The organism is Novosphingobium sp. ERW19 (genome assembly GCF_012641315.1).
In the GTDB taxonomy this organism is placed as follows: domain Bacteria; phylum Pseudomonadota; class Alphaproteobacteria; order Sphingomonadales; family Sphingomonadaceae; genus Novosphingobium.
This window is the reverse complement of sequence record NZ_JABAIC010000002.1, coordinates 453,001-540,785: the sequence shown is the minus strand read 5'-3', so window position 1 is coordinate 540,785 and position 87,785 is coordinate 453,001. Positions and strand designations below refer to the sequence as shown.

General features: G+C 62.7%; 80 protein-coding genes, 2 tRNA genes and 2 riboswitches (1 of these 84 running past the window's edge). Of the genes, 60 read left to right on the top strand and 22 right to left on the bottom strand.

The genetic code is table 11. The features are described 5' to 3' along the window. Positions 1-108 precede the first annotated feature (108 nt). On the bottom strand, positions 109-366 hold the full coding sequence (locus tag HGI46_RS21865) for a hypothetical protein (RefSeq protein ID WP_206065549.1): 258 nt from the start codon (positions 364-366) through the stop codon (positions 109-111). Between the two features lie 145 nt (positions 367-511). Beyond that, entirely contained in the window at positions 512-1,645 is a 1,134-nt protein-coding gene (locus HGI46_RS05920; RefSeq protein ID WP_168903464.1) for a PQQ-dependent sugar dehydrogenase, read from the bottom strand. A 49-nt stretch (positions 1,646-1,694) separates the two neighbouring features. Here HGI46_RS05920 and HGI46_RS05915 point away from each other — a divergent pair, with 49 nt between their 5' ends. The 3 genes from HGI46_RS05915 to folP all read left to right on the top strand — a co-directional run bounded on the left by HGI46_RS05915 (position 1,695) and on the right by folP (position 4,741). Continuing rightward, entirely contained in the window at positions 1,695-2,285 is a 591-nt protein-coding gene (locus tag HGI46_RS05915; RefSeq protein ID WP_168903502.1) for a ribonuclease HII, read from the top strand. Positions 2,286-2,492: 207 nt separating this feature from the next. Further along, positions 2,493-3,635, top strand: coding sequence for a site-specific DNA-methyltransferase (locus tag HGI46_RS05910; protein ID WP_168903463.1), 1,143 nt, complete (start codon positions 2,493-2,495; stop codon positions 3,633-3,635). Next, positions 3,632-4,741 carry a dihydropteroate synthase gene (folP, locus tag HGI46_RS05905; RefSeq protein ID WP_168903501.1) on the top strand — a complete coding sequence of 370 codons (1,110 nt, stop codon included), beginning with the start codon at positions 3,632-3,634 and terminating at the stop codon, positions 4,739-4,741. Before HGI46_RS05910 ends, folP begins: the two co-directional genes overlap by 4 nt. On the opposite strand, the gene HGI46_RS05900 is transcribed toward folP, so the two are convergent. Beyond that, positions 4,738-5,505 carry an SDR family oxidoreductase gene (locus HGI46_RS05900; RefSeq protein ID WP_168903462.1) on the bottom strand — a complete coding sequence of 256 codons (768 nt, stop codon included), beginning with the start codon at positions 5,503-5,505 and terminating at the stop codon, positions 4,738-4,740. The two genes, folP and HGI46_RS05900, sit on opposite strands and share 4 nt — an antisense overlap. A 19-nt stretch (positions 5,506-5,524) precedes the next feature. Further along, the gene (locus HGI46_RS05895; RefSeq protein ID WP_118073711.1) at positions 5,525-6,943 is read right to left on the bottom strand and encodes a sigma-54 dependent transcriptional regulator; all 1,419 of its coding nucleotides are present in this window, start codon (positions 6,941-6,943) and stop codon (positions 5,525-5,527) included. Between the two features lie 168 nt (positions 6,944-7,111). Between HGI46_RS05895 and HGI46_RS05890 the strand changes: the two genes are divergently transcribed. The 12 genes from HGI46_RS05890 to gcvPB all read left to right on the top strand — a co-directional run bounded on the left by HGI46_RS05890 (position 7,112) and on the right by gcvPB (position 17,780). Continuing rightward, positions 7,112-7,234 (top strand): aa3-type cytochrome c oxidase subunit IV, encoded by a 123-nt coding sequence (locus HGI46_RS05890; RefSeq protein WP_118073712.1) that lies wholly within the window; start codon positions 7,112-7,114, stop codon positions 7,232-7,234. 19 nt (positions 7,235-7,253) lie between these two features. Then, positions 7,254-8,369: an NAD(P) transhydrogenase subunit alpha gene (locus tag HGI46_RS05885; protein WP_168903500.1), complete on the top strand. Its 1,116-nt coding sequence runs from the start codon at positions 7,254-7,256 to the stop codon at positions 8,367-8,369. A gap of 11 nt (positions 8,370-8,380) precedes the next feature. Then, positions 8,381-8,665, top strand: coding sequence for an NAD(P) transhydrogenase subunit alpha (locus HGI46_RS05880; RefSeq protein WP_011445494.1), 285 nt, complete (start codon positions 8,381-8,383; stop codon positions 8,663-8,665). Beyond that, on the top strand, positions 8,665-10,077 hold the full coding sequence (locus tag HGI46_RS05875; protein WP_168903461.1) for an NAD(P)(+) transhydrogenase (Re/Si-specific) subunit beta: 1,413 nt from the start codon (positions 8,665-8,667) through the stop codon (positions 10,075-10,077). The genes HGI46_RS05880 and HGI46_RS05875 overlap by 1 nt, the downstream gene beginning before the upstream one ends. Beyond that, the gene (locus HGI46_RS05870; protein ID WP_118073714.1) at positions 10,077-10,397 is read left to right on the top strand and encodes a hypothetical protein; all 321 of its coding nucleotides are present in this window, start codon (positions 10,077-10,079) and stop codon (positions 10,395-10,397) included. Before HGI46_RS05875 ends, HGI46_RS05870 begins: the two co-directional genes overlap by 1 nt. Positions 10,398-10,476: 79 nt before the next feature. Continuing rightward, positions 10,477-11,166 (top strand): amino acid racemase, encoded by a 690-nt coding sequence (locus HGI46_RS05865; protein WP_118073715.1) that lies wholly within the window; start codon positions 10,477-10,479, stop codon positions 11,164-11,166. 10 nt (positions 11,167-11,176) lie between these two features. Next, positions 11,177-12,346 carry a deoxyguanosinetriphosphate triphosphohydrolase gene (locus HGI46_RS05860; protein ID WP_346766681.1) on the top strand — a complete coding sequence of 390 codons (1,170 nt, stop codon included), beginning with the start codon at positions 11,177-11,179 and terminating at the stop codon, positions 12,344-12,346. Further along, positions 12,339-13,016 (top strand): NAD(P)H-binding protein, encoded by a 678-nt coding sequence (locus tag HGI46_RS05855; RefSeq protein WP_168903459.1) that lies wholly within the window; start codon positions 12,339-12,341, stop codon positions 13,014-13,016. Before HGI46_RS05860 ends, HGI46_RS05855 begins: the two co-directional genes overlap by 8 nt. Before the next feature lie 53 nt (positions 13,017-13,069). Beyond that, positions 13,070-13,170: riboswitch (glycine riboswitch) on the top strand. Beyond that, a riboswitch (glycine riboswitch) is annotated at positions 13,171-13,296 on the top strand. A gap of 63 nt (positions 13,297-13,359) precedes the next feature. After that, positions 13,360-14,496 (top strand): glycine cleavage system aminomethyltransferase GcvT, encoded by a 1,137-nt coding sequence (gene gcvT / locus HGI46_RS05850; protein WP_346766680.1) that lies wholly within the window; start codon positions 13,360-13,362, stop codon positions 14,494-14,496. Beyond that, positions 14,496-14,867: a glycine cleavage system protein GcvH gene (gene gcvH, locus HGI46_RS05845; protein ID WP_168903457.1), complete on the top strand. Its 372-nt coding sequence runs from the start codon at positions 14,496-14,498 to the stop codon at positions 14,865-14,867. Before gcvT ends, gcvH begins: the two co-directional genes overlap by 1 nt. A gap of 4 nt (positions 14,868-14,871) precedes the next feature. Continuing rightward, the gene (gcvPA, locus tag HGI46_RS05840) at positions 14,872-16,230 is read left to right on the top strand and encodes an aminomethyl-transferring glycine dehydrogenase subunit GcvPA (protein ID WP_168903456.1); all 1,359 of its coding nucleotides are present in this window, start codon (positions 14,872-14,874) and stop codon (positions 16,228-16,230) included. Continuing rightward, positions 16,227-17,780, top strand: a complete 1,554-nt coding sequence (gene gcvPB / locus HGI46_RS05835) for an aminomethyl-transferring glycine dehydrogenase subunit GcvPB (protein ID WP_168903455.1) — start codon at positions 16,227-16,229, stop codon at positions 17,778-17,780. The genes gcvPA and gcvPB overlap by 4 nt, the downstream gene beginning before the upstream one ends. A gap of 61 nt (positions 17,781-17,841) precedes the next feature. Here gcvPB and HGI46_RS22355 read toward each other — a convergent pair whose 3' ends face one another. Continuing rightward, positions 17,842-17,973 carry a hypothetical protein gene (locus HGI46_RS22355; RefSeq protein WP_277346255.1) on the bottom strand — a complete coding sequence of 44 codons (132 nt, stop codon included), beginning with the start codon at positions 17,971-17,973 and terminating at the stop codon, positions 17,842-17,844. An 88-nt stretch (positions 17,974-18,061) separates the two neighbouring features. Beyond that, positions 18,062-18,976, bottom strand: a complete 915-nt coding sequence (locus tag HGI46_RS05830; RefSeq protein WP_240344613.1) for a DMT family transporter — start codon at positions 18,974-18,976, stop codon at positions 18,062-18,064. 61 nt (positions 18,977-19,037) lie between these two features. Between HGI46_RS05830 and HGI46_RS05825 the strand changes: the two genes are divergently transcribed. Further along, positions 19,038-19,256, top strand: a complete 219-nt coding sequence (locus HGI46_RS05825) for a hypothetical protein (RefSeq protein WP_118073721.1) — start codon at positions 19,038-19,040, stop codon at positions 19,254-19,256. A 7-nt stretch (positions 19,257-19,263) separates the two neighbouring features. Here the strand turns inward: HGI46_RS05825 and HGI46_RS05820 are convergent, their stop codons facing one another. Next, entirely contained in the window at positions 19,264-20,814 is a 1,551-nt protein-coding gene (locus tag HGI46_RS05820; RefSeq protein ID WP_168903454.1) for a CpaF family protein, read from the bottom strand. Positions 20,815-21,043: 229 nt separating this feature from the next. On the opposite strand from HGI46_RS05820, the gene HGI46_RS05815 reads away from it, so the two are divergent. Both HGI46_RS05815 and HGI46_RS05810 read left to right on the top strand, forming a co-directional pair. After that, complete coding sequence (locus HGI46_RS05815) at positions 21,044-21,688, top strand: class I SAM-dependent methyltransferase (protein ID WP_168903453.1); 645 nt, start codon at positions 21,044-21,046, stop codon at positions 21,686-21,688. Next, entirely contained in the window at positions 21,681-22,574 is an 894-nt protein-coding gene (locus HGI46_RS05810) for a hypothetical protein (RefSeq protein WP_168903452.1), read from the top strand. Before HGI46_RS05815 ends, HGI46_RS05810 begins: the two co-directional genes overlap by 8 nt. On the opposite strand, the gene HGI46_RS05805 is transcribed toward HGI46_RS05810, so the two are convergent. Together HGI46_RS05805 and HGI46_RS05800 are read right to left on the bottom strand one after the other, a co-directional pair. Next, positions 22,561-24,234 carry a glycosyltransferase family 39 protein gene (locus HGI46_RS05805; RefSeq protein WP_168903451.1) on the bottom strand — a complete coding sequence of 558 codons (1,674 nt, stop codon included), beginning with the start codon at positions 24,232-24,234 and terminating at the stop codon, positions 22,561-22,563. The two genes, HGI46_RS05810 and HGI46_RS05805, sit on opposite strands and share 14 nt — an antisense overlap. Beyond that, entirely contained in the window at positions 24,231-25,241 is a 1,011-nt protein-coding gene (locus HGI46_RS05800; RefSeq protein ID WP_168903450.1) for a glycosyltransferase family 2 protein, read from the bottom strand. The genes HGI46_RS05805 and HGI46_RS05800 overlap by 4 nt, the downstream gene beginning before the upstream one ends. Before the next feature lie 178 nt (positions 25,242-25,419). On the opposite strand from HGI46_RS05800, the gene HGI46_RS05795 reads away from it, so the two are divergent. Together HGI46_RS05795 and HGI46_RS22070 are read left to right on the top strand one after the other, a co-directional pair. Further along, positions 25,420-26,322: a DMT family transporter gene (locus HGI46_RS05795; RefSeq protein WP_168903449.1), complete on the top strand. Its 903-nt coding sequence runs from the start codon at positions 25,420-25,422 to the stop codon at positions 26,320-26,322. Beyond that, positions 26,322-26,603, top strand: coding sequence for an HNH endonuclease (locus tag HGI46_RS22070; RefSeq protein WP_168903448.1), 282 nt, complete (start codon positions 26,322-26,324; stop codon positions 26,601-26,603). Before HGI46_RS05795 ends, HGI46_RS22070 begins: the two co-directional genes overlap by 1 nt. A 10-nt stretch (positions 26,604-26,613) precedes the next feature. Here HGI46_RS22070 and HGI46_RS05785 read toward each other — a convergent pair whose 3' ends face one another. From HGI46_RS05785 to HGI46_RS05765, 5 genes are read right to left on the bottom strand one after another with little or no spacing between them, the layout of a single operon-like run. Continuing rightward, complete coding sequence (locus HGI46_RS05785; protein ID WP_168903447.1) at positions 26,614-27,456, bottom strand: HAD hydrolase-like protein; 843 nt, start codon at positions 27,454-27,456, stop codon at positions 26,614-26,616. Then, positions 27,453-28,925 carry a biotin carboxyl carrier protein gene (locus tag HGI46_RS05780; protein ID WP_168903446.1) on the bottom strand — a complete coding sequence of 491 codons (1,473 nt, stop codon included), beginning with the start codon at positions 28,923-28,925 and terminating at the stop codon, positions 27,453-27,455. Before HGI46_RS05780 ends, HGI46_RS05785 begins: the two co-directional genes overlap by 4 nt. Then, positions 28,922-30,256, bottom strand: coding sequence for a biotin carboxylase N-terminal domain-containing protein (locus HGI46_RS05775; RefSeq protein ID WP_168903445.1), 1,335 nt, complete (start codon positions 30,254-30,256; stop codon positions 28,922-28,924). Before HGI46_RS05775 ends, HGI46_RS05780 begins: the two co-directional genes overlap by 4 nt. Position 30,257: 1 nt before the next feature. Beyond that, positions 30,258-30,704, bottom strand: a complete 447-nt coding sequence (locus HGI46_RS05770; protein ID WP_118073732.1) for an acetyl-CoA carboxylase biotin carboxyl carrier protein subunit — start codon at positions 30,702-30,704, stop codon at positions 30,258-30,260. Positions 30,705-30,711: 7 nt separating this feature from the next. Next, complete coding sequence (locus HGI46_RS05765) at positions 30,712-31,929, bottom strand: Tm-1-like ATP-binding domain-containing protein (protein ID WP_168903444.1); 1,218 nt, start codon at positions 31,927-31,929, stop codon at positions 30,712-30,714. Positions 31,930-32,044: 115 nt separating this feature from the next. Here HGI46_RS05765 and HGI46_RS05760 point away from each other — a divergent pair, with 115 nt between their 5' ends. The 16 genes from HGI46_RS05760 to HGI46_RS05685 all read left to right on the top strand — a co-directional run bounded on the left by HGI46_RS05760 (position 32,045) and on the right by HGI46_RS05685 (position 49,871). Then, positions 32,045-32,845 carry an IclR family transcriptional regulator C-terminal domain-containing protein gene (locus HGI46_RS05760; RefSeq protein WP_168903443.1) on the top strand — a complete coding sequence of 267 codons (801 nt, stop codon included), beginning with the start codon at positions 32,045-32,047 and terminating at the stop codon, positions 32,843-32,845. Between the two features lie 85 nt (positions 32,846-32,930). Then, positions 32,931-33,944: an NAD(P)-dependent alcohol dehydrogenase gene (locus HGI46_RS05755; protein WP_168903499.1), complete on the top strand. Its 1,014-nt coding sequence runs from the start codon at positions 32,931-32,933 to the stop codon at positions 33,942-33,944. Between the two features lie 63 nt (positions 33,945-34,007). Beyond that, entirely contained in the window at positions 34,008-34,544 is a 537-nt protein-coding gene (locus HGI46_RS05750) for a VOC family protein (protein WP_240946593.1), read from the top strand. Positions 34,545-34,661: 117 nt separating this feature from the next. Beyond that, positions 34,662-35,921, top strand: a complete 1,260-nt coding sequence (locus HGI46_RS05745; protein ID WP_206065548.1) for an MFS transporter — start codon at positions 34,662-34,664, stop codon at positions 35,919-35,921. 17 nt (positions 35,922-35,938) lie between these two features. Continuing rightward, positions 35,939-36,880, top strand: a complete 942-nt coding sequence (locus tag HGI46_RS05740; protein ID WP_118073736.1) for a helix-turn-helix domain-containing protein — start codon at positions 35,939-35,941, stop codon at positions 36,878-36,880. 149 nt (positions 36,881-37,029) lie between these two features. Further along, positions 37,030-39,588 (top strand): TonB-dependent receptor, encoded by a 2,559-nt coding sequence (locus tag HGI46_RS05735; RefSeq protein ID WP_168903441.1) that lies wholly within the window; start codon positions 37,030-37,032, stop codon positions 39,586-39,588. 75 nt (positions 39,589-39,663) lie between these two features. Then, positions 39,664-40,197 carry a 2,4'-dihydroxyacetophenone dioxygenase family protein gene (locus HGI46_RS05730; protein WP_118073737.1) on the top strand — a complete coding sequence of 178 codons (534 nt, stop codon included), beginning with the start codon at positions 39,664-39,666 and terminating at the stop codon, positions 40,195-40,197. 13 nt (positions 40,198-40,210) lie between these two features. Then, on the top strand, positions 40,211-40,756 hold the full coding sequence (locus tag HGI46_RS05725; RefSeq protein ID WP_118073738.1) for a 2,4'-dihydroxyacetophenone dioxygenase family protein: 546 nt from the start codon (positions 40,211-40,213) through the stop codon (positions 40,754-40,756). Positions 40,757-40,763: 7 nt separating this feature from the next. Further along, positions 40,764-41,297: a 2,4'-dihydroxyacetophenone dioxygenase family protein gene (locus HGI46_RS05720; RefSeq protein ID WP_168903440.1), complete on the top strand. Its 534-nt coding sequence runs from the start codon at positions 40,764-40,766 to the stop codon at positions 41,295-41,297. Positions 41,298-41,307: 10 nt separating this feature from the next. Further along, the gene (locus tag HGI46_RS05715) at positions 41,308-42,408 is read left to right on the top strand and encodes an aromatic ring-hydroxylating dioxygenase subunit alpha (RefSeq protein WP_206065547.1); all 1,101 of its coding nucleotides are present in this window, start codon (positions 41,308-41,310) and stop codon (positions 42,406-42,408) included. Beyond that, a complete protein-coding gene (locus tag HGI46_RS05710) occupies positions 42,386-43,225 on the top strand; it encodes an SDR family oxidoreductase (protein ID WP_168903438.1) in 840 nt (279 codons plus the stop codon). The genes HGI46_RS05715 and HGI46_RS05710 overlap by 23 nt, the downstream gene beginning before the upstream one ends. 10 nt (positions 43,226-43,235) lie before the next feature. Then, positions 43,236-44,243: a zinc-binding dehydrogenase gene (locus tag HGI46_RS05705; RefSeq protein WP_168903437.1), complete on the top strand. Its 1,008-nt coding sequence runs from the start codon at positions 43,236-43,238 to the stop codon at positions 44,241-44,243. Between the two features lie 24 nt (positions 44,244-44,267). Next, positions 44,268-45,110 carry an SDR family NAD(P)-dependent oxidoreductase gene (locus HGI46_RS05700; RefSeq protein WP_168903436.1) on the top strand — a complete coding sequence of 281 codons (843 nt, stop codon included), beginning with the start codon at positions 44,268-44,270 and terminating at the stop codon, positions 45,108-45,110. A gap of 182 nt (positions 45,111-45,292) precedes the next feature. Beyond that, positions 45,293-46,615, top strand: coding sequence for an MFS transporter (locus HGI46_RS05695; RefSeq protein ID WP_240946592.1), 1,323 nt, complete (start codon positions 45,293-45,295; stop codon positions 46,613-46,615). Then, positions 46,615-48,714 carry an alpha-galactosidase gene (locus HGI46_RS05690; protein ID WP_168903434.1) on the top strand — a complete coding sequence of 700 codons (2,100 nt, stop codon included), beginning with the start codon at positions 46,615-46,617 and terminating at the stop codon, positions 48,712-48,714. The genes HGI46_RS05695 and HGI46_RS05690 overlap by 1 nt, the downstream gene beginning before the upstream one ends. A gap of 23 nt (positions 48,715-48,737) precedes the next feature. Then, complete coding sequence (locus HGI46_RS05685) at positions 48,738-49,871, top strand: glycoside hydrolase family 68 protein (protein ID WP_168903433.1); 1,134 nt, start codon at positions 48,738-48,740, stop codon at positions 49,869-49,871. Between the two features lie 4 nt (positions 49,872-49,875). Here HGI46_RS05685 and HGI46_RS05680 read toward each other — a convergent pair whose 3' ends face one another. Beyond that, positions 49,876-50,895 carry a LacI family DNA-binding transcriptional regulator gene (locus HGI46_RS05680; RefSeq protein WP_206065584.1) on the bottom strand — a complete coding sequence of 340 codons (1,020 nt, stop codon included), beginning with the start codon at positions 50,893-50,895 and terminating at the stop codon, positions 49,876-49,878. 266 nt (positions 50,896-51,161) lie between these two features. Between HGI46_RS05680 and HGI46_RS05675 the strand changes: the two genes are divergently transcribed. From HGI46_RS05675 to HGI46_RS05660, 4 genes are all read left to right on the top strand, one after another. After that, positions 51,162-53,672, top strand: coding sequence for a TonB-dependent receptor (locus tag HGI46_RS05675; RefSeq protein WP_168903431.1), 2,511 nt, complete (start codon positions 51,162-51,164; stop codon positions 53,670-53,672). Between the two features lie 163 nt (positions 53,673-53,835). After that, positions 53,836-55,338 (top strand): tryptophan halogenase family protein, encoded by a 1,503-nt coding sequence (locus tag HGI46_RS05670; RefSeq protein ID WP_168903430.1) that lies wholly within the window; start codon positions 53,836-53,838, stop codon positions 55,336-55,338. Continuing rightward, complete coding sequence (locus HGI46_RS05665; RefSeq protein WP_168903429.1) at positions 55,335-56,729, top strand: putative 2OG-Fe(II) oxygenase; 1,395 nt, start codon at positions 55,335-55,337, stop codon at positions 56,727-56,729. Before HGI46_RS05670 ends, HGI46_RS05665 begins: the two co-directional genes overlap by 4 nt. 1 nt (position 56,730) lies before the next feature. Then, positions 56,731-58,053 carry a glycoside hydrolase family 32 protein gene (locus tag HGI46_RS05660; protein ID WP_168903428.1) on the top strand — a complete coding sequence of 441 codons (1,323 nt, stop codon included), beginning with the start codon at positions 56,731-56,733 and terminating at the stop codon, positions 58,051-58,053. On the opposite strand, the gene HGI46_RS05655 is transcribed toward HGI46_RS05660, so the two are convergent. The 3 genes from HGI46_RS05655 to HGI46_RS05645 form a co-directional block, all read right to left on the bottom strand. Beyond that, positions 58,032-58,931 (bottom strand): ROK family protein, encoded by a 900-nt coding sequence (locus tag HGI46_RS05655; RefSeq protein WP_168903427.1) that lies wholly within the window; start codon positions 58,929-58,931, stop codon positions 58,032-58,034. The two genes, HGI46_RS05660 and HGI46_RS05655, sit on opposite strands and share 22 nt — an antisense overlap. Next, positions 58,928-60,433, bottom strand: a complete 1,506-nt coding sequence (locus HGI46_RS05650) for an MFS transporter (protein WP_168903426.1) — start codon at positions 60,431-60,433, stop codon at positions 58,928-58,930. Before HGI46_RS05650 ends, HGI46_RS05655 begins: the two co-directional genes overlap by 4 nt. A 138-nt stretch (positions 60,434-60,571) precedes the next feature. Beyond that, positions 60,572-61,606, bottom strand: coding sequence for a LacI family DNA-binding transcriptional regulator (locus HGI46_RS05645; protein ID WP_168903497.1), 1,035 nt, complete (start codon positions 61,604-61,606; stop codon positions 60,572-60,574). Between the two features lie 353 nt (positions 61,607-61,959). Here HGI46_RS05645 and HGI46_RS05640 point away from each other — a divergent pair, with 353 nt between their 5' ends. From HGI46_RS05640 to HGI46_RS05590, 11 genes are all read left to right on the top strand, one after another. Continuing rightward, positions 61,960-64,677, top strand: coding sequence for a TonB-dependent receptor (locus tag HGI46_RS05640; protein WP_168903425.1), 2,718 nt, complete (start codon positions 61,960-61,962; stop codon positions 64,675-64,677). A 113-nt stretch (positions 64,678-64,790) separates the two neighbouring features. Continuing rightward, positions 64,791-66,317, top strand: coding sequence for a tryptophan halogenase family protein (locus HGI46_RS05635; protein WP_168903424.1), 1,527 nt, complete (start codon positions 64,791-64,793; stop codon positions 66,315-66,317). Further along, positions 66,310-68,133 carry an alpha-amylase family glycosyl hydrolase gene (locus HGI46_RS05630; protein ID WP_168903423.1) on the top strand — a complete coding sequence of 608 codons (1,824 nt, stop codon included), beginning with the start codon at positions 66,310-66,312 and terminating at the stop codon, positions 68,131-68,133. Before HGI46_RS05635 ends, HGI46_RS05630 begins: the two co-directional genes overlap by 8 nt. Next, positions 68,130-69,764, top strand: coding sequence for an alpha-amylase family glycosyl hydrolase (locus HGI46_RS05625; protein WP_240946591.1), 1,635 nt, complete (start codon positions 68,130-68,132; stop codon positions 69,762-69,764). The genes HGI46_RS05630 and HGI46_RS05625 overlap by 4 nt, the downstream gene beginning before the upstream one ends. Then, positions 69,764-71,812 (top strand): glycoside hydrolase family 97 protein, encoded by a 2,049-nt coding sequence (locus HGI46_RS05620; protein WP_168903422.1) that lies wholly within the window; start codon positions 69,764-69,766, stop codon positions 71,810-71,812. Before HGI46_RS05625 ends, HGI46_RS05620 begins: the two co-directional genes overlap by 1 nt. A gap of 191 nt (positions 71,813-72,003) precedes the next feature. After that, complete coding sequence (gene zwf / locus HGI46_RS05615) at positions 72,004-73,452, top strand: glucose-6-phosphate dehydrogenase (protein WP_168903421.1); 1,449 nt, start codon at positions 72,004-72,006, stop codon at positions 73,450-73,452. Further along, on the top strand, positions 73,445-74,071 hold the full coding sequence (locus tag HGI46_RS05610) for a 6-phosphogluconolactonase (RefSeq protein ID WP_168903420.1): 627 nt from the start codon (positions 73,445-73,447) through the stop codon (positions 74,069-74,071). Before zwf ends, HGI46_RS05610 begins: the two co-directional genes overlap by 8 nt. After that, positions 74,068-75,891, top strand: coding sequence for a phosphogluconate dehydratase (edd, locus tag HGI46_RS05605; RefSeq protein WP_168903419.1), 1,824 nt, complete (start codon positions 74,068-74,070; stop codon positions 75,889-75,891). Before HGI46_RS05610 ends, edd begins: the two co-directional genes overlap by 4 nt. A gap of 25 nt (positions 75,892-75,916) precedes the next feature. Continuing rightward, the gene (locus HGI46_RS05600; protein ID WP_168903418.1) at positions 75,917-76,885 is read left to right on the top strand and encodes a glucokinase; all 969 of its coding nucleotides are present in this window, start codon (positions 75,917-75,919) and stop codon (positions 76,883-76,885) included. Between the two features lie 165 nt (positions 76,886-77,050). Then, positions 77,051-77,833, top strand: a complete 783-nt coding sequence (locus HGI46_RS05595) for an enoyl-CoA hydratase-related protein (protein WP_168903417.1) — start codon at positions 77,051-77,053, stop codon at positions 77,831-77,833. A 39-nt stretch (positions 77,834-77,872) separates the two neighbouring features. After that, positions 77,873-78,319: a DUF488 domain-containing protein gene (locus HGI46_RS05590; protein WP_168903416.1), complete on the top strand. Its 447-nt coding sequence runs from the start codon at positions 77,873-77,875 to the stop codon at positions 78,317-78,319. On the opposite strand, the gene aroB is transcribed toward HGI46_RS05590, so the two are convergent. Together aroB and HGI46_RS05580 are read right to left on the bottom strand one after the other, a co-directional pair. Next, a complete protein-coding gene (gene aroB / locus HGI46_RS05585; protein WP_168903415.1) occupies positions 78,316-79,422 on the bottom strand; it encodes a 3-dehydroquinate synthase in 1,107 nt (368 codons plus the stop codon). The genes HGI46_RS05590 and aroB overlap by 4 nt on opposite strands. Further along, positions 79,413-79,994 (bottom strand): shikimate kinase, encoded by a 582-nt coding sequence (locus HGI46_RS05580; protein WP_118073758.1) that lies wholly within the window; start codon positions 79,992-79,994, stop codon positions 79,413-79,415. Before HGI46_RS05580 ends, aroB begins: the two co-directional genes overlap by 10 nt. A 97-nt stretch (positions 79,995-80,091) precedes the next feature. Between HGI46_RS05580 and HGI46_RS05575 the strand changes: the two genes are divergently transcribed. The 5 genes from HGI46_RS05575 (at position 80,092) to HGI46_RS05555 (ending at position 85,603) form a co-directional block, all read left to right on the top strand. Further along, entirely contained in the window at positions 80,092-80,235 is a 144-nt protein-coding gene (locus HGI46_RS05575) for a hypothetical protein (RefSeq protein WP_168903414.1), read from the top strand. Further along, the gene (locus HGI46_RS05570; protein WP_346766678.1) at positions 80,232-82,136 is read left to right on the top strand and encodes a hypothetical protein; all 1,905 of its coding nucleotides are present in this window, start codon (positions 80,232-80,234) and stop codon (positions 82,134-82,136) included. Before HGI46_RS05575 ends, HGI46_RS05570 begins: the two co-directional genes overlap by 4 nt. Positions 82,137-82,140: 4 nt before the next feature. Beyond that, complete coding sequence (locus tag HGI46_RS05565) at positions 82,141-83,022, top strand: tyrosine recombinase (RefSeq protein ID WP_168903494.1); 882 nt, start codon at positions 82,141-82,143, stop codon at positions 83,020-83,022. 32 nt (positions 83,023-83,054) lie between these two features. Then, positions 83,055-83,999 (top strand): acetyl-CoA carboxylase carboxyltransferase subunit alpha, encoded by a 945-nt coding sequence (locus HGI46_RS05560; protein ID WP_168903413.1) that lies wholly within the window; start codon positions 83,055-83,057, stop codon positions 83,997-83,999. A 122-nt stretch (positions 84,000-84,121) separates the two neighbouring features. Continuing rightward, positions 84,122-85,603: a M48 family metalloprotease gene (locus HGI46_RS05555; protein WP_168903412.1), complete on the top strand. Its 1,482-nt coding sequence runs from the start codon at positions 84,122-84,124 to the stop codon at positions 85,601-85,603. 93 nt (positions 85,604-85,696) lie between these two features. Here HGI46_RS05555 and HGI46_RS05550 read toward each other — a convergent pair whose 3' ends face one another. Both HGI46_RS05550 and HGI46_RS05545 read right to left on the bottom strand, forming a co-directional pair. Continuing rightward, positions 85,697-85,876: a Flp family type IVb pilin gene (locus tag HGI46_RS05550; protein ID WP_168903411.1), complete on the bottom strand. Its 180-nt coding sequence runs from the start codon at positions 85,874-85,876 to the stop codon at positions 85,697-85,699. 100 nt (positions 85,877-85,976) lie between these two features. Continuing rightward, positions 85,977-86,159 carry a Flp family type IVb pilin gene (locus HGI46_RS05545; protein ID WP_168903410.1) on the bottom strand — a complete coding sequence of 61 codons (183 nt, stop codon included), beginning with the start codon at positions 86,157-86,159 and terminating at the stop codon, positions 85,977-85,979. Between the two features lie 72 nt (positions 86,160-86,231). On the opposite strand from HGI46_RS05545, the gene HGI46_RS05540 reads away from it, so the two are divergent. The 4 genes from HGI46_RS05540 to pdhA form a co-directional block, all read left to right on the top strand. After that, complete coding sequence (locus HGI46_RS05540) at positions 86,232-86,666, top strand: (deoxy)nucleoside triphosphate pyrophosphohydrolase (RefSeq protein WP_168903409.1); 435 nt, start codon at positions 86,232-86,234, stop codon at positions 86,664-86,666. 28 nt (positions 86,667-86,694) lie between these two features. Beyond that, positions 86,695-86,771 (top strand) — tRNA-Arg (locus HGI46_RS05535). A gap of 62 nt (positions 86,772-86,833) precedes the next feature. Next, positions 86,834-86,910: transfer RNA gene (locus HGI46_RS05530), tRNA-Arg, on the top strand. A 362-nt stretch (positions 86,911-87,272) separates the two neighbouring features. Next, positions 87,273-87,785, top strand: the 5' portion of a protein-coding gene (pdhA, locus tag HGI46_RS05525; protein WP_240344938.1) for a pyruvate dehydrogenase (acetyl-transferring) E1 component subunit alpha. Its footprint extends 498 nt past the window's final position; the window shows 513 of its 1,011 coding nt (coding positions 1-513); it begins with the start codon at positions 87,273-87,275; its stop codon lies beyond the right edge, outside the window.

Sequence of the window (87,785 nt, the reverse complement as noted above, 5' to 3'; positions counted from 1 at the left end):
AAAGTCCATCGCGTCTTCAACCGCATGGGCACTCATAGCTTCAATCCGAATGCTCACGCGCCGAACCGCAAGATATTGCTGGAATTGAGAAACTTCTGAATCAGGCACTTATGACAGCAAATACTTGCCCTCACGCAACCACGGAAGCGAAGCTTTCGCATCCTCATCAGCATCTTCTACACTTGCATACAGTCCAGAAGAGTGTGTGCAATTCCAATAGGTCGTACCCTCCTCGAAATTTTCAGCATCGGGTTCCACTATAAGCTCGACAACAAACTCTTCGAATTGGAACAGCTCGCTGGAATTTCTGAAGATGTCTAGCTTTCTTAGGCCGTCAAGGCTGACGTATCCCTTCAATCGCTCCATTAGATTGCTCCGCAACTTGCCTTTAGCATCCACTTGAAAGCTGACTTATGGCTCGTGTTGATCTGGCCGGATAAGACCGCTGCTGGGCGACGCAGGATTCTCGGTACGTCTCACACTCTACAGCGGTGCGGGCCGCTGCCTATTCTCACCCCTTCGGCACAACATGCCGCAACTTCGCCCCCTCGCCATCATCAAGCACATAGAGCGTCCCATCTGGTGCTTGCTCGATCTCGCGGATGCGGTTGCCGAGGTCTATGCGTTCGAGTTCGGTGGCTTTCTCGCCGTCGATCTTCACGCGGACGATGCCGCCTGCACCCAGGGCTGCGATCAGGGCCTGGCCTTGCCATTGGGGGAAGGCTTTGCCGGTGTAGAAGATCATGTCGCCCGGCGCGATGACAGGGTTCCAGCTGATCGCGGGCTGGGCGAGGTCGGGGCGGGTCTTGTTGCGGGGGATCGGCTTGCCGTCGTAGTGGTCGCCGTCCGAGACCAGCGGCCATCCGTAGTTCTTGCCGGGCTCGACGTGGTTGATCTCGTCACCACCGGCAGGGCCGTGTTCCAGATCCCACAGGCGGCCATCGGGCGAGAAGGCGAGGCCGAGCAGGTTGCGGTGGCCATAGGACCAGATTTGCGCGGAGATTCCGCCCTTTTCGGCAAAGGGATTGCCGGGGGCGGGGGCGCCATCGGGCAGGAGGCGGATGACCTTGCCGAGGTTCGCGCTCAGGTCCTGTGCCGGGGTGAACTTCTGCCGCTCGCCCGAGGAGATGAACAGGTATTTCCCGTCGGGCGAGAAGGCGATGCGGTGCGAGAAGTGGCCCTTGCCGGTGACCTTGGGGAACTGCCGCCAGATCACGTTTAAGCCTTCGAGGCGAGGCGCGTCGCCCATGACGAGCTTTGCCCGGGCGACCACCGCGCCGCGCGTGTCCTTCTCGCCCGCTTCGACCCAGCTGAGATAGACCATGCCGCTCTGCGCGAAATCGGGCGCGGCGACGACATCGCCAAAGCCCCCTTGTCCGCCGTAATCGACCGTGGGGGTGCCCGAGACCTCGACGGTCTTATCGGTGCCCTCGGTCCAGAGCTTGAGCTTGCCCTTCTTCTCGGTGATCAGCGCCTTATTGGTGCCGGGCAGAAAGGTCATCGCCCAGGGCTCGTCGAACGTGGCGACATCGGTGATCGCGATGTCCGCTGTGGAAGGGTCAGCGCCCTGGGCAGAAATCGATGAGCCGCAGCTTGCGAGGAGTAGGGCGAGAGGCGATAGCGAGCGCAGGATCGGATTCGTCATGCAGCCCACAATGCCTCTGAACGCCAGTTGTGCCACCTCCTTTTCGTCCATGGTCACCATCGGCGTGGACGAGGCGGGGCGTGGGCCGCTGGCCGGGCCAGTGGTGGCGGCGGCGGTGGTCTTGTGCAAGCCGCGGCCTTCGGGTCTGGATGATTCCAAGAAGCTGAGCGCGGCGCGGCGGGCGGAGCTTGAGGAGAAGATCAAGCGGCGCTGCAGATGGGCCGTGGGCGTCGTCGAGCCCGAGGAGATCGACCGGCTCAACATCTTCGGCGCGACGATGCTGGCAATGACGCTGGCGGTGCAGGCACTGTGCGAGCAGATCGCGCATGACGAGGGCGTGGGCGAGGTGCTGGTCGACGGCAACCTGACGCCGCATGGCCGGCGGCCCGAATGGTGCTGGCCCGCACGGCCGATCGTCGGCGGCGATGCGCTGGAGCCGTGCATTTCAGCCGCCTCGATCATCGCCAAGGAACACCGTGACCGGATCATGCGCGAAGCGGCTCTTGCGCATCCGCACTACGGGTGGGAGCGCAATGCAGGGTATGGCACGCCCGAGCATCTCGCGGCCCTGCGCGAACATGGGCCGTCGCCGCTGCACCGGCGCAGCTTTGCTCCGGTGGCGCAGTTGCAGTTGCTCTGACGAAAAAATTTGGCGGTGAGTCCGCGTGGGCACACTACCAGATATTGAGTCCTGCGCCCGTCCCAAGACTCTAGATATCGAAATAGACTCTTTTCGTTCTCATCCTGAACCCCGCGCGACTCGCCGGAATCTGGCGAGTCGCCGCTTGACGGCGAGTCCCTGATGACTCAAACGGTGGCCTTATCCACAAGGGGTCAGGGACTAGATATGGCAGTTGCAGTCAAGGAACGCGCGAAGGCATTGCGTGCGGCGCCGGCAAAGGTGCTGAAGGCGGATGTTGCGCTGCCGGTGAACCAGATCCTGCGCGGGGACTGCATTTCGGAAATGCGCAAGCTGCCCGACGCCTCGATCGACATGATCTTTGCCGATCCGCCCTATAACCTGCAATTGGGCGGCGATCTGGCACGGCCTGATGGCAGCCATGTCGATGCGGTGACCAACGACTGGGACAAGTTTTCAAGCTTTGCGGTCTACGACCAGTTTACCCGCGAATGGCTGACCGAGGCGCGGCGCCTGCTGAAGCCCGATGGTTCGATTTGGGTGATCGGCAGCTATCACAACATCTTCCGCGTCGGCACGATCCTGCAGGACCTGGGGTTCTGGATCCTCAACGACATCGTCTGGCGCAAGGCCAACCCGATGCCCAACTTCAAGGGCACGCGCTTTACCAATGCGCACGAGACGCTGATCTGGGCGTCGAAAAGCGAGAAGTCGAAGTACACCTTCAACTATCGCGCGATGAAGACGCTGAACGACGAGTTGCAGATGCGCTCGGACTGGGTTCTGCCGATCTGTTCCGGGCCGGAACGGCTGCGCCGCAATGGTACCAAGGCGCACCCGACGCAGAAGCCCGAGGCGCTGCTCTATCGCGTGATGCTGGCTACGACCAACAAGGGCGACGTGGTGCTCGACCCGTTCTTCGGCACCGGAACGACCGGCGCGGTGGCCAAGCGGCTGGGCCGCGACTGGATCGGCTGCGAGCGCGAGGACGATTACATCGAAGTGGCGCAGGAGCGCATCGAACTGGCGCTGCCGCTGGATGAAAGCGCGCTGACGACAATGCAGTCGAAGCGCAGCGCGCCGAAGGTGGCGTTCGGGGCGCTGGTCGAGAGCGGTATGCTCACGCCGGGTACACGGCTGACGGCGAAGAAGGCGAAGTTCGAGGCGGTGGTGCGCGCTGACGGTTCGCTGCAGGCGGGGGCCGAGACCGGATCGATCCATGGCCTGGGCGCGAAGCTGCAGGGTGCGCCTTCGTGCAATGGCTGGACCTTCTGGCATGTTGAACATGAGGGCGAGGTCAAGCCGATCGATGCGCTGCGGCAACTCTATCTGCTGGCTGTCGAGGACTGATGCAAAGCGTCTACATTCGCCCGATTGCGCTGTGCGATAGTCCGCAGGCGGAGGAGGGTGAGGCGATCAGGTTGGGCGGCGGGCTGGTCTATGCCAGCCGGTTTGCCCTGATCGTGCGTGAGGGCGGGAAGGTTGTTTCGCGCCAGCGGTTTGGCGCGGGCGAGATTCAGGCGGCGATTGCGACTTTGCCCGATGCACTTGCCGCCGATACTTTGGAGCAGTGGGACAACCTGCGCCGCACGCACGCGCCGCTGGTCTGCGGGGAGCGGACGCTGCGCATCGATCAACCGGTGGTGATGGGCATTCTCAACGTCACGCCGGACAGCTTTTCCGATGGCGGCCAATTCCTCGACAAACCCGATGCCGCGCTGGATCATGCCCACGCGATGCTGGCAGCCGGAGCGGCGCTGATCGACGTTGGCGGTGAGTCCACCCGCCCCGGCGCAGCGGCGGTGTGGGAGGGCGACGAGGTCAAGCGCGTCGTGCCGGTGATCGAGCAACTGGCGGCAGCGGGTGCGGCGATCTCCATCGACAGCCGACGCTCCACGGTGATCGAGGCAGCGCTGGCGGCAGGAGCGCACATCGTCAACGATGTTTCGGCCATGCGTCACGACGCACGAACGGCAGAGATCGTCGCGCGGTCAGGCGCGCCGGTGGTGTTGATGCATGCGCCGGGCACTGATGGCGATCTGCACGCCGATGGCGATTATGCCGATGTTGTGCTCGATGTCTTCGATGCCTTGCGCGAACGTCGTGATGCAGCCGTGGCGGCGGGGATCGCGCGGGAGAAGGTGCTGCTGGATCCGGGCATAGGCTTTGGCAAGTCGCTGGCCGAGAACCTTGCGCTGATCAATGCCCTGCCAATGTTCCATGCGCTCGGCCAGCCGATCCTGTTCGGGGCAAGCCGCAAGCGGATGATCGGGGCGCTGTCGAATGAGGTGCCGGCGCATAAGCGCATGCCGGGTTCGGTGATGCTGGCGCTCAAAGCAATGGATGCGGGCTGCCAGATGGTACGGGTGCACGACGTGGCAGAAACGGTCCAGGCGCTACACGTATGGCGCGGCTTGCGTGACGCGGCCCTGACGGACTTTGCGCAAGCCGTCTAGAGTGAAACGCCGCCATCGCTGACCAGGCAGGTGCCGGTGATGGTGGCAGCCGCGTCGGACAGCAGGAAGCCGATCTGCGCGGCGACTTCATCGGCACGGGCGAAGCGGCCCAGCGGCGTTGCATCCTTCGCCATTGCGGCAAGCGCTTCGGCTCGGCCACCGTGCTGTTCCACAAGGGTGGCAAACCACTCGGCGCGGTCCCAGATGCCGGTGTCGACTCCGCCCGGTGCGATGGCATTCACGCGAACACCATACCTAGCGGCTTCTGCAGCGGCGACCTTGGCGAGCTGGATCGTGGCCGCTTTTGAAGCTGAATAGGCAGCGGTTCCGGCAGCCGCCTTTATACCGGACACCGACGCCGTCAGCACGACGGCTCCGCTCTCGGCCTTCTTCATGGCGCGCAAGGCGGTTCGCAGCGAGAGAAACGTCCCGTCAAGATTGACCGAGAGGGTCTTGCGCCACGCCGTGATATCAAGGTCCGTGATCTCGCCATTGCTGGCAATGCCGGCATTGAGCACGGCGAAGTCGATCCGCGGCACTTCGCGCTCGAGCAGTTTCCACAGCGACGGATCGGAGACATCGCCGCCGAAAGGGCGTGCCTTGCAGGCTAGAGCCAAGCGATCGAGCGCGGGACGATCGATGTCGACCAGAACGAGTTCTTCGATACCTTGCGCATCGAGCCAGCGGGCAGCGCTTGCCCCGATGCCAGATGCCGCGCCGGTCACGAGCGCGACGCGCCCCGCAAATTCCGTGGTTCCCGTCATGCCCGCAGGCTAGCGCGGGTCAGGCGGCGTTGTCGATGCCCAGTTCCGAAAGCTTGCGGTAAAGGGTGGACCTGCCGATGCCCAAGCGGCGGGCAACTTCGGTCATGCGGCCCCGGTAATGGCCGATGGCAAGGCGAATGACATCGGCCTCGATCTCTTCGAGTGGTCGCAGGTTGCCATCGGGTGCGAATAACGTGATGCCGGCACCATCGGTGACGTTCGGTGCACGGCGGCTGGATTCCCCGATCAAGCTTGAAAGGCTTGGGAAGTCCTGTGCCGTAAGGGCCTCGCCATCGCAGAACACGGCGGCGCGGAACAGGGTGGCTTGCAACTGGCGGACGTTGCCGGGCCAATCGTATGCCGACAGCAGTGCCAGTGCGCCATCGGTAATGCCCAGCGGCCTGAGGCCCGGCTGTTCACCGATGCGGGTCAGGAAATGCCTTGCAAGCGCCGGAATATCGGCGGCGCGCTCACGCAGGGCGGGCAGCAGGACTTGTGTCTGGCTGAGCAAGGCGTGGAGTTCAGCGCGGAAGTCGCGGGTCTCGACGAGGTCGCGCAGGCCGGCATTGGCGCAGGCGATCACTCGCACATCGACGCGGAAAGAATGACGCGCGCCGATGGGCTGGACGTCGCCCCGTTCGAGGAAGCGGATCATGCGCTCCTGCACGGTATCGGGCAGGCGATCGACCTCGTCGATCACCAGGGTGCCGCCATCGGCGTGCTGGAGCAGTCCTACGTGACGTTCAAACGCTCCGGCGAAGGCGCCCTTTTCGTGTCCGAACAAGGCGGACTCGACCTGATTGGCAGGCATGCCGCCGATGTTGATGGTCTTGAGCGCGGTGCGGCTGCGCGGGCTGGCGGCGTGCATGGCGCGGACCAGCATTTCCTTGCCCGTGCCGCTTTCGCCTTCGATCAGGATACTGCCATGGGTCCGCGCTGCCTTCGCGGCTACGGCCAGCGCGGCACGGAAGGCTGGAGTTGCACCAATCATCGAATCGAAGTCCAGCGCTGTGCCGAACTTCTCTGTGAGGGGCTGCAGTTCGCTGGCGTCGGTTTCGCGCGAAGTTGCACTGCGCAGGGCCTGGAGCAGGCGTTCCGGCGCAACCGGCTTGATCAGGTAATCGGTGGCGCCCGCGCGCATGGCCTCAACCGCGAGCAGTGGCGAGTTGCTGGTGGTGAGCATCAGGATCGGAAGGGCAGGGCGGCGTGCCTTCAATTCAGCGATCAGCGCGCAGGCATCGTCGCCGGGAACCCATTGGTCGAGAATGATGGCGCCGAGTTGCATGCCCTGGCGAGTGCCGAGCGTGGCGATTGCGCTTTCCGAATCGCGGGCGATGATCGTGCGCCATCCCTCCCGCGAAGCCAGCGCCGAGATCAGGCGACACTGGGCGGGTTCGTCATCAATCAGCATGAGAAGGCGCTGTTCGGGCTCCTGCATGACCTAGTCTTTTGACTCCCCCGCAAATACGTCAGGAGCGTCGGTCTAAGGTCATAGGGTAAAGACCCGATTAAGCGCGATAGGACCGCTCCGCACTTGAGCGCAGGGACGGCCACCGCTAGAGCATGCACGTCGCGCCCCAGTGGCGCATGGTTTTTGGGGAAGAAAATGGCTCCGGCAAACGACATCAAGGCTGCAAAGTCGACCTACGAAGGCTTCGTGAACATGGTAAAGTGGGCCACGCCAGCAATTTGCGTGCTGGTTTTCGTGGTCGTCCTGGTGATCCAGTAAGAGCGCCGTGGCGGGGGCAATAAAGATCGCCGTCCTTCGGGAACGTGCGACAGGGGAGAGCAGGGTTTCGGCATCGCCGGAGACCTGCAAGAAATTCATTGCCCTCGGGGCTACGGTGGCTGTCGAGACCGGGGCGGGTATTACCGCCTCGATCTCTGACGATGAATACCGTGCGGCAGGAGCCGAGGTGACGGACAATGCGGTGCAGGGCGCGGACATCGTGCTCGGCGTGCAGGGTCCGGAGCCTGAGCTTCTGGCTGGCGCCAATCCGGGCGCATGGATTGTTGCTGGGCTTGATCCCTTCGGCAAGCGGGCACGGGTGGATGCCTATGCCGCTGCCGGATACGAAGCGCTGGCGATGGAGTTTATGCCGCGCATCACGCGTGCGCAGTCCATGGACATTCTGTCTTCGCAGTCGAACCTTGCCGGGTACAAGGCAGTGCTGGTCGCAGCGAACCTCTATGGCCGCGCGTTCCCGATGATGATGACGGCGGCAGGCACGGTCTCGGCTGCCAAGTGCTTCGTCATGGGCGTCGGCGTTGCCGGTCTTCAGGCGATTGCCACGGCGCGCCGCCTCGGTGCGCAGGTCTCGGCGACCGACGTGCGCTCTGCCACCAAGGAGCAGATCCAGTCGCTCGGCGCCAAGCCGATCTTCGTGGAAAGCGTCGCCGGTATCGAAGGCGAGGGCGCCGGCGGCTATGCCACGGAAATGAGCGAGGAATACCAGAAGGCGCAGGCCGAGCTGGTCAGCGCGCACATCGCCAAGCAGGACATCGTCATCACGACTGCGCTGATCCCGGGCCGTGCCGCGCCGCGCCTGATCTCGGATGCGCAGATCGCGACGATGAAGCCGGGCTCGGTCATCTTCGACCTTGCCGTGGCGCAGGGCGGTAATGTCGAGGGTTCGGTGGCGGATCAGGTGGTCGAGAAGCACGGCGTCAAGATCGTCGGCTATTCGAACACGCCTGCGCACCTGCCGGCGGATGCTTCGGCGCTGTTCAGCCGCAATCTCTACAACTTCCTCTCGGCCTTCTGGGACAAGGAGCAGGGCAAGCCTGTTCTTGACGAGGAAATCGGCAACGCCATCCGCCTGACGCAGGGCGGCAAGGTGGTCAACGAACGACTGCTCGGCTGAGGGGGAAAGCCATGGACTTCATATCGATCCTGAGCATTTTCGTGCTCGCCTGCTTTGTCGGGTACTACGTCGTCTGGTCGGTCACGCCGGCCTTGCATACGCCGCTGATGGCAGTGACCAATGCGATTTCCTCGGTGATCGTGGTGGGCGCGCTGGTCGCTTCGGCGGCTGCCGGTAGCCCGTCTGCCAAGTGGCTGGGGCTGGGTGCGGTGGTGCTGGCTTCGGTCAACATCTTCGGCGGCTTCGCCGTTACCGCGCGCATGCTGGCGATGTACAAGAAGAAGGAGAAGAAGTGATGGAGCACGTCGCTGTCTCTCCCTGGGTCGCGCTGGCCTATCTGGTCTCGGGCGTCCTGTTCATCCTCGCGCTGCGCGGGCTTTCCAGCCCGGCGACGAGCCGTGCGGGCAACCGCTATGGCATGATCGGCATGACCATCGCGGTTGCCACCACGCTGCTCACGCACTCGATCGCCAGCCTGCCCGAGATCATCGTGGCTCTCGCCATCGGTGGCGGCATCGGCTTCGTCATCGCGCGAAAGATCGCGATGACCGACATGCCGCAGCTGGTCGCCGCGTTCCACTCGCTGGTCGGCCTTGCTGCAGTGCTGGTGGGGCTTGCCGCCTACCTCAATCCTGATGCCTTCGGGATCATGCTGCCTGACGGCCAGATCAACCCGGTCAGCCGCATCGAGTTGGGCCTTGGCATCGCCATCGGTGCGATCACGTTCTCCGGCTCGGTCATCGCCTTCCTCAAGCTTGCCGGCAAGATGAGCGGATCGCCGATCCTGCTGCCGGGGCGGCACGTGCTGAACCTCGGCACGCTGGTCGCGATCATCGCCCTTGTCGCCTACTTCACGCAGGACCAGTCGGCCTGGGTAATCGCCACGATCACCGTACTGTCGTTCATCATCGGCTTCCTGCTGATCATCCCGATCGGCGGCGCGGACATGCCGGTGGTCGTCTCGATGCTCAACTCGTACTCGGGCTGGGCGGCTGCGGCGATGGGCTTTACGCTGCACAACACCGCGATGATCGTGACCGGCGCGCTGGTCGGCTCCTCGGGTGCGATCCTCTCGTACATCATGTGCAAGGCGATGAATCGCGGCTTCCTTGCGGTTATCGCGGGCGGGTTTGGCGCAGAAGCCTCTGCCGCTGGTGGCGCTGCCCGCGAGCAGCGCCCGTGGAAGCGCGGGTCTGCCGAGGATGCGGCCTACATGATGAAGGAAGCCGAGAACGTCATCATCATCCCCGGCTACGGCATGGCCGTAAGCCAGGCGCAGCACGCGCTGCGCGAGATGGGCGACGTGCTCAAGAAGGAAGGCGTCAACGTCAAGTACGCCATCCACCCTGTTGCGGGTCGCATGCCTGGGCACATGAACGTGCTGCTGGCCGAAGCCAACGTTCCTTATGACGAAGTGTTCGAGCTGGAAGACATCAACAGCGAGTTCGCGCAGGCTGACGTTGCCTTCATCATCGGCGCCAACGACGTGGTCAACCCGGCGGCCAAGACCGACAAGTCCTCGCCGATCTACGGCATGCCGGTGTTCGACGTCGACAAGGCCAAGACGATCTTCTTCGTCAAGCGCTCGATGGGCGGAGTGGGCTATGCTGGTGTAGACAACGACGTGTTCTACATGGACCAGACCATGATGCTCCTGGCCGACGCCAAGAAGATGGTCGAGGACATCGTCAAGGCGCTGCAGCACTGATGCGCAAAGACGCTGCCGTCATCGCGATTGCCTTGGTAGCGGCGTCCTGTGCGCCATCGAAACTGGCTTATGGAAAGGTCCGCTCGGCGCTTGTCGATGCGGGCCTTTCCGATTCCAATGCCGCCTGCATGGCGGAGCGCATGACCGATCGCTTGAGCATCGGACAGTTGCAGCGCCTGCAGGCGTTGCAGGGCACCAAGCGCGCACTGGCGGATTATGTGGCGACGGTGAAGCGCCTTGGCGACGCCGAACTGCTGGGCGTTACGACAAGCGCCGCAGCGCTCTGTGCGAGCGGTCTGGCGCCCGAGAAGAAGCGCTAGCGCTCTGGACCTCCCGCGCGGCCTTTCGTAAGGCCGGTGCAAACAGGGGCCTGTCATCCAAGCCCGGGGAGTTATCGTTTTGCGCAAGATCGGCCTTATCGGCGGCATGAGCTGGGTTTCGACCCGCACCTACTACGAAGACATCAACCAGCTGGTGCAGGCGCGCACCTCGAAGACGGCCAGTGCGCCGCTGCTGATCGAAAGCCTCGACTTCACCAACCTGATCCGCCTCTCGACGCCAGAGCAGTGGGACCATGCCGCCGAGGTGCTGACCGACAGCGCCCGCAGGCTCGAACAGGCGGGAGCGACTGCGCTGCTGATCGGCGCGAATTCGATGCACAAGGTCTATGATCATGTGGCGGCAGCAGTGTCGGTGCCGGTCATCCACATTGCCGACGCGGTGGGCGCGAAGATGAAGGAAGCGGGCGTCAGCAACGCCACGCTGATCGGCACCCGCAACGTCGTGATGGAGAGCTTCTACCGCAAGCGCCTCGTCGCGCATGGCGTCAGCCTCCTGCCCCCGGTGGTCGAGGAAGTCGAGGCGATGGACAAGATCATCTACGACGAACTGATGCTGGGCAAGGCCTCGCGCTCGGCCGAGCGGACGTTCAAGACCATGCTGACCAACATGGGCCAGCGCGGCGCAAAGGGCGCGGTTCTGGCGTGTACCGAGCTCGACATGGTGATCGACGTGGACGCCAACGTCCTGCCAATCTTCGATGGCACGCGCATCCACGCGCAGGCCGCGGTCGACTGGATTCTCGGTTGACCGCAGCGTGATCGAGGGCCGCGCTCCTTATGCCAGCGACCCTGCGCGCACGCGCGGGCGGGAGTTCGGGCTGGACGACAAGGCTTCACGCGGCCCACGAAGCGCGTTCCAGCGCGACCGCGACCGGATCATCCATTCCATTGCGTTCCGGCGTCTGCGCCACAAGACGCAAGTGTTCATCGCGCCCGATGGTGACCACTATCGGGTGCGACTGACGCATAGCCTGGAAGTGGCGCAGATCGGGCGCGTGATCGCGCGGGCGCTGGGCCTTGACGAGGATCTGACCGAGGCTTTGTGCCTAGCGCACGATATAGGCCATCCTCCCTTTGGCCACGCGGGGGAAGATGCTCTGGAGGAGGCCATGGCCGAGGCTGGTGGCTTCGATCACAACGCCAACACGCTGCGAGTGCTGATGCGGCTCGAAAGCCCTTATTGCGGGCATGAGGGGCTGAACCTTTCGTGGGAAACGCTGGAGGGCCTCGCCAAGCACAACGGGCCGATCCTGAAGCCGACCTGGGCGCTCGAGGACCTGGACGCTGCGTTTCCAATGGACCTCAGCTCGTTCGCGTCGCTGGAGGCACAAGTCGCGGCAATCTCGGATGATATTGCCTACGACAATCACGATATCGACGACGGTCTTCGTGCAGGATTCCTGTGCCTTGACCAGCTGCTGCAGTTGCCTTCGCTGGCCGAGCAATGGCGCTCCATCGAGCGACGGTTTCCGGGTGCTCCGCAAGACCGGCTGTTGCGCGAATTGGTGCGAGGCCAGATCGGGCGCATGGTCAATGACGTGATCGCCACGGCGCAAGCGAACATCTGGGAAACCGGCGTGGCCAGCGTGGAAGACGTGCGTGCGGCCGGCCGTGCGCTGGCCACGTTTTCCCCAGCGATGGGCGAGGAAGAGCGGGCGCTCAAGCAGTTTATGTATGATCGGCTCTATCTGCACGAAGAGCAATGCCAGACGGCAGACCGGGCCAAGGACGTGATTGCCCAGCTGTTCAAGGCCTATGCTGGTGACCCAGTGCAGATGCCCGAAAGCTGGCGCAACACGCTGCCCCATGCCGAACCGGCGCGAACACGGCACATTGCGGACTTCATTTCAGGGATGACCGATCGCTATGCGATCGACAGCTACGCCAGGCTGTTTGGACAGGCACCAGAAGGGTTGCGCAATGTCTGAGCAGACGAGGGTGGTTCTCGTCGGCGCGACCGGGCTGGTTGGCCGTGCGGTGATGGCCGAGGCTGTCGGGCGGCCAGACATTCACCTCGTTGCCGTGGCCCGACGCGAAGTGCCGTTGCCCAAAGGCGCGCGGATGGAAATGCTGCTGTCCGATGCAGGGCATTGGCCTGATGCCATCGCTGCAGGGCGGCCGGACACCGTGGTGATTGCGCTTGGCACCACGATCAAGGCCGTGGGTGGTGACAAGCAGGCCTTCCGCGCCGTGGATCACGATCTGGTGCTGGAGTGCGCTGCGGCAGCAAAGGCTGTGGGGGCGAGGCAGCTGATCGTGGTATCCTCGGTCGGTGCGCAGTTCTCGTCGAAGAACTTCTACCTTTCGGTCAAGGGCGAGGTCGAGGACAAGCTGGCAAAGCTGCATTTCGATCGCCTCGACCTGATCCGGCCCGGACTATTGCGCGGTAAGCGCGAAGGTGCGGCACGACCGGCGGAACGGATCGGGATGATCCTGAGTCCTCTCGTAGACTTGCTGATGGTTGGAAGCCTGAGAAAGTACCGTTCAGCCAAGGCCAGCGACGTTGCCCGCGTGATCCTCAGGCTCGCCGGCACGAAACAGCGCGGGCGCGTCGTTCATCAGCATGACGAGATGCAGCGCATCCTGCGCCGGGGATAAGCTGAGCTCACTCCGGTTGACTTCACGCTGCAGTGCAACGATGAGGAGCCGTCGCTGATCGCGCGGGAGAGCTCTCTCGATTCGTTCAGGGTCGAGAGACGCCGAAGGAGCAACCGCCCCGGAATCTCTCAGGCAAATGGACCGCGTTGGTCGATAGCGACACTCTGGAAAGTGCCGCTTCCCGCAAAGGGAAGGGCCGCCGAAGGGGTAACCCCAACCAAACCCGTCTGGAGAGGCGGGCGGGGGAAAGCTCTCAGGTTTCCGTGACAGAGGGGGCGCCGAATGGCGCCTGAACTGCACGGGAATGATATTTGTGAGCGACACATACGAAAATTCTGGCGAAATTGCCGACTTCGATCCTGACGTGGCGGTCGGCCCGCTGACGCTTCCGCTTGACGCATGGCACCGCGCTCGCGGCGGCCGGATGGTCGACTTCGCCGGTTACTGGATGCCGGTTCAATTTGAAGGCATCATCGCAGAACACCTTTGGACCCGCGAAAGTGCAGGGTTCTTCGACGTCTCGCACATGGGCCAGCTCTACGTCTCGGGCGAAGGCGTGGAAGCGGCGCTTGAAGCCGTCCTGCCGATCGACCTTTCGACCCTGCCCGTTGGCGGCGTGCGCTATTCGCTTCTGCTGAACGAGGAAGGTGGCATTCTCGATGACCTTATGGTCACGCGTTGGGGCACCGGCTTCTACCTCGTCGTCAACGGTGCGACCAAGTGGGACGATATCGGCCATCTGCGCGAGCATCTGCCCGATGCGGTGACGATCAATCACCTTGAGGACAGCGCGTTGTTCGCGCTTCAGGGGCCGAAGGCGTTTGAAGCGCTCGAACCGCTGGTGTCCGGCGAGCTTCCGCTTTCGGCGCTGACTTTCATGCGCGGCGGATCGTTCAAGCTGGGCGGAGTAGACGCCTGGATCAGCCGCTCGGGCTATACCGGCGAGGACGGCTTCGAAATCGCGGTTCCCGCCGAGAACGCAACGGAGCTGGCGAATCTGATCTGTGCCCTGTCTCAGGTGAAGCCAATCGGCCTCGGCGCGCGCGACAGTCTGCGGCTTGAGGCAGGCCTTCCGCTCTATGGCCATGACATGACCGAAACCATCGATCCGGTCAGCGCCGAACTTCTGTTCGGCATCAACAAGCGCCGCCGCAGCCAAGGCGGCTTCATTGGCGCGGACAAGGTCCTGCCGCTGATCGCCGCCGGAGCGCTCACCCGCCGCGTCGGCCTCGCTATCGATGGCCGCATGGCCGCGCGCGAAGGCGCCAAGGTCCTTTCCGGAGACACGGAAGTGGGCGCAGTCACTTCGGGCGGCTTCTCACCCAGCCTCGAGCGCCCGATCGCGATGGCCTACGTGCCTGTCGATCTTGCCGCCCCCGGCACTTCGCTTTCCATCGATGTGCGCGGCCGCAGACTCGCCGCCAGCGTCGTTCCCATGCCTTTCGTTCCCCATCGCTACCATCGCAAAGGAGCCGCCTGATGACCCGCTATTTCACCAAGGACCACGAATGGATCGCGGTTGAAGGCGCTGAAGCGACTGTCGGGATCACCGACTACGCGCAGAGCCAGCTGGGCGACATCACCTTTGCCGAACTTCCCGGCGAAGGCAGCGAAGTGACCAAGGGCGACAGCGCCTCGGTGGTCGACAGCGTCAAGGCAGCGTCCGACGTCTACGCCCCGGTTTCGGGCAAGGTGACGGTCGCAAACGCCGCGCTCGAAGACCAGCCCGAACTGGTCAACACCGACCCCGAGGGCGAGGGCTGGTTGTGGAAGATGACCCTGTCCGACACCGCCGAACTCGAAGGCCTGATGGATGAGGCCGCCTATCAGGCCTACGTCGCGGAGCTGTGACCCCATGCGCTACCTTCCACTGACCGACGCCGACCGGAGCGCCATGCTTTCGGTCATTGGTGCGGGGTCGATCGACGAGCTGTTCGCCGACGTTCCAGCCGAGGCACGTCTCTCTGTGCCCATCGCTGGCCTGCCAAATCACGCCACCGAAATGGCCGTCGAACGCCATATGGCGCGGCTTTCGGCCAACAACACCACCGCTGGATCGGTGCCATTCTTTCTCGGCGCCGGGGCCTATCGCCACCACGTGCCGGCCACGGTCGATCACATGATCCAGCGGGGCGAGTTCCTGACGGCCTACACGCCCTACCAGCCCGAGATTGCGCAAGGCACGCTTCAGGTGCTGTTCGAATTCCAGACCCAGGTCGCCCACCTGTTCGGCACTGACGTCGCCAATGCCTCGCTCTACGACGGCTCGACTGCGTGCTGGGAAGCCATCGCCATGGCGGGTCGCGTGACCAAGCGCGGCAAGGCCGTGCTCTCGGGCGGGGTGCATCCGCACTACGTCGAAACGGCGCGCACGATGGCCAAGTTCACCGGGGACGTGCTCGACATCAGCGCACCGGTTCTGCAAGCCACGCCGGATGATGATGCGCTGATCGCGAAGATCGACGCTGAAACCTCGTGTGTTGTCGTGCAGTACCCCGACATCCTTGGCCGCATTCCCGATCTGGCAAAGATTGCCGCCGCCGCCCAGGGCGCGGGCGCGCTGCTGATCGCGGTGGTGACCGAGCCGGTCGCGCTCGGCGTGCTCAAAAGCCCAGGCAGCCTTGGTGCCGATATCGTCGTGGGTGAGGGGCAGTCCCTCGGCGTCGGTCTCCAGTTCGGCGGCCCCTATCTCGGCCTTTTCGGCTGCCGCGAGAAGTACCTGCGCCAGATCCCCGGCCGCCTGTGTGGAGAGACTGTGGACGCCGATGGGAAGCGCGGTTTCGTGCTGACGCTTTCGACCCGCGAGCAGCACATCCGCCGCGAGAAGGCGACCAGCAATATCTGCACCAACTCAGGACTATGTGCGCTGGCGTTCTCGATCCACATGACGCTGCTCGGCGGTTCGGGTCTGTCGGACATGGCCAAGCTCAGCCATCTCGCCGCGCGCAAGACGGCGGCGGCGCTGGCCGAAGTTCCGGGCGTGACGGTGGTCAACAGCCACTATTTCAACGAGTTCGCCGTGACCCTGCCGCGCGACGCGCGCCAGATCGTGCGCGAACTGGCTGACCGCCAAGTGCTCGGAGGCATCTCGCTCGGCCGACTCTACCCGAAGGAAGAGTGCCTTGCGAATGGCATGGTCGTGGCTGCGACCGAATGCACGACGGATGAAGACATCGCCGCGCTGGTCGCGGCGCTGAGGGAGGTGCTGGCATGAACGCGATCAATCCAACGGGATGGCGCCCCTCGATTGGCGAGAACGCGCCCGAAAGCGGCATCCAGACCTTCACCGGCAACCGCGCGCTCCAGCTTGAGGAAGCGCTGCTGTTCGAACTTGGCAATGCCGATCGCTCAGGCGTGGACTTCGCTGAGACTGACGGGATCGACCTATCGGCATTGGGGCCGATGGCGCGGGCCGAACGTCCCGATCTGCCGGGCCTGTCGGAGCCGGAGACCGTGCGTCATTATACGCGACTGTCACGCCAGAACTATGCCATCGACCTCGGCCTGTTCCCGCTCGGCTCGTGCACGATGAAGCACAACCCGCGACTGGACGAGAAGGTTGCGCGTATGCCCGGCTTTGCCGACGTGCACCCGCTGCAGCCGGTCCATACCGTGCAGGGCGCATTGGGCGTGATCAACGAACTGGCGCACTGGCTGATCGAATTGACTGGCATGCACGGTGTGGCGATGACGCCCAAGGCTGGTGCTCATGGCGAACTCTGTGGCCTGCTTTGCATACGCGCCGCGTTGGAAGCCAAGGGTGATCCGCGTGATGTCATTCTTGTGCCGGAAAGTGCCCATGGCACCAACCCCGCAACGGCTGCCTTCGCCGGGTTCAAGGTCGAGAACATACCGGCCACGCCAGACGGGCGCGTAGACACCGCGGCGTTGACGGCGCGGCTCGGTCCTGACGTCGCGGGCGTAATGATTACCAATCCGAACACTTGCGGCCTCTTCGAGCGCGACCTGAAGATCATCGCCGATGCCGTCCACGCCGCAGGTGGCTACGTCTATTGCGACGGAGCGAACTTCAACGCCATCGTCGGGCGGGTGCGCCCCGGCGATCTTGGCGTCGATGCCATGCACATCAACCTGCACAAGACCTTTTCGACCCCGCATGGCGGTGGTGGTCCGGGTTCCGGGCCGGTCGTGCTGTCCGAAGCGCTTTCCCCGTTCGGTCCGCTGCCGTTCACCGCGCGGCAGGCCGATGGCTCGATCAAGCTGATCGAGGAAGAGCAGGCGCATGAAGAGCATCCGCAGGCCTTCGGCAGGATGTGCGCGTTTCACGGCCAGATGGGCATGTACACCCGCGCGCTGGCCTACATCCTCAGCCACGGTGCGGATGGGTTGCGGAAGGTCTCGGGCGATGCCGTGCTGAACGCCAATTACGTTCTGCGCAGCCTCGATGATGTGCTCGATGCACCGTTCGGCAGTGCCGGACCGTGCATGCACGAAGCACTGTTCTCGGACGATGGCTTTGCCGAAGGGTTCTCGACCAACGATCTTGCCAAGGGGCTGATCGACGAGGGTTATCACCCGATGACAGTCTACTTCCCGCTGGTCGTTCACGGAGCGATGCTTGTGGAGCCGACCGAGACCGAGAGCAAGGCCGGGCTCGACCAGTTCATCGGCGCGATGCGGTCGCTCGCACAGCGGGCGAGGGCAGGGGACGAAATGCTCAAGTCCGCGCCGCATCTGGCACCGCGGCGCCGTCTTGACGAGACCCTGGCGGCGCGCAAGCCCAAGCTGGTCTACCAGGACTGAGAATGCAAAAAGGGCCGCCCCGGTAATCCGGAGCGGCCCTTTTTTCCGATTAACTGGGCGATCAGTTGATCGCTTTTTCGGTTTCATTGGCGGCCGACTTGAGGTCGTCACCCGCGCCGCGGACGGTGTTGCAGGCAGTCGCACCAAGCAGAAGGCCACCCATCATGGTGGCAAATACGAACTTGCGGATCATGGCTTTCACCTTTCGAACTTTAGAGTGAGGAGAAGGAAACCTCACGATTTGACGAAAGGAAGAACGCCGGAATTCGAGGCCGGTTCCGTTACGCAGCCAAAGGGGCACGTTCCCGGGCGCGCGCCAGCAAATGCTCGCGCCAGGCAATCAGCAGGCTCGCCCCGATGATGATCGGCGCGCCCAGCCAGGTTGTTGCTGGCGGAAGGTGATTGAAGATCAGCCAACCCCAGAATGTCGCCCAAGCCAGCTGGATATAGTCGACCACGATGACGCTCGATACCGAGCCGAAGCGGAGCGATGCGGTCATCGCGATCTGCGCAAATAACCCGGAGATGCCGATCCCGGCCAGCATCGCCCATCCGATGGCGTCATGGCCAAGATCCTGCCCGATCAGCCCCAGCGCGAGGACCGGGGCGCTGAACGCCGAGAAGTAGAAAACGACCGTGATCGGCTCCTCGGTGCGGCCAAGGTCGCGAACCTGGATCGTCACCAGCGCAACCATGAAGGCGGCGCCGATGCCAACAGCAACGCCGAACGGCGGAAGGCTGGTGGTGTCAGGCCCGGCAATGACAACTACCCCGATCAGGCCCATGATGACCGCGGTCCAGCGCCACGGACCGACCTTTTCCTTGAGGAACAACGCAGAAAGGATCACGGCGAAGATCGGCGTCGTGAAGCCCAGTATGGTCGCTTCGGCCAGGGGCAGCAGCCGGACCACGCCTAGCGTCAGGAACATGCCGGTGCCGCCGATCAACGCGCGCCGGGCGTGAATCCATGGGCGCTGCGTCCGTAACCGCCCGATCTGCCCGCGCGCCGCCAGCCACCCGAAGATGGACAGCGCCGGCAGGGCCTGCCGGAAGAACAGCGTTTCGGGCAGCGCGATGTTTCGCTCGCCAGTGAGTTTGACCAGCAGCAGCATGACCGAGAACAGGACCGTCGCAACCAGCCTCAGGCCGAGGGCCAACATGGGGCGGTCACGCGCGGTGGACATCGGCTTGGGCATGACCCGGGCAATAGGCCATTGCCCCTTGCGATCAACCCCTTCCTTGCCCATCTGGCGAGCAATGGAAGACTGGTTCCCGCATATCTGGCAATTTCACTTCGCAGCCGGAGCACTGGCGCTCGTCGTCGCGACGACATCGGTCTGGGCCGAGCGTCGGCGCTTTCGCCGCGTCAACCTGGACGCGGTGGGTTTCATGCCGTGGACCGTGATCTACATGATCGCGTTTCTGGCAGCTTGCGTATTCCTCGGCCTTGCCGCGAGGGAATGGTTCGCGGCCTGATCCGATATCAGAGGCACGCTTCCAGATAGGCCTGGTCGAAGCCGAACTGGCGCGCCTTTTCCAACGTGTAGGGGCGCAGGCCCGAGGGACGGAATTCGCCGATGATCTTGCCGTCTTCGGTCTCGTCGAGGTACTCGAACTTGAACAGTTCCTGGGTCACGATCACGTCGCCTTCCATCCCGATCACTTCGGTGATGTTGGTGGTGCGACGCGAACCGTCGCGCAGGCGCTTGACCTGAACGATGATGTCGACCGATTCCGCGATCTGTCGGCTGATGGCTTCCTTGGGGATCTTGATGTCGCCCATCAGGATCATGTTTTCCATACGGCCAAGGCATTCACGCGGGCTGTTGGCGTGAAGCGTGCACATCGAGCCATCGTGGCCGGTGTTCATCGCGGCAAGCAAATCGAAGCACTCCGCGCCACGGATTTCGCCCAGGATAATGCGGTCAGGACGCATACGCAGGGCGTTCTTCACAAGGTCGCCGATGGTAATTGCGCCCTGGCCTTCAAGGTTCGGCGGGCGCGTTTCGAGCGGCAGCCAGTGCGGCTGCTGCAGACGAAGTTCGGCGGCGTCTTCGATGGTCAGCACGCGCTCGCCCGGGTCGATCATCTTTGACAGGGCGTTGAGCATGGTCGTCTTGCCCGAACCGGTACCGCCCGAGATGACGATGTTCATGCGGCAAGCGCCCGCAATCTTCAGCGCGGTCGCCATCTTGTCCGACATCGAGCCGAAATCGCGCAGCATGTCGATCGTGATCGGCTTTTCGGAAAATTTACGAATCGAAATGGCCGTGCCACGAAGCGACAGCGGCGGCACGATCACGTTGACGCGGCTGCCGTCCTTGAGGCGGGCGTCGGCCAACGGCGTGGTCTGGTCGACGCGGCGGCCGACCTGGTTGACGATGCGCTGAGCGATCTGGAACAGGTGGCTTTCATCGCGGAAGCGGATCGGGGCGAGCTGGAGCTTGCCCTTCTTTTCGATGTAGGTCTGTTCAGGGCCGTTGACCATGATGTCCGAAACGTCAGGGTCGTTGAGCAGCTCTTCCAGCGGCCCGAAGCCGAGCAGCTCGTCAATCAGCACCTTCTCCAGCGCGAACTGCTCACGCCGGTTGAGCGTGACCTTGAGTTCGGCCAGCACTTCCAGGATGATCGGGCGGAATTCTTCGGAAAGCTCGTCCTTGGTCAGCGTTGCCGCTGCTTCGGGATCGACGCGTTCGAGCAGGCGCGGCAGCACCTGTTCCTTGATCTTGTGGACCGAAGCTTCGAAACCCTCGGCCTGATAATTGCCTTCGTTGACCCCGTTGGCCCGGTCCGCCAGGCGGGTAAGCGCATCCGCCTTGAGCGATGCTGCGTTGAGCGGCGAATCGACCGGGTCCATGGGGGGCAGCGGGGGAAACTGATCACCCCCCATCGGCATCGGCATGGGTACGGCGGCCGTGGCGGGAGTCGCTGCCGGGGGGGCTTCGCCATTGCGCATTGGCCGCGCGACGCCGAACGAAGGCCGGCCTCCGCTGCTCGTCCCCGCAATACCGTTCTTTCGCCCGAAAGCGCTCATCGTTTCAAACCTTTGCACTTGGACCCCGACACGATCTTGATGATCGGCCATTACCCAGCATCGTGACACGGTGAATATTCGGCAAACTTTGACATTTCGCTAACTTCCCCGACGAGAGCGACGTCTCACTGCCCTGCGGTAACTGGGCTTACATCTGAAGAAACATCGTTAGTAATATCTTAAAGCCCACCCGGTAGGCACGGTAACGACTACGGCTAAAGGGGGTATCATGCAGATCGCGAAACAGGCCTACTCGGCTTCAGCTCAGGCGATCGCCGGTCTTTCGATCCTAGACGGTTTCTGGCGTGACGCTACCGCTTCCAATCCATGGGGCATGTGGCGCTGGGCTGCGTCCTTACTCGCAATTCATCAGCCAGAACGGATGATCCCACTCGACTGCCCGTGGTGGAACGTGGCCGCAACGCGCGAGATTGACGCCTTTCTGGCAAACCTTCCGGCAGCACGGGTGTTCGAATATGGTTCGGGAGCTAGCACAGCTTGGCTTTCTCGCCGCGCGCAGGAAGTGATCAGCGTCGAGCATCATGCGGGATGGCATGCGCGCCTCGCACAGCTGCTTGCCAACCGCGGGAATGTGAAACTCTGGCATCGCGATCTGGCAACACCAGCCTATGTCGATGCAATTGCCGAGGCAGGCGGCCAGTTCGATCTCATCGTGGTCGATGGGCGAGATCGCAATGCATGCCTCGCGCGCGCCATTCCCTACCTGAAACCCGGTGGGCGCATCCTGTTCGACGATACCGGCCGACTGCGCTATCGCAGGGCCATAAAGTCGAGCGGATTGCAGGAGCACCGCCATTTCGGAAGATCGTATTGCGTGCCCTATCCGGACTTCAGCAGCATTTTGCATGCCTGAGTCTGAACGGCAGGATTTCCCTTCAGGCTCCGGATCCAAAGATTGGCAGCGGCGCGCTTCCCGTCTGGGCAGCATCGCCATACTGGCAGCGTGCGTTGGTTTCATCGGTGACCGCCTCATCCAGTTGAAACCTGCACAACTGCTTGATCATGCCTCCTGGCCGCTGGGCGCTGCCATGGTTACCGCGCCGCTTCTGTTTGCAGCGTCAGACAAGCTGTTGGCCTCAGTGTGGTCATCGCTGGCCAGCGCAAACGATGTGCTGCCATCGCACCATATCGATGCAATTTATGCGCGTGGCGTTCTGGCAAAGTATCTGCCGGGTTCGGTTTTCCAGTACGCTAGCCGACAGGTCGATGGTGCTGCCGCCGGTCTTGCCCACAAGAAGCTTGCCAAGGCTAGCGCTGTAGAGATTGCGCTCCATTTGCCTGCGAGCATGGTCGCTGCAGCATCTGCAATTGCGCTGACCGCATCGCCGGCTGCGACTTTGGCGTGCGGAATGGGAGCGATGGTCGCAGGGCTCTGCTCTCGCGATCCCGTGATGCGTGCAGGCGCACTGCAATTTGCTGCGTTTCTCTGTTTCGGTGTGGCTGCTGCGGTGGTTGGCGCCGCCCTGTTACCGACGAGTGCGCCGCTGGGTCTCTTTTCAGGCCTGTTCCTGCTCTCTTGGCTGGCAGGCTTTCTTGTGCCCGTGGCTCCAGGTGGTCTGGGTGTCAGGGAGGCGGCGCTGATTGCGCTTGCGGGGACGCGTTTTCCCGATGCTCCTTTGCTGGCAAGCGTCCTTGCCCTGAGGATCGCCTCGGTGCTTGGCGATATCCTTTTCGGGACTGTTGCAATCTTGCGTTTCAGGCTCCGCGGAAACGTCCGCAGCTCAATCAAAAGTCCTTGAGGACTGGACCGGTCGGCTCTGCCGTATCCGGGCGCCGCAGATGGTTGCCCCAGCGCAGCGTAATGGCGCCAGTGCTTTCACGAACGTACAAGTGCTCTCCACGCGCTAGCTCAACTGTCTGCCCGGACTGCAACAGAATTCCGTCGATCCGAGCCGCCCCCCCTTCGACCGTGTAGGTACCGGGCGCATGAATGTCGAAACTCTCCGAAGGATCGTTCTTGGCAAATGTATGCCCGGCCACCCACAGCGGACCCCAGTGTGGCACATAGCCATTCTTGAGCAGCAATCGATCTTCGGGCAGCAATTCCCAAGCGCCGCCGGGTTCTGACTGATTGCGCTGTATCATTTCCTGGTTGACGATGAGCAGAGGGACCACCTGCTCGCGTGCGACTTCCGCCATTGTCGGCTCGAGCCCTGCACGATACTTCCGGATACCCCAGACGGTCATAAAGAAGTTGGCCTTTGAAAAATCCGGCACCATGCCGGGGAAATCAAAATAGGCCACCGGCTCAGGAAAGATCTGATGCACCGCGTGAAGCATCTGCTTCTGTGCAGGAAGTACGTCGCGTGGTGTAGCCATGCTGGAAACGACAGCCTGGGCAACGAAGGCAACGACAACGACCGCCGGGCCCAGACTGCGAACCATCGCCGAAAGTCCGATCGAGACCGCTACCGCTACGGGCGGCAGAATGAAGGCGTAGAAGTATGGAAAGCTGTTGGCATAGAACGACACGCAACCGATCGTTCCGAGCATGAGCCATGCGAAAACGTGGAGCGTGGCTGCGGGTGCGGGAGCTGTTTTCGGACGGACGAGGATAACTGCCGTGCGAATTGCTGCAAATGCCGTGACGGGAGCGGAAAAAATCGCGCCCAGAAGATAAGGCCAGCGCGGGAACAGCCCGAGATCGAACATCATGGTGCTTGAAGACGAAAGACTCTTGCCGGCTTCGCGCGCAGCCGGCGGCGGTGTCTGCGGCAGCAACAACCAGCTGATGAATGTGAACAGCATGATGAAGCCAATGGAAAGGCCGATAAATACAGCACACTTGCGCAAGAGTTCGCTGCGGTCATCTGTCTCTTGCCAGCGGAGCCAGGCCACAGCCAGGAAAGCCGGCGCATAAAGCACTATCTTGATGGTGACAGTAAAACCGAGCCCGACCAACACGGCGGCCACGATGATGTGCCTTGCTGCCAGACGGCTGCACAGCAGAACCCACAATGCCGCCATAAGGCACGCAGCTGCCATGGGATCTGCACGGAATGACATCCCATGCTGGAGGACATAGCCGGACGAGAGATAAGCCAGCGCTGCAAGAAGCGCGCCGGTCCGGTCAGTTAACCGGCGTGAAATCCCGAAGATCGCGCAACAGGTAACCAGCTCGCAGATAAGCATGAACACCCGCGCGACACGAATCTGGTCGACGGCGTCTATTCCCAAGTATGCCAGCCAGAAAAATGCCCGGGCATAGAATACCTGCAGCATTTCATACAGTTGGCCCTTTGCAAAAGCATGGGCTTCGCTCAGGTGGAAGAATTCGTCCCAGTTGACCGGCCGGTTCCAGACAAGCTCAAGCTGCAATAGCAGAACGACCGCGAAGGCAGCCGGAATCCATTTTGCGTGGTTTTTCCCGTCGTGCCCTTCGGCGCAGCCAAAGTTCACGCGCGACGTTTCCACAGGTCTGCGTCGTGAGTTTTCCCATCATGTGGGGGCGTGCCCAGACTGTCGAAACGCTCCTCAAGCGTGCGAAGCTTGTGAAGGGTTGCCTCCAGCAGCTTGCGATTTGCACCGATCAGTTCCGCCAGAACACCCATGATGCCGGTCACTGCACCAAGAACGAGTAGCGCACCGCCGATGACAAGAGATTGCAAGTGGCCTTCGCCATCGCCCCATGCCCACAGCGCAAGGAAGCGGATGATTGGCAGTATCCCGACAAGCGCTAACGCACCGCCGATGATCGCAAAAGTGCGCAGCGGGTTGTAGGTCGCATAGGCGCGCCCCATCGTCATCAGCTGTCGGGCGATGAATTGCGGGATGGACTTGAACAGGCGGGAAGGGCGCTCGGTTGCGTTGGTGCGGATCGGTACGCTGACGATCTTGAACCGCTTGCGCCCGGCCTGGATCAGCATGTCGGTGGTGTAGCTGAATTCGGTGGTGATGGTGATGCGCTGTGCCGCAGACCGGCTGATCGCGCGAAAGCCGCTGACCGCGTCGGTGACTTCGGTGCCCGAAAGGTTGCGTACCACTGCGCTGCCGAGGCGCTGAAGGCGGCGCTTGATCGGGCCGAAATGTTCATTTCGGCCGACGCCACGATCGCCGATCACAAGATCGGCCTCGCTTGCAATGATCGGGGCCACGAGCTTGGCGATGTCCTCACCTGCGTATTGCCCATCGGCATCGGTGTTGACGATGATGTCGGCGCCAGCGGCAAGGGCAGCGTCGAGACCGCTCTGGAAGGCGGCGGCGAGGCCGCGGTTGCGGCGGTGGCTGACAACATGGTGCGCCCCGAAGCGTCGCGCCACGTCGGCCGTGCCATCGGTACTGCCATCATCGATGATCAGTATCTCGATCTTGTCTATGCCGTGGATGCGCCGGGGCAGGGCGACCAGTGTGTCAGGCAGACTGTCAGCCTCGTTAAGGCAGGGAATCTGGATGATAAGCTTGGTCATGGGCCCCGTTTCCGTCCTTGCGCGGGCCCCCCGGTGCCCTTCAGCTCCGTATTTCTAAGCTGCCATGGTTAACTGCGGGTAAAGTGCCGCACTTGGCACTGGAGGTGTCGCGTCCATACCGCTAGGACTTTGGTTATGATCAATAACCGCTCCTTGAAGGGCAACAGGATTTCGCATCTTGCAGGATAGTCACAGGTCCGGACTGCTATTTGCCCTGGGCGGTTTCGCTCTGCTTTCGCTGGGTGATGTGCTGGTAAAGAGCATGGCCGGGGCGTGGCCGGGGACCGCTATTGGCGCGCTGCGCTATGTCTTCGGAGCACTGGGGCTTGGCGTTATCCTCCTCGTTCAAGAGGGGCCGAAGGGTTTTGCCTTCCCGCGACTGCGCTGGCAGATCCTGCGTGGCTTGAGCGTGGCGGTATCGGCCATGAGCTTCTTCAGCGCAGTCCACCTGATGCCCATCGGTGAGGCGACCGCGATCTCGTTTACCAGCCCGATGATCACGGCCCTCCTCTCGGCAATCCTGTTGGGCGAGCCAATGCGCAAGGAAACCTGGATCGCAACGGGGGTAGCGTTCACGGGCGTGTTGGTAATCCTGCGCCCCAACCTTTCGCTGCTGGGACCGGTAGCATTGCTGCCGGTCGTCGCAGCCAGCGGCATGGCCCTGCTCATGGTTGCAAACCGCAAGGTTGCCGGCACCGGCAGTTTGCTGTCGATGCAGTTCAACGTGGCCCTGATCGGCGCGGGTTTCCTGTGCCTTGGCACGTGGGCGGGCCACCAAAGCGGCATCCACTTCTTCCAGATACCGGCGCTGCCAACGTCCGTCCTCATCAAGTGCGCGGTAATCGCGGTTTCGGCGAGTTGCGCGCACGCCCTCATCTACGTTGCGACCACGCGGGCCGGGCCTGCATCGATCGCACCGATGACTTACGTGCAGCTTCTGCTTGCCGGCGCGTTCGGCTGGGTACTGTTCGGCGAACGTCCTGATTTCGTGGCAGCATTCGGAGCGTTGGTCATCGTCGGCGCGGGGCTGTACCTGTGGCGCGCTGGCAAGCCGCCTTCAGAACCGGCCATGACCGATTGATGGATGGGCCTTCCAGGTCCTGCTGGCTTTGCGGGCGGCGCTTGGGGAACCGCGTGGAGTTCCATCATCCCGTTCCCAAGAGCCGGGGCGGTCGGCTGACCGAAGCAGTCCATCCGATCTGCCATCGGACGCTCCACGCGACCTTTTCGAACAGCGAGCTTGGACGCATTGGCGCTGACCGCGAAGCTCTTATGGAGAATCCTGACATCGCGCGGTTTCTGGTGTGGTTAGCGAACAAGGACCCGGATTTTCACGCGCCCACCGCAGCAAGAAAGCGATAGGGTCCTGACCCTAGAGCACGTCGAGCAGAGGTTTGAGGTCGTTCAGCAGCACTGTTGGGCGATCCTTTTCAGGCAGGGCCACATCGCCGCCCATGATGCCGGTCGCCAAGCCAATGGAATGCGCACCTACGGCATTGGCCATCCGCATCTCGAGCGCTGGATCATCTCCGACGACCACGACATGCTGCGAAGCGCTGCGCGGCAAGCCCATGATGGTCAGCGCCGTTTCGAAAGCGATCTTCGAAGGCTTGCCCAGGATGCGCGGGCGCTTGCGGGTCATCGCGGTCAGCATGGCGTTGATCGGGAAGCTCGCACCGATCGCGCGGCCATTCTCGGTCGCGAAAAACGGGACGTTGCTGGCGGTAACCAGACGCGCTCCGTGCCAAAGCGAATGGCAGGCCGCCTCCAGTGAATTGAAGTCGAACTCCCGGAACCAGCCGGTATAGACCGCCTCGACTCCGTCGACCTCTTCTGCCGGGCCGACCACGTTCAGCCCGGCATCGATCAGCGGTGCTGCACACCCGGGATTGCCGAGAACACGAACCTTCTCGATCCCGCTTTTCGCCAACCAGACCGCTGCCGACGACGATGGTGTCAGCATCTGGTCATCGTCCACCGGGAAGCCCGCGTTGCGCAGCGAATTTGCATAGGCCACCGGCGGCTTGGCGGTCCCGTTCGTGAAGACGACGAACGGCTTCCCGATATCTTTCAGCGTGCCCAGCACTTCGATTGCATGGGGAAGGGCGCGGTGACCGCCGCTCTTGGAGTCTCCCAGTGCAATTGTGCCGTCCATGTCGAAGATGAAGCCCGCTGCATCCCGCAGGCGAGCCTTGAAATCTGAGGTAAGGGTCAAAGCGCTGCTCCAGCATGGAGGGCAAGGCGGAAAGATCCGCGTTCGATCACGATGTCGCGTGCGTCTGGCTTCGCCGCCAGCTTGCGCAGCAGTGAAATGATTGGCGCGGCTTTGGGCGAATAGGTCGCGCGGGAGCGGCCCGCTGCGAGCATGGCGTCAACCTGTTCGGCAGGCATGACCGCACGAAGGAGGAACTCCTCGTCGGGCATGTGGTAGCCAAACTGGCGGCGCAGATCGCCGAGTGCAGGGAAGGTTGGTTCCTTCTCGAGTTCACGCGCACGTGGGCGATCCAGAATCGTGGCGAGCACTTCCCGGTCGACCGGTGAAGTGGGCTTGCCGAACTTGCCCATGCAGTAGCGGATGACCTGATCCGATACCTGCGCATAGCGCCGCTCGCCGATCACGTTGAACAGGGCCTGGGTCATGACCATCTGCGGGAAAGGCGTGACCATGATGGGAAAGCCGAGGTCGGCGCGGACTTGCCCGGTCTCTTCGATCACCGCGTTCATCCGGTCCGACAGGCCAAGCTCTTCGAGCTGGCGCGCGATCGTGGTCATCACGCCACCGGCGATCTGGTGGCGCAGGAAGCTGGCGTCGAAGTTCTGCGGCGTGCCCGGCGGAAGCCCCTCAGCCAGCGCGACGCTCTGCCAGTAGGACGTCAGGCGCTTGAGCGCAGCCTTGTCGATGCCAACCGAGAAACCGGCCTCTTCGAGATTGGCAACCATGCGATTGGCTTCCGGCAGAGAAGAGCCGTCGCCACCTGGGCCGACGCCAACATGGATCGCGGAAATGCCGAGTTTTGTCGCCTCAAGGCTCGCCAACATGCCTTGGCCAACAGTGGTATGGGCATGGATCTCGAGCGGTCGGTTGCCGATCGCGGCCTTCACCGCCGGGACCAGCGTGCGCGCGCGATCCATCGAGAGCAGGCCCGCCGGGTCCTTGATATAGAATAGGTCGATATTCGGGCTCTGCCCGACGGCACGCGCGAAATCGGCATAGAACTGGTCGGTGTGGATCTCGGAAAGCGTGAAGGTCAGCGCCGCCATCACTTCGGCGTTGCCCTCTTCCTTCACCAGCTTCGCCGCCTCGATCACCGCGGGCACCTCGTGCATTGGGTCGAGCAGGACAAAACGCCCCACGCCGTTGGCCTGCAAGGCGCGGTAGACCAGACGCATGAACTCGGGATCGGCCTGCTGCCAGGCGATGAAGCGCAAGCCGGTGGTGATGAACTGAAGCGGCGTTGTCGGCATGGCCGCCGACATGCGGCGGAGGCGTTCCCAAGGATTGTTCTGGAAGTAGCGCACGGCCACGGCCATGTGGCTCGACGACGTGAAATCAATGGCCCTGAACCCGCAGGCTTCGGTCAGCGCGGCAGCTTGCAGCATGTGCGCGGTATTGAGGCCGGTCGCGCCCCACAGGCTCTGGTTGCCGTCGCGCATGGTGACGTCGACGAGACGGATCTCGGTCATTGGGCAAGTCCCGTGAGGAAGCCGGTATCAACGCCGCCAGCAACAAAGCGCGGATCGGCGACAATACGGCGATGGAGTGAAGCGGTGGTGGGCAGTCCCTCGATGTGCAGCGAGCGCAGCGCGTCGGAAAGCCGTTCCACGGCCTGTTCGCGCGTCTCGCCGTGCACGATCAGCTTGCCCATGAGCGAATCGTAGAACGGTGGCACTTCGCCCCCGATGCCGATGTGCGTGTCGACGCGCACGCCCTCGCCAGCAGGCCAGGCAGCGCGCACTGCACATCCCGGGGAAGGGCGAAAATCGGCCTCGGGGTCCTCGGCGTTGATGCGCACTTCGATGGCGTGGCCGTGAGGACGTACCATCGCCTGCGTCAGGGACAGTGGCTTGCCCATGGCGACCAGCAATTGCTGCTCGACCAGGTCGACGCCGGTGATTGCCTCGGTCACGGGGTGCTCGACCTGAATGCGCGCGTTGAGCTCAAGGAAGTAGAAAGAGAAGTCCTCGGCATCGACCAGGAACTCGGCCGTTCCGGCGCCGCGGTAACCGATGTGGCGGGCGAGCCGCACGGCAGCTTGTTCGATGCCTGCGCGGGCCTCCAGAGGCATCGCGGGGGCAGGGGCTTCTTCGACCAGCTTCTGGAAGCGCCGCTGGATCGAACAATCGCGCGTCCCGAGGTGAATGGCATTGGTGCCATCGCCAAGAAGCTGCACTTCAACATGGCGTCCCCGCGCAACGAAGCGCTCGACATAGACTGCGCTGTTGCCGAACGCGGCCTGCGCTTCGGCCTGAGCCATGTCGAGTGCGCTGTCGAGATCTTCAGGCCGATCCACGCGGCGCATGCCTTTGCCACCGCCACCGGCCACGGCCTTGAGCAACAACGGATAGCCAGTTTGCGCAGCGCGGGAATGAACGTCTCCACGCGTTGCGGCCTCGCCGCCTGGAAGCACTGGGAGGCCCGCTTCAACGGCGAGTGCGCGGGCTGCGAGCTTGTCGCCCATGCCTTCGAGCGTCTTGATGTCAGGCCCGACGAAGCAGATGCCCGCCGCTTTCACAGCGCGAGCGAACGCGGCGTTCTCCGACAGGAAGCCGTACCCCGGATGCACCGCATCGCAGCCTGACTTCACCATCGCATCGACCACGCGGTCGATGGCCAGGTAGCCCTGCGACGATGGCCCGGGGCCGACGATTGCGACATGGTCCGCAAGCTGCGCCGGAAGCGATGCAGCGTCGGCTTCTGAAGCACCGAGGACGGTCTCGATCCCCATGGCGCGCGCGGTGCGGATGACGCGGAGCGCAATTTCCCCGCGGTTGGCGATGAACAGCTTGCGGATCATGTCAGGTCAGCCGCACCAAGGCTTCGCCCTTGGCGACCAAGGTCCCGTTCGCAGCAAGGATCTCGGCGATGATGCCGCTGCGGCCGGCGTGCACCGGGTTCATCAGCTTCATCGTCTCGACGATGCCGATCACCGTCTCCGGGCCGACTTCATCTCCCGGTTGGACGAAAGGCGGCGCGCCGGGTTGGGGGGCGTGATAGAATGTGCCGGGCAGGGGCGAGCAGATTGCGTTGGGGTCAACCGCTGTCGCGCTTGCCTCGGCTGAGACTTCCGGCGCCGATCCAGCCCATTGCCATTCCTGTATCACACCACCCTGTGCGTCGGCGCCCTTGGCCACGCGCAGGCGAAAACGGCGCGTCGAAAGATCGAGTTCGCGGTAGCCGGACTTCTCCAGGATCGCGGCGATCTCGGCGATGTCTTCGTGAGTCAGGGGAATGTCGTCGGTCATCTTCGGATCAGTTCTTTGCGGCCAGCAATTCTCGCGCCGCGGCGATCACCGCGCTTGAGAAGGCTTCGTCGTTGAAATGGGAATCGATCGCCGTGACAGGCACATGTTCGGGCATGACCTGCGCAAGGTATTCGGCGAAGGGGCCGGGCACGCTGAGGTCCTGCAGATGCCCGGCGTCGCTATCGTGGCTGGAAAAGCCCTTGAGCGGAGTGAATACCCGCACCGGGCCCTTGGCTTCGCGCACGTTGGCGGCAAGGTGATCGGCCAGCTTCTTGAGATCGTCCACCTTGGTTCGCACTGCAGTAAGCTGCGGGTTGTGCTGATGGTAGCGGCGGCCGGGGAACTGCACCTCTGCCGCATCGATCGGTCCACCGATGATGAAGTCAGCATTACCCGGTGCCAGGATCGTCGGGATGCCCTTGCGCAGCGCTGCGCGGCCGCGATCGGGGCCGGAGTCTGCCAGCCCGCCGAAAAGATGATCGAGGATCTCGGTCTGCGAAAGGTCGAGGACCAGCGCCACGTCCTTGTCGGTGGCGAGGCCATCCAGCGTCGGCCCGCCCGCGCCGGAGGAGTGGAACACCATGACTTCGCATCCATCGCTCTCCAGAGCCTGGCGGATGCGCTTCACGCTGACTTCGGTGGTGCCCAGAGTGGTGATCAGGACCAGCGGCTTTTCCGGGCCCTTGTCGCGATCATAACCTTTGGCCATGCCGGCAACAGCGTTGGCGGCGTTGCGAAAAACGTCCCGGCTGATGGTGTTGATGCCCGATATGTCGGTCACCGCGTTCATCATCGCGATGTCCTTCACGCCCATGTACGGCTTGGTGAAACCCGAAGCCATGGTCGAAACGATTAGCTTGGGCAGGCCGTAGGGGAAGCTCTGCATTAGCGCCCCGGCAAGCGCCGAGCCCATCGAGCCGCCAACTGCCAGAATTCCCGAGACGGGCGACTTGGCGTCCCACGCATGGGCCGCAGCAATTGCGCCACCGATCATTGCATTCTGGCACTTGCCTTCATGGCCAAGCGCTCGGACCTGCTCAATGGTCATGCCGGCTGCCTCCGCAACCATCTCGGGCGAGATTTCGGCGCCGCCGACAGTGCGGCGGACGCTGGGATCGAGGTGGACCACGTCAACGCCCGCCGCCTCCAGCGCGGCCCGGGTGAAGCGGGCTTCCTCTTCCTTGGTATCCTGCGTGCAGATGAACAGAACGCTTGGCTTCGTCATCGTCTGGTTTTCCTCTCCGTCGCCTATTGCTGCGACAGTGCGGTTGACTTTGCACGGGGGTTTCGTGATTTTGCGTTGCATAAGGTGAAACGCAGAATTTGCCGGAGCAGGATGGATGCTGGAACGCAGGGTCAAGACCGTGCGCGCGTTGGAGCGTGGGCTGGACGTGCTGATCGAAGTGCAGACGCGCAAGGCGGCAAGCTTGCACGAGCTGCATCAGGCCACAGGTCTGCCCAAGGCGACTTTGCTGCGAATGCTGGTAACGTTGGGGCAGAAGGGACTTGTGTGGCAGCGTCTTGCCGATGGCGCGTACCTCCCGCATGTGGACCGGATCGAGCGCGCGTCGTTCACCTCCGCCGCCCACATTGCTGAAATTGCCTCGCCGTACATGAAGGCGTTGTCCACGAAAGTGGCATGGCCGTCGGTGCTGGCAGCGCCGCGACTCGATCACATGGAAATTCTTGAGACCAACAGTCCGCTGTTCCGGCTCGACTCCGCCATCCTCGGTCCCGTCGGGGTCAAGCTGTCCTACATCCATACGGCAACAGGCCGTGCCTATCTCGCGGCCTGTGGCGATGCCGAGCGGGATTCGATCATCGACCGCCTGCGGCCCGCTAATCCGCCGGAAGGCAGCGAGGCCGAACTGCGGCAAATGCTGCAACAGGTCAGGCAGCGCGGTTATGCAACTCGTGATCCTCTGCTGCCGTGGCCGGATCGCTCCAAGCAGCTGGTCTTGCGCGACGGTCGCCGCTCGATGGCGGTGCCGATCATGGTCGGCGGATCGCCCATCGCGACAATCAATGTCACGTGGCCGGGACGTCGCGGTGCGGACGAAGCGGTTGTCCAGCGTCATCTCGAAGCACTGAAGGCAACGGCGCGTGCCATTGCCGCTGCACTCGAAGCGAACCCCAATTAGGTTTCATTAGGTGAAATCGGTTTGTCCAACTGATTAATTTGTGCCGCTGAATCGGTGATGATCCTTCCACAGGGAGAAAATGCCGATGCGCCAGTGGGTGATTGCCGCAGGCTCGACGTCGCTCGATGATTTGCGACTGGACGAGACCGACATTCCGCAGCCGGGTCCGGGCGAAGTGTTGGTGCGCGTTCGTGCGTGCTCGCTGAACTACCGCGACCAGATCATTCCGCTCGGGCTTTATATGGGCGGCGTGGTGCAGCAGGATACCGTGCCACTGTCCGATGGTGCGGGCGAGATTGCTGCAGTGGGCGAGGGCGTTTCCTCGCTCAAGGTGGGTGACCGCGTGGCCGGCATCTTCTTCCAGAACTGGATGGACGGTCCGCCCAACCCCGGCATGGGCGTCGCCCTTGGCGCGCCGCCCGCGCCGGGCATGCTGCAGGAATATGTTGTTTTGCCTGACCATGGCGTAGTCCCGCTGGCCGAGACTCTGGATTTTACGCACGCCGCCTGTCTGCCCTGCGCCGGTGTCACAGCGTGGAACGCCCTTATGGAGGGGCCGCGCCCGGTAAAGGCGGGAGACACTGTCCTGGTTCTCGGCACGGGGGGCGTGTCGCTGCTCGCGCTGCAGATTGCCAAGGCTGCGGGCGCCACCGTCATTGCCACGTCGTCGTCGGATGAAAAGCTTGAGCGGGTGAAAGCGCTCGGCGCCGATCACGTGATCAATTACCGCACCACGCCCGAGTGGGGTGCAGAGGCGGCCCGGCTAGCTGGTGGCGGCGTTGACAAGGTCGTCGAGGTTGGCGGCGCTGGCACGCTCAAGCAATCCATTGCCGCCGTCGGGTTTGCGGGCGAAATCGCCCTGATCGGCGTGCTGACGCGCGAGGGTGACACCAACCCCCACGGCTTGATGTTCAAGGGCGCATCGATCCGCGGCATCTTCGTCGGATCGAAGGGCATGGCCCAGCGGCTCAATGCTTTCATCGACCAGCACGGGATCAAGCCAGTGGTAGATAAGGCTTTCCCGCTCGAGAACGCCCGCGACGCTTACGCGTACCAGTCATCAGCCGGCCTGTTCGGCAAGGTTGCGATAACGCTCTAGCAGAATTTGGCGCGCTTCCGTCCGCTAGAGGCGGGGCGTGCGGAGAGGACAGAAATGGCAAGAATGCTCGGCTTCGGCCAGCCGTTCGGTGGCGTCATGCAGACTGCGTTTGTGGTCGAGGACGTTCACGCATCCATCGCGCACTTCCAGAAGGATTGCGCCGCTGGGCCGTTCTTCCTGCTCGACCATTTCCTCGGTCCTGACCAGTTCTACCGTGGCGCGCCATCGACTGCCGATGTCATGATTGCGATGGGCTTTATCGGCCACATGCAGGTCGAACTGATCCAGCCTCTTGACGGCAATCCTTCGGTTTATCGTGAAACGATCGAGAAGCGCGGATACGGCTTCCATCACTTCGGCATCGCTTGTGAAGATGTTGAGGCGGAGCTGCCGGCATACCTCTCACGGGGCTACAGGCTCGCGTTCAAAGCCGCGGTGCCTACCGGAGGGAGCGTCGCCTATCTCGAAGGCGGGACTGCTGCGGCCCCGGGGTTTCTGGAACTTATCCCTGCAACACCAGGAATGGACGCGCACTTCACAGCGATGTGGCAGGCATCACAAGCGTGGGACGGAAGTGACCCGGTACGACCATTTATCTGATCCCGTGCGCTCTGGTCCCGGTCGGGCTGCGCGGCAATCCAAGAGAGGGCAACGATAGCGACCTAGAATGAGAACAATGTCGGCATGGGATCGGCAAGTGGAAGATGGGAGAGGTAAATGTTGGCGACTGCGAAGATGAATGCCGGAAAGGCCAGAAGCAGCGGCTACCAAGTGTGGGTTACCGCGCTCCTCAGCCTCAATTTCGGCATCCTCTTCTTTGACCGCAATGCGCTCAACTTCCTGATGCCGTTCGTCCAGCCGGACCTGCAATTGAGCAATACGCAAGTCGGCATGTTCAGCTCCGCCCTGTCGCTCACATGGGCGCTGTCGGGCCTGCTCGTCGGGCGCATTTCGGACAAGCTGGGTTCGCGCAAACCAGTGGTGGTCATCGCCACCATTGCCTTTTGCCTGTGCTCATTCATCTCGGGCGCTGCATCTTCATTCCTGATGCTCCTTGGCGCGCGCCTCCTGATGGGTGCTGCCGAGGGCGGGGTGATGCCGGTCAGCCATTCGATGATCGTCGCCGAGGTCGCGCCTGAACGCCGCGGCCTCGCCATGGGGGTCGCGCAGAACCTGGGTTCCAATCTTCTTGGCTCCGGTCTTGCGCCCTTGCTGCTGGTGCCCGTAGCCGTTGCCGTAGGGTGGAGGACGGGTTTTTACCTGGCTGCATTGCCCGGACTCGTCACCGCGGCCCTCATCTGGTTCACGCTGCGCGAGCCGCCGGTTGAGGCGCATGATGACGCTGCACCCAAAGTCACGCTGCGTGAAGCGTTCGGGCACCGCAATGTCATCCTTTGCGCCCTGATCTCGATCCTGCTGGTTTCCTACCTGGTCGTATGTTGGGCCTTCATGCCGCTTTTCCTGACGAAGGCGCGCGGGTTTGATCCCGACATAATGAGCTGGCTGATGGCAACGCTGGGTATTTCGGCGGGCCTGGGCAGCTTTGCCGTACCGGCAATCTCCGACGTTATTGGCCGCCGCCCGGTGATGATCTTTTTCTCGTTCCTCGGCGTGATCCTGCCTCTGGGCGGCCTGTATTACGAAGGCTCGGCCTGGGTTCTCGCCGCGATTTTCTTTTTCGGCTGGGGCCTCAACGGGCTGTTCCCGATGTTCATGGCCACGATCCCTTCGGAGTCGGTCGACCCTCGTCTGACTGCGACGCTGACCGGCGTCGTGATGGGCACCGGCGAAGTCCTTGGCGGGGTTCTGTCGCCATTCCTCGCCGGGACGCTGGCTGACGCTTACGGCCTTGCCGCACCGCTGTGGCTGATGCTCGGCTGCACCGTGCTGGCAGGTTTCCTGACACTTGGACTTATCGAATCCGCTCCGCGCGTTGTTGCGCGGCGCTCTGGCAACGCGATCCCCTCGATCGCCTGACACAACGGAGAAGAACCATGGGTGCGCTTCTCAAGTTTCACACGGCCGACGTCGCTCCACCTGATCGGGCGCGATATTGGAACGAGATTGCGGATCGGGCCTTCACCGGCACATTCGTCAACGTGCCCGGAGAAGACTTCGCGGGGAAGATGCTGTCGTGGCGCGTCGGTGAACTCGACATGATCCGCACGGATTCTTCCCATTCGGCAGTAGGTCGCAATCCTCTGCCGCAGGATGACGAGCGCCTGATCCTCCACCTGCAATGCCGCGGCAACAGCGAGCACACGCAGGGGCGCCAGGAATGCACGCTCCTGCCGGGTGACTTCGTTCTGGCAAGTCCTCATCAGCCCTATTCGATCCGTCTCACCGGCCACGAACTGCTCGTGGTCGAGTTCCCGCGAGCGCCTTTGGCCGAGCGCTTTTCGGGGATCGACGATGCGCTGATGCAGCGCATGTGTGGCGCGACACCTGGCGGGCGCGTGTTCCACGATTTCCTGTTGTCATTGTGGCAGCAGGGCGAGCGCGCCGCAGAGGATCCGGAATGGGAAATCGGCGTCAACGCCGTATTCTATGACCTTGCCGCCATGGCCATGCGTGGAGCGCAGCGTCCATCGACCGACGCAGGCGAGGCCGATCTGCGCCGTCGCGTGTTGGCCATGGTTGCAGCCAACCTCGAGGACCCGGCCTTGCGCACAACATCCGTGGCAGATGCCTGCAGTGTATCGGTTCGTACGGTGCAGAACATCTTCGCGGCGATGGGGACCACGCCAACGGCCTACATTCTCGATCAGCGCCTGCGCCGCGCGGCCGACAGGCTGATGGCAAGGCCCGATGCCAGCATTACCGAGATCGCATTCGAGCTGGGTTTCAACGACAGCGCCTACTTCACGCGCTGCTTCCGTCAGCAGTTCGGCGCAGCTCCGCGCGACTGGCGGATGGGCAGAAAGACGCCAGCATGACGTAACGGAATGCTGCGCAGCATGATTTTTGCGCAGCAGTCCTTATCAGCTTGCGCGTGAGTGCAAGCGACCATTTTCGCCAGTGCCTATCAAGCTGGCGAGATTCCGGGGCAGGGGCCCCGCTCCGAAAAAACAGGGAGAGGAAAACCATGAGAATAGCATCGGTTTCCATTGCAGCCATGGCCGCGGCTCTTGCCGCGCCAGCGTTTGCGCAGGATCAGGCTCAGGCCGAAGACAACACCGGCGGCATCGCACAGATCGTGGTGACCGCACAGAAGCGCGCGGAAAACGTCCAGGACGTGCCAATCGCAATCACTGCATTTACCGCTGGCGCGCTCCAGGAACGCGCAGTGGGCGACGTTTCAGCGCTTTCCGGCATCACCCCCAACGTCACCCTTGACGCATCAACCCCGTTCTCCGGTTCGAGTGCCGTGCTGGGTGCGACGATCCGTGGCATCGGCTCGTCCGACTTCGCGTTCAACATCGACCCTGCCGTCGGTGTCTATCTCGATGGCGTCTATCTTGGCCGCTCCATTGGTGCCAACCAGGACCTGCTCGACGTCGAACGGATCGAGGTCCTCAAGGGACCGCAGGGCACTCTGTTCGGCCGTAACACCATCGGCGGCGCGATCTCGATCGTGACGCACACGCCGGGCAAGGAATTCCACGTCAAAGGCGACGTGACCGTCGGCCGCTTCAATCGCGTTCAGGCCCGTGGCCTTGTCGACATTCCGCTGACTGAAGGTCTCAGCTCCTCGGTCGCATTCGGCATTCACAAGCGCGATGGGTTCCAGAAGCGCATCCCCTATCCTAATGCCGGCGCGAACGACAGCTTCACACAGTTCCCTGCCTCGGGCTATGAAACCCGCAGCCGCCAGGGCGGCGACAATTCGTGGAACCTGCGCGGCAAGCTGCGCTGGGACAATGGCACCAGCTTCCGCGCAACGCTGAGCGGTGACTACACCAACATCGATCAGGACTCGACTGCGAACACCGTCCTGGCCGTCACGCCGATTCCCGGACCGTTCGCTGGTGTTGCTGCCAACAACATCCCCGGCACCGCACTTGACGTCGTGACGGGCAGCTCGGGCTTCCTGTTTGCTGGCCTCTACAATTTCTGCATCGGCGCCACTGCAGCTCAGATCGCAGCACGCAACGCCACCGCTCTTTGTGGCCCGCGTTCCAGCGTAAGCGGCTACAATACCATCCCCGGTCTCGCCAGCCGCAATGTCGACGGCGATCCGTTCAACAATCTGCTGCCCTACGACGGCCGCTGGGTGAACACCGACAAGGACACCACTTACGCCAACGGCAACAACTTCTCGAAGCTGAAGCAGTGGGGCCTTGGCCTCAACCTTGAGTATGACCTGTCCGACAACGTCATGCTCAAGTCGATCACTTCGTATCGCGAAGTCGATTTCAAGGCAGGTGTCGACCTAGACAACTCCCCGCTGCCGATGCTGCAGACCAGCTTCATCGTCGATCAGTACCAGTTCAGCCAGGAAGTCCAGCTGACCGGTTCGGCGATGGACGGGGCGCTGAACTTCGTGCTCGGCGGCTATGGCTTCAAGGAAAAGGGTGATCTGCGCGACTTCGTGACCTTCTCGGCCGGCTTGTTGCAGGTTGATGGTCCGGGCAAGGTAGATACCGAAGCCTATGCCGGCTTTGGCCAGATCGACTGGCGTGTCAGCGACCTGATCGGCATTTCCGTCGGCGCCCGCTACACCAAGGAGAACAAGCAGTACGACGGCGCGCAGGCTGACGTGAACGGCTTCAACTACAAGCTGTTCAACTGCTTGGCCACCGATCCCGCAACCGGCAATCCTACCGCGGCCTGCGCCACGGCGGTCGGCTTCCCGATCCCGTCGCAGCCCTTCCGCTACTATCCGACTGCGCCAAACAAGCAGACGTTTGACGACTTCTCCTACAAGCTCGGCCTGCAACTGCATCCGACCGAAGACGTGATGGCCTACGGCTCGTTCTCGCGCGGGTACAAGACCGGTGGCTGGACAACCCGTCTGTCCAACCCGCTTCCGGTCGCTCCGACCTTTGGCGAAGAAATCGCCGAGACCTTCGAAGCCGGCGTGAAGTCGACGCTGCTGGACCGCAGGCTGCAGCTGAACGCTGCAGTGTTCACCACGAAGTACAAGGGCATCCAGCTGAACTTCCAGCAGGGCGTCTCGCCGACCATCCAGAACGCCGGCGATGCTCGCATCAAGGGTTTCGAAATCGAAATGGTTGCAGCCCCTGCCGATGGTTTCACCATCACTGCGTCGGCAGGTCATCTCGATGCCTACTACACGAACGTGCTCGCTCCGGCGCAGGTTGCACCGAATCCGTTCCAGCTCGGCGTACAGAAGGGATCGGACCTGCCCAAGGCACCTTCGTGGAAGTTCAACGTCGCGCCCCGCTTCGAGATGGCCGTTGGCGATGGCAAGATCGTCGCGCTGGCTGACTGGACCCACACCACCGGCATGCGCAACGACACCGAGGGCACGATCCTGCTGCTGCGTCCGACGACCGACATCGTGAACGCCAGCCTGCAGTACCAGGCGCCGGAAAACCAGTGGAACCTCACGGTCGGCGGCACCAACATCACCAACGAACGCTATCTCGTGACCGGTCAGGCACAGATCGCGGGCGGCCAGATCTACGGCACTTACAGCCGTCCGGCCGAATGGTACGTCAGGCTCGGCTTCGAGTTCTGATAAGCTGAACGATTTGCGCGGGCGGGGTCGTCACCCCTTCGGCTTCGCCCGCGTTGATCCTTACGGAGAGAGCATATGCCTGAAGCGGCGCACACGGAATTCTGGAAGGACATAAAGCCGGTCGACAAGGTCTTCCGCGAAGGCGGCCTGCCGGAAGTCTACATGCCCAAGATTGCCGAGGGCGACGAACGCTACTGGGTGCCGATCTCCGAAACGGTATTTTCCAAGCCCGTCTGGATCAGCCCGGCCAAGAACATGTGGGCGGATGTCCTGATGAGCAAGCAGGCGGGTCTCGTCAACCGCCACTATCACCCGCACCCGATCTGGGCCTACACCATCAGCGGCAAGTGGGCCTACCTCGAGCACAGCTGGACCGCCACGGCTGGGGACTTCGTCTATGAAACCCCGGGCGAGAGCCATACCCTGGTCTGCTACGAGCACGAGGACCCGATGAAGGTCTTCTTCGTCGTCTCCGGCCCGCTGATGTGGCTCGATGAAGAGGGCAACACTGTCGGCCACTACGACGTGTTCGATTACATGAAGGCAGCGCGCGAACACTACGAAAAGGTCGGCATCGGTGCCGACTACGTTGACACGCTGATCCGTTGAGAGGACCTGTACAATGAGCACCGCCACCGTGATGACAGCGCCGCCCTCGGACAAGGCTGAGATTGTCGACGTTCCTTTCGCACACAAGGAGCTGGTCCAGCGCCTCAGCCCCGGCGGTCGTTACATCGACGCGCAGACCGACGTCGACAGCCCTTGGGTGCCGTTCGGTGACAACGCCGCGATCAAGCACCTCGCATTCGACGTGCGCCAGAACCTGTTTTCGAACATTCTGTGGGTGAAGGGGCCGGGGGTTATCGGCACCCACTTCCATCGCGGCACCATCACCATGGTCTGCCTCGAAGGCAGCGTCCGCTACCTCGAGTACGATTGGGTTGCCACCCCCGGCGGCCTGATCCTCGAAACGCCGGGCGAGAGCCACACCCTCGTCACCGACCATCCGGAAGGCTGCAAGCTGTTCGGATGGATGCAGGGCCCGATCGAATTCTACGATGAGAACGCCGTGCTCGTTGATACCACCGACGTCTGGTGGTTCATCAACCACTACGAGACCTACTGCCGCGAGAACGGCATCGCCATCAACCCCAAGCTCTATCTCTGAGGACGCCATGGGCACCATGACTGCGCCCCCTTCCGGCGCATACAAGATCGTCAACGTCCCGGAACTCTACGGTGATCTCATCCGTGCCAAGGGCGTCGAGGGCACATACGTCGGTTCCTCCGAAGTCGAGAGCCCATGGGTTCCCTTCGGCGACAATGCAGCGATCCGTCACCTCGCTTTCGACGTCCGCGAGAACGTCTATGTCAACGTGCTGTGGATCAAGGGGCCGGGCGTGATTGGCACCCACAAGCACCGCGGCAAGGTCTGGGCGATCGGCCTCGAAGGCTCGTTCCGTTACCTCGAATACGACTGGGTTTGCCGCCCCGGCGATTTCATCACCGAAACGCCTGGCACGGCACACACCCTCGTGACCGACGACCCGAATGGCATGAAGGCGCTGTTTCACATGCAGGGCGCGAACGAGTTCTTCGACGAGCAGGGCAACCACGTCGAGACGCTCGACGTGTGGTGGTTCATGAACCACTACGAAAGCTACTGCCGCGAGCACAATATCGCGATCAACCCCGCCCTCTATCTCTGACGCGGCGATCGTGGGCGAGGAGAGGGCACCGGTTCCACGGCTCGGGCAGGAACCACGGGGGACGTACCTCCGCAACACGTGGTATGTGGCTGGCTGGGCGAGCGATCTGGGTGCAGAACCGAAGCAGCGCACGTTCCTCGAGGAACCGGTCGCCCTGTTTCGTGACGCGGATGGGGTAGCGCACGCGATCACCGGTCGCTGCCCGCATCGCTTTGCGCCGCTCGGTCATGGCACGGTGGTCGATGGCGCGCTGATGTGTCCCTACCACGGCCTGCGCTTCAACGGTGCGGGCCATTGCGTCCACAATCCGCACCCCGGCGGCCAGCTGCCCGACGCAAACCTGCAGGTTTACCCGCTGGTCGAGCGCCATGCCCTGCTGTGGATCTGGATGGGTGACACGGCCAAGGCCGACGCGTCGCTGATCCCGGACTTCTCATGGCTCTCGGACCCGAGGTGGGAGGCCGTACGCGGCGCAACCGTCGCCGAGGGGCACTACGAGCTCTACAGCGACAACATTCTCGATCTCAGCCACGCCAACTTCGTCCATCCCGCACTTGTCGCCAGCGCTTTCACCGAGGGCGAGCGCAAGTTCTGGCAGGATGGCAATAGTGTCTTCGCCGAATACGTCCGCCTGAACGACCATCTCTCGGTCGGCATTGCCGCGGTCATGGGCACCGAAGGACGCAGGCAGGATTTCTACGGCCTCGTCCAATGGCACGCGCCCGCCGTGCTCTACTTCGACTTCCGCGCCGGAGATCCCGGCACCCCGCGCGAGCAATGCACGCTGCTGCCCTCGCTCCATGCCTTCACGCCGGAAACGCCCGACACCACGCACTACTTCTGGGCAACAGCCCGCGACTACAAGCTGGGCGATGCCGAGTTCACCGCCGCCATGCGTGGCGCGCTCGAATTCGCGTTCGAGCAGGAAGACATGCCGATCATTCGCGACAGCCACCGCCTCATGCGCGGGGCAGACTTCTGGGATCTGCGCCCGCTGATCCTGAATGGCGACGGCGGCGGCGTCCGCGCCCGTCGCATGCTGCAGCGCCTGATCGATCGCGAACAACAATCAATACAAGAGGATGCCAATGAGAACGCTCGACAGGTTTGACATCAAGGGCCGCTCAGCGCTCGTCACCGGCGCCGCATCGGGCATCGGCCTCGCCTATGCCGAAGCCATGGCTGAAGCCGGCGCTGCCGTCACCCTGACCGACATAGACGCCGATGGTGCCGCCCGCGAAGCCGCCCGCCTGCGCGCCGAAGGCTATGAGGTCCGCGCCGACCGGCTCGACGTGTCCAGCTGGGACGATGTCGTCGCTGCCTTCGACGCCCACGACCGCGCCTATGGCGGTCTCGACATCTGCTTCGCCAATGCCGGCATCGATACGGGTGCCGGCTTCTGGAATCCTGCAGGGCACCGCAACGAGGACGGACAGGTCGACACTTACGACCATAACCGTTGGGACCGTTCGATCCAGATCAACCTCAACGGCGTATTCTACACCGTCAGCAATGCCGTGCGGATCATGAAGAAGGAAGGCCGCGCCAACGGTCGTACCGGAGGTTCGATCATCACCACCGCCTCCAATGCCGGCCTCGTCACCGAACCGATCGTCGGCCTGCCCTATATGCCCGCCAAGGCTGGCGTGCTGCACATGGTGCGCGCCCTCGGCCTCGAACTCGCCGAGTTCAGAATTCGCATCAACGCCATCGCCCCCGGCCCCTTCGTCACCAACATCGGCGGTGGCTGGCTTAAGAAGGATCCTGTTGCCCGCGCCGCGTGGGACGCCATCGTCCCGCTCGGCTCCGTTGCCGAGACGGACCAGCTCAAGCCGCTTGCGCTGCTGCTCGCCTCGGATGCGTCGGACTACATGACTGGCAGCCACGTGGTGATCGACGGCGGCATGATGCTCGGCAAGTACAAGTAAGGACACCGCCATGCGCGCCGCCGTGATGCAGGGGCTGCACAAGCCCCTGGCAATCGAGACCATCGCCGATCCCACGCCGGGGGAGGGCGATGTCGTGGTCAAGGTCGGCCGCTGCGGCATCTGCGGTTCGGATCTGCACATGACCGAGGACCCGGCTTACGGCCAGGGCGCCGGTTCCGTGCTCGGCCATGAATTCGCGGGCGAAGTCGTTGCTCTCGGCAAGGGCGTGGAAGACCTGCGGACCGGCGATCTCGTCTCGGTCATCCCGCTGCAAAGCTGTGGCCAGTGTCACGCCTGCCGCGCTGGGGAAGTCCAGTGGTGCGAGAAATTCGGGCTTCAGGGCGGCGGCTATGCCGAATACGCCCTGACTCGCCCGAACCAGTGCATGCGCCTTCCATCCAGCGCCAGCCTCGCCGACGGCGCGATTGTCGAACCGCTGGCCGTCGCGCTTCATGGCGTCGCGCTCAGCCGAATGAAGATCGGTGACCGTGTTTTGGTCCTCGGTGCTGGCCCCATTGGCCTCGCTGTCGCCTTCTGGGCACGGCGGTTCGGGGCAGGGCGCGTGGTCGTGCAGGACCTTGCCGAATGGCAGCGCGATCGGGCGCTACGGATGGGCGCACACGATTTCGTCGTCGATCCCGCCGACCCCGTCGGTAGCGCTGAGAAGGCGCTGGGTGGCAAGGCCGATGTCGTGTTCGAATGCGTCGGAGTTCCGGGCCTGATCGCCCAGGCGGTTGATCAGGTCCGCAACGATGGCACGATCACGTTGCTCGGGCTCTGCACCCGTCCCGACAGCTTCAACAGCTTCGCCATGCTGTCGAAGCAGGTGAAGCTGGTAACGTCCGCCTTCTTCACGCGGCAGGAATACGAAGCTGCGCTCGATGCGCTTGATCGCGGCGCCGCCGAACCGCGCCTGCTGGTGACCGACACGATTTCGCTCGATGCAACGCCCGACGTGTTCGAAAGCCTGCGCAAGCGCACGCATCAGTGCAAGGTGCTGATAAGTCCCGGCGAATAAGGCGTCGGGCAGGAGATTATGACGATGGCAATCACATCCTTTGCCGGCCGCAATGCCTTCATCACGGGCGGGGCTTCCGGCATAGGCCTCGGGATTGCCAAGGCTCTCGCCAAACGCGACGCATTCATCATCATCGCCGATTTGCGGCCAGATCACATCGGTAAGGCCCTCAGGGTACTGGCGTCCGAAGGTCTCGGCGAAAGCGTGATCGCCATGGAACTCGACGTTACCGACCGCCAGGCTTACGCCGAAGCAGCACGGCGTCTCGACGACGAACTGGGCGGCGTGGACATTCTGGTGAACAACGCTGGTGTCGGGGTAGAAGGGCCGGTGCTCGAGGCAACTCATGCTGATTGGGACTTCGGCCTTGGCGTCAATCTCGGCGGCGTGGTCAACGGCTTGCAGGCGGTCCTGCCGCAGATGATCGCGCATGGGCGCGGCGGCCATGTCGTCAACACTGCCTCGCTCGCGGCAACGGTTGTAATGCCGGGGCACCTTGCGATCTACGCCGCCAGCAAGGCGGCCGTGCTGAATCTGTCCGAAAACATGCGGGCCGATCTTGCCGCCAAGGGCATCGGCAGCAGCGTCCTCTGTCCGGGCTTCGTGCGCTCCAACATTCACGAGGCGGCCCGAAATCGGCCAGCGCATCTGCGTGAGAGCAGCGGTTTCGCTGCATCCGAACAGGCCTTGGCAGAGCGCGTCGTCGGCAGCGACTGGATGGACCCTGATCTCGTTGGCGAAATGGTCGCGGATGCCATATTCGCGAACGATCTCTACATCGTCACCCATGGCCAGTTCGCAAATCGGATGCGCGAGCGCGCCGAGGCCGTGTTGGCGGCCACGCCCGAAAGCGCCCTCCAGTTCTGATTTAATCACAATTTCCCCGGTGGCGACATTCGGCAAGCCCATATTGCAATCGATTGTTGTTTTTGCTCTGCGCATGTGACATGGTTGTTCCAACGGGTCCGTGAACCCGACGGGAGAGTTCGCGCATGCACGAAGGAAACAGTATCCGCAGGCCGCATCTGCCACTGGCGCGGATATTGGAAATGAATCTCGGCTTCCTTGGCCTGCAGTTCAGTTTCGGCCTGCAGCAGGGCAACATGGGGCCGATCTACAGTTACCTCGGCGCCGACGAATCCCAGCTACCTATGCTCCAACTCGCGGGCCCGATTACCGGCCTCCTGGTGCAGCCTATCATCGGCGCGATGAGCGATCGGACCGCCAGCAAGTGGGGCCGCCGCACCCCATACTTCCTGATCGGCGCGGTGCTGTGCTGCCTCGGCCTGTTCTTCATGCCGCTTTCCAGTTCGATCCTCATGGCGATGTCGCTGCTGTGGATCCTCGATGCCGGCAACAACATCACGATGGAGCCCTATCGCGCCTATGTCTCTGATCGCCTGAACCCGGATCAGCGCCAGGCCGGCTTCCTGTCGCAGAGTGCATTTACCGGTCTCGCCCAGATGCTGGCTTTCCTCACGCCGTCGCTGCTCGTCGGCTTCGGCATGAATCAGGACTGGGTCGACAGCCACGGCATTCCCTACACCGTGCGCATCGTCTTCATGATCGGCGCTGTGCTGTCACTGACCACCATCCTGTGGTCGGTTCTCCGTGTCCCCGAACTGCCCCTGACTGCCGAGGAAGTGGCCCACATCAAGGCGCAGCCCAAGGGCGCCTGGGCCACCCTGCGCGAAATCGGCGAGGCGATTGCCGACATGCCGGTGGCCATGCGCAAGCTCGGGCTGATGAGCCTGTTTCAATGGGTCGGAATGTCCGGCTACTGGACATACGCCGTCTATTCGATCAGCCGCACGGTCTATGGCACCGCCGATGTCCATAGCAGCGCGTTTCACACGGCAGTCCTGACCAACGGCGAAGTTGCGGCGTTCTATAACGCCATCTCGTTCGTCACCGCTTTCGCAATGGTGCCGCTGGTCAAGCGGATCGGGCCGGGGCCGCTTCACGCGCTCTGTTTGTTCGCTGGCGGCGTGGGGATGTTCCTCCTGCCCAACGTCACGGACAAGGCCCTGCTGTTCCTGCCGGCAATCGGCATCGGGCTGGCGTGGGGCAGCATCATGGGCAACCCTTATGCGATCCTCACCAACTCGATCCCGCCGCAGCGCACCGGCGTCTACATGGGTATATTCAACATGATGATCGTCATCCCGATGCTGCTGTTTGCGGTGGTGATGAGCAGGCTCGACCTCGGCTTCGTGTCCATCGGCTTCGATGCCTACAAGCTCGCGCTCGGCGGCGATCCGCGCAACATGCTGATGTTCTGCGGTGTGTCGCTGGCGCTGGCGGGGCTCTCGGTGCTGTGGGTCCGCGAAGGCCGGGTCAGCGCGATGCCGCAGGCGGCGGTTGCAGCCTGATGTCGCACCCGATTGTCCTGAATGCGGGCGACGGCTCGCTGGTCTGGGACGCGCCAGACGGCGGGTCTCCTGTATGGCGCCACTTTGGCCCCACGGTAGCGGTCGATAGCCTGCCGCTGCTGGCCGAAACCCGCGGCCCTGCATCCTACTCGCTCGACGAGGACGTGCCGCTAAGCGTAGCACCAGTCTCTGGCTTGGGTTGGTTTGGGCCGGAACTGCTGCGGGTCAGCCGGAATGGTAGTGCGCTACCAGTGGCATTTACCTCCTGTGAAATCACGGAAAGCCAGAACGCGGTCACGCTGCGGCACCGCGACGAAATTGCCGGTGTCGAACTGAGGCAGGTTTTCGAGGTCGCCGGCACAGCATACGTATGCCGCAACAGCCTTCACAACGCTGGCGCTGAACCTTTCACCGTGGACTGGCTGGCCAGCGCGCTGCTTCCACTCACTGCCACTGCCCGGGAGATCCTGTCCTGGCGCGGCCGCCACAATGCGGAATTGGTCGAGTGCCGCGAAGCCATGCCGCAGCAGACTTGGGCACGCGAGGTCCGTCGCGGTATCTCGGGGCACGGCGGTCCGGGCGGGGTCTACGTTCTGGACGAGGGCGCCACACTCCACACCGGCACCGTCCGCGCGCTGCAACTGGCATGGTCCGGCGACAATCGCATCGCCATAGAGCGCGACGACGAGGGCTTCTGGACCCTCAGCGCCGGCGCCTTGCTCCAGACGGGGGAAGTAACCCTTGCGCCGGGCGAGAACTGGACAGCGCCCGATTCCATCTTCGCAGTTTCCACCACCGGGCGAAACGGTGCAGCATCGGCATTTCACGATGCGGTACGCGCTCGGCTGCAGTGGCCGGACGGCGCGATGCGGCCGCGCCCTGTTCACCTCAATTCCTGGGAAGCCTGCTACTTCGATCATGACGAAGAGCGCATCGTCGCTCTCGCCGAAGCGGCTGCATCGGTCGGCGTGGAACGCTTCATCCTCGACGATGGCTGGTTCCGCAATCGCGATGACGACACTGCCGGCCTCGGTGACTGGACGCCCGATCCTCGCAAGTATCCGAACGGTCTCAAGCCTCTGGCTGACAGGGTAAATGCTCTGGGCATGGAATTCGGGCTCTGGGTTGAGCCGGAGATGATCAATCCCGACAGCGACCTCTACCGCGCACATCCCGACTGGGCATTGTCGCTGCCGGGAAGGGCAAGTCCAACGGCGCGCAATCAATTGGTGTTGGATCTGCGACGCGAGGACGTTCGCGACTATCTTTTTGGGTGTCTCGATAGGCTGTTGACCGAGCTTCCGATCACCTACCTCAAGTGGGATCACAACCGCGATCTTGCGCCTGCCGGTGGTGCCGCTCAGCTTCGTGGAGTCTATGCTCTGCTCGCGAGAGTTCGCTCTTCGCACCCGAGAGTTGAGGTAGAGTCCTGCGCCGGCGGTGGTGGCCGGAATGATGCCGGAATGGCCGACTTCTGCCACCGCTACTGGACCAGCGACAACATCGATGCCGTCAGTCGGATCGGCATACAGCGCGGATTTCTCTCGTTTTTACCGCCCGAAGTGATGGGATCGCACATCGCCGCGAGCCCGGCGCACGCCACCGGTCGTCGTCACTCGCTTGCCTTTCGTGCCGCGATGGCAATGACCGGCCACCTCGGCGTCGAAATGGACCCGCGCACCCTTTCCGACACCGAACGCGCCGAACTGGCGGACTGGATTTCCTTTCATAAACAATGGCGTGACCTGCTCCACCAAGGCCGCGTCTGGCAGGGCGAGAGCTCAGACGGAGTCCTCTGGCAGGCGCAAGGCCGCGAGGACGAACTCCTCCTGTTCGTTATCCGCGCAGAGCCGCCAGCGGATCGCCGACCTCAGCCGGTTACCCTGCCTTTTTGCGGAAAATCAGGGGCTTGGGACGTTCGGCTGCTCCGCATTGCCGGTGGCGAGGGTGGCCATGCGGCTCACAGCGCACCGTTCTTCGAAGCCATGAAGTCAACGCCCCAGAGCCTGCCAGCCAGCTGGCTCAGCAACGCCGGCCTGCCCTTGCCCCCGTCAAAGGCAGAGACCGTGTCCATCTTTCACATGCGCAAACGCGCCTGAAGTTCTTTTCGAGAAAGCTTGCAATGTCCCAAATTTCCGTTCCGGTTCAGACTGATGCTGCCTTTGGTGCAAGCCGCTGGGCGCCGTCTGGTTACGGCAATCCGCCCCGGATTCCGCTGATCGGCAAATCCGATGTCGTCCGCCTGTTCGATCACCTCGACCTGTGGGACTGCTGGCCGCTCGCACATGAGGACGGACGAACGGCTGAGCACAACGGCCGGAACTGGTGGTTTTTCTTGTCGTCTCCGGTCTTTGCTGACCCGGTCGAGCGCCACGGCCACGCGCGTATCCGTCTGATTTCATTCGGTAACGATGGCTGGACCGATCACGGAAATGCCTTTCCGGACGGCTTCACTCCGGGAAGCCGCGAGTGGGCGGGCTCAGCCGTTTTGATGGACGACGGGCAGACCGTACAACACTTCTTTACCGCCGCCGGCCGCCGCGGGGATCCACAGGAAACTTTCGAACAGCGCCTGTTCGTGAGCGAGGGCACGCTCAACGCCGATGGGCCCGGATCATGGCGCGAGCCGCGCGAAATCGTCGTGGCCGACGGGGTCCGTTATGTGCTCGACCGGCAGGACAGGGGAGCACCTGGCCAGATCAAGGGCTTCCGCGACCCTGCCTGGTTGCGCGACCCGGCCACGGGCAGGGCGCATATTCTGTTCACCGGCAGCGCGGCGTGGTCAGATCACCCCTTCAACGGGAACATCGGGATCGCAACGTTGCAGGAGGGTGAGTGGATTCTCGGTGATCCGCTGATCGATGCAGTTGGCGTGAACAACGAACTCGAAAGACCGCATGTGATCGCGCGCGACGGGCGATACTATCTCTTCTGGTCGACCCAGACGCATACTTTCGCGCCCGAGGCAGTGGCGGGACCGAACGGCCTTTATGGAATGGTTGCCGACAGCATGGCTGGGCCGTGGCGACCGATCAACGGCACCAGTCTGGTTGCCGCCAACCCCGACGCGGAGGCGAAGCAGTCCTACAGCTGGTGGGTTACCGGCGAGGGCGTGGTGTGGAGCTTCGTGGACTACTGGGGCATGGAAGGCCGCACCACCGCCACGAACCCCGAGTTGCTGCGCAGCAACTTCGGCGGAACGCCAGCGCCCCGTTTCCAGCTGCGGTTCGATGGCGACAGCGTGACCGTCGCCTGAAACCTCAGGCGCTTTCGCGCTGGATAAGCTCTGGCTGCATGATTGTGGAAGGCGCGTCTTCCCCGGCGATGCGTCGGCGCAGGGCATCGACCATGGCGCGAGCGCCCGCAGCAATTTCCTGCCGCACGGTCGTCAACTGCGGCACCATGCGCGTGGCGATGGGAAGATCGTCAAAGCCGGTCACGGCAACCTGATCGGGCACGGAGATCCCGTGCTCATGGAGGATGCGAATCGTCGTCATCGCGATGATATCGGACGCACACACGATCCCATCCACAGCACCGTCGAGGTCGGCAAGGTGGCTTGCGATCTGCGCTGCCATTTCCTCGCTGGCGAGATGGGTGGGGAAGCACACCAGGGATGCGTCGAGCGCCTTGGCGACTTCCTGCTCCACGCCGCGCTGGCGTTCCGCGATCTCGGGACCGTTGGGATCGCCGAAAAAGGCCAGGCGCTTGGCCCCACGCGCCAGCAATCTCCGTGCCGCAAGCGCGCCGCCAGCCGCGTTATCGACGCCCACTGTGCATTGCGCCTGTCCCTCACGATGGCTGCCCCATACAACGAGAGGGCGGTAGTGTTGCGCGACGCGCTCGATCACGTCGAATTGGTTGGACTGCCCAATGACCAGCGCGCCATCAAGCATGCCGGAATCGACGATCCGGTCCAGCCATTCGTCGTCACCGGGTATGACGCGCGACAGCATGAGGTCATGGCCGCTTTCGGTAAGTTCATCGGCCAGGTAGCCGAACAGGGTCATGAAGAATGGGTCGGAAATGTGCTGCCGCCGCTCGTGACCGAGCGGAATGACCACGCCGATCACTCCGGTTTGCTGCGTTCGGAGCCGCCGCGCCATCTGGTTCGGACGAAAGCCGTGCTCGCGCGCCAGTGCCTGAATACGCTCACGCGTCTCCTTGTTGACGAGTGACTTGTCGGCCAAGGCGCGGGAAACGGTTCCGGCAGAGACGCCTGCTATCCGCGCAAGCTCTGCAATGTTCCTGATCTTGCCGGGTTTTTTCACATCGTCCATGTAGTTTGCATGTCCTGCACAAGCGCTTCTGCGCGCGGTCATGCGCAACGCCCCTCGCGAGATTGATGCGATGTTATCGGCGCGCGTGTCAATGATTTAGGTGGCTTGGAGATCGGTGAGGATGGGCATGGTGTGGCGTATTGAGCACAAGTTTCTGCAAGTATGCAATCGATTGCCATTTCGTGTTGCAAACGATTGTAGTCGGTCTTAGGGAGAGGGTGACTGATTCCTGCAGACGCTGCAGGAGCATCTTGGTGGGAGGAAATATGAAGCTTACACCCCTCTACGGCTGTGCCTCGCTTGTCGCGCTCTGCAGCGCGATGACGGCCATGCCCGCATTCGCACAGGACGCTGCGCAGGCTGACAGCGCCGAAGCCGCACCGGAGACAACCGGTCTCGACGCAATCGTCGTGACTGCTTCGGGTCGCGACAAGACCCAGCTCAACAGTGCAGTGTCGGTCAGCTCGATTTCGTCGGAGACCATTCAGGCCATCCGTCCGACTTCGGAAGCCGAAGTGTTCCGCGCCATCCCGGGTATCCAGGTTGCCGGTACCGCCGGCCCAGGCGGTAACTCGAACATTGCTGTGCGTGGTCTTCCGGTCGCCACTGGCGGTTCGCCGTTCGTGCAGATCCAGGAAGATGGCCTGCCGACCGTTCTGTTCGGTGACATCCAGTTCGGCAACAACGACTACTGGACCCGCTTCGATGGGTCGGTGCAGAATATCGAAGGTGTGCGTGGCGGCTCGGCGGGCACCTTTGCTTCGCAGGCACCGGGCGCGGTCATCAACTACATCAGCCACACCGGCAAGCAGGAAGGCGGCTTCGTCTCGATCAATCGCGGCCTCGGCTATGACGAGACCCGCGCCGACTTCCGCTATGGCGGCCCGATCAACGACACGATGTACTTCCACATTGGCGGTTACGTGAAGAACGGCCGTGGTCCGCTTCATGCCGACTACACCGTGTCTGACTCGTTCCAGATCAAGGGCAACCTGACGAAGGAATTCAACGAGGGCCGCGGCTATTTCCGTCTGAACTTCAAGGTGGCCGATACGCAGGAGCCGAACTACACCGGCGCACCCGCACTTGCCACGATCACCGGCAAGAAGGTGACCAACATCCGCCCCTATCCGGGTTTCGATGGTCGCGACTCTTCGAACTACTCGATCTACAATCAGGACTTCCTGATCTACAATCGCGAGGGCAACCTCGAGCGCGTGAAGATGGACGGGATCACCACCAAGGCGCAGTCCTTCGGTGGCCAGTTCCACTACGACTTCGATGGCGGCATCACTGTCGACAACAACATGCGCTACACCAACATGAGCGGTGCGTTTGCCTCGCCGTTCCTCAACACTGCGCTCACCTCGTCGGTGCTCGGTTCGACCGTTAACGGCAAGACGGTTGCTGCGATCCGTTATGCCAGCGGTCCCAAGGCCGGGCAGCTGTTTACCGACCGCTATCTCGACAACAACGTCAACGTCCGCACCAACATCCGCGACATCGGCAGCTTTGCCAATGACCTGACCCTGGCTGGCAAGTTCGACGTCGCCTCGGGCAAGCTGACCACCCGCGCCGGTTTGTTCTACATGAACCAGAAGATCGCGATGGACTGGCACGTCAACAAGTCGCTGCGCGAACTGAACGGTGACAACCCCTCGCAGCTCGACCTGTTCGACAGCGCGGGCAACAAGCTGACCCAGGCCGGTACGTCGGGCTATAACAACAACTGGGGCGAGTGCTGCGCTCGCGATTACGACCTGTCGTATGCAAACACGGCTCCGTACCTCTCGCTCGATTTCGACCACGATCAGTTCGGGCTCGACGGTTCGGTCCGCTTCGAGCGCATCAAGTCGACCGGATATGCCATCGGCGGCGGGGCCGAGTTCCCGATCAACAGCAACGGCGTGACCATCCCTGCGATCACCGCGAATGGCGTTCGCGAGAACCTGAACTACACCCGCAGTTACACCTCGTGGACCGTGGGCGGCCTGTTCAAGGTCACGCCGAACGTGACGATCTTCGCCCGCACTTCTCGCGGTGGCCGCTTCAACAGCGACCGCCAGACCCTAGGCGGCAAGATCCGCAACGACGGTGCTCTGTGCCGTGCGAGCGACATCGGCAAGAATGGCTGCTCGGCAGATGGCGTGACGCCTTCGGTTGACTTCGTCACGCAGCACGAACTGGGCATCAAGAGCCGTGGCGATCTGCTCGGTGGGCAGTTCACGATGGAAATGACGCTGCTCAAGGGCAACTTCAAGCAATCGACCTATGAGCTTTCGGCCACGCGCTGCCCCGGCGGTTCTGGCGGTTGCGTCATCGACGCCAAGTTCAAGTCCACCGGTGCGGAATTCTTCGCAACCTATCGCAATGGTGGCTTCAGCTTCGTCGGCAACGCCACGTACTCGAAGGCCAAGCGGCAGTCGGCAGGCGCCACGTCCTACACGCGTTCGCCGAACCTGCCTGACCTGATCTACACGGCATCGGCCAACTACGACATCGGCGATATCGCCACTGTCGGTATTGCCATGACCGGGCAGACCAGCGCGATCGACGATGGCGGGTTCGAATATCCGGGCAAGGCGATCTTCAACCCGTCGCTGCGCGTCTATCCGATGAAGGATCTCGAACTCGGCCTGCAGGTCTACAACGTGTTCGATACCTTCGACCTGCGCGGCAACGGCGGCATTGCTGATCCGACCACCAACCCGGTCGTCATCGGTGGCGCTCCGGCACTGGGCCGTACGGTCTCGGCTTCGGTCCGCTACAACTTCTGATGCTGGCGGGGGAGCGCGCGTATCGCGCTTCCCAGCCACTTCGGGTCGCATGAGGGAGGGGCGGGGCGCAAATCGCGTTCCGCCCTTCCGTTCCAATATCGCCGCAAGAGCGATAGGAAAGAAGGGACGCCAACGAGAGGCATGCCGGAATGAGCAGTATCGCATGAGCAACCCTGATCTGATGATCCGCTCTGTCGCCGTGATTGGTGGTGGCACCGCAGGATGGATGACTGCTGCGGCCTTGGCGCAAGCGCTGCGGCACAATTGCAGCATCACGCTGGTGGAGTCCGAAGAAATCGGCACTGTCGGCGTGGGCGAGGCGACTATCCCGCCGATCCGCACCTTCAACGAGACCCTGCAGATCGACGAGCGCGAGTTTGTTCGCAAGACCAAAGGCTCTTTCAAGCTGGGCATCGAGTTCGTCGACTGGGGCAGCCTTGGCAACAGCTATTTCCATCCGTTCGGTCCGCACGGCCGGGCGTTCGATATCGTCAACCTGCACCATTACTGGCTGCGGGCGCGCGAAGCCGGTGAGACTGCGCCGTTGGACGAACACTCGATGGCTTGGGCACTGGCAAAGGAAAACCGCTTTGCTCCGCCGATGCCGGATCAGCGCAATGTGCTGTCCACCTTCGATTATGCCTATCACTTCGACGCCGGACTCTACGCGAAGTTTTTGCGGGAGTACTCCGAAGCCAAGGGCGTCACGCGCATCGAGGGAAAGGTTGCCAGCGTGCAGCAGAACGCCGAAACCGGCTTCGTCACGGGGGTGACGCTTGATGACGGTCGCAAGATCGAGGCCGAGTTGTTTGTCGACTGCTCGGGCTTTCGCGGCCTGCTGATCGAAGGTGCGCTCAAGGCCGGCTATGAGGAATGGACGCACTGGTTGCCGTGCGATCGGGCCATGGCGGTGCCGTGCGAGAATGCCTATCCCTTGACGCCCTATACGCGGTCGACCGCGCGGGAAGCCGGGTGGCAATGGCGCATTCCGCTGCAGCATCGCACCGGCAACGGCTATGTGTTCTGCAGCCAGTTCCTGTCCGAGGACGAGGCGGCGGAGAAGCTGTTGTCGCGCCTTGATGGAAAGGCGCTGGCAGATCCGCGTCCGCTGCGTTTCGTTACCGGACGGCGCAAGTCGTTCTGGGAGAAGAACGTGATCGCAGTGGGTCTGTCGAGCGGATTCATGGAGCCGCTGGAGTCGACCTCGATTCACCTGATCCAGGCCGGCATCTCCAAGCTGCTTGCGCTGTTCCCCGACCGCACCTTCGATCCGATGGTGATCGAGGAGTACAACCGCATCGCCATCAACGAGTACGAGCGGATCCGCGATTTCCTGATCCTGCACTACAAGCTCACCACGCGCGATGATTCCGAGCTTTGGCGCTACTGCGCAGCGATGGATATTCCCGATACGCTCAACACCAAGATCGAGCATTTCCGTCGTTACGGCCGTCTTGTGCAGCGCGATGCCGACCTGTTCGGCGCGCCGTCTTGGCTGGCGGTGCATATCGGGCAGGGCAACATTCCCGAGCGGACCGATCCGCTCGCCGACTACCGCGGAATCGACGGACGCGAGTGGCTGGGCAAGCTCCGTGCCGCCATGCACCACGCAGCGCTTCAGCAGCCTACCCACGAGCAGTTCATCCAGGCCAACTGCGCAGCATGAGCGAGGCGCAAGCCCTGTTCCAACGCGCCATTGCCTTGCGCGAAGTGCAGGACCTTGGCGGTGCGCTTGACGCGATCCTGCTGGCAGCCAAGGCCGTTCCGAACGATCCAAACGTGGCGCTGGGGCTCGCGCAGATCTCGTTCGAGGCCGGGCTGAATGCTGCGGACCTCTATGCCGATGCTGCAAGATTGCAGCCCCAGCGGATAGACCTTCAGCGCAGCCGCGCCGCAGCCTTGGCGGCGGAAGGACGGCTGACAGAAGCAGAAGCTCTACTGGAAACCGTGTTGGCCGCCAATCCCGGTTGGATCGAGGGCCATCGCTGTCTTTGCGGAATGCGCGCGACGGCCGGCGATCCGGACTTTGCGCGCAGCTTTTCTGCCGCGATCGAGCGCGATCCGGCCAACTTCGGCCTGAGGATGGCGTGGTTCCATGTGCTGGCCACGGCCCGGCAATGGGAAAGCGCCCGCGCTGTCATCACCGACGCCGAAGCGGCATTGGGCGAACGCCAGGCATCGCTGCTCGGCAAGCTGTTCCTTGCCAGCGAGAGCGGTAAAGCGGCTGAGAACGCGGCATTGTTCGACGGTGTGGAGCATGTTCAGGATGTCGGACTCGATCTCGCCCGCGTGAGGCACTTCCTGCGCGGCGGACAGATCGAGCGCGCGCATGACGTCTGTCTGCGCCACGCTGGCACTCCGCCGATGCGGGCCTTCTGGTCCTATCTCTCCCTCGCGTGGCGGCTCCTCGGCGATGCCCGCGTTGATTGGCTCGACGGCGGGATGCGCGATGTGCGTTCGTTCGATCTCGGCTTCAGCGCTGAAGAACTGGCTGAACTGGCACGAACGCTCCGTCAGTTGCACACAATGAACGAGCCATGGCACGAACAGTCCGTTCGCGGTGGCACCCAGACCGAACGGCCGCTGCTCCTGCGGATCGATCCCGTGATCGCTGCAGCAAGGAGCAAGATCGAAGCCGCAGTCGCGCGTTACATTGATGAATTGTCGCCGCCTGACGCCACACACCCACTGTTCGCCGCGCCGCGAGGCCGGTTCCTGTTCGCCGGCAGCTGGTCAGTGAAGCTGCGCCCCGGCGGCTATCACGCCACGCACACGCACCCGATGGGCTGGATCAGCTCCGCGCTATATGTGACCGCGCCGGAGGCGTCGCAGCGGGGACCGGCGCCGGCAGGTTACCTGCAATTCGGCAACCCGCCGCCCGAACTCGGGCTGGGGCTTGAGCCTTATGGCTCGGTTGAACCAAAGCCTGGCCGGCTCGTGCTGTTTCCCTCGACCATGTGGCACGGCACAGTGCCGTTCACCGACGGAGAACGAATGACCATCGCTTTTGACGTCGTTCCCGCCCAATCGATCCCCAATTCGCCCGACAAGGCCTGAGATGCGCCCTCGTTATCATTATGCTCCCGCCGCCAACTGGCTGAGCGATCCCAACGGCCTCGTCTGGCAGGATGGCGAGTGGCACATGTTCTACCAGTACAATCCCTTCGGCGAGGAATGGGGGCACATGTCGTGGGGGCATGCCGTTTCGCCCGACCTTGCGCATTGGCAGGAACTGCCGGTCGCGTTGGCGGAGGAAGCCCAGACCATGATCTTTTCGGGCTCGGCTGTGATCGATCATGCTGGCAGTGCGGGTTTGGGACATGGTGCGATAATCGCGATCTACACCGGCGCAAGAACGGATCGACAGCACCAGTTCCAATGCATTGCCGCAAGCAGTGATCTGGGGCGGACTTTCACCAAGTATGCAGCGAATCCGGTGCTGGATCGCCAGATGGCAGACTTCAGAGACCCCAGCGTGTTCTGGCATGAGCCGACGCGGCGCTGGATCATGGCCGTGGTTCTGTCCGACGAAAATCGCGCCTTGCTCTATGGATCGGACGACCTGAAATCATGGCAAGAGCTGTCCGAGATACCGACGGACGGTGCTCCGGGGCACTTGTGGGAATGCCCATTCCTCGTCGAATTGCCTGTTGAAGGCACGGATCAGACGCGCTGGCTGTTCAAGGTCGATGTGCTTTCAGGCGCACCGGGATCGGGCGCTCTTTATCGGGTCGGCAGCTTTGATGGTGTTCGGTTCACGGCCGAAAGTGCCTGGCTGGTGGCTGACCATGGCGATGAGTTCTACGCGGCAATTGGCTGGATCGAACCGCGTGATCGCCTGGATCGGCCGACGTGGATTGGCTGGATGGGTAACCATGCCGTGCAGAAGCACTTGCCGCTGCAGGGCTGGCGCGGCGCGATGAGCCTGCCTCGCAGGCTTTCCTTCAGACGCGGCGAGGGCGGTTTCGTGCTCGTCCAGTCGATCGAACGATCATGCCGCGCATTGTTCGGCGATGCCGAGAAGATCGAACTGGACCATGGCTGCTTTCCGCTGCCGAGTTGCGCCATGCTGACGGCGGACGCTGGCGATTGGGCGTTCACGCTCTCCGATGACGCGGGCCGCTCGCTCGCTTGCGCTTGCAAAGCAGGCAGGATCGAGGTCATCCGCAAGGACGCGGTGACGCCACAGCTTGATCACAGGAGCGAAATGGCGCTCACCGGCGTCGGGCCAGTCGAGATCTGGCTCGACTATGGCAGCATCGAGATCGTCGCCGGGGCAGGGGCGGACTGCCTCACCTTGCAACATCGCCTTGCCGGTGAGGCATGGGCGCTGCGTGGCACCGGCAGGCTCTCTGCCCGTTACCTCGCCTCGAGCGCCTGACGGCCCAGTTCGATGGCGCCGGTGATGCCGGCATCATCGCCAAGGCCCGGGGTGACGATGTAGCCCTGTAGCCCGGAGTCGAGGCGTGGGTGCTGGACATAGCCATTAATCTTGGCAGCCGTGGCCTTGCGCACAGATTCAACCAGCCCGGGCGCCTTCATCACGCCACCGCCGAAGATCAGCCGGTCCGGCATGTGCAGCAGCACGAGCGTCGAGGCGAGGTGGGCGATGTAGTCGGCCACGATGCCCACTTCCTCTGACCCGAGCTTGTCGAGGCTCGTGCCCCAGCGCTTTTCAATGGCTGGTCCACAAGCCAGGCCCTCAAGGCAGTCGCTGTGATAGGGGCAGATGCCAGGAAAGGGATCGCGCGACGGATCGCGCGGAGGCTGGATGTGGCCGCTTTCGAAATGCGAAATGCCCATCAGCGACTGCCCGTCGCGCACCACGCCGGTGCCAACGCCTGTTCCGATGGTGGTATAGGCGAGCGTGCGACAGCCTTGTCCGGCGCCGGCCATCCATTCGCCGATCGCAGCGCCGTTCACGTCGGTGTCGACCTTGATTGGGGCGCCAAATCCGGACAGCACGTCGTGAAACCGTGCGCCTGACCAGCCCGGCTTGGGCGTGGTGGTGAAAGTGCCGTATGTGGATGACGTCGGGTCGATGTCGATCGGGCCGAAGCTTGCCACACCGAACGCCGCGATCGGACCATGTTGCGCGCTGGCTTCTTCAAAGAAAGCCTGCATCGCTGGCCAAGTCTCGGCAGGCGTATTGGTCGGCATGCGCGTGCGGGCGAGAATTTCACCCTCATGCGTCGCAAGGGCAAGCACGAACTTGGTGCCGCCGGCTTCGACCGCTCCGATCAGACCTTTGTCGCTCATTCGCTTGTCACTTTCGCATTTTCCTTCACCAGCATCATGGCCGCTGCAGCCGCCGTCATCATCAGTGCTGCAACCAACATCGTCCAACGCGGCTCTCCGGGGAAGAAGCTGCGCATCACGCCGCCCATCAGTGTAGCGACTACGAGTTGCGGTATGACGATGAAGAAATTGAAGATGCCGATATAGATCCCGAACTTTCGCGGCGGCAGCACTCTCGTCAGAATGACGTAGGGCATCGACAGCACGGATGCCCAGGCAATGCCCATCCCGACCATCGGCAGCAGCAGCGCATTCGGATCGCGGATCAGTAGAATCCCCACGAAGCCCGCTGCCCCGCATAGCAGCCCGACCGCGTGGGTCGCAGCATTACCAATGCGGCGGGCCAGGACGGGCAGCAGGAACGCTGCAAGCGCGGCAACGCCGTTGTAAAACGCGAACATGATGCCGACCCAGTCCGCGCCTGCGTTATAGGCAAAGCTGGTCGTGTCGGTCGCGCCGAATGCCTGCGCGGTGACCACCGGCGTCGTGTAGATCCAGACGATAAAGAAGCCGATCCACGTGAAGAACTGCGCAAATGCCAGTTGGCGCATCTGGACGGGCATCTGGGCAAGATCGCTGACGATGTGCGCCAGCGCGCCCTTGGCCGACGTGGCACGAACGCCAATCTGGATCAGTCCGAAGGCACACAGCCCGGCACCAAGGACATAGAGTTGCTTGTCGAGGGCGAGCGTTTCGACCAAGCCGAGCATGACGATCCCGGCAATCACCCAGAACGGCCCGCGGCGCGGATAGATCAGTGGCTGGTGCTCTCCGCCCTGATTATGGTCGGAGTCGGCATCGAACTCTGCCATCTCCGCAGGCGAGTATTCGCGCACTCGTAGCACCGTCCAGCCAACGCTGAAGATCATTGCTGCCGCGCCGAGATAGAAGCTGTAGCGGACGGACGGCGGGATCACTCCTTCAGGAGCGACGTTGGCAATCCCGAGCCAGTTGAAAAGCGCCGGCGCGAGGCTGCCCAACACGGCGCCAGCCCCGATAAAGCACGTCTGGAAGGCAAAGGCCTGCGCGCGCTGGTCGTCCGGCGTCATGTCTCCGGCAAAGGCGCGGAACGGCTCCATCGCGACGTTGAGCGAGGCATCGAGGAGCCACAGAAAGGCCGCGGCGAGCAGGAGCAGCCCGGTGTTGGGCAGGCCGATCAGCGCCAATCCGGCCAGAACGGCACCGGCAAGAAAATAGGGGCGACGGCGGCCGAGGAAGCCCCATGTGCGGTCCGAATGATACCCGATCAGCGGCTGCACGATCAGGCCGGTGACTGGTCCTGCGATCCACAGGAAGGCGAGATCATCGACGGAGCTGCCAAGTGACTGGAAAATGCGGCTGACGTTGGCGTTTTGCAGTGCGAAAGCAATCTGGATACCGAAATAGCCGAAGCTGATGTTCCACAGTCCCCAGAAGCTCTGCCTTGGTTTCTCCCTTGCGGGTTGGCGGATCGAGGTGGTCATCAGCTCTCCATGGGGCGCTATTCGTGCGCCAGGTGGCCGTCTCGCGCAGCCATTGCATTGCAAGCAGGCCGTGCGAAGTTGCAGAAACCGGACGTTCCTGCAATCGATGCGCATACGAATACCAAGACCGCCGGGGGATCAACCACCGCTGCTTGCGCGAACCACAAGCCGGGCCGGCAGCACGCGGGGATTGCCCGGGCGGCCTTCGACTTGCGCGAGAACGCTTTCCACCAGCGCTTCGCCAGCCAGCCGGATATCCTGCATGATCGTGGTGAGCGGAGGTGACGTGAAGGCCGCGGCCGGAATGTCGTCAAAGCCGACGACCGCGACATCGTCCGGAACCGAAAGTCCGGCTTCGGAAAGTGCACGCATGGCGCCTACCGCAATGAGATCGCTGGCGGCAAAGATCGCATCGAACGGCGCCTCCCGCGATAGAAGCTCGCGCGCGGCGTGATAGCCGTTTTCTTCCGATGAGACGGCGTCGACGAGCAAGGCCGGGTCGGGTGAAAGGCCTGCTGTCACGACAGCTTTGGCAAGGCCTGCATAGCGCTGTTCGAATTCCGGATAGTGCGAATCCGCTTGGCCGAGGAACGCGATCCGCTTTCGTCCGCGTGCCAGAAGGTGCTCGCCCGCAAGCCGTCCCGCGCCGAAATTGTCCGACCCGACCGTGGCTCCGATTGTGCCGTCGTCAACCGAGCCCCAGCGTACGAAATGCGTGCCGGATCGGAGCAACTGGCGTAGCCGCGGCTCGTATGCCGTATAGTCGCCATAACCAAGCAGGATCAGGCCGTCCGCGCGATGGCTGTCCTGGTATCGCTTGTGCCAATCGTCATCCAGTTTCTGGAACGAAATGAGCAGGTCCAGCCCGCGATGGGCGCAATGCCGCGTGATCGACCCGAGCATGGCGAGGAAGAACGGGTTGATGTTGGATTCGTCCGGCGTTGGGTCCTCGAAAAACAGCAGAGCCAGCGTGTTTGACCGTTGCGAGCGCAGCGACGAAGCGTTCTTGTCGACCGTGTAGTTGAGTTGCCGAGCGATAGCCTCGATCTTCTGCCGCGTTGCGAGACTGACCGACTTGCTGCCGCGCAACGCCCTGCTCACAGTGGGCTGTGATACGCCGGCAAGGTAGGCAATGTCGAAACTGGTTGGTTTGTTGGAAGGCCTGCGCCCCATATCCCGATCACTCCCACCGCCCGGTGTGGTCCCGTGGTCGGTCATCGCCGACTTTATGCGCGATGTTTCGGTCATGCAATGGGGTGGCGGCTGCGCCAGTCGAATCGCAAGGAAAACGCCCATTTTTTAAGCGTTTTGCGCGCAGCTCGAGCGTTGCCAAATAGCATCATCTGAAACCAATCCGGGTGCCGGCGCATGCATAGTATACGTATGCCATATTCGCCAATCTTCATCGCTCCCTTAAACCGAAATGGAGCGGAAGGCCGGGATCAGCGGCTCCGCCCAGTTCGAGCACAGGTATTCGCAAAAGGTTCAGGGCCGGGACATTCCGGCTTGGGGGAGTGAGTTTCAACATGGCAATTCGCACATTATCCGCTGCTGCGGGCGTATCGCTCGCCGCCATCACGGTTGCGCTCGCCGCGACCCCGGCCATGGCGCAGGATGCTGCCCCGGCACAGGATCAGGCGCAGGCTGACACCGCTCCTGAAGCGCAGGAACAGGCCATCGTCGTGACCGGCTTCCGCGCTGCGCTCGCCACGGCCGTGAACGTCAAGAAGACCTCGCCGGTCATCGTGGAATCGGTTTCGGCAGAAGACATCGGCCGTCTTCCCGATGCATCGATCGGTGAATCGATCGCGCGTCTTCCGGGCCTCACCACCCAGCGCCTGTTCGGCCGCGCCAACTCGATCGCTATCCGTGGTTCGAGCGCGGACCTGTCCTCGACCACGCTGAATGGTCGCCCGCAGACCTCGACGGGCGAGCAGCGCAATGTCGAGTTCGACCAGTTCCCGTCGGAAATCGTCAGCCGCGTTGACGTCTACAAGACACCGCAGGCGAACCTTGTCCACCAGGGCCTCGTGGGTACCGTCGACATCAAGACGATCCGCCCGCTCGAATTTGGCAAGAGCCTGCTCTCGTTCGGCGGCCGCGGCACTTATGCAGACCTCGGCAAGGTCAACAAGGACAGCAACGAGTTCGGCTATCGCGCAACTGCGACCTACGTCGGCCAGTTCATGGAAGACCGTCTCGGCGTGGCACTGTCGGCCGCCTACACCGACGAGCCCTACCAGGCTCAGGAATTCGAAGCCTGGGGTTACGCCGACGGCCCGAACAACACCAAGATCATCGGCGGCATGAAGCCGTTTGGCGTTTCCACGCAGCTCAAGCGCCTCGGCATCCAGGGCACCGTGCAGTTCAAGCCGGTCGACGAACTGACCCTGACGGTTGACGGCTTCTACGGCAATTTCAAGGACAAGCAGATCAAGCGCGGCATCGAGTTCCCGCTTGCCTGGAGCGGCGCGCAGCTTTCGCCGACCGGCATCGAGACCAATGGCAACCTGATCTCTAAGGGCACGTTCTCCGGCGTCGAAGCGGTGGTCAACAACCACGGTTACGAGCGCAACTCCGACATCTTCTCGGGCGGCTTCAACGCGGCTTGGGCTGGCGAAGATGGCTGGTCGGCTTCGTTCGACTTCGGCTATTCGAAGACGGACCGCAACGAACTGAGCCTCGAAACCAACGCAGGCACTGGTCCGGGCGCGGGCGTTGGCGCGGCGGACACACTGACTTTCGTCAGCGGGCCGACCGGCACCAGCTTCACCAGCCACGTTCTCGATTACGGCAACTACAACACCATCGTGCTGACCGATCCGCTCGGTTGGGGTGGTGGTGCGCCGAAGGGTTCGCAGGAAGGCTACTACAACGACCGCATCATCGACGACGAGATCAAGAGCTTCCAGATCGAAGTCGGCAAGGAGCTGGAAGACAGCTTCCTCTCCAAGATCACTGTTGGCTCGGCCTATGTCGATCGCACCAAGGCCAAGACTCCGGAAGAATATTTCCTCAACCTTGCCGGTGGCGTGAAGTCGCTGGTGGTGCCCGAGAAGTACCGTACCGGCGCAACCGACCTGTCTTTCATCGGTGCTGGTCCGATCATCGGTTACGATCCGTTCAGGATGCTTGAGGACGGCGTCTACGTGAAGACGCTCAATGCCTCGAAGGACGTGCCCGCCAAGGCCTACTCGGTCACCGAGCGCGTGATGTCGATCTACCTGAAGGGCGACCTCAAGGCGACGCTCGGCGACGTCGAGATGGACGGCAACATCGGCGTTCTGGCCCAGAACACCGAGCAGAAGTCGCGCGGCTTCGTGAACCTGGCAGCTGCATCGCTGGTGCCTGTCACCCGCGGCGCGCGTTATTGGGACATCCTGCCCAGCCTCAACCTCAACTTCCGCATTCCGGGTGATTGGGTTGTCCGCTTTGCTGCGGCCCGCGAGATCCAGCGTCCGCGCTTCGAGGACATGAAGGTCAGCCTGGACTACAGCTACAATGTCAACAGCGGAGTGATCACCGGAAACGGCGGTAACCCGCAGCTGCGTCCGTACCGTGCGTGGGCAGCTGACCTGAACATCGAGAAGTACTTCGGACGCAAGGGCTATGTCGGCCTGCAGATGTTCTACAAGAAGCTCGACAACTACATCTACAAGGATGTCGTTCCTTACGACTACACCGGCCTGCCCATCGTTGCCCCGGTTCCGATCACGAACTTCGTCGGCACGATCAATACGGCGGTCAACGGTTCGGGCGGCAAGCTCTATGGCGTGGAACTCGCCGGCACGCTTCCGTTCGAAGTCATCACCCCGGCGCTTGAAGGGTTCGGCTTCACCGGCGGCCTTGGCTACACCAAGACTTCGATCAAGCCCGGTCCGAACGCGAATTCGATGGATCTGCCAGACTATTCGCGCTGGGTCGCTTCGGGCACGCTGTTCTTCGAGAAGGCCGGTTTCAACGCTCGCGTCTCGGCCCGTCATCGCTCGTCGTTCCAGGGCATCTTCGTTGGCTTCGGCGGCGAGCGTGAACTGCGCCGCGCGCTGAAGGAAACCATCGTCGATGCGCAGATCGGCTATGACTTCAAGGAAAACAGCCCGCTCAACGGTCTGTCGCTCTTCGTGCAGGGCCAGAATCTGACCGACGAGCCTTTCGTTTCGGTCGACAACGGTGCGCCGCTGCAGATCCGCAATTACCAGACCTATGGGCGCCGCTTCATGGCGGGCTTCAACTACAAGTTCTGATCCCTCCGGAGGGGCGGCCTCATCCCGCCCCTCCACCCTTTTGGGGACAGAGACGTTGCCAGGAAGTGCCCGCAGAAGGCACTCTTTAAAGAATTCACTGCGGGAGAACGGACGTGTCGGCTTCACATCAGCGCAGGATCGTCATCGCGGGCGGTGGCACGGCGGGATGGATGACTGCGGCCGCGCTGTCCCGGCTTGCTGCGCCGCATTGGCAAGTCACTCTCGTGGAATCCGAGGAAATCGGCACGGTCGGCGTTGGTGAGGCGACCATCCCGATGGTCCGCCTGTTCAACCAGACCCTCGGCATCGACGAAGCCCAGTTTCTGCGCGAGACCAACGGCACTTGGAAGCTTGGCATCGCGTTCGAGGGCTGGGGCGGTTTTGATGACCGCTATATCCACGGTTTCGGGCTGACCGGGCGGAGCCTCGGCGTACTTCCGTTTCATCACTACTGGCTTCGCGGTCGCGCGCAGGGACTTGCAGGCCCCTTGGGCGAATACGTCCTCAACGCCGTCGCTTGCGACGCGAACAGGTTCGCACGCATCGACCGTCCGCAAGGCAGCGCCTTGCCGCCAATGCCCTATGCCTACCACTTCGATGCTTCGCTTTATGCCGCATTCCTGAGGCGTTACGCCGAGGGCCGTGGCGTTCGCCGGATCGAAGGTCGGATCGTCGGTTTCGACCGCAATGCGCTGAGCGGTGATCTTGCGGCGCTTCGGCTCGAGCGTGGCGAGGTAATTGAAGGCGATCTCTTCGTAGACTGCTCTGGCTTCCGCAGCCTGCTTCTGGGCCAGGAGATGGGCGTCGGTTATGTCGATTGGAGCGAATGGCTCAAGTGCGATCGCGCTGTGGCGGTGCCCTGTGTGCGCGCCGAGCCGTTGGTCCCTTATACCCGTTCGATTGCCCAGCCCGCTGGTTGGTGCTGGCGCATTCCGCTGCAACATCGCACCGGAAACGGCCACGTCTTCTGCTCTGAAATGATGAGCGAGGATGAGGCGACGGCTCGCTTGCTTGACAGGCTGGATGGCGAGCAACTGGCTGAGCCGCGAACGATCCGCTTCAAGGCTGGGCGGCGGGAGAAGTTCTGGGAGCGCAACGTCGTGGCGGTGGGGCTTTCGTCGGGCTTTATCGAGCCTTTGGAATCCACCTCGATCCATCTCATCCAGACAGCGATCAGTCGCGTAGTCGATTTCCTGCCCAACGGCCCTGTGCAGGATGCCGACCGCGATGCTTACAACCGGCTGGCAACGTTCGAGATCGAGCGCATCCGCGACTTCGTGATCTTGCACTATGTCGCCAATGGCAGGCACGGCGAACCCTTCTGGGACGCTCTCAGGCAGATGGAAGCGGAAGGACAACTCCCCGAGGCTTTGGGTGAGCGATTGGCCATGTTCCGTGCCTCTGGCCGCATCGTGCGCGAGCATGACGAACTGTTTGACGTGCCCGGTTGGGCGCAGGTGATGATCGGGCAGGGGGTGATTCCTCAGCGCTGGCATCCACTCGCCGATCAGGTTGCGTCTGAAAGCCTCAAAGCCTTCCTCGAAACCGTTCGCGGTGCCTATGCAAAGGACGTTGCCCGAATGCCATCCCACGCCGATTACGTCGCTCATGTCTGCGGGCAGGTACCGGTGCATGCGTAAGTTCATAGGTCTTTCCCTGCTGGCGCTGCTCGCCTCGCAACCTGCGCGGGCCGATGTGCCGCTGGCAGAAGTCAGGGCGCGTCCGGCAGCGGGGGAGACGATCTATTTTCTGCTGCCTGACCGGTTCGAGAACGGCGACAAGGCCAACGATCTCGGGGGCCTGAAGGGTGACCGCTACAAGACCGGCTTCGACCCTGCGGCCAAGGGCTTCTACCATGGCGGCGACCTGAAAGGACTGACCCAGCGCCTCGACTACCTTCAGGGACTTGGCGCGACGGCGATTTGGGTGGCGCCGATTTTCAAGAACAAGCCGGTGCAGGGCGGGCCGGGGTTGGAGAGCGCCGGATACCACGGCTACTGGGTGACCGACTTTACTCGGGTCGACCCGCATTTCGGAACCAACGCCGATTTCAAGGCGCTGGTCGATGCCGCGCATGCGCGTGGGATGAAGGTCTACATGGACATCATCGCCAACCACACGGCAGATGTGATCCAGTACAAGGGTGGCCAGTACACCTATCGCGACAAGGCGAACTGGCCCTATTCGCGCAAGGGTGGCCTGAACGGTAAGCCGATCAATCCAGGATTTGCTGGCGATGAGGATTCGAGCGCGACGAACTTCGCCAGGCTGACCGATCCCGGCGCGGCCTATGAACCGTTCGTGCCGCCTGCCGAGGCGCATGTGAAGGTTCCCGACTGGCTCAACGATCCGATCTATTACCACAACCGCGGCGACAGCACGTTCCGGGGCGAAAACAGCCGCTTCGGCGACTTTGCCGGGCTCGACGACCTGTTCACCGAGCACCCGCGCGTTCGCGCCGGAATGATCGAAATCTATGCCGACTGGATCAGGCGGTTCGGCATCGACGGCTATCGCATCGACACCGCCAAGCACGTCGATCCGGGCTTCTGGCAGGCGTTCATTCCGGCGATGCTGGATACGGCGAAGAAAGCCGACATCCCGAACTTCACGATCTTCGGCGAAGTAGCGCACGAAGGTTCGGACCCCGGCACCATCGCCCGGTACACACGCCGTGACGGCTATCCCGCCGTGCTGGACTTCGCCTTCCAGGGCGCGGTGCGCGCGGTGCTGGGACAGGGCAGGGGCACCGAGGTCCTCGCTGATACGTTCGATGGCGACGTGCTCTATCAGGGTGGCGAAGAAGCTGCGCTCGCGATGCCGACGTTCCTTGGCAACCATGACATGGGCCGCTTCTCAACGCTTCTCGCCAAGGACATGCCGGGGATTTCGGATGCAGAACTGACCAACCGCGTCGAGCTTGCCCACGTGATGCTGCTGACCCTGCGCGGTTCTCCCGTGATCTACTCTGGCGACGAGCAGGGCTTTGTTGGCGATGGCAACGATCAGGATGCTCGCGAGGACATGTTCGCGAGCAAGGTCGCGAGTTACAACGACAACCGCCTGCTTGGCACTTCCGCAACCACCGCGACGGCCAACTTCGATCCTGCGCATCCCTTCTACAGGTTGATCGCGACACTGGCCCAACTGCGCAAGGCCCACCCGGCTCTTGCGCGGGGACGGCAAGTTACGCGAACGTATTCGGAAGCGCCCGGATTGTTTTCAGTCTCCCGCTTCGATCCGGTTGGCGGTACCGAATATTTCATCGCGTTCAACACCTCGGACAAGCCGATCGCCGTGCAAAGCGTGATCGGTGCGTCCGCAACAAGCCTTGAGACGCTCCACGGGCAATGCCCGGCGCAGGTTTCCGCGCCCGGCAGCGTTACTGTCGAGCTACCCGCCTTCGGCAGCATGGTCTGCCGTGTTGCTCCCTCCCCGGAATTGACTGTTCGATGAAGACTTCAGAAGCCGTCCTTGCCAGCCCCATGCCGCAGGCCGACGCGCCGTGGTGGCGTGGCGCTGCAATCTATCAGATTTACCCGCGCAGCTTCTGCGATTCCAACGGCGACGGCATCGGCGACCTGCCGGGCATTACACAACGGCTCGACCATGTCGCGCGGCTCGGCGTGGACGCAATCTGGGTCTCGCCTTTCTTCAAGTCACCAATGCGTGATTTCGGCTATGACGTGGCCGACTACTGCGACGTCGATCCGATCTTCGGCACGCTTGCTGACTTCGACGTCATGGTGAAGCGGGCGCATGAACTCGGCCTCAAGGTCACGATCGATCAGGTATACGCCCATACTTCGGACTTGCACCCCTGGTTCGAGGAAAGCCGTCAGGACCAGTTGAACGACAAGGCCGACTGGTACGTCTGGGCCGACCCGAAGCCTGATGGTTCGCCACCCTCAAACTGGCAATCGGTGTTCGGCGGTCCCGCGTGGACGTGGGACGCGCGGAGGCGGCAGTATTACCTGCACAACTTCCTTTCCAGCCAGCCGCAGATGAATGCGCACAATCCCGATGTGCAGGATGCGCTGCTTGGCGTCATGCGGTTCTGGCTGGATCGCGGCGTCGACGGGTTCCGGCTCGATGCGCTCAACTTCCTGATGCACGATCCGACGCTGCGCGACAATCCGCCGTCGCCCGACGACGGCCGTCGCAAGACGCGGCCGTTCGACTACCAGCTGAAGATCTACAACCAGTCGCACCCCGACATCCTCAAGTTCATCCAGCGCGTGCGAAAGCTGTGCGATGAATATGGCGCGGTGTTCACCGTGGCCGAAGTGGGCGGCGATCTGGCCGAAACCGAGATGAAGGCCTTCACCGCCGGTGAGGATCACCTAAATAGCGCCTATGGCTTCGATTTCCTCTATGCCGATAAGCTGACGCCCAGGTTTGTTGAGCAGGCCGTTGCCAAGTGGCCGGACACGCCGGGCATCGGCTGGCCGAGCTGGGCTTTCGAGAACCACGACGCGCCCCGTGCGCTTTCGCGCTGGTGCAGCCCCGATGATCGCGACGCGTTTGCGCGGCTGAAGGCCATGCTGTTCACATCGCTGCGCGGCAATATCATCGTCTATCAGGGCGAGGAGCTCGGGCTGACGCAGGTCGAAATTCCGTTCGAGCAGCTGCAGGATCCGGAAGCCATTGCCAACTGGCCCCTGACGCTTTCGCGCGATGGCGCGCGGACGCCGATGCCATGGATGGTGCAGGCGGGTGAGGGTGGCTTTACCGGCGGTTCGCCGTGGCTTCCAGTGGGTGAAGAGAACCTTGCGCGTGCAGTAGACCGGCAAGAAGCCGACCCGGCATCGCTGCTCAACCTGACCTCGGACTTGCTGCGGTTGCGCCGTGAAAACGATGCGATGCGGCTGGGCTCCTTCGAAGTGCTCCATGCAGACGAATGCCTACTTGCCATTCGGCGCGTTTCTGGTGGGCAATCGATTGTAGGACTTTTCAACCTGTCCTCCGTCCCGGTGGTCTGGCCGCAAGGGCTGGTGCGGGATGGCAAGGAACTCGCGTCGGTCAACGGCGCCACTGTTGGGCAGTTGCCGCCGTTCGGCGCGCTGCTGATCGAAGAGAGGATCTGATGCGAAACCTTCTGAACATCGCAGCGCCGCTGGCGCTGTCGCTTTCGTGCGCTCTCGTTTCGCCCGCCTTGGCCGAGACGGTGACCGCGACTTCGCCCGATGGCAGCCTCGTACTTTCGGTCACCACCGACAACGATGGCCACCCGCTCTACAGCCTGACCCGCAAGGGCAAGCTGCTGCTTGGTTCCTCGATGCTTGGCTTCATCACCAGTGATGGCCCGACCATGCAGCGCGGCCAGAAGATCATCGGCAGCGAAACCGCGTCGGGCAAGGAAACCTGGGAGCAGCCATGGGGTGAGCGTCGCTACGTCAGCGACAACCACAATGAGCTGCTGGTCAGGTTCGAGCAGGTGCCGGACTGGGGCGGCCGCCGCATGAACGTGCGCTTCCGCCTGTTCGACGACGGGTTCGGGTTCCGCTACGAGATCCCCGAGCAGCCGGCGATGAAGGTGATGAAGATCGCCGACGAGCTGACCGAGTTCAACTTGGCGCAGAACGGCACAGCGTGGTGGATCCCTGGCGGCGAATGGAACCGGTACGAGCAAGTCTACCAGAAGACACCGATCGACGCCGTCTCGACTGCGCATACGCCGATCACGATGAAGCTGGAAGACGGCACCCACCTGTCATTCCATGAAGCGGCGTTGGTCGACTATTCGGGCATGTGGCTCAAGCGCCAGACCGGCACTTCGTTCCGTGCTACCCTGGCACCGTCATCCAGTGGCCCGAAGGTGACGCGCGCCGTGCCGTTCAACACCCCGTGGCGCACGTTGCGCATCGCCGACAGTGCCAAGGGGCTGGTCGAGAACGACCTCGAATTGAACCTCAACGAGCCGAACAAGATCGGCGATGTCTCCTACTTCAAGCCGATGAAGTACATCGGCATCTGGTGGGGCATGATCCGTGGCGACTGGTCGTGGGCGGAAGGTCCGCAACACGGCGCGACGACCGCGCGCACCAAGCAGTACATGGACTTTGCCGCCAAGCACGGTTTCGGCGGGGTACTGGTGGAAGGCTGGGACAAGGGCTGGAACGGCACCTGGTTCGGCAACGGCAAGGACTTCAGCTACACCCAGGCAACGCCCGATTTCGATATCGAGGCGGTGACGAAGTATGGCGCGAAGAAGGGCGTCATGCTGATCGGCCACCACGAAACCGGCGGCAATATCGCCAACTACGAGGCGCAGCTAGAAGACGCGATGAAGCTCTACGACAAGCTGGGCGTACGCGCGGTGAAGACCGGCTACGTTGCCGATGCAGGCGGCATTCTCGCCCCCGGCGACACGCCAGGCGCCTACAGGATGGAATACCACGACGGCCAGCGCCAGGTGCAGCACCACCTCAAGGTCGTCGAGACGGCCGCCAAATACCGTATCGTCGTCAATGCCCACGAACCGGTGAAGGACACCGGCCTGCGCCGCACCTATCCCAACTGGATTGACCGCGAAGGCGCGCGCGGCATGGAGTACAACGCGTGGGGCCAGTTCGCCAACGGACCGGACCATGAACCGACGCTGGTCTATACCCGCATGCTTTCGGGCCCGATGGACTACACTCCGGGCATCCTGAGCCTCGAGGGCGCAGACCACGTGCCGCTGGCTTCGACGCTGACCAAGCAACTCGGGCTCTATCTGGCGCTCTATTCGCCGATCCAGATGGCGGCAGACTTCATCGAAAGCCTTGAAGCGCACCCCAAGGAACTGGCCTTTATCAAGCAGGTCCCGGCGGACTGGTCGGAAAGCCACCTGATCGCCGGTGAAGTGGGCGACTATGCCATCTTCGCGCGCAAGGACCGCAACAGCGACGACTGGTATGTCGGCGGTGTCAACGATGCGACGGCGCGCGACGTTTCGCTGAGCCTCGACTTCCTCGATCCAGGCAAGACCTACACAGCCACGGTGTGGAAGGATGGCGAGGGCGCGACTTACGAGACTGACGCTCGCCACCGCATCGCCTATGCCACGCTCAAGGTAAAGAAGGGCGACGTTATGCCTGCTTGGCTGGCGCCGGGCGGCGGCCTTGCCGTGCGCTTGCATCCGGGGAAGTAGCCTTTCGGCACGATTGCGGATTGCGGCCGGCCATGGTGCAGTGCACACCGTCGCCGGTCGCTTTGCCACGCATAGCTATCCTGCATACATATGCGTGCTGAACTGGCGTCACTTAGGGTCTAGGGCCATGTGCAAGGCACGGGTCCGACGCCGATTTCGGCAGACCGCATTGCCAAGGGAGAATTACGTCGATGATCGAAACCAGCTGCTCGGCTCTGCTGCTGTTCGGTGCCACCGGCGATCTTTCGCGGCGCATGCTCCTGCCGTCGCTCTATGCCTTGCACGAGGACGGGCTCATCGGGCCGGACCTGCGGATTGTCGGCACGGCGCGTTCAGAACATGACGATGCCGAGTTCCGGGAATTTGCTCGCGCCGCGCTTGCCGAGTTCCTGCCTGAAGACAGGCGGGACGAGGAGAAGCTGGCAAGCTTCCTTGATCGGCTCGAATACCAGACGCTGGATGCATCGAATGTCGATGGCTTCGGCGCGCTGGCCGAGAAGCTCGGGGACACTTCGTGCGGTCTTTCGATCTTCCTTTCGACCGCCCCGTTCCTGTTCGAGCCGACGATCGAAGGGTTGAAGCGGGCAGGGCTGGCGCATGAAAATGTGCGCATCGGCCTTGAAAAGCCGCTCGGCAACGATCTTGCCTCGTCCACCCGCATCAATGACGCGGTAGCCGCCGCCTTTGCCGAGGAACAGATCTTCCGGATCGACCATTACCTTGGCAAGGAAACGGTCCAGAACCTGATGGCGCTGCGCTTTGCCAACATGATGTTCGAGCCGTTGTGGAACGCAGGCGGCATCGATCATGTGCAGATCACGGTCAGCGAGACGGTCGGGCTCGAAGGGCGCAAGGGCTTTTACGACGATACCGGTGCGCTGCGCGACATGGTGCAGAACCACATGCTGCAGCTCCTGGCGCTGACGGCGATGGAGCCGCCAGCCAGCCTCGATGCCACTTCCATCCGTGATGAAAAGGTCAAGGTGCTGCGCGCGCTGCGCCCCGTGAAGGCCGAGGAAATGGTGCGCGGGCAGTATCGCACCGGCGCGGTCAAGGGCGCTTCGGTCGCTGGCTATCAGGAAGATCTGGGCGAGGCATCGGATACCGAGACTTTCGTTGCCATCAAGGCGCACGTCGATAACTGGCGCTGGACCGGGGTCCCGTTCTATTTGCGCACCGGCAAGCGCCTGGCTGAGCGGCGCAGCGAGATCGTCGTCGAATTCAAGCAGGTGCCGCACAACGTCTTTGCCGAGCGCGGCGGGCGTATCCGCGCCAATCGCCTGGTTATCCGCCTGCAGCCCGAGGAATACGTGCGCCTGCAGGTCATGGCCAAGGAGCCGGGGCTGGACCGCGGTGGCATCGTGCTGCGCGAGGTGAACCTCGACCTGTCGCTGACCACCGCCTTTGCCAAGGCCCGCCGCCGTATTGCCTACGAACGCCTCCTGCTCGATCTGATCGAGGGCGAACAGACCCTGTTCGTGCGCCGTGACGAAGTGGAAGCACAGTGGAAATGGGTCGACGCTATCCGCAAGGTCTGGGCTGACACCGCGATGGAAGCCCGCCCCTATGCCGCGGGTTCGTGGGGACCGAACGCCGGCATTGCCCTGACCGAGCGTGACGGGAGAAGCTGGAATGACTGACCTCGTGCCGGCGAGCGTGCGGTGGGCGCAGCCCGGCGACGCGGCGGCGGTGGCAGATCACATTGCGCGCGTGGTTTCCGCACCCGGCGCGAAGCGGATTGCGTTCACTGGTGGCTCGACGCCGATCAAGGTGCTGGCCCTGCTCAAGGATCGCCCGCTCGACTGGGCCAGCGTGACCATCGCCCTGACTGATGATCGCAGGGTGCCTGACGACCATCCGGCAAGCAACTTCGGCAAGATCCACGCAGCGCTCGGAGAGTCCGGCGCGCAGTTCGAACGACTCGCAGAAGGCGCGCAAGTCGCGCCATTCGATCTCGTCTGGCTCGGCATGGGTGAGGATGGCCACGTCGCCTCGCTGTTCCCGGAAATGACAGCGCATGTCCGGCCAGGACCGGCGGTTATTGCCACGACGCCGATCCCGCTGCCGTCGGAAGCACCGTTCGATCGGCTCACCTTGAACGAACAAGCGCTCAAGGCGACGAAGGAGATTATCCTCGTCGTGACTGGCGCCCCGAAGAAGGTGTTGCTGGAATGCGCCTTGGCGGGTGACGACCGCTATCCCGTTACCCAATTCCTGCGCGGCTACGGCCCGCCCGTGACTATCTACTGGAGCGAATGATGCCCTTGCATCCTACCGTCGAGCGCGTCACCCAACGCATCATCGAACGCTCGCGCCCGACGCGCGGCGCCTATCTCGACCTGATCGAGCGCTCGCGCGACAAGGGCCTCAACCGTCCGCAGCTGTCCTGTGGCAATCTCGCCCACGGCTTTGCCGCCTCGGGCGAGGACAAGACGTTGATCAAGAGCGGCAAGGCGATGAACATCGGCATCGTCACCGCCTACAACGACATGCTCTCGGCGCATCAACCCTATGGCCGCTACCCCGAGCAGATCAAGATCTTCGCACGCGAAGTGGGTGCGACGGCGCAGGTTGCGGGCGGCGTTCCGGCCATGTGCGATGGCGTGACGCAGGGCCAGGATTCGATGGAACTGTCGCTGTTCAGCCGCGACAACATCGCCATGGCGGCGGTCGTCGGCCTCAGCCATGCCATGTTCGAAGGCGCGCTTCTGCTCGGCATTTGCGACAAGATCGTGCCGGGTTTGCTGATCGGCTCCCTGCGCTTTGGCCACCTACCGACGATCCTCGTCCCTGCAGGCCCGATGCCGAGCGGCCTTCCCAACAAGGAAAAGGTGCGCATCCGCCAGCTCTATGCCGAGGGCAAGGTCGGGCGCGACGAGCTGCTCGAAAGTGAAAGCGCCAGCTATCATTCGCCGGGCACCTGCACGTTCTATGGCACCGCCAACTCCAACCAGATGATGATGGAGATGATGGGCCTGCACATGCCGGGCTCGAGCTTCGTCCAGCCCGGCTTGAAGCTGCGGCAGGAGCTGACGCGGGCAGCCGTGCATCGCATCACCCAGATTGGTTGGAACGGCGACGACTATCGCCCGCTCGGCTTGTGCGTGGACGAGAAGGCCATCGTCAATGCCATTGCGGGGCTACTGGCAACCGGCGGTTCGACCAATCATGTCATCCATCTGCCCGCCATCGCCCGTGCGGCCGGCATCCAGATCGACTGGGACGACATGGACGAATTGAGCCGTGCCGTGCCGCTTATCGCCAGCGTCTATCCCAACGGTGCAGGCGACGTGAACGCTTTTGCCGCGGCCGGTGGCATGCCCTACGTGATCCGCGAATTGATCGGCGCAGGCCTAGCCCACGCCGATATCATGACCGTCTACGGCAAGTCGCTCGAAGAGGGCGCGCAGGAGCCGGTCATGGATGGCGATTCCCTCAAGTGGAACCCCGCTCCGGAAACGTCGGGCGACGAGAAGATGCTGCGCCCGGTCGCCGCACCGTTCCAGGCCGAGGGCGGCTTCCGCCTCCTCAAGGGCAATCTCGGTCGTGGAACCATCAAGGTCAGCGCGGTCGATCCCTCGCGCTGGACCATCGAGGCGCCGTGCAGGGTGTTTAACGACCAGAACGACGTGCTCGGGGCGTTCAAGGCCGGAGAACTTGAAAAGGATGTGGTCGTCGTGGTCCGCTTCCAGGGCCCTGCCGCCAATGGCATGCCCGAACTCCACAAGCTGACCCCGCCACTGGGCGTGCTCCAGGATCGCGGGTTCAAGGTGGCACTGGTCACCGATGGTCGCATGTCTGGCGCATCGGGGAAGGTGCCTGCCGCCATCCACGTCTCGCCCGAAGCAAAGACCGGCGGCCCCCTCGCCAAGCTGCGCGATGGCGACGTGGTCCGCGTCTGCGCCAATACCGGCGAACTGGCAGCGCTTGTCCCGGCCGAGGAATGGAACGCACGCGAAGAAGCTGTCGCGCCTTCTGCCGGTCTTGGCGTAGGACGCGAACTCTTCGCGCTGATGCGCCTGCATTCCGATGAAGCGGAACGCGGCGGTTCGGCGATGCTGGCAGCCGCCGGACTCTGACAAGAACGGATTTGAGGGGGTTGGAATGCAGGTAGTTGCCGTCGATATTGGCGGAACCCACGCGCGCTTCGCGCTTGCCGAAGTTGGCGGGGGCAGGGTCATGTCCCTCGGAGAAGCCGTCACGCTGAAGACGGCTGAGCATGGCTCGTTCCAGCTGGCTTGGGAAGACTTCGGCCGCATCGTCGGCAAGCCGCTGCCCTCGGCCGCGGCCATCGCGGTCGCCGGGCCGGTGGGTGGCGAGATCATCAAGTTCACCAACAATCCCTGGATCATCCGTCCAGCTCTGATCCCGGAAAAGCTGGGTGCAGAGCGCTATGTCGTGGTCAACGATTTCGCTGCCGTTGCTCATGCCGTCGCGCAGGCTGACGACAGCCATTTCATCCACCTGTCCGGCCCGGAGACCGATCTTCCGCAGACCGGCGTCATCAGTGTCGTCGGCCCCGGTACGGGCCTTGGCGTGGCGCAACTGTGGCGCGAGGGTGGCAGCTATCGCGTGCAACCGACCGAGGGCGGACATGTCGATTACGCGCCACTGGATTCGATCGAGGACGCGATTCTCGCCGGTCTGCGCAAGCGCCATCGGCGCGTCTCGGTCGAGCGGGTCGTTGCCGGCCCGGGCATCGTCGACATCTACGAGGCACTGGCCCTGCTGGAAGGACGTCCCTATACGCCACGCACCGATCGTGAGCTATGGGAGCTTGGCACATCCGGCGAGGACAGCCTTGCTGCTGCAGCTGTTGACCGTTTCTGCCTGTCGCTGGGCAGCGTAGCGGGAGATCTTGCACTCGCCCATGGGTCTTGCGGGGTTGTCATGGCGGGGGGGCTGGGCCTCAGAATCAAGGACACGCTGGTGCGGTCGGGATTCGCGGATCGCTTCCGCGCCAAGGGGCGGTTCGAAGGCTTGATGGCGTCCATACCCGTGAAGTTGATCACCCATCCCCAGCCAGGCCTGTTCGGTGCTGCCGCTGCATTCGCGCAGACCTACCGCGACTGATCTTTAAGCGGATAGGCAACTGGACAGCCGTTGCCTATCCGTAGCACCTGCCAGACCGCTTCCTACGCTTTAATCGGGCAATTAATTCCGGTGGATTCGTTCTGCCGAGACGGTATTGCTGTGTAGCGTAGCATGCATGCGGATGCCGAAGGAGAAGGTGCCCAGATGGAATACGAAACCATTCGTGTCGAGCGTATCGGCGATGTTCTGAAGATCGTGCTCAACCGGCCGGAGCGCTTGAACGCCTGTCCGCCGAACATGGCACTGGAACTGGCAAATGCCGTCAACGATCTGGGCGGGGCGCGTGCAGTTGTCATTACAGGAGAAGGACGCGCCTTCTGTTCGGGTGCAGATCTCGCGGCGAGGGGTGATCGCTCCATCGCCGGGGGGCGGGGCGCCTATACCGCGCTCACCCAGGCATACAATCCGTTGATGCTCGCGCTTTCGCGTTTGCCAGTCCCCGTGGTTACAGCGGTCAATGGACCGGCGGCAGGCGTAGGTTGTTCGATCGCGCTGGCGGGTGACTTCGTCATCGCTGGGCGCAGCGCCTATTTTCTTCAGGCTTTCGTGAATATCGGGCTGGTGCCGGACGGAGGAGCGTCATGGATGCTCACCCGCCTGGTCGGCAAGGCTCGCGCCACCGAGATGATGATGCTGGGTGAGAAGATCGGCGCCGAGAAAGCGGAAAACTGGGGCCTGATCTACAAGGCAGTCGATGACGCCGCATTGCAGGATGAAGCCATGGCGCTGGCCAGCAGGCTGGCCGCCGGTCCCACTGTGGCGCTTGGCGTCATGCGGCAGAACATCGCGAAGGCTCTCGAGGTGGACTATGCCAGTGCCCTGCTTGTCGAAGCCGAAGGGCAATGGAAAGCGGGCGACAGCGCAGACGCCGCAGAAGGTGGCCGGGCGTTCCTGGAAAAGCGCAAGGCAGCATTCACGGGCAAGTAAGGCCTTGATCCACAGGCAAGAAGTCCCACGTTAGTTGACATGACCGCCCGCAACATCTGGACCATCGGGTACGAGCAGGCCACGGTTGCGGCGGTCATGAATGCTCTGGTTGAAGCAGGCGTCGAAGTTCTTGCTGATGTCCGCGCGCTGCCGCTGTCGCGCCGTCCGGGTTTTTCGAAGTCTGCCTTGGCTGCAAGCGCACGCGAAGCCGGGATCGAATACGTTCACTTCAAGGCGCTCGGCACGCCCGCTGATGGGCGAGCCGCGGCGAGGCGGAACGATCATTCCGCGCTCGAGCGGATCTATGAGGGCCAGCTCCAGTTGCCCGAGGCAATCGCGGCCGGCGCCATTCTGGCCGATCTGGCAAAGGAACGGAACGTTGCCCTGCTTTGCTACGAGCGAGCGGCACATGGCTGCCATCGCTCGCTGCTGCGGAAGGCCGTGTTGCCGGAATTTGGCGTGATTGATCTTCTGCCGGCGGATTAGCCGCGCAGTTCCTTGTCGAGGAACGAGGCGACTTCGTCCAGATCGACATCCTTTGCCAGGAACGTCTTTCCGATACCGCGCATGAGCAGGAACGGCAGAGTTCCGGCATCCATTTTCTTGTCGTGCAGCATGTGATCGGCAAGGCGGCGGCCACTGCACTCAAGGCCCAGCGACCGCAGCGATGCCGGCAGGCCGACCGCCTCCATGTGTGCGACGATCCGTTGGGCATCCTGGCCAGACATAAGCCCCAGGCGGGCAGAGAAGCGGGCCGCCAGGACCATGCCCAGCGCCACGCCTTCGCCGTGGAGCAGGCGATCGGAAAAGCCGGTTTCTGCCTCAAGCGCATGGCCGAAGGTGTGGCCAAGATTGAGCAGCGCCCGGACCCCTGCAGTCTCCTTCTCGTCTGCAGCGACAATGCGGGCCTTTGCCGAAACACTCTGGGCGATCGCAGCTGCGCGTGCCGAGCTGTCACCTGCAAGCAGTTTCGCGCCGTTGGCTTCGCACCATTCGAAGAACGGAGCGTCGTCGATCAGGCCATACTTGATGACTTCGGCATAGCCGGCGCGCGTGTCGCGCAGGGGCAGCGTATCCAGCGCCGAAGGGTCTGCCAGAACGAGTGAAGGCTGATGGAACGCGCCGACCAGGTTCTTGCCGGCGGGGGTATTGATCGCGGTCTTGCCACCGACGCTGGAATCGACCTGCGCCAGTAGAGTTGTAGGTATCTGGATGAAGCCGCAGCCGCGCTTGACCATCGAGGCGGCAAAGCCGGTCAGGTCGCCAATCACGCCACCGCCGAGAGCGACGATGTTGTCCTTGCGCTCCACTTCCTGAAGCAGCAGCCAGTCGACAACACGGGCGAGGTGTTCCCAGCTCTTGGTGCTTTCACCCGCGGGAAGGACGAGCCATTCACTCTGCACGCCCGCAGAAGCGAACGAAGCTGTCACGGTTTCCTGCCAATGCGCGGCGACATTTGCATCGGTGACGATGGCAACGCGGTCCTTGCGCAGGAAAGGACGGCAGTGTTCGCCAGCATTGGACAGCAGCCCGGCTTCGATGCGCACTTCATAAGGGGCGCCAGCGATGGCGACGGGGATCACAGCCATTTGTCGATTGCCTTGAGTATCTTGTCGGCAGTCACATGATGCGGCTGCGCGCTGCTGGTGACATGGATCGGGGCCTGGGAGTAGAACGGCTCCCGTTCCGCCTTGAGACGAGACAAGATCTCGCGCGGGTCTCCCGACCGGAGAAGGGGGCGGTTGTCCTTCCGGCCAACGCGTTCGACAAGAGTGTCGACGTCGCTGTCGAGCCAGACCGCGATGCCTTTTTCAAGGATCAGCGCCCGGGTTTCGGCATTGCAGAAAGCGCCGCCTCCGGTTGAGAGCACCTTGCGGTCCGTATGCTGACCCGTGCCCATCAGGCGCACGATGACGCGACGCTCGCCATCGCGAAAATATTGTTCGCCATATGTGGCGAAAATCTCGGGGATCGGCATGTGCGCTGCGCGTTCGATCTCTTCGTCGGCGTCAAGGAAAGGCAGGTGGAGCATCGTCGCCAGCTTTCTGCCGACGGTCGTCTTCCCCACGCCCATCATGCCGACGAGCACCAACGGTCGTGCGATCCGCCGCGCGATACGGGCGATTTCGGACGAGCTGAGCGGATGCGCGTCATGTTCCATTGCCGCGCCGCCTATACTTGCGCTAGTGCCCGTTGCAAGCACCGCCTCGACTGCATGGCGGTGCAAAAGCGTTTGGCGTCTGGTACCGGGTGGTTGAATGAAGAGGATTGCCGTGGTCGCTCTGGCAGCAGTTGTGGTGGTGGCCTTGTTGACGGTGATCTGGATCAGGGGTGGAACACAGCCGATGCAGTGGGTCGAACAGCCGGTCGGCGAACCTCCGGTCGGGAGCAAAGCGCAGTGAGCAGGCGTGTGCCCGGAAGGATGGCGATCTGGCTGGGCAGCGTTGCTGCACTTGCTTCAGTGTCCGGCGCGCTGGTCGCGCAGGAATCCCTGCTGCCGCCGGGCTTTGATAACCCTCCTGCGCCATCGCGCCCTGCGCCACAGCGCTCCAGCGCCCCGGCACCGGCACGCAGCGCGGCTCCGATTGCCGCACGGCCAGCAGCTTCGGGATCGGCCGCTCCCGTGCCGACAGCTTCGCCGGTCGTGCAACCCCTGCCTGACGCTGTGCAACCCGCCGCCACCGCCGGGGGGGGGCTCAGTGATCAGGCATTGCTCGATTCGATTGACCCGGCACTGCTCGCCAAGCTGATAGATTCGGCGAGGCCCAAGTCCGACATTCCCCCAGCCGGACGGCGCAGCCTCGATGTCGTAGGCGTGATTGATCAGAGCGACGGCGGGTTTCCGGTTGGTTCGACGCACTACCTCAACGGCCCGTTTGTCGAGGGCGTGATCACGAAGATGCGTGGGCGCTTCGTTTCGCGCTGGGGCCACATCCTCGCACGCAGGGTCATTGCCAGCAGGCTGGCAACTCCAGTCGGCATGAACGGGGCGGACTGGGCAGCCATCCGTGCGCAGCTCCTGCTGCGCATGGGCGAAGCGGACGCTGCGCGGGCGATGGTGCAATCGGTCGACAGCGGGAATTTCACCCGTGGTCTCGAGGATGCCGCGATGGCTAGCTTCCTGGCGACGGCGGATCCAGTGGGGCTGTGTCCCATCACTGCGCTCACGGCCGCAGGCAGGCCCGGATGGGACTGGGAGCTTTCACGCGCGATCTGTTCCGCCTTCACCGACGAAGGTTCGACCGCGATGGCATCGCTGGACAAGGCGTTGCGCAGGGGAACCGGAACCAAGATAGACATCTTGCTGGCACAAAAGTTTGCCGGAGCAGCCACCAACGCGCGGCGTGCTGTCAAGATCGAGTGGAACGATGTGGAGGCGCTGACACCTTGGAGCATCGGCATGTCCTTTGCGACGGGGCTTGAGCCTCCAGAGGACCTGCGCAAGAAAGCTGGCGAGAACTACGCCCTGCTGGCGGCGCGGGCGCCGATGCTGTCGCTCTATTCACGGGCCGCAGCCGCCGATGTGGGGGCCGCACGTGGCGTGCTTTCGTCCCGGGCGATGATCGATCTGTACAGCGCCATCCACGCCCAGCGGGATGCCGAGGGAGAGAATGACGCTGCGGATGAGTGGGCGCAGCGGGCCGCAACCTTGCGCACCGCCTATGTGGCCGAGGCACAGGACGACCGGCTCGACGCGATCCGTACCCTGTGGGGCGATGGCAACGACCCTGATCGCGCCTATGCAGGCCTGGTCCTCACATCGCATGCATCGGCGAGGATGATCCCCTCCGAGGCACTGGCCGATAGCGCGGCGCCCCTGATTTCCTCGATGCTGACCGCAGGGCTCGATCGGAACGCCATAAAATGGGCGCCTTTCTGTCCGGTAGGAACGGAGGCTTGGGGTTTGCTGGTCCTGGCAAATCCGGGCCGGGCCAATCGCACGGGCTCCGAAGGGCTCAATGCCTTCGCCGACAATGACGATTCCGATGACGCTATCAGATCCCGCTTCCTGCTGGCGGGCATGATGGGGCTGGATCGTGTCGACCCGGCCGCCGCGCGTGACTTCGCAGGCAAGCTTGGCGTTGATTTCAACCGGCAGACCCGCTGGACCCGGGCAATCGATCAGGCCGCCGCTTCGAACAACCAGGCCCTGGTTGCGTTGCTCGCGGCCTTCGGCATGCAGGGCGATGACTGGGGCCGGATGACTCCGTTGCACCTCTATCATGTCGTCTCGGCCCTGCACCGTGTCGGGCTCGACAACGAGGCGCGCATGATTGCCGCCGAAGCCGTCGCTCGCGTCTGAGGCGGTGAAAGCCAGGGCGGAGCCTGCAGTCGAAGAATTTCTGTCGATGCTGGCTGTCCAGCGTGGCGCGGCCCCCAATACCATCGCCGCCTATCGCCGGGATCTTTCAGGCGCAGCTGAGGCGATCGGGCCTTTGTCGACTGCGACGCGTGAAGAGATTGCGCGCCTTGCCGGAGCCTTTGCGGAACTGGCGCCGAGTTCCCTGGCGCGAAAGTCGTCTGCATTGCGGCAGTTCTATGGCTTTCTCGTGGACGAAGGTTTGCGGGCGGACGATCCGTCAGGCGCCTTGCCACGACCAAAGACCCGCCGCCCGCTCCCGCGCCTGCTTGGGCACGATGAGGTGGGCGCGCTTTTCAGACAAGCGGAAGAGGATGCGACGTCGCGAACGCCCGAAAGTCTGCGGATGCTGGCGTTCCTGGAACTTCTTTACGGATCTGGCCTGCGTGCTACCGAACTAGTCTCGCTTCCCTTGGCGGCGGTGCCGCGTGATGCACCGTTCCTGACGATCACGGGGAAAGGAGAAACCCAGCGAATGGTGCCGGTGTCCGCCAGAGCCACCAAAGCCTTGTCCGACTGGCTTACCGTGCGGGGTAGGGGCGGGCGATTCGTGTTCCCCTCGCCGCGAGGCGGGTTCCTGTCGCGCGTCCGGCTGTTCCAGTTGCTCAGGGATCTTGCACTTCGCGCCGGGCTGGATCCGGAAAAGGTCAGCCCGCACGTGTTGCGCCACGCCTTTGCAACCCATCTCCTAGAAGGCGGAGCCGACCTGCGCGTGTTGCAGACCTTGCTGGGCCACGCCGATATCGCCACCACGCAAATCTACACGCACGTTGATTCCGCGCGTCTCGTGGCCCTCGTAAACCAGCGTCACCCGCTTGCCCGGAGTTGACCAAATCCGCGCTCGCGCCTAGCGGATTGGCCATGATTTCCTACCTCGAGTTCGAAAAGCCGGTCGCCGCGCTGGAAGCCCGCATCGCCGAACTGCGCCAGACTGCGCAGGGCGGCGACATCGACATCTCGTCCGAGATTCGGAGGCTTGAAACCAAGTCGGCCGAATTGCTCGCCAGCACTTACAAGGCGCTGACTCCTTGGCAGAAGACGCAGGTTGCCCGGCATCCCTCGCGTCCGCATTTCAAGGACTACGTCGAGAAGATCTTTACGGATTTCATGCCTTTGGGCGGTGATCGTCTTTTCGGAGAAGATCAGGCGATCGTCGGTGGATTTGCGAAGCTGGATGGTCGCCGGGTCATGCTCATCGGCCACGAAAAGGGCAACGATACCCAGAGCCGCATTCGCCACAACTTCGGTATGGGCAAGCCCGAAGGCTATCGCAAGGCGATTCGGCTCATGGAAATGGCGAGCCGATTCGGGCTGCCGGTCGTGACGCTCGTGGATACCTCGGGCGCCTTCCCGGGCGTGGAGGCGGAAGAGCGTGGCCAGGCCGAAGCCATCGCCCGGTCGACCGAGGCCTGTCTTGCGCTCGGCGTTCCGATGGTGGCGACGATCGTGGGCGAGGGCGGTTCTGGCGGCGCGGTGGCGCTGGCGAGTGCAGAGCGCGTCCTGATGCTCGAGCATGCCGTCTACTCTGTCATTTCTCCCGAAGGCTGCGCTTCCATCCTGTGGCGAACGGCCGAAAGGGCTGCAGACGCGGCAGAAGCGATGAAGGTGACGGCGCAAGACCTGCTGTCGCTTGGCGTGATTGATCGCATCGTGCGCGAACCGGTTGGAGGAGCGCACCGCGACCCTGAGGCAACTTGTGCGCTTCTCGGGAAGGCTATCGGCGAAGAACTCGATGCGCTTGTCGGAAAGCCGGCGGCCGAGCTTCGCCAGCTTCGGGCGGAACGCTTCCTGCGCATCGGCGCCTGATCGCGCGCGCCATCTGGCGCTCGGGAACTCTATTTGCGACAAGTCGGTTATTGCACCAGTCCTTTAGCGGGGCGGGTGCGATGCACTCGCGTTCGTGAGATATTCGCATTGGGGAGTTGACGATGCCTTTTTTCCGCCGTTCGCGCGCCGCGTTCCTGACTGTCTCGGTCATCGCGATGTCGTCGCTACCTGCGTGCGTCAGCCAAACCGGCAGTCCGGCAACCGCGCAGGGCACTGGGCAGTCGATCAGTGCGGCAGACAAGAAGCAGGGCGCCGAGGCGCACCCGCAGTTGCTGCAAGAGTTCGGTGGCGCGATGACCGGGGCGCAGGCGAACTATGTGGAAACGGTCGGCAAGAACATCGCACTTCAGTCCGGGCTCAGCAACGCGCGAGGTGATTTCACGGTCTCCTTGTTGAATTCCCCGGTCAACAACGCCTTCGCCATCCCTGGTGGCTATATTTATGTTACCCGCCAGCTCGCAGCGCTCATGAACAACGAAGCAGAACTCGCCGGCGTGCTTGGTCACGAAGTCGGACACGTCGCTGCACGCCACGCAGCCAAGCGTGAAAGCCAGGCGACTCGCAATTCTTTGCTCGGAGCGCTGGGATCGATCCTGTCCGGCGCCTTGCTCGGTAACAGTGCCCTTGGCCAGCTTGGCCAGCAGATCTTCTCTACCGGCAGTCAGCTGCTGACCCTAAAATACTCGCGCGGCCAGGAAACCGAAGCGGACAACCTGGGTATCACTTATCTGCAGAGGGCAGGTTACGATCCTCGCGCGATGTCGACGGTTCTGCAAAGCCTTGCCAACCAGAACGCACTTGATGCCAGCGTGAAAGGGACGACGAATCAGGTGCCGGAATGGGCCAGCACCCACCCTGACCCGGCATCGCGCGTCCGGGCAGCGTTAACCCGAGCGGGCAACACCACCGGAAGAACGAACCGCGATGCCTTTCTCGCTGGCATCAACGGGCTGACATACGGCGACGATCCAGCTCAAGGCATCGTCGATGGTTCCAGCTTCGTGCATCCGTCCCTGAGGCTCGCTTTCCGGGCACCCAACGGCTTCTATCTCGTGAATGGCACCCGGGCGGTGTCAATTTCAGGGCAAAGCGGCAAGGGCGAATTCTCGACCGCCGCCTACAGTGGCAATCTCGAAAGCTATGTGCGCTCGGTCTTCACCAAGCTGTCGAGCCAGCAGCAACTTGCCCCTACGACGCTTGAGCGGACCACTGTCAACGGCATTCCCGCCGTCTACGGTGCGGCCCGGGTGAACAGCGGCAACGGTCAGGTCGATGTGGTGGTGTTCGCATATGAATTTGGCCCGCAGCAGGCCTACCACTTCACGACTATCAGCCAGGCGGGGCAAGCCTCGCAGTTCGATACGATGTTCCGGTCTATCCGGAGAATCAGTGCAGCCGAGGCATCGGCAGTCAAACCCCGCCGTCTGTCCGTGGTCACTGTAAAATCGGGCGACACTGTCGAATCCCTGTCGAAGCGCATGGCTTACACCGATCAGCCGCTTCAGCGCTTCTTGGTTCTGAACGGTCTCGTTTCCGGAAGCCGCCTGGTTGCGGGCCAGAAGGTCAAGCTGGTCGTCTATTGATCTGGTCTTCGGCTGACATCATCGTTGGACAAACGAAAAGAGGCAGGTGCCTTGGCACCTGCCTCTTCAAATTCTCTAAATACCAGCCGACTTTTAGTTGGCGGCTTCAGCCTTGCCCATCTCCGTGGAAACGTCCTTGAACGTGTTGTCAAGCGATTTGCCCAGCGAGGTCATCGCGCCGATGGCAGCCACAGCAACGAGGGCAGCGATCAGGCCGTATTCGATCGCGGTGGCACCTTCGTTGTTGGCGAGCAGGTCACGGAAAAGCTTCATGTTCGGTCTCCTAGAGGTGATGCTTCATTCTTCCCGTCCCGCCCCATTTTGTCCCCGGAGCGAGCATTCGTAGTATTACCTACAAAAAACTAAGGATTGGTTAATCCGCATTCGTTCTTTGTTTGGTACCTTCGTCTACAGTGACGTACAGGTTATACAGAGCTTCGGTGAAGTTCTTCATGCCAAAGGTAGCAGCAAGTCCGATCAACGAGATAAGCAAACCGTATTCGACAGCCGTAGCACCGCTATGGTTACGGAAAATTTTCAGAAGAAGGGTCTTCATTTCCGTTTCCATGGTTGCGGCGTAGGTTGGTCTACGTTGGCAATCCTAAGAAAAGGTTGATGGGCGCACGGAATGGAAAAATTCTCGACAGTCACGATCGTCGTCGCGTTGGCGATCCTTGACCAGGAAGGGCGCGTGCTGATGCAGCAACGCCCCGCGAACAAGCAGCATGGCGGCCTTTGGGAGTTTCCTGGCGGCAAGCTCGAAGGGGGCGAAAGCCTTGGCTCAGCGGTTGTAAGGGAAATCGACGAAGAGCTCGGCCTTGCGATCGACGCAGAAGCCCTGTTCCCGATTTCCTTTGCGTATGAAGCGCTTGGTTCGAACGCGCGGCAAATCCTTCTTCTGCTCTACGGCACGCGAGTCTGGGACGGTGTGGCGGTGGCGAAGGAAGCTGGGAGCGCGATCCGCTGGGTCGATGCCGAGGAACTCGCAGGTCTGTCGATGCCTCCCTTGGACATTCCGCTGGCCCAAGCGGTAATTCCTCTGCTGGGGGCTTGCCAAAGGTGAATCAGCCTCCTAAAGGCGCGTCTCCCAAGCACCCGTAGCTCAGCTGGATAGAGCATCAGACTACGAATCTGAGGGTCGGACGTTCGAATCGTTCCGGGTGCGCCACCTTTCCTCGGGAAGGTGTTACGGGAAGGCTGCACGCAAGTTCGGCCATGACATGATGGTGAGCACCCGTAGCTCAGCTGGATAGAGCATCAGACTACGAATCTGAGGGTCGGACGTTCGAATCGTTCCGGGTGCGCCATCACCGTTTCTCGAAAGAGCCCGCCGTTTCGCGGGCTCTTTTCGTTTCGGGCAGCCAAGTCATTTGTGCGACCGCGAACTGCGAGCCAAAACGGTTCATGGAATTTGCATAGGTATCCATAATAGCTTCATAGCCACCGAACAGCGTTGCGAACGGGCCGCGCTGCGGTATAGGCTCGACTGAGCGTTCCTGACCCTACGGAACCCGAGGCTGCCAGAAAAGGAAACCCAGACTTGGCGAAGTCCCCGAGGCCCAGAGCCACTACATCTGCCACGAAACCAGCAGCGAAGCGCGCGACCACGGCCGTGGTCGGGGCTGAACCGGTCATTGCGTCCGACGTAGCCGAAGAAGCGGCCTTCGCCCTGCGGAGTCTCCAGCAGGCGCACGCGAACAACAAGCGTTACGATGCAAATGATGAGGAACTGCTCAAGTTCTACGAGCAGATGGTGCTGATTCGCCGCTTCGAGGAGAAGGCGGGCCAGCTTTACGGTCTGGGCCTGATCGGCGGTTTCTGCCATCTCTACATCGGGCAGGAGGCTGTCGCCGTTGGTCTCCAGTCTGCCCTCAAGGAAGGGCATGACAGCGTGATCACGGGGTATCGTGATCATGGCCACATGCTTGCTTACGGCATCGATCCCAAGGTGATCATGGCCGAGCTTACCGGCCGAGGCGCGGGCATTTCGCGCGGCAAGGGCGGCTCGATGCATATGTTCAGCACCGAGCACAAGTTCTACGGCGGGCACGGTATCGTCGGGGCGCAGGTTCCGCTTGGTGCGGGCCTGGCTTTTGCCCACAAGTATCGCAACGATGGCGGCGTCTGCATGGCCTACTTCGGCGACGGTGCCTCGAACCAGGGTCAGGTTTACGAGACCTTC

Bases quoted from the DNA above. Each gene is read 5' to 3' on its own strand.
- HGI46_RS05910 (WP_168903463.1), top strand. From the start codon at position 2,493: ATGGCAGTTGCAGTCAAGGAACGCGCGAAGGCATTGCGTGCGGCGCCG.
- HGI46_RS05755 (WP_168903499.1), top strand. From the start codon at position 32,931: ATGCGCCAGTGGGTGATTGCCGCAGGCTCGACGTCGCTCGATGATTTG.
- HGI46_RS05875 (WP_168903461.1), top strand. From the start codon at position 8,665: ATGGAGCACGTCGCTGTCTCTCCCTGGGTCGCGCTGGCCTATCTGGTC.
- aroB (WP_168903415.1), bottom strand. From the start codon at position 79,422: ATGGCTGTGATCCCCGTCGCCATCGCTGGCGCCCCTTATGAAGTGCGC.
- HGI46_RS05900 (WP_168903462.1), bottom strand. From the start codon at position 5,505: ATGACGGGAACCACGGAATTTGCGGGGCGCGTCGCGCTCGTGACCGGC.
- HGI46_RS05610 (WP_168903420.1), top strand. From the start codon at position 73,445: ATGACTGACCTCGTGCCGGCGAGCGTGCGGTGGGCGCAGCCCGGCGAC.
- gcvH (WP_168903457.1), top strand. From the start codon at position 14,496: ATGACCCGCTATTTCACCAAGGACCACGAATGGATCGCGGTTGAAGGC.
- HGI46_RS05890 (WP_118073712.1), top strand. From the start codon at position 7,112: ATGGCTCCGGCAAACGACATCAAGGCTGCAAAGTCGACCTACGAAGGC.
- HGI46_RS05895 (WP_118073711.1), bottom strand. From the start codon at position 6,943: ATGCAGGAGCCCGAACAGCGCCTTCTCATGCTGATTGATGACGAACCC.
- HGI46_RS22070 (WP_168903448.1), top strand. From the start codon at position 26,322: ATGGATGGGCCTTCCAGGTCCTGCTGGCTTTGCGGGCGGCGCTTGGGG.
- gcvPA (WP_168903456.1), top strand. From the start codon at position 14,872: ATGCGCTACCTTCCACTGACCGACGCCGACCGGAGCGCCATGCTTTCG.
- HGI46_RS05695 (WP_240946592.1), top strand. From the start codon at position 45,293: ATGAATCTCGGCTTCCTTGGCCTGCAGTTCAGTTTCGGCCTGCAGCAG.
- HGI46_RS21865 (WP_206065549.1), bottom strand. From the start codon at position 366: ATGGAGCGATTGAAGGGATACGTCAGCCTTGACGGCCTAAGAAAGCTA.
- HGI46_RS05620 (WP_168903422.1), top strand. From the start codon at position 69,764: ATGCGAAACCTTCTGAACATCGCAGCGCCGCTGGCGCTGTCGCTTTCG.
- HGI46_RS05720 (WP_168903440.1), top strand. From the start codon at position 40,764: ATGGGCACCATGACTGCGCCCCCTTCCGGCGCATACAAGATCGTCAAC.
- HGI46_RS05650 (WP_168903426.1), bottom strand. From the start codon at position 60,433: ATGACCACCTCGATCCGCCAACCCGCAAGGGAGAAACCAAGGCAGAGC.
- HGI46_RS05870 (WP_118073714.1), top strand. From the start codon at position 10,077: ATGCGCAAAGACGCTGCCGTCATCGCGATTGCCTTGGTAGCGGCGTCC.
- HGI46_RS05680 (WP_206065584.1), bottom strand. From the start codon at position 50,895: ATGGACGATGTGAAAAAACCCGGCAAGATCAGGAACATTGCAGAGCTT.
- HGI46_RS05800 (WP_168903450.1), bottom strand. From the start codon at position 25,241: ATGACCAAGCTTATCATCCAGATTCCCTGCCTTAACGAGGCTGACAGT.
- HGI46_RS05685 (WP_168903433.1), top strand. From the start codon at position 48,738: ATGTCCCAAATTTCCGTTCCGGTTCAGACTGATGCTGCCTTTGGTGCA.
- HGI46_RS05575 (WP_168903414.1), top strand. From the start codon at position 80,092: ATGAAGAGGATTGCCGTGGTCGCTCTGGCAGCAGTTGTGGTGGTGGCC.
- HGI46_RS05920 (WP_168903464.1), bottom strand. From the start codon at position 1,645: ATGACGAATCCGATCCTGCGCTCGCTATCGCCTCTCGCCCTACTCCTC.
- HGI46_RS05725 (WP_118073738.1), top strand. From the start codon at position 40,211: ATGAGCACCGCCACCGTGATGACAGCGCCGCCCTCGGACAAGGCTGAG.
- HGI46_RS05660 (WP_168903428.1), top strand. From the start codon at position 56,731: ATGCGCCCTCGTTATCATTATGCTCCCGCCGCCAACTGGCTGAGCGAT.
- HGI46_RS05700 (WP_168903436.1), top strand. From the start codon at position 44,268: ATGGCAATCACATCCTTTGCCGGCCGCAATGCCTTCATCACGGGCGGG.
- HGI46_RS05675 (WP_168903431.1), top strand. From the start codon at position 51,162: ATGAAGCTTACACCCCTCTACGGCTGTGCCTCGCTTGTCGCGCTCTGC.
- HGI46_RS05825 (WP_118073721.1), top strand. From the start codon at position 19,038: ATGGAAGACTGGTTCCCGCATATCTGGCAATTTCACTTCGCAGCCGGA.
- HGI46_RS05590 (WP_168903416.1), top strand. From the start codon at position 77,873: ATGACCGCCCGCAACATCTGGACCATCGGGTACGAGCAGGCCACGGTT.
- HGI46_RS05830 (WP_240344613.1), bottom strand. From the start codon at position 18,976: ATGCCCAAGCCGATGTCCACCGCGCGTGACCGCCCCATGTTGGCCCTC.
- HGI46_RS05655 (WP_168903427.1), bottom strand. From the start codon at position 58,931: ATGAGCGACAAAGGTCTGATCGGAGCGGTCGAAGCCGGCGGCACCAAG.
- zwf (WP_168903421.1), top strand. From the start codon at position 72,004: ATGATCGAAACCAGCTGCTCGGCTCTGCTGCTGTTCGGTGCCACCGGC.
- HGI46_RS05630 (WP_168903423.1), top strand. From the start codon at position 66,310: ATGCGTAAGTTCATAGGTCTTTCCCTGCTGGCGCTGCTCGCCTCGCAA.
- HGI46_RS05640 (WP_168903425.1), top strand. From the start codon at position 61,960: ATGGCAATTCGCACATTATCCGCTGCTGCGGGCGTATCGCTCGCCGCC.
- HGI46_RS05815 (WP_168903453.1), top strand. From the start codon at position 21,044: ATGCAGATCGCGAAACAGGCCTACTCGGCTTCAGCTCAGGCGATCGCC.
- HGI46_RS05550 (WP_168903411.1), bottom strand. From the start codon at position 85,876: ATGAAGCTTTTCCGTGACCTGCTCGCCAACAACGAAGGTGCCACCGCG.
- HGI46_RS05880 (WP_011445494.1), top strand. From the start codon at position 8,381: ATGGACTTCATATCGATCCTGAGCATTTTCGTGCTCGCCTGCTTTGTC.
- HGI46_RS05645 (WP_168903497.1), bottom strand. From the start codon at position 61,606: ATGGGGCGCAGGCCTTCCAACAAACCAACCAGTTTCGACATTGCCTAC.
- HGI46_RS05745 (WP_206065548.1), top strand. From the start codon at position 34,662: ATGTTGGCGACTGCGAAGATGAATGCCGGAAAGGCCAGAAGCAGCGGC.
- HGI46_RS05560 (WP_168903413.1), top strand. From the start codon at position 83,055: ATGATTTCCTACCTCGAGTTCGAAAAGCCGGTCGCCGCGCTGGAAGCC.
- HGI46_RS05740 (WP_118073736.1), top strand. From the start codon at position 35,939: ATGGGTGCGCTTCTCAAGTTTCACACGGCCGACGTCGCTCCACCTGAT.
- HGI46_RS05625 (WP_240946591.1), top strand. From the start codon at position 68,130: ATGAAGACTTCAGAAGCCGTCCTTGCCAGCCCCATGCCGCAGGCCGAC.
- HGI46_RS05705 (WP_168903437.1), top strand. From the start codon at position 43,236: ATGCGCGCCGCCGTGATGCAGGGGCTGCACAAGCCCCTGGCAATCGAG.
- HGI46_RS05545 (WP_168903410.1), bottom strand. From the start codon at position 86,159: ATGAAGACCCTTCTTCTGAAAATTTTCCGTAACCATAGCGGTGCTACG.
- edd (WP_168903419.1), top strand. From the start codon at position 74,068: ATGATGCCCTTGCATCCTACCGTCGAGCGCGTCACCCAACGCATCATC.
- HGI46_RS05670 (WP_168903430.1), top strand. From the start codon at position 53,836: ATGAGCAACCCTGATCTGATGATCCGCTCTGTCGCCGTGATTGGTGGT.
- HGI46_RS05665 (WP_168903429.1), top strand. From the start codon at position 55,335: ATGAGCGAGGCGCAAGCCCTGTTCCAACGCGCCATTGCCTTGCGCGAA.
- HGI46_RS05810 (WP_168903452.1), top strand. From the start codon at position 21,681: ATGCCTGAGTCTGAACGGCAGGATTTCCCTTCAGGCTCCGGATCCAAA.
- HGI46_RS05775 (WP_168903445.1), bottom strand. From the start codon at position 30,256: ATGATCCGCAAGCTGTTCATCGCCAACCGCGGGGAAATTGCGCTCCGC.
- HGI46_RS05820 (WP_168903454.1), bottom strand. From the start codon at position 20,814: ATGAGCGCTTTCGGGCGAAAGAACGGTATTGCGGGGACGAGCAGCGGA.
- HGI46_RS05765 (WP_168903444.1), bottom strand. From the start codon at position 31,929: ATGACGAAGCCAAGCGTTCTGTTCATCTGCACGCAGGATACCAAGGAA.
- HGI46_RS05750 (WP_240946593.1), top strand. From the start codon at position 34,008: ATGCTCGGCTTCGGCCAGCCGTTCGGTGGCGTCATGCAGACTGCGTTT.
- HGI46_RS05855 (WP_168903459.1), top strand. From the start codon at position 12,339: ATGTCTGAGCAGACGAGGGTGGTTCTCGTCGGCGCGACCGGGCTGGTT.
- HGI46_RS05760 (WP_168903443.1), top strand. From the start codon at position 32,045: ATGCTGGAACGCAGGGTCAAGACCGTGCGCGCGTTGGAGCGTGGGCTG.
- HGI46_RS05735 (WP_168903441.1), top strand. From the start codon at position 37,030: ATGAGAATAGCATCGGTTTCCATTGCAGCCATGGCCGCGGCTCTTGCC.
- HGI46_RS05710 (WP_168903438.1), top strand. From the start codon at position 42,386: ATGAGAACGCTCGACAGGTTTGACATCAAGGGCCGCTCAGCGCTCGTC.
- HGI46_RS05780 (WP_168903446.1), bottom strand. From the start codon at position 28,925: ATGACCGAGATCCGTCTCGTCGACGTCACCATGCGCGACGGCAACCAG.
- HGI46_RS05595 (WP_168903417.1), top strand. From the start codon at position 77,051: ATGGAATACGAAACCATTCGTGTCGAGCGTATCGGCGATGTTCTGAAG.
- gcvPB (WP_168903455.1), top strand. From the start codon at position 16,227: ATGAACGCGATCAATCCAACGGGATGGCGCCCCTCGATTGGCGAGAAC.
- HGI46_RS05690 (WP_168903434.1), top strand. From the start codon at position 46,615: ATGTCGCACCCGATTGTCCTGAATGCGGGCGACGGCTCGCTGGTCTGG.
- HGI46_RS05600 (WP_168903418.1), top strand. From the start codon at position 75,917: ATGCAGGTAGTTGCCGTCGATATTGGCGGAACCCACGCGCGCTTCGCG.
- HGI46_RS05730 (WP_118073737.1), top strand. From the start codon at position 39,664: ATGCCTGAAGCGGCGCACACGGAATTCTGGAAGGACATAAAGCCGGTC.
- HGI46_RS05555 (WP_168903412.1), top strand. From the start codon at position 84,122: ATGCCTTTTTTCCGCCGTTCGCGCGCCGCGTTCCTGACTGTCTCGGTC.
- HGI46_RS05770 (WP_118073732.1), bottom strand. From the start codon at position 30,704: ATGACCGACGACATTCCCCTGACTCACGAAGACATCGCCGAGATCGCC.
- HGI46_RS05540 (WP_168903409.1), top strand. From the start codon at position 86,232: ATGGAAAAATTCTCGACAGTCACGATCGTCGTCGCGTTGGCGATCCTT.
- HGI46_RS05915 (WP_168903502.1), top strand. From the start codon at position 1,695: ATGGTCACCATCGGCGTGGACGAGGCGGGGCGTGGGCCGCTGGCCGGG.
- HGI46_RS22355 (WP_277346255.1), bottom strand. From the start codon at position 17,973: ATGATCCGCAAGTTCGTATTTGCCACCATGATGGGTGGCCTTCTGCTT.
- HGI46_RS05580 (WP_118073758.1), bottom strand. From the start codon at position 79,994: ATGGAACATGACGCGCATCCGCTCAGCTCGTCCGAAATCGCCCGTATC.